Genomic DNA, 113,552 nt, shown 5'->3' with positions numbered 1-113,552 from the left:
TCCAATGCGTGGCCTGCTTGGCGCTGAGGCGCAACCTGTCGAGCGGTCTGAGGTCTTTCAAGTCATTGATACAGATATAAAAACTTCCGATCCTGGGGGGCGGGATCACCGCGCAAGTCATTCGGTCACACCAGTCATTCCGCATGGTGAAACGCACGCCGGCGCCGTTGACCGACTGCGTACCAACCCCGGATCACCCGCCCCCCTGACCAGCGGCACCCCGGCGAAACCTTTAGAAGGAACTGATCCGGGCTTGCCGGACATACCGGTTTTTCGTTTCGGCCTGTCGCAGCCGGCCCAAGAGCACACCTGGCCCCGACCGACCGAGCCGCCGGTATCCCGTCTGAAACAGGTGGTGATGCCCGCCGGACAAGGTCTGCCGACGGGGCCGGCTTCATTGGGCTTGCCTGCATTGGCTCCCAAGAACGCAGTAGCCGGGGCGGTTCAGCCACGGGACAAGCCAGTTTCTCCTATGCGGAGTGAACTGGCCCAAGGCTCTGCGTCTGACCAGATTCATCGGATCGACACTGAACTGCGCGCGCCAGCAGGCGTGCAAGTGACATCCGGCATGAACAGGCGTGATCCACGTGATGCGTTGCATCGATTCACTGACGATCTCGCGTTGGCGGCGAAACCCGGCACAGAGTCCCCTGCCAAACTGGGGCTGGTCGATCAGACAGGAAACTCGCAGGGGATCGAAGAAAAGCAGGTGCCGCTGGCGACGCTGAAAGGTCGTCATGGCAACCTTGATTTGAACCCCGACGTGTTCCGCACGAGCGTCAAGCCAACAGGGGTTTCTGCCGCTGCGGAAGGCGGGCCCGTTCCGGCTGGCGTGCGGGGTTTCGAACCGGCGATCGGGCCTGCACAACGAGTCCTGGATGGCGAAGTACCTCCCATGCCGCGAAGGACGGAGTCAGACCCATCGGCGCGTGTCGAGCTTGGCGCCACGGCCAGGGTAATGGCACGGCCCGGCATCGGGGCAGAGCCCGTCGTACAACCCTTGGAGGCAGAACGCGCCGAAAGTTTGAAACATAGTCTTCGACGTGGCGATCCGAATCCGGCGCCGGGTCTCGATGGCGTCATCGCCGACAACACGACTGTGGCGCCTAGCAGAGGGTCTTCAGGATCGGCAAATGTCGCCCCGATTGCACCCGGTGGCGCGACTCCGGCGCTGGCGGGCGTCCCTAGGCAGGGGACGGTGGCGCGCGTGACGTCTCCGTTCATCGATGATCTCGCCGAAGATCTCTTGCGCTTCGACAGCCAGCCCGCGGGCGCGGCACCCGGGGGCCAGTCTGCACCGGTCCAGGCGGCAACGATGCCGCAGGTCATGCACAGAACGGATACTGCGTCGATTCTTCGGCAGGTGTCGGATGGCATGGCACGCCTGGGTGAGGGCTCGGTAGAGATCCGGCTTTCACCCGAGGAACTTGGACAGGTGCGCATGCAGATGGTGCCGTCCGACAATGGCATGACGGTGCATATCACCGCCGACCGCCCCGAAACGCTTGATCTCATGCGGCGTCATATCGACCAGCTTGCGCGCGACTTGGCCGATGCCGGGTACGAAAGTGCCTCGTTCAGTTTTGGCGAAGGTGGAGAGGATGGTGAAGAGCCAACCGCGCACAATGATCACGCCGAAACGATGCCGCGGGACGACACGCCGACCAATGCGCCACCCAAAACCGAGCCTGTTTCGGACGGACTTGACATCAGATTCTAGGACAGACCATGACAGAAATCACTTCGCCACCGCCGCTCTACAGCAGCGCCCCGTCGTCCTCTGCCAATGGGATGGATGACAAGGGTGTCCTCAGCTCGGACTTTGACACTTTTCTCAAGATGCTGACCGTCCAGGTCCAGAACCAGGACCCTCTGAACCCCGTGGACTCGACGGATTATGCGACTCAGCTTGCGACTTTTTCCTCGGTAGAACAGCAGGTTCTCACAAATGACCTGTTGCGGGAGGTCAGCGCCTCGCTGACCGGGAATGCCCTGCAGGAACTCAGCAGCTGGATCGGGATGGAGGCACTGGTCCGAGCGCCGGTCCTGTTTACCGGAACACCGATCGCGGTCCGGCCCGAGTTCGCGGAGGACGCGGATGCGGCGACGCTGGTGGTCAGGGATGGAAATGGCGATGCGATCCAGAGGTTCGACCTCGACCTGTCGCAGGACGAGGTCTACTGGACCGGGACTGACGACACCGGCGCGGCCCTGCCGGCGGGCATCTACAAGTTCGAGGTGGAAAGCTACAAGGACGAGGCCAAGCTCGATACCATCGTGGCCCAGGCCTACAGCCGGGTGGCTGAGGTGAGGCAGGATGGTGAAACGCTTGTTCTTCGCATGGCGGATGGTACGGAACTTGACCCCGGGCAGATCGACGGATTGCGCGCGCCGATGAATTGACCGACGCCCTGATGGCGTCGGTTCAGCGCCGCATGGAAGACTGCTGCACTGCGACGGGCCAAGACCGTTCTCGGCCGTCTGCATGTGAATTGGGCGGGCTTTACGGCAACATCTGGCGAATCATCGCCGATCCGGGAAGTCGCCGACTATGCTGACTGTACGACAAAACCAACCACCTGAAAAAAATCAGAAAATTGTGGCGTTGATGGAAAGATGAGGTTAAGCTCAAACCGGTCGCAACGAGGCCGCTTCAGGCTGTTGTTGCTGATTTGACGCGCATTTACGCAAGTGCAGCAATGATTTCAGGTTCGTCGGTTATTTGTCATTTGAACGCGAAACGGTTTGTGTGTACGTTCACTCGTGTCGGGCGCGACGCGTCCAAGCCTGTACAGATTTGGAGAGAAACATGAAAAAGCTTTCGATCATTGCTGCATCTGCAGCGATCGCAGCTGCAGCAGCCGCCCCGGTGGCCGCTCAGGAAAACACCCAAGACCCGTTCGTTTCCTCGGCTGGCGACGATGTTATGCCGCTCGTCGTGATCGGCGGCATTGCAGCGATCATCGCCATTGCTTCGGCTTCGGGCACCGACTGATTTCGTCGGACAGAGTTTCATGGAAAACGGCGGCCTTTGGCCGCCGTTTTTCTTTTCCGGGTCTTTCTGGTCGATGCGGCGTCGGTCCACGCCCAACCGGTAGCCAAAGTCAGCCGAGCAACGTCCAGCTCAGAACCGCTGCAGCGCCGATCAGGACGCCGATCCCGGTCCAGCCAAGGCGTGAGGGCCAGGGATTTCGTGCCGGGGTGGCTTCGGGCTGTGATTGCCGGATAAGGGCGGCCTCTACCAGTGTAGGCAACCTTGGGCCGAAGCGGGCCATGACCAAGGCAGTTTTCCACAGATCCTTGGCCGCGGCCCGCGGGCCGATCGACTTCTTGATGTAGGCCTCGACAACCGGCTGCGCGACCTTCCAGATGTTCATTCGCGGGTCGAGCGAGCGCGCCACACCCTCGACCACCACCATCGTCCGCTGCAGGAGGATCAACTCGGTTCGGGTTTCCATTCCGAACCGCTCTGTCACCTCAAACAGGTAGGCCAGCAGCTTGCCCATCGAGATGCGCGTCGCGTCCATCCCGAAGATCGGCTCTCCGACCGCGCGCAGGGCGCGGGCGAATTCATCCACGTCGCGATCCGCGGGGACGTAGCCAGCCTCGAAATGTACCTCGGCAACGCGCAGGTAATCGCGCTGGATAAAGCCAAAGAGGATCTCGGCGTAAACCCGGCGTGTATATTCATCGATATGCCCCATGATGCCGAAGTCATAGGCAATGATGTCCCCGTTCGCCGCGACCTTGAGATTCCCCTGGTGCATGTCGGCGTGAAAGAACCCGTCGCGCAAGGCGTGGTTCAGGAACAGCTGCAACACTCGTTCCGACAGGTTCACCCTGTTGTGCCCTGCGGCATCCAGTGCGTCGTTGTCGCCCAGTGCCACGCCCTCGACCCAGCCCATCGTCATCACACGGCGTCCGGACCAGGCCCATTTGACCTCGGGCAGGGCAAAGCCCTCGTCATCCTTTGTATTGGCTTCGAACTCGCTGGCCGCCGCGGATTCCAGGCGCAGGTCCAGCTCGCCCATGACCACGCCTTCGAAATGGGCGATCACGTCCGTCGGCCGCAGGCGCCGCGAGGCGGGTGAGAGCAACTCGATCATGTTGGCGGCAAAGTAGAAGGCGTCGATGTCCTTGCGAAAGGCGCGTTCGATCCCCGGCCGCAGCACCTTGACGGCCACGGTTTCGCCAGTGTCTGCCAGCGTCGCCTTGTGCACCTGCGCGATCGAGGCGGCGGCGACGGGTTCGCTGAAGGCAGAGAAAATTTCGTCGACCGGCAGACCCAGCTCTGCTTCGACCTGCGTCTTGGCGGCCTCGACGGGGAAGGGGGGCAGCTTGTCCTGAAGGACGCGCAGCTCTTGTGCCATCTCGTCGCCGACCACGTCGGGCCGGGTCGACAGGATCTGGCCGAACTTGATGTAGGCGGGGCCCAGCGCGGTCAGTGCGCGGACCACCGGGGGCATCGCCGGATCGCCCTCGTCGCCCAGCCAGCGGAAAGGCCGGCCAAGGACGCGGGCGGCCACGCGCAGCGGTGCGGGGGCCTCCAGCGCGTCCAGAACGGCCCGCATCGCGCCGGTGCGTTCCAGGGTGGCGCCGGTGCGGATCAGGCGCCAGATGTTGTGGGGGCCGCGCACCTCAGATTTTCCAGCCGGAGTGCAGACAGGCGACACCCATCGTCAGGTTGCGGTACTTGGCATTCTCGAATCCCGCAGCCTTGACCATGTCGAGAAAGGTATCCTGGTCGGGAAAGCGGCGGATCGATTCCACCAGGTACTGATAGCTGTCGCGATCCTGCGCGATCACCTGCCCTAGGCGCGGGATGATGTTGAACGAGTACAGGTCATAGGCCCATTGCATCAGGTCGTTGGGAATCTGGGAAAACTCAAGCACCATCAGCCGTCCGCCGGGCTTCAGCACGCGGAAAGCCTCGTTCAGGGCCTCTTGCGGGCGGGTCACGTTCCGGATGCCGAAAGAGATCGTGTAGACGTCGAATGTGTTGTCGGAAAAGGGCAAGGCCATCGCGTCGCCCACCACCCAGTCGAGCGAATCGACCATCGCCTCAGCCTCGGCCCGCTTGCGGCCCTCGACCAGCATGGGTTCGGTCAGATCCAGCACCGTGGCATGTCCGCTGCCGGCGCGTTTCAGGAACCGAAAGGAGATGTCCCCGGTCCCGCCGGCCACGTCCAGCAGACGTTGGCCCGGACGCGGAGCCAGCCAATCCATCATCGCATCTTTCCAGATCCGGTGGATGCCAAAGGACATGGCGTCGTTCATCACGTCATACTTGGAGGCAACAGAGCTGAAGACCCCCTGGACCCGTCCGGCCTTCTCGCTTTCGGGCACCTCGGCATATCCGAAATGCGTCGTTTTTCCGGTCTCTTCGCTCATGGCCCTTGCCGTTCTCGATTGCATTGCTTTCTTATAGGGCGCCGCCGGGGCGATACAACGCGAAGGACCATACCCGATGCCCGAATTGCCCGAAGTCGAGACAGTCCGTCGCGGGCTGGCCCCGGTCATGGAGGGGCAGGTGATCGCACAGGCTCGCGTCAACCGCCCCGATCTGCGCTGGCCCTTCCCCGAGAACATGGCCGACCGGCTGACCGGCACCCGGGTCGAACGCTTGCGACGCCGCTCAAAATACATCCTCGCGGACTTGTCGAGCGGTGAGACGTTGCTGATTCACCTGGGCATGTCGGGGCGGATGCTGGTTTCGGGCGATCCGCTGGGTACATTCGTGCATGACCACCCGGCGCCCGAGAAACACGATCACGTCGTGTTGGACATGGGACAGGGCGCGCGTGTCACCTTCAACGATCCACGCCGCTTCGGGGCGATGGACCTGATGGACACCGCAGAGGCAGAGCGGCACCCGTTGCTGGTCAGCCTCGGCCCCGAACCGCTGGGCAACGGGTTCAGCGAATCCTACCTGTCGGGGATGCTGAAGGGGCGCAGGACGCCGATCAAATCGGCCCTGCTCGATCAGAAAATCATCGCCGGATTGGGCAATATTTACGTTTGCGAGGCTCTCTACCGGGCCCGCACCCACCCGGCACGCAAGGTCAACCGGATCTCCGAAGCGCGGCTAGGAGCGCTGGTTCCGATCATCCGCGAGGTGCTGCAGGATGCCATTGCCGCAGGTGGATCGTCGCTGCGGGATTTCCGACAAGCCGATGGAGAACTTGGATATTTCCAGCACAGTTTCGATGTTTACGGGCGTGAGGGTGCGCCCTGCCGCAGCGAGGCCTGCGCCGATACGGTGCGCCGGATCGTGCAGTCGGGGCGGTCGTCCTTCTATTGTGCAAGCTGTCAAAGATAACTTGAACCATGTGAATGAAATGCTAAGGCTTGGCCCTTGACGGAACCGGACGGAGCCCAAACACATGGCCTATGAGACGATCATCGTCGAAATAGAAGACCACGTCGCCACCATCAAACTGAACCGCCCCGATGCCATGAATGCGCTCAACTCTCACCTGCTGGGAGAGTTGTCCGAGGCGCTGGCCGAGGCGGACAAGAACGACAAGGTGCGCTGCATCATCATCACCGGCTCGGCCAAGGCCTTTGCCGCCGGTGCCGACATCAAGGAGATGTCGGAGAAAAGCTACGTCGAGATGTTCCTGTCGGACTTCTTCGGCCGCGAGGGCAACGCCATCACATCGACCCGCAAGCCGATCATCGCGGCCGTTGCGGGCTATGCCCTGGGCGGTGGCTGCGAGCTGGCCATGATGTGTGATTTCATCATCGCCGCCGACAATGCCAAGTTCGGCCAGCCCGAAATCAACCTGGGCGTCATGCCCGGCCTGGGCGGCACCCAGCGCCTGACGCGCTTTATCGGCAAGTCCAAGGCGATGGACATGAACCTGACCGGGCGTTTCATGGATGCCGAAGAGGCAGAGCGCGCCGGGCTGGTCAGCCGGGTTGTCCCCGCCAAGCAGCTGATGGAAGAGACTCGCAGCGCGGCCGAGAAAATCGCCGAAAAGTCGATGATCTCTGCCATCGCCTGCAAGGAATCGGTGAACCGGGCCTACGAGACGACACTCTCCGAAGGCCTGCTCTTCGAACGTCGCCTCTTTCACGCGCTGTTCGCGACTGACGACCAGTCCGAGGGCATGGCCGCCTTCGCTGAAAAGCGTACCGCGCAGTTCCGCGACCGCTGAGTCGCGCGCTGCCCGATTCCCCCGGGAAACGGGCAGCCGGGAAGAAAGACCTTGCCCGATGACGGGCGCTCTTGTATAGGCGCCCGTCATACATGCGCGTGATGCCCGCTTTGGCAAGAATCGGTTCGGCACGGGATGCCGTTCGTCGGCGTTGCGCAATTCTTGAACACATCATCGTCGGCAGACGACAACAGCAGGATCGATCACATGGCAAACACGCCCCAGGCCAAGAAACGCGCCCGTCAGAACGAAAAACGCTTCGCCGTGAACAAGGCGCGTCGCTCGCGCATCCGCACCTATCTGCGCAAGGTCGAAGAGGCCATCGCATCGGGTGATCGCGACGCCGCAACCGCCGCCCTGAAAGCCGCCCAGCCCGAGCTGATGCGTGGTGTGACCAAGGGTGTTTTCCACAAGAACACTGCCTCGCGGAAGATTTCGCGCCTCGCATCGCGGGTCAAGGCACTGGGCTGAGCCCAATCACCATCTGGTATGCCAATGAAAGGACGCCACTATATGTGGCGTCCTTTTTGCGTCTATAACCATTTGATCACACACGGGATTCTTTTCGGCGAAAGACCGAGTCAAGCTGTAGTTTCGGTTGCCGGTTCTTCACGAAGATTGCTAATTTCAGCAGGCGAGCACGACTCGCAGGGGGGACAAGGCTGCCGGTTGCACTGCGCCGATTGGGGTGTGTGCAAACCTGTTTGTCAGGGCGTTGGGTCGCTTCTGTCAAACGATCGGGGAAAATCCCCGGCCGTGTCCAAGGAATAGACATTGCGGGTCGCTGCACAGCGCGCCGAACGGGACTGCCGGGGCGTTTTTGCGACCGAAACCAGGGGTCACTCCCTCACCTTTGCGTCTGCGCAAGGGACGGTTTCGCTGTTCCTCCTGCAAGCAAGCCCGCCGCCGACAGGCGTTCGGTGTGGGGATCGAGGAACGAGGACAAAACGGCAGATGACCGAAGAGCAATGGGGGGTCTTGCAGGACCAGATCTGCAAGGCTATCGGGCAAAACAATCATAAGACATGGATCGTACCGCTGCGTTTCGCGGGGTCGACCCCCGAAGGAACGGTGACGCTGCAGGCGCCCACCAATTTCTTCAGCACCTATGTCACGCAGAATTACGGCGACCAGCTGTTGGAGCACATCATGTCGGTGTCGCCCCGCGTGCGTCGTCTGGACATCAAGGTGGCCTCGGCGATGACCGAGACCGAGACGCGTGCCGTTGCGCAACAGGCGCCCGCCAATGCCGAGCCGGCTGCCGCGCCTCAGCCCGCGGCCCGTGGGCATCTGCCCGGCGCGCCTCTGGATGCGCGTTTCACCTTTGACACCTTTGTTGTCGGCAAGCCGAACGAGCTGGCCCATGCCGCGGCCAAGCGCGTGTCCGAAGGCGGCCCGGTCACCTTCAACCCGCTGTTCCTTTATGGTGGTGTCGGCCTTGGTAAGACGCACCTCATGCACGCGATTGCGCATGAGCTGACCCAGCGCAATCCGCACCTGGCCGTTCTATATCTTTCGGCGGAACAGTTCATGTACCGCTTCGTGCAGGCCCTGCGCGAACGCAAGATGATGGACTTCAAGGAGATGTTCCGATCCGTCGACGTGCTGATGGTCGATGACGTTCAGTTCATCGCCGGCAAGGATTCGACCCAGGAAGAGTTCTTTCACACCTTCAATGCGCTGGTCGACCAGAACAAGCAGATCATCATCTCGGCCGACCGTGCCCCGGATGAGATCAAGGACCTGGAAAACCGCATTCGCTCGCGCCTGCAGTCCGGCCTTGTCGTGGATCTGCATCCGACGGACTACGAACTGCGCCTTGGTATCCTGCAAAGCAAGGTCGAAGGTTATCGCGCCATGCACCCGGATCTGGTGATCGACGATGGCGTTCTCGAATTCCTCGCCCACCGGATCAGCACCAACGTCCGCGTGCTCGAAGGTGCCCTGACCCGCCTGTTCGCCTTTGCCAGCCTTGTCGGCAAGCCGATCAACATGGACCTTGTGCAGGACAGCCTGGCTGATGTGCTGCGCGCCTCCGAACGCAAGATTTCGATCGACGAGATCCAGCGTAAGGTGGCCGAGCACTACAACATTCGCCTCAGCGACATGATCGGCCCCAAACGGGTGCGCAACTTTGCCCGTCCGCGGCAGGTGGCCATGTATCTCTGCAAGCAGCTGACCTCGCGGTCGCTGCCGGAAATCGGCCGCCGGTTCGGTGGGCGCGACCACACCACGGTGATGCATGGCGTCAAGCGGATCGAAGAGCTGCGCCTGCAGGATGGACAGATCGACGAGGACGTCGAGATGCTGCGCCGGGCGCTCGAAGCCTGACAGGCTGTGGAAAAAATGCGGCGCGCCGGAACTGGTGCGCCGCAACGCCTTGACGCCTAGGCAAAAGCGCAAGACAAATCGTGAAAACCGACTTGGAGTGCGGGCCAGCGCAGGCTAGGCTGCGCCCCCGGGCGTTGCGGAGAGGGTAGGGCGATGAAATTCAGCATGGAACGGGCGGCGCTCTTGCGCGCGGTCGCGCAAGCGCAATCGGTCGTGGAGCGGCGCAACACGATCCCGATCCTGGCCAACGTCCTGATCGAGGCCGAGGGCGAAAACGTCACCTTCCGCGCCACCGATCTGGACATCGAAGTGCTGGACCGTGCCGTGGCGCAGGTCGAAAAGGCGGGGGGCACCACGGTTTCCGCCGTGACGCTGCACGAAATTGTCCGCAAACTGCCCGATGGGGCGCTTGTGACACTGGCTGCCGACCCGGGTTCGGGCCGCCTGTCGGTCTCTGCGGGACGGTCGCATTTCTCGCTGGCAACCCTGCCCAAGGAGGATTTCCCGGTCATGGCGACCTCGGAATACGACTGCAATTTCTCGGCCAAGGCCGAGGTGCTGCGTCGTCTCTTCGACAAGTCGAAATTTGCCATTTCGACCGAAGAAACCCGCTATTATCTGAACGGTGTCTACATGCATGTTGCGGACACAGCGGACGGCAAATCGCTGCGCTGTGTCGCGACCGATGGCCACCGCCTGGCCCGGATCGACGCGCCCCTGCCCTCCGGTGCCGAAGAGATGCCGGGCGTCATCGTCCCGCGCAAGACCGTGGGCGAGCTGCGCAAGCTGCTGGACCAGGACGACATGGACATCGCCGTGTCGGTTTCGGAAACCAAGGTCCGGTTCGCGACGCCCGACATCACCCTGACGTCCAAGGTGATCGACGGCACCTTCCCGGATTACACCCGCGTGATTCCCAGCGGCAACACCCGCCAGCTGGAGGTGGACGCGACCGAGTTCGCCAAGGCCGTGGATCGTGTGGCCACCGTGTCCTCGGAACGCTCGCGCGCGGTCAAGATGCAGCTGGACGAGGATCGGCTGATCCTTTCCGTGAATGCGCCCGACAGCGGTGCTGCCGAGGAAGAACTGGCCGTGTCCTATGGTGATGAGCGGTTGGAAATCGGGTTCAACGCCAAGTACCTGCTGGAAATCGCCAGCCAGGTGGACCGCGAGAATGCCGTGTTCCTGTTCAACTCCTCCGGCGACCCGACCCTGATGCGCGAAGGCGGCGACGAAAGCGCGGTTTACGTCGTCATGCCGATGCGGGTCTGACGAGAGACGATTTTTCGCCGAAAAATCGTCTCGTCTCATGCCGCTCGCCCTGACCCAGCTGACCCTGTCGCATTTCCGCTCGCACCGCATGGCGCGGGTGGCGGTGGATCCGCGTCCGGTGGTGATCTTTGGCCCGAACGGCGCGGGAAAGACCAACCTGATCGAGGCGGTTTCGCTGTTCTCTCCGGGGCGCGGGATGCGCCGGGCCTCGGCGGCGGAAATGGCGCGGCGGCCCGAAAGCCTGGGATGGAAGATCTCCGGGCAGTTGACCGGCCCGGAAGGCCAGCACGAGATTACCTTTACCTCGGAAAACGGCGGTGCGCGGCAGGTCACGATCAACGACAAGTCTGCCAGCCAGATCGCGCTGGGCCGGATCGCCCGCACCGTCTGGCTGATCCCGGCGATGGACCGGCTGTGGATCGAGGGGGCCGAGGGGCGGCGGCGGTTTCTTGACCGGCTTACCCTGTCTTTCTATCCCGATCATGCGCAGGCGTCTCTGGACTATGAAAAGGCCATGCGCGAACGCAACCGCCTGCTCAAGGAAGAGGTGCGCGATCCGCACTGGTACATCGCGCTCGAATCCCAGATGGCCCGCGCAGGGGCTTTGTTGACAACCAACCGGCAAGAGGCCCTGGCCCGGTTGCAGGCCGCGCAGGCCGAGGCAGAGACCGCCTTTCCCGCCGCCGACCTGGAGTTGGTGCAATCCGAGGGCAGCCTGCCGCAGACAGAGGCCGACTTGCGCGATGCCCTGGCCGAAAGCCGGTTCCGCGACATGTCTGCGGGGCGCGCTCTGGTCGGCCCCCACCGCAGTGACCTTTACGGCGTGTTTGCGGCCAAGGGCGTGCCCGCGTCGGACTGTTCGACGGGCGAGCAGAAAGCCCTGCTGATCTCGCTGATCCTGTCGAATGCCCGCGCCTTGGCGCAGGATTTCGGTGCCGCACCGATCCTTTTGCTGGACGAGGTCGCGGCGCACCTGGATGCGACCCGTCGCGCCGCGCTTTACGATGAAATCTGCGGGCTGGGCGCACAGGCCTGGATGACCGGCACCGGGCCGGAACTCTTTGCCGAGCTGGGCGACCGCGCGCAGCATTTCGAGGTCACGGAAGAGGGGGGCGAAAGCCTGGTCCGGCGCCATGATTGACGTTATCGCGGAACATGCGCTGACCCGAGAAGACGAGGCGCAGATCGCCAAGTTGCTCCGCGCCTCTTTCCCAACGGATTTTGGAGGGCGCAGCTTTTTTCAGCAGCGGCCTCACCTGCGGGTCGTCTGGCGCGATGGCATGATCCTGGGCCATGTCGCCCTGTTCTACCGAGCCATACGCGTCGATGGGCAGTTGATCGACGTCATCGGGCTGGGGGATATCGCAACGGCCCCGCAGGCGCGCGGGCGGGGCATTGCAACGGCCCTGCTGGATCGCGCCCTCGCCATCGGCAAGGACAGCAACGCCCAATTCGCGCTGCTCTTCGGGGAACGCAGGCTTTATGACCGGGCCGGGTTCCGTCTTGCCGCGAACACGTACATCCGCATCGACATGACCGGCGCCCGGACCGGCGATGTCGCCCGGGTCCAAAGCCGATTTCTGCGCGTTCTTCCGCTGACCGGTGCCCCCTGGTCCGATCACTCAGAGCTTGACCTGCTGGGACCGCTGTTCTGACGGTCGAAATCCTGTAGAAGTTGCGGGATACCCCTGCCGGAGACCCCCATGATCGACCCGGTCGATGCCAAGATGAAGGCCCTGATCCGGGCCAAGCTGGACGAGATCGCCCGCGAAGAGGCGGTGCACATCCTGCTTGCGGTGGAAAGCGGGTCGCGCGCCTGGGGCTTTCATTCCCCCGACAGCGATTACGACGTACGGTTCATCTATGCGCGCCCGATCGACTGGCACCTGAAACTGGGCAAGAAACGCGACGTGATCGAAAGGCCCATCGACGATGAACTGGACATTTCGGGTTGGGAGCTATCCAAGGCACTGACGCTGGCGCTGGGGTCCAACGCGGTCATTGCCGAATGGCTGCAATCCCCGGTGGTCTACGGGGCGGATGATGAGGCCGTGCAGCGCCTGTCGGATTTCGCGGCCCAGGCACTGGACCGGAAATCGGTCAGTTGGCACTATCTGTCGCTCTTGCGGCGGCAGGAGGCGCGCTTGATCGGCCCGGACGGACGGCCGCGGCTCAAGCGATTCTTCTACATCCTGCGCCCGGCCCTGGCCCTGCGCTGGATGCGGCTGACCGGGAAACCCATGCCGCCGATGGACATGGCGCGCCTCCGTGCGGGCTGTGATCTGGACCGCGAGACCGAGGCCGCAATAGATGATCTGATCGTCGAGAAGATGGCCGCGCCCGAGAGCGCCACCTCCCACGATCCGGACCCGCACCTGACCGATCTGATCGCCGCGGAAACCGGCATGGCGGAGCAATGGCTGGCCTCTGCGAGTAGCGCTGAAAAACGCCCGCTGCGCTCGACGGCGGACGCGCTGCACCGGGATCTGACGCTGACACGATTCCCCCTTTAGGGGATTACCAAATATTGTGTCCGTCGCGTGACAATCCCCCGCTAAACCTCTATAACTTGGGCCAAAATAACAAAGGATCAGGCGATGTCCGACCAGCCCGCGGCGCCGAGTGAGTACGGCGCCGATTCCATTAAGGTTCTCAAAGGCTTGGAGGCGGTGCGCAAACGCCCCGGCATGTATATCGGTGACACCGATGACGGCTCGGGCCTGCACCACATGGTCTACGAGGTGGTGGACAACGGCATCGACGAGGCGCTGGCCAAACATGCCGACTATGTCCATGTGAAAATCCATGCCGACAGCAGCGTGTCGGTGCGGGACAACGGGCGCGGGATTCCCGTCGACATCCACTCGGAAGAGGGGGTTTCGGCGGCCGAGGTCATCATGACCCAGCTGCACGCCGGCGGGAAGTTCGACCAGAACTCCTACAAGGTGTCGGGCGGTCTGCACGGCGTCGGCGTTTCGGTCGTCAACGCGCTGTCCGTCTGGCTGGAGCTGCGCATCTGGCGCAACGGCAAGGAGCACTTTGCCAAGTTCGAGCACGGCGAGACCACCGAGCACCTGCGCGTTGTCGGCGATGCCGAGGGCGAGACCGGGACCGAGGTCCGCTTCCTGGCCTCTACCGACACGTTTTCCAACCTCGAATACAGTTTCGAGACCCTGGAAAAGCGCCTGCGCGAACTGGCTTTCCTGAACTCCGGCGTGCGTATCATCCTGGAAGATGAGCGCCCCGCCGAACCGATCAAGACCGAGCTGCACTACGAGGGTGGCGTGCGCGAGTTCGTCAAGTATCTCGACCGGTCCAAGCAGGCCGTGATGACAGAGCCGGTCTACATGGAAGGCGAAAAGGACGGCATCGGGGTCGAGGTCGCGATGTGGTGGAACGACAGCTACCACGAGACGGTGCTGCCCTTCACCAACAACATCCCGCAACGAGACGGCGGCACGCACCTGGCCGGGTTCCGTGGCGCGCTGACCCGCACAATCCAGAAATACGCCCAGGAGTCGGGCATCGCGAAGCGCGAGAAGGTGAATTTCACCGGCGACGACGCCCGCGAGGGGCTGACAGCCGTGCTGTCGGTCAAGGTGCCGGATCCCAAATTCAGCTCGCAGACCAAGGACAAGCTGGTCAGCTCCGAAGTGCGCCCGGCGGTCGAGGGGCTGATGAACGAGAAACTGGCCGAATGGTTCGAAGAGAACCCGCAGCAGGCCAAGCAGATCGTCGGCAAGATCATCGAGGCCGCGCTGGCCCGAGAGGCGGCGCGCAAGGCCCGAGAGTTGACCCGGCGCAAGACTGCGATGGACGTCAGCTTCAACGCGGCCAAGCTGAAGGACTGTTCCGAAAAGGATGCCTCCAAGACCGAACTGTTCCTGGTCGAGGGGGATTCGGCCGGTGGATCGGCACAGACCGGGCGCGACCGGCGCAACCAGGCCATCCTGCCCCTGCGCGGCAAGATCCTGAACGTGGAACGCGCGCGCTTCGACCGGATGCTGGGCAGCCAGGAGATCGGCAACCTCGTGATGGCCTTGGGCACCGGGATCGGGCGGGATGAGTTCGACGTCTCGAAGCTGCGCTACCACAAGATCATCATCATGACCGACGCCGACGTCGATGGCGCGCATATCCGGACGCTGTTGCTGACCTTCTTCTACCGGCAGATGCCGGAGCTGATCGAGGGCGGATACCTCTACATCGCGCAGCCGCCGCTGTACAAGGTCGCGCGCGGCAAGTCCGAGGTCTATCTCAAGGACCAAACCGCGCTGGACGACTACCTGATCCAGCAGGGGATCGAGAATGCCCAGCTGAACCTCAGCTCGGGCGAGGTGATCGTGGGACAGGACCTTGTCCGCGTGGTCGAGGAAGCACGCCAGCTGAAGCGCGTGCTGGATGCCTTCCCCACCCATTACCCGCGCCATATCCTGGAACAGGCCGCCATCGCAGGCGCCTTTGTTCCCGGCGCCGTGGATGCCGACCTGCAAGGGGTGGCCGACAAGGTCGCTGCCCGGCTGGACCTGATCGCGCTGGAATACGAACGTGGCTGGAACGGTCGGATCACCCAGGACAAGGGCATTCGCCTGGCCCGTATCCTGCGCGGTGTCGAGGAGGTTCGCACGCTGGACGGCCCGATGCTGCGCTCGGGTGAGGCGCGCAAGACCGGCAGCTTTACCGAGAGCCTGCAGCACATCTATGGCACACCGTCCACGCTGGAACGCAAGGATCGCCGCCAGTTGATCCACGGACCGCTCGACCTGCTCAAGGCCATCCTTGACGAGGGCGAAAAGGGCCTGACCCTGCAGCGTTACAAGGGTCTGGGGGAAATGAACCCTGATCAGTTGTGGGAAACCACGCTGGATCCGGATGCACGGACGCTGTTGCAGGTCACGATCGACGACATGGCCGAGGCGGACGACCTGTTCACCAAACTGATGGGTGATGTCGTGGAGCCGCGCCGAGAGTTCATTCAGCAAAACGCTCTGACGGTCGAGAACCTCGATTTCTGAGGTTTCCTTGCCTCCGGACCGGGGAATCACCCTGGTCCGGAGCAATGCTCAAACCCATAAACGACCAAAAATGAACATTTTGTTCAAACTGGACCACCCACGAGACGGCGAACCCTATGATTATTGGCTTTGTAAAGCCTTGTAGCAACCGGTTTTGCCTATAAAACAGCTAATTGTGGGGCAACCGTGCATCTTTAACGTGGCCGGGATCACAACACCGATCCGCACAGGAGAGCCACGAAATGACCCGTTCACAGTTCAACCGCCGCACATTCCTGGGGGCATCCGCAGCCGGCATGGCCTATCTGTCGGCCGGAGGACCGGCGGCGGCTCAGGACCGGACGTTCCGGTTTATCACGCCCTTCAGCTTTTCCCTGTCCTTTGCCTCGGTCCTCTACGGTGACGCGGCCGGGTATTATGCCGACGAAGGACTGGACATGCAGATCCAGGCGGGCAAAGGCGCGGCCATGGCCGCCCAGATGGTGCTGGCGGACCAGATGGATTCCGGCCGAACCGGCGGCACGAACTACATCCTGTCGCGGGTCAACAACGGCGCGCCGCTGATCTCGATCGCGACCATCGCCCAGCTTTCGCCCTTCTTCCTGATCTCGTCGTCGGAAAACCCCGTCAATGCCGTGACCGATCTTCCGGGCCGTACGGTGGGTATGGCCTCGCTGGGCGGTTCGATGGAAGGCACGCTGGATCTGCTCATGCTCAGCGGCGGCGCCTCGCCGGATACCGTCGAAAAGGTGAAGGTTGCGGACACCGCGGCCTCTTTCGCACTGATCGAGGCGGGCCGTGCCGGTGCCTTCATCGGCAACACCTCGTCGATGATCAAGGCCAAGGCGGCACGCGACAATGTGGTGGCAATCCCGATGGATGACGGTATGCCCGGGCAGGTCTACGTCGGCCGCCCCGACGACGTCGAGACGAACGTGGACAAATACGCAGCATTCCTGAAAGCGACCCATCGCGCCGCACTGGAAATCGCACAGTCCGACGATCTTGAACCGATCCTCAAGGCCATCGGCGACGCGCATAGTGTTCGCGGTCTCGACGATGTCGAGGTCGCCAAGCTCGACCTAGCCACCAACGCCCAGAACTGGGTCGCCAAGGGTGAGGAAAACCTCCTGCGCAACATCCCCGAGGTCTGGGAAAACGCCGTCAACCTTCTCGGCTCTGCCGGAATGATCGAAGGCAACCCCGATCCCAAGTCGCTTTACACGAACGCGGCGCTCGACAAGGCTATCGGGTGATGCCCTTTGACGCGAGACAGGACAGGATGGAAATCAATGTTTCCGGTCTGACCAAGGTGTTCGGTGACGGCCCCAGCGCCGTCACCGCCATCAAGGATGCCGACCTGACTATGGAACGGGGCGAATTCGTCTCGCTCCTCGGGCCGTCCGGTTGCGGCAAGACCACGCTCTTGCGCATCGTCGCGGGACTGGAATCGCCGACCGAAGGTACCGTTGAAATCCGCGGAAACGCAGTTTGGAACGGCACTCGCCGGTCTGCCGCAGCAACGCGGCCCGTGTCGATGATGTTCCAGGAGGCACGGCTGTTCCCCTGGTTCACCGTGGTCGAGAATGTCGCCCTGCCGTTACGGATCGCGGGCGTCGGCCGCAAGGAGCGCCTCGAACGCGCAACCGCGATCTGCGAGACCGTCGGCCTGAAGGAGTTTCTCCATCACCGGCCCAATGCGCTGTCCGGCGGGATGCGTCAGCGGGCCTCTCTGGCGCGTGCGCTGGTGACGGAACCGCAACTCTTGCTGCTGGACGAACCCTTTGGCGCCCTCGATGCCATGACGCGCGACGCGCTCAACATCGAGTTGATGGATGTCTGCGCCCGGGCCAACGTGACGACGATCCTCGTCACGCACTCGATCTCAGAGGCCGCCTTCCTGTCGGATCGCGTGGTTGTCCTGGCGCCGCGTCCGGCACGGATCACGGCGATGATCGACATGCCGTTCGACCGTCCGCGCGGCTTGGAACTCCAACAGTCGATGGCATTCCAGAAAATGGTCGGAGAATTGCGCCAAAAGCTGAGTGAGGGCGAATGATGTCGGAACGCACGCTCAAGATCGCACTGCCCGCGATTTCAGTCTGCCTCTTTCTGGTTGGCTGGTCCTTTTACGTTCGCACAGCGGAAGTGTCTGCTTTCGTTCTGCCACCGCCTGAGGCCATCCTCGTGGCACTTATCGAAATGGTGCAGACGCGCGAACTTTGGGACCATGCGCTTGTGACCGTGACAGAGGCGGTTTCCGGCTTCCTGATCGCCGTGGGCCTTGGCATCAGCCTGGGGTTCATCATGGCGCGGATTCCTCCGGTGGAATGGGCGGCCAAGCCCTTTATCGTGCTGCTGCAGCTGATCCCCAAGATCGCGCTGGCGCCGCTGTTCATCCTGTGGTTCGGATTTGGGCTGGAATCCAAGATCGTCATCGCGGCGGCACTGGCGTTTTTCCCGGTCTTTTCCAACGCGCTGCAGGCGTTCAAGTCGGTCGAACCGGGGGACAAGGACGTCTTCACCATCCTGCAGGCAAACCCGGTGCAACGGTTCTACCTGCTCGACGTACCCTCTGCCCTGCCGGTGATCCTGACCGGGACAGAGGTCGCCGTGGTGCTGGCGATGATTGGCGCCATCGTGGGTGAGTTCATCGGCGGCAACGAAGGTTTGGGCTACCTGGCCGTGGCGCATCTGCAGAACCTCGCGGTCCCCGAGCTTTTTGCCGTCATTGTCATCCTGGCGATGGTCGGCCTGCTGCTCTACACCTTGATCGGCCGTTTGCGGCAGAGCTTTTCGGCCTGGCACGTCTCGTCGGAGACGGCCTGAGACCCGTCAGCAGACGGGGCAGCCCATCTTTCGGGTGGGCGCCACCACCTGCGCCTGGCCTTCGCGGGCCAGGCGTATCATCCCCCCGGCCACGTCGATGACCTCTCGGTCGATATGATCGGCCAAGGCCCTTGCGGCGCGGCTGGACCTGTTGCCGGACCGGCAGACGATCAGGATTTCATCCGCCATTTCCAGATCCTTGCCCAAGGCCGATACGAACTCTTCCGCAGACCGCCAGGAATGCAGGCGTGCGCCCGGCAAAACCCCGGTGTCCTTCCACTCGTCCGGTTCCCGTATATCCACCACGAGCCGCCCGTCGCGTGGGGCAAGATCCGCCACAGGGCGGGCTTCGGACACCGCCTTGCTGTCACCGCTGCTGCGGGCCCAAAGGCCAAAGGCGAGGGAGGAAAACAGAATGGCCAGGCCGGCGATGGTTGTGCGTCGGGACATGTCGATCTCAAACGTATCTTAATTTATAGATATGATATGGCCCAAATCCGATAAAGTCCAAGCCTGTTGGACCAATCACGCTGACTCAAGGTCTGACACATGGCCGCAGGCACAGCCTTTCCCGGCAATGCGACACTGTATACGGCTGCATACTGTAGACGCGCCCCTCTGCTTCGCCTATGGAGGGGCCAACCGTCACCTCTGCTGAGAAAGGCCGGACACATGTCTGATTCCACTCCCGACATCATCTACACCAAGGTCGACGAAGCACCCGAGCTGGCCTCGGCCTCTCTGCTTCCGATCATCCAGAAATTCGCCGCCGCCGCTGGCGTTTCCGTGGGCACCAAGGACATCAGCCTGGCAGGCCGGATCATCGCCACCTTCCCCGAGGTTCTGACAGAAGACCAGCGCCAGTCCGACGACCTGGCCGCATTGGGAGAACTGGTGAAAAAGCCCGAGGCGAACGTCATCAAGCTGCCGAACATCTCGGCCTCGGAACCGCAACTTGTCGCCGCCGTCAAGGAACTGCAGTCGCAAGGATACGCGCTGCCCGATTATCCCTATTCCCCGTCCACCGACGAGGAAAAGGCCGTTCGCGCAAAGTATGACACCATCAAGGGGTCGGCCGTGAACCCGGTCTTGCGCGAAGGCAACTCGGACCGCCGCGCCGCCGCGGCCGTCAAGAAATTCGCGCAGAACAATCCGCACCGGATGGGCGAATGGACCGCCGACAGCAAGACGCGCGTCGCCTCGATGCCGGGCGATGACTTCTTTGCCAACGAAGTGTCCGCCACGCTGCCCAAGGCCGCGACCGCCAAGATCGTCCTGGAAACCGCCGGTGGCGAAACCGTTCTGAAAGAGGGCGTGTCCTACCCCGAGGGCACCGTCGTCGACGCGACCTTCATGTCGGCCGCCGTACTGGATGATTTCCTGGCGCAGGAGATCGAGAAGGTGAAGGCCGACGGCACGCTGTTTTCGCTGCATATGAAGGCGACGATGATGAAGGTCTCGGACCCGATCATCTTTGGCCACGCGGTCAAGGCATGGTTGGCACCGGTGTTCGAAAAGTACGGCGACGAGATGAAGGCGCTGGGCGTGAACCCGAACGCCGGCATGGGCGACCTGCTGAACCGTGTGAAGGACAATGCCGAGATCATGGCGGCCATCGAGGCCGTGCGCGCCGAGCGTCCCCCGATGTACATGGTCGACAGCGACAAGGGCATCACCAACCTGCATGTTCCGTCCGACGTCATCATCGACGCGTCCATGCCCGCGCTGATCCGCGCCGGCGGCAAGGGCTGGGGCCCGGATGGCAAGGAACACGACACCACCTGCGTGATCCCCGACAACTGCTATGCACCGGTCTATGACGAGGCGATCGAGTTCTTCAAAGCCAACGGCAAGCTGAACCCGGCCACCGCCGGCACGGTGCAGAACTTGGGTCTGATGGCGCAGAAGGCCGAGGAATACGGCAGCCACCCGACCACCTTCGAGATTCCGGAAGACGGCACCGTCAAGATGGTCCTCGACGACGGCACCGTGCTGCATTCGCACGCCGTCAAGGCGGGTGACATCTGGCGGTCGGCCTCGGCCCGCAAGGCGCCGATCGAGGACTGGGTGAACCTGGCCATCGAACGGCAGAAGGCGACGGGCTATCGCGCGATCTTCTGGCTGGACGCAACCCGCGCCCATGACGCCGAGCTGATCGCCTACGTCAAGCCGATCCTCGAGGCGAAGGGCGTGGCCGACAAGTTCGAGATCATGGCCCCGCGTGAGGCAACCCGCGCCAGCCTTGAAACCATCACCAAGGGCGAGAACACCATCGCCATCACCGGCAACGTGCTGCGCGACTACCTGACCGACCTCTTCCCGATCCTCGAACTGGCGACCTCGGCCAAGATGCTGTCCATCGTCAAGCTGATGAACGGCGGCGGCCTGTTCGAGACGGGTGCCGGCGGTTCTGCCCCGAAGCACGTCCAGCAGCTGCAGGCGGAAAACCACCTGCGTTGGGACTCGCTGGGCGAGTTCTGTGCGCTGGGTGAAAGCTTCAAGTTCCTGGCCGATGCGCGGGACAATGCCAAGGCGCGCGTGCTGGGCGATGCGGTGGAAACCGCGACGCAGGGGATCCTGGACAACGACCGCAGCCCGTCGCGCAAGGTGGGTGAGCCCGACAACCGCGACAGCCACTACTGGTTCGCGCGCTACTGGGCCGAGGCGCTGGCGGCACAAGGCGAGGACGCCGAACTGGCCGCGCATTTCGCACCCATCGCCAAGGCCTTGGCCGATGGCGAAACAGCGATCACCGGTGAACTGGCGGCGGCGCAGGGCAGCGCGGCGGACCTGGGCGGCTACTACCACGGTGATCCGGCCAAAACCGCATCCGTGATGTGCCCCTCGGCTACGCTGAACGCGATCATCGGATAAGGCACTGACATGCAAAATGAAAACGCCCGCCGGAGCGATCCGGCGGGCGTTTTTCGTTGCGCGATGCGGTCAGGACTGAGGCTGATCCGCGTCCTGTGGATCCTGTTCCGGCGGATCGTCGTAGATCGACCAGTCATGTTCGCCTCCGGTCGGGGGCAGGTCGCTGCGCCGCAGCCCCATCAGAATATGCGTCTGCGCGATGAACAGGGCCGTGACCGGTGCGGTCAGGAACAGGAACAGGGTGATCAGCAACTCGTGAAAGGACAGGTCGTCCTTGACCAGCAGGAAATACAGCATCGAGGCGATGAGAACGCCCCCCACGCCCAGCGTCGTGGCCTTGGTGGGCGCGTGCAGCCGCTGCATCGTGTCGTTCAGTTTCAACAGGCCCAGCGACCCGACAAGGCCAAAGATCCCCGCGATAATGAGGAAGGCCGAAACAAGGACTTCTGCAAACATGGGCTTCCTCCCTACTCGATGATGTCGCCGCGCAAGAGAAAGCGGCAATAGGCGACGGTGGACACGAAACCGACCATCGCGACCAGCATCGAGGCTTCGAAATAGATGGCTGTGCCCTGCAGGATTCCGTAGAGGACCAGCAGCGCGATGATGTTGATGACCATCGTGTCCAGGGCAAGAACCCGGTCGGCCTGTCCCGGCCCGGTCACGATGCGCCAGAGGTTGAACAAGAGCCCGAGGCCGAAACAGCCGATCGCGAAATACAAAGCGTAGGTGATCATCCGAAAATCTCCTTCAGCCGGGCTTCGTAGCGCGTCTTGATCTCATCCCGGACGCCGTCGGGATCGTCGGTGTGCAGGCAATGCACCAACAGCGACGTCCCGTCCGAGGACAGCAGCGCGGACACGGTGCCGGGGGTCATGGTGATGGTGCCGGCCAGAACGGTGATCGCCTCGGGCGAGGTCAGGTCCAGCGGGACGACGACCCATTGCGAATGGATCTTCGCGCGCGGCTTGAACAGGATGATCAGGGCCACCTGGATATTGGCGACGATGATGTCCCAGATCACCAGCAGGACATAGGGCACCGTCAGGACGGGCCGTTTCAGCCGGGGCCGACCGGGCCAGTAGGGCGAGGTCAGGATCGGCACCACGATCCCCAGGAAACCGCCCAGCAGGATATTGCCCGGGGTGACCTTGTTGACCAGCATCAACCAGACCAGCAACAGGGTCAGGCTCAGCAGAGGGTGCGGAAAGATGCGTTTCAGCATGGCTTAATGCTCCTCTTCCGCAAGGGGGTCGGCGGCGTCGTGCAGCGGATCGGCCTCGGGTTTCTCCGCCTGCTCCGGTTTCTCGACCGGCGCCAGAACGGCGTCTATATAGCCCGAGGGTTCGAACAGCTGGTTTGCGGCGGCGCGCATGTAGCCCGTGGCCGGACCGGCCAGGACGGCCAATCCCGCCAGCAGCGCCAGCAGCATCATGACCGGCGCCACCTCTGTTCCGCGCGCGGGCGCTGGCGGCGGGTCGGACTGGATGGGCTCTGTGCCTTCGGGCAGTTTCACCGAGGTGGACTTCCAGAAGATCATGCTGCCTGCCCGGGCAAAGCCGACGATTGTCACCAGCGATCCCACCAGGATACCCGTCCAGGCCCAGGGCATCAGCTCGGGTTCGCGCAGCGCGTCAAGGATCAGGAGCTTGCCCAGGAAACCCGACAGCGGTGGCATCCCGGCCATCGCAATGGCGGCGGCAAAGAACAGCGCCGCAAAAAGACCGTTCTGCACCACCGGCGGGCGCGCATCCAGCAGGTCCGAGCCGCGACGGCTGACCACAAGATCGGCCAGCAGGAACAGAGCCGCTGCCGAGAAGGTCGAATGCACAAGGTAGTAAAGCGCGGTTTCCGTCGCATAGGCATCGACGGGGGCAACGGCCAGCATCATCGTGCCCATCGACCCGATCACCGAGAAGGAGAGCAAGGGCATCAGCCGTTTCGCGGCCAGCACCCCCAGCGCACCCAGCGTCAGCGTGATCATTGCAGCAGGGAACAGCCAGGTCGTCACCACGTCCTTGGTCGGCTCTGCCCCGGGATGGAATGCCAGCGTGTGCAGGCGGATGATGGCATAGGCGCCGACCTTGGTCATGATCGCGAACAGCGCCGCAACCGGGGCAGGGGCGTTAGAATAGGTGCCCGGCAGCCAGAACTGCACCGGGAACAGCGCGGCCTTGATCATGAAGACGATCAGCAACAGCACCGCCGCGACGCGCACCATGCCCGAATCCTCGGCGGCGATCTGCGGCACCTTCACCGCCAGATCCGCCATGTTCAGCGTGCCGGTGGTGGCGTACATCGTGCCCAGTGCGAACAGGAACAGCGTCGATCCGGCGAGGTTCATGACAACGTATTGCAGACCCGCCTGCATCCGCACCTTGCCGCCCGAATGCACCATCAGGCCATAAGAGGCGATCAGCAGAACCTCGAAGAAGACGAACAGGTTGAAGGCGTCGCCGGTCAGGAAGGCGCCGCAGATCCCCATCAGCTGGAACTGGTAGAGCGCGTGGAAATGGCGCCCCTTCGCGTCCCACCCCGTCGCGATGCTGTGCCAGAGCACGATCAGCGCCAGCGAGGCGGTCAGCAGCACCATCATGGCCGACAGCCGGTCCAGCACCAGCACGATGCCAAAAGGTGCGGGCCAGTCGCCAAGGCGATAGACATGGGTGCCGCCATCGGCAGCCCAGAACGCCAAACCCAGGGCGATGACGAAAAGAGCCACGGTAGAGGCCGCCGAAGCGACCCGGGCCAGCACGATGTCGTGCCGCATCACGTAGCCGATGAGCGGCGCCATCATGGCCGGCAGTACGACGGGGGCGATGATCCAGTGACTCATGCCGCGTCGTCCTTCTCTTCGGCGTCTTTCATGTCGATGCTGTCATCCCCGGCCTCCAGGTAGGCGCCGAGGGCGAACATCACCAGCACCGCCGTCATCCCGAACGAGATCACGATCGCCGTCAGCACCAGCGCCTGGGGCAGCGGATCGGTATAGGGGACATCGGCGTATTTGTTCAGGATCGGCGGCGCGTTGATGGCCAGCCGCCCGGTCGAGACCAGGAAGATGTTGACCGCGTAGCTGAGCAGGGACAGCCCGAGGATCACCGGGAAGGCGCGCAGCCGCAGGATCAGGTAGACCCCGCCCGCCGTCAGCACGCCGATGGCGCTTGCGACAAGCAATTCCATGTCACGCCTTTCCTTTCTCGACCATCTTGCGCGGGCGAGATGGGTCATAGTCCATTGGTTCGGGATTGACGGTTTCGCCCGCGTGGCGTGCCATCCGGCTGAGGCTGTAGAGCATCAGCATCACGGCCCCCAGCACGCAGAGGAATACGCCAAGGTCAAAGAGCGCGGCGGTGGCCAGCTCGAACTCCTCGATCGGGGGCAGGTGGACATAGCCGAAGGCCGAGGTCAGGAAGGGTGTCCCCGACAGCCAGGCGCCCATGCCGGTCAGCCCGGCGATCACGACGCCCCAGCCGATCATCGCGTGATATTCGAACTGTTGCCGTCGCGAGGTCCAACCGAAACCGGACGCCATGTACTGCATCAACAGCGCGATAGAGAACACCAGCCCGGCGACAAAGCCACCGCCCGGCTGGTTGTGGCCGCGCAGGAAGATGTAGACGCCGACCATCAGCGCGATGGGCATCATCACGCGGGTTGCGATCACCATCATCAGCGGATGGCGGTCATGCGACCTGTCAAAGTTGTAGCCGGAGTTGCGCAGCCTTGCGCCTGCCGGGCCGCTCAACAGTGCCTCCATCAGGGCAAAGATCACCAGGCCCGCGATGCCCAGGACGATGATCTCGCCGTAGGTGTCGTAGCCCCGGAAATCCACCAGGATCACGTTGACGACGTTGGTGCCGCCACCGCCCTTGTAGGAGTTGGCCAGGTGGAAGTCCGAGATCGAGCTGAAGTCCCGTGTCATGAAGGCAAAGGACAGCGCGGCGACGCCGACACCGGCGGCCACGGCGATCACCCCGTCCAGCGCACGGCGTCCGGCGGTGTTTTCCTGCGGCGTGGTCTTGGGCAGGAAGTGCAGCGCCAGGAGCAGCAGCATGATCGTCACCGTCTCGACCGAGATCTGCGTCAGCGCAAGGTCGGGGGCCGAGATGTAGATGAACCCGGCCGAGATCATCAGCCCGATGACCCCCAGCACCACCAGCGCGCGGTAGCGCATGTGGTGCTGCATGACGATGACCGCCGTGGCGCAGACCAAAAGGACCCAGCCCACCGCGACAACCGGCGGGATCGGCAGCAGGTCGCGCGTGGCGGGGGCAATCTCGCCTCGCAGGAAGGCGGCGTAGCCGACCGCCACCGTGGCGGCGGTGAAGATCGCCAGGTAACGGCTGATCGATCCGTCGTGCAACGTGTCCGAAATGGCGCGGGACAGGCGCACGCAGCCCGCGATCACCGCGTCGAAGACAGCCTTGGCGTAGAATGGCCCGGCCTTGATCCAGGCGGCATCCAGCGGGCGGTGCAGCAGCAGCAGAACGGCGCCCCCGGCAACGGCGGCAATCGACATGTAAAGCGCCGGTGTCACGCCGTGCCAGATCTTGAGATGGGCATGGGTTTCATGTCCCGCGACGGCGGTCGCGGCCATGTTCACCACGTCCTCGGCCAGGAAGGGCGCGATACCGATCAGCACCACGAAGATGCACAGAAAGGCCGGCGAGAGCCACATGCCGGCGGGCGGATCATGCGGCTTGTGCGGGTAGTCGTCGCGCACCGGGCCGCCAAAGACGTGAAAGATGAACCGAAGCGAATAGGCGACAGAGAAAAGCGCCCCGAAGGTGGCCAGCGCGGGCACGATCCAGGGGTTTTCCCACCAGTAGGTGTGGCTTGCTTCCTCCAGCATCATTTCCTTGGACAGGAAGCCGTTGAACAGCGGGATACCGGCCATCGACAGGGCGGCAACCGTTCCGATGACGGCGGTGATCGGCATCAGTTTTGCAAGACCCCCCAACCGCTTGATGTCGCGGGTGTGCGCCTCGTGGTCGATGATGCCGGCGGTCATGAAGAGCGCCGCCTTGAAGGTCAGGTGATTGAGGATGTGGAACACTGCCGCAATCGCCGCGGCCTCTGTGCCAAAGCCCAGCAGCATGGTCAGCAGACCCAGGTGCGACACGGTCGAGAAGGCCAGCAGACCCTTGAGGTCGTCTTTGAACAGCGCGATCACGGCCGCGATGACCATCGTGACCAACCCCGTGGTTGCCACGGCGTAGAACCACAGTTCCGTGCCCGACAGCGCGGGCCACATGCGGGCCATCAGGAAAACCCCGGCCTTCACCATCGTGGCCGAGTGCAGGTAGGCCGAGACCGGTGTCGGCGCGGCCATCGCGTGCGGCAACCAGAAGTGGAAGGGGAACTGCGCCGACTTGGTGAAGGCCCCCAGAAGGATCAGGATCACGGCGGGCGTGTACCAGTCCGAGGCCTTGATGGCATCACCGGCGGCCAGGATGTCGGTCAGGTTGTAGCTGCCCGCGATATTGCCCAGGATCAGCATCCCGCCGATCATCGCCAGCCCCCCGGCGCCGGTCACCGTCAGTGCCATCCGGGCGCCCTGGCGGCCTTCGGGCAGGTGTTTCCAGTAACCGATCAACAGGAAGGAGGACAGCGAGGTCAGCTCCCAGAAGATAAGCAAAAGCAGGATATTGTCCGAAATCACGATGCCCAGCATCGCGCCCTGGAACAGCAGCAAATAGGTATAGAACTGCCCCACCGGATCCTCTCCGGACAGGTAGTAGCGCGCGTATAGCGTGATCAGCAGGCCGACGCCCAAGATCATGCAGGCGAACATCAGGCCCAGACCGTCGAGGAAAAAGGCAACCTCGAGCCCCATCTGGGGCAGCCAGGGGATCGACATGGTGTAGACCGTGCCCTCCATCACGCCGGGGGCCAGCGTGCCCAGCATGACCAGCGCAAGCACGGTCGGCACGGCGGTGAAGGTGGCGGTGGCGGTTCGGCCGGCCCGGATCATGATGCCGGGCACAAGAGCGCCCAGGAAGGGCAGCAGCGCGATGATGGGCAGAAGACTGCTCTGGGTGGTCATTCGCGTCTCCGCAGGGTCAGGAAATTGACGTTTTTTCCGAAAAGACCGCGAAGATTGCAATGATTATTCCAGAAAAAGGAACCATTGCCGCGGATACAGAACGGGGTCGGCGCGGCCTCAGAGGCCGGAGGCAGGGCACCACGGATCACGCAGGCCACACGGGCAGAAGCGGAACAACCTCGACACCCCCCAAGAAAGGCCGTTGTTCGATCTGATCCCCTGTTGCGGCACTCTGCGGCCCGTCCCCCGTGTCTTCCGCCCCTGGCGGTTCCCGATCCTTATTGTGGGACAAGATCGGCCCGGCGCAAGGTCAAAGATGACGATTTCCATCATGTTTCCGGCTTGCGACCGGGATATCCGCCGCTTCTGGGCGGTCCGTATCAGGCGGACTCGGTGCTGTTGCGCAGGTAGTAGTCGCGATACCACGCGACGAACTTCGCCACGCCCTCGCGCACCGAGGTGCGGGGGCTGTAGCCGGTCAGGGTCTGCAGCAACGTGGCATCCGCCCAGGTCGCGGGCACGTCGCCGGGCTGCATCGGCATCAGGTTGCGGGTCGCGTTCAGGCCCGTGGCCTCTTCGATGGCCTCGATGAACTCGGTCAGCTGCACGGGTTCGGAATTGCCGATGTTCACGACACGAAAGGGGGCCACCGGCGACAGGCTGTCGCCCTCGGGCACGGTCCCGTCGGCAGGCCGCTCCGGCGCCGCGTCTATCAGCAGGCGGATGCCGTCTACGAGGTCGTCGACGTAGGTAAAGTCGCGCTGCATGTCACCGAAGTTGTAGACGTCGATGGGCTGGCCCTGAAGGATGGCCCTGGTGAACTTGAACAGCGCCATGTCCGGCCGGCCCCAGGGCCCGTAGACGGTGAAAAAGCGAAACATCGTCGTCGGCACATCAAAGAGATGCGCATAGCTGTGCGCCATCGATTCGGTGCTTTTCTTCGTCGCCGCGTAAAAGGACATCTGGTAATCGGCGCGGTCGGTTTCCCGGTAGGGCATTTCGGTATTCGCGCCATAGGCCGAAGAGGTCGAGGCCAGGAGCAGGTGGCGCGGCGGATGCGCACGGGCCGCTTCGAGGATCTCGAATGTGCCGATGATGTTCGATTCAAGGTAGGACCGGGGGTTCTCGATCGAGTAGCGCACGCCTGCCTGCGCGGCGAGATGGATCACCACCTCGGGCTTTTCCCGGGCAAAGAGGTCCGCCATGCGCCCCGGATCCTCGACCCGGCCAATCTCGGGCACGAAGTCGCCCAGAGGGGCCAGGCGCGCGTGCCGGTTCTGTTTCAGCGACACCTCGTAATAGTCGGTCAGCGCGTCCAGCCCGATCACGCGCCAGCCTTCACTCAAAAGCCGCGCGCAGCAATGATAACCGATGAAGCCGGCGGAACCGGTGACAAGAGCGGTGGGCATGACGCAGAGTCCTGAGAATTCGTGCCTGTTACGGGGAGTCGTTTGCCTGATCCCCGGCGATGCGTCTAGTGTTTGCGCGAACAGATAGAGGGACGACGATGGAACTGAAGAAAAACGCCTTCAAGGCAGGCTTGCAGGAGGGCCGCCTGCAGCGCGGCATCTGGTGTTGCATGACCGATCCGCTGGCCGCCGAGATGATGGCGACCTGTGGCTATGACTGGATGCTCTTCGACTGCGAGCATTCGCCGATGGACCCGATCCGCGTGCTGCCGATGCTGCAGGCGGTGGCGCCCTATCCGGTGTCGGCCCTGGCACGGCCTGCCTCGTTGAATGCGCCCGAGATGAAACGGCTGTTGGACATCGGGGCGCAGACCTTGGTCGTGCCCTATGTGCAGAACGCCGAAGAGGCCGCCGAGGCTGCGGCTGCGGTCGCCTATCCGCCCGCGGGTATCCGGGGCGTCGCGGGGATGACGCGGGCCAGCAGTTTTGGCCGGATCGCGGACTACCACGCCACAGCGCGCGACGAGTTGTGCCTGATCGTCCAGGTCGAAACGGTCGAGGCGATGGCCCAGATCGAGGCAATCGCCGCAGTGCCCGGCATCGACGGCATCTTTATCGGCCCGGCGGATCTTGCGGCCTCGATGGGGTATCCGGGCAAACCGACGCACCCCGAGGTCCAGGCGGCGGTTGTCGACGGGATCAAGCGGATCACGGCGGCGGGCAAGCCGGCGGGCACGCTGACCACCGACCCAGAGTTCGGCCAGAAGGCGATCGACGCGGGTGTGGGCTTCATCGCACAGGATCTTGACCTGGTGGCCCTGCGCAAGGGGCTGAGCCGCAGCTAGGCCGTGACGCCTGTCAGGACGCCCTGCCTGCGAGCAGGGCGCCTTTTGCCCCATCCGTAGGGAGATTGTGTGGTGACAGTCGTCGCGGCGCGTGCCAGAACCTGCCCTGTCATGAGAAAATTCTTTACATACCTGTGCTTCGCCTTTGCTCTGGCCCGGCCCGTGTCCGGGGAAGAGCAGGTGACCGTCTTCGCTGCCGCCAGCCTCAAGACCGCGCTGGACGAGATCGCCAGGGTCTATGACGGTGACCTTGTCCTGTCCTATGCTGGGTCCTCGGCGCTGGCGCGCCAGGTCCAGCAGGGGGCACCTGCGGATGTGGTCTTTCTGGCCAATACCGACTGGATGGATGTGCTGGACCGCGATGGGCTGATCGCCCCTGACACGCGCACCGAACTGCTTGGCAACCGGCTGGTGCTGGCCGGACCGGCGGGTGCGGACCCGGTCGAGATCGGGCCGAACCTGGACCTGCCCGCGATGCTGGGTGATGGCCGCCTGGCGATGGCCCTGGTCGAGGCGGTTCCGGCGGGCATCTACGGCAAGGCGGCGCTGGAAACGCTGGGCCTGTGGGAGGGTGTGGCGCCCCGCGTGGCCCAGGCCGACAACGTGCGCGCCGCGCTGGCTCTGGTCTCTTTGGGGCAGGCGCCGCTGGGCGTGGTCTATGCCACCGACGCGGCCGCCGATCCGGCCGTCGATGCCCTTGGCCTCTTCCCCGAGGACAGCCACCCGCCGATCCGCTACCCGGTTGCCGCCGTCGAAGGCCGCGCCGACGTCGCGGCTCCTTTCCTGGCCTTCCTGCAAACGCCAGAGGCGGCGGCACTTTTTGTCGCGCAGGGATTCGCCGTCCTGGGCGACTGACGCGATGGATTGGCTCAGCCCGGCAGAGTGGGAGGCGGTCAGACTGTCCCTCCGCGTGTCGTTCTGGGCCACCGTTGCGGCGCTGCCTTTCGGGTTGTTCATTGCCTACGCGCTGGCCCGTTGGCGGTTTCCGGGCAAGCAGATCCTCAACGGGCTGGTCCACCTGCCCCTGATCCTGCCGCCGGTCGTCACCGGCTACCTGCTGTTGATCACCTTCAGCCCGCGCGCGCCGGTGGGTGGCTTCCTGAAATCCATCGGGATCAGCTTTGCCTTCAACTGGACGGGCGCGGCGCTGGCCGCCGGGATCATGGGCTTTCCGCTGATGGTGCGCGCCATGCGCCTGTCGATCGAGGCGGTTGACCCGAAACTGGAACAGGCCGCCGCCACGCTGGGCGCCTCGCGTCCCTGGGTCTTTGCCACCGTGACCTTGCCGATGGTGCTGCCGGGTGTTCTGGCGGGGGCTATCCTGGGCTTTGCCAAGGCGATGGGAGAGTTCGGCGCCACGATCACCTTCGTCTCGAATATCCCGGGCCAGACACAGACGCTGCCCTCGGCGATCTACGCCTTCCTTCAGGTGCCGGGCGGAGAGGCCTCTGCCCTGCGGCTGGTCGCGGTAGCGGTTGCGGTGGCGATGCTGGCGCTGCTTTTGTCGGAATGGATCTCGCGCCGGGTGGCGGCACGGGTGGGGGGCGCGTAATGCTGGAGGTCGCGGTGCATCACCGGCTGGGCGCCTTCACGCTGGACGCGGCCTTTGAGGCGCCGCCGGGTCTTTGCGTGCTCTTTGGCCGTTCCGGCTCCGGGAAAACCAGCGTTATCAACGCGGTGGCTGGGTTGATGCGGCCCGATGAGGGGCGTGTGCGGGTCGGTAAAAGGATTCTGGGCGACACCGCGCAGGGGATCTGGCTGCCACCGCACAAGCGCCGCCTGGGTTATATCTTTCAGGAAGGCCGCCTGTTCCCGCATCTCTCGGTCCGGCAAAACCTGCTGTACGGGCGCTGGTTCGCCGGGTCTCTCTTGCCGCTGGACCCGGTGGTCGAGATGCTGGGCCTTGGACCTCTGCTGACCCGCCGCCCCGGTGCCCTGTCGGGGGGGGAGAAACAGCGCGTGGCGATCGGGCGCGCGCTCTTGGCCGATCCGGGGCTGATCCTGGCCGATGAACCCCTGGCGGCGCTGGACGAGGCCCGCAAGCGCGAGATCCTGCCCTATTTCGAACGGCTCAGGGACGAGGCGCGCTGCCCGATCCTTTATGTCAGCCATTCCGCCGCCGAGGTCGCGCGGCTGGCGACGACCGTCGTTGTCCTGCAGGACGGACGGGTCGTGCGGCAAGGCAGCGCCGCAGAGGTGCTGAGCGACCCGGCGGTGACGCCCGCGGGCATTCGGGCCGTCGGCGCAGTGCTGGAGGTGCGGGTCGCTGCTCATCATGACGACGGTCTGACGGAACTGGATGCCGGGGGGTTGCCTCTCTATCTGCCGCGTGTTCCGCAGGCCGTGGGCGCGCCCTTGCGGATCCGGATCGCGGCGCAGGAGGTCATCCTGGCGCGGCAAAAGCCCGTGGGGCTGTCCGCGCTCAACATCCTGCCGGGCAAGGTGGATTCCATCCGCGAGGGTGAGGGGCCGGGGGCGCTTGTCTCGCTGGACACGGCGGCCGGCCGGGTGTTGGCGCGGGTCACGCGGCGGTCGGCGGAGGGGCTAGGCCTGGCGCCCGGCGTGGATTGTTTCGCCGTGGTCAAGACGGTGGCCATCGCGCGTGAGGATGTCGGCACCGCTTGAAGCCATGCCCGCCGCCGCTAATTGGCGCTGCATGAAAAACGCATTGATCATCGGGGACAGCGGCGGCATCGGCGGGGCGGTGGCGGCGCATCTGCGCGACCTGGGCATGGCGGTCACCGGCCTGTCGCGGTCGCGCGACGGGCTGGACGTGACGGACGAGGCCAGCCTGAGCGCTATCCTTGGCGCGCTGGAGGGTCCTTACGACCTTGTTTTCGTGGCCACCGGCGCGCTGGAAATCGAAGGGGCGGAGCCGGAGAAGACCTTGAAATCATTGGATTCCAAGGCGCTGGCGGAGCAATACCTTCTAAATGCCATCGGCCCGGCGATGGTCCTGAAACACGCGCTGCCGCTGTTGCCGCGCCGGGACCGGGCGGTCTTTGCCGTTCTGTCCGCGCGGGTGGGTTCGATCGGGGACAACGGTTTGGGCGGTTGGTACAGCTATCGCGCTGCCAAGGCCGGGGTGAACCAGCTGATCCACACGGCGGCGGTGGAACTGGCGCGCTCGCACCGGCAACTGGCCTGTGTCTGCCTGCATCCCGGGACGGTAGAAACTGCCTTCACCGCGAAATACGCCAGCCGCTATCCCACCGTGACGCCCGCCTATGCGGCCGAACGTCTGGTCAAGGTCATTCAGGGGCTAAGCCCTGAGGATACTGGGAAATTCCTGGACTACGCAGGCCGGGAGATCCCCTGGTGAGCCGGCTGATCCTGGTGCTGGGCGACCAGTTGAGCGAGGGGCTCGCGGCGCTGAAAGCGGCGGACAAGGCGCATGACGTGGTGGTCATGGCCGAGGTCGCGGACGAAACCGCCTATGTGCCGCATCACCCCAAGAAGATCGCGCTGATCCTTGCGGGAATGCGCAAGTTCGCCGCGCGCCTGCGCGAGGACGGCTGGGAGGTGCGCTACACCGAGCTGGACGACACGCAGAACGCCGGGTCGATCTGTGGGGAACTGCTGCGCCGGGCCGAAGAGACGGGGGCCACCGAGGTGATCGCCACCGAACCCGGAGAATGGCGCCTTATCAATGCCTTGCGGCACTGCCCGCTCAAGGTTCGCCTGCTGGAAGATGACCGTTTCATCGCCTCTCACGCGATGTTCGACAACTGGGCCAAGGGCCGCAAGGCGCTGTGGTTGGAGTATTTCTATCGCGAGATGCGGCGCAAGACGAGTCTCTTGATGGAAGGCGACGACCCGGCCGGGGGGCAGTGGAACTTTGACCACGACAACCGCAAACCGGCGCCTGATGCGGTCACGCACAGGCCGATATGGTTCGAGCCGGACGCGGTGACGGAGGACGTCCTGGACCTGGTAGAGGCGAGATTTCCGAATAATTTCGGCAAGCTGCGCCCCTTCGGCTTTGCCACCGACAGGGCGCAGGCACAGCAGGCGCTGGCGCATTTCATCGACCATGCGCTGCCCCGGTTCGGGGACTACCAGGACGCGATGCTGGACGGGAACCGCTTTCTCTATCACTCGCTTCTGTCGGGCTACATGAACATCGGGCTACTGGACCCGCTGGAGGTCTGTCAGGCCGTTGAAAAGGCGTATGAAAACGGGGATGTTCCGATCAATGCCGCCGAAGGCTTCATTCGCCAGATCATCGGCTGGCGGGAATACGTCCGGGGGATCTATTTCCGCGAGGGGCCAGAGTATCCTGGGCGCAACGTATTGAAACACAAAAGGAAATTGCCTTGGTTCTATTGGAGCGCCGAGACCGACATGCGCTGTGTCGCCAAGGCGGTGGAGCAGACGCGCGACGAGGCCTATGCCCATCACATCCAACGGCTGATGGTGACGGGGAATTTCGGGCTGCTGGCCGGGGTCGATCCGCAGGCGCTGCACGAGTGGTATCTGAGCGTCTACATCGATGCCTTTGAATGGGTCGAGGCGCCGAACACCGTGGGGATGAGCCAGTTTGCAGATGGCGGGATCATCGCCTCAAAGCCTTATGTTTCCTCGGGAAATTACATCAATAAGATGTCGGACCACTGCAAGCCCTGCGCCTATTCGGTGACGGCCAAGACCGGGGAAAACGCCTGCCCCTTCAACCTGCTCTACTGGCATTTCATGGACAGGCACCGGGACCGGTTCGAGGGCAATCCGCGCATGGCACAGATGTACCGGACCTTTGACCGGATGGACCCGGACAAGCGCGAAACCATACTGCGCGAGGCGCAGGACTTTCTTGACCGGATGGAGGCGGGTGAGCGGGTCTGACCCTTGTACAAAACGTACGTTTTGTACGTCGAAATCCGCATTTTGTACAAAGCGGTCACACCGCGTTAACGAATGGATGTGCCGCCGCCCGTGACGGGCGGCGGCGGGCCCGGTCAATCAGGGCTTGATGTAGGTGAACCCCTGCTGCTGCAGTTTCGACAGTTCCGCCACGCCCGAGGGCACGATGTCATCCTCCCAGACATCGTAGAGGTCGTTCGAATAGTCGATGTTGCGGCCCTTCAGGGTGTTGTTGCAGACATGAAAGGCCACGTTCTGACCCTTGAGACTGGCGACGGTGGTTTTCATCGTGTCGTCGCCGTTGGCGGCTGCCAGCAGGCCCAGGCCGTTGCCGTGCATGACGACCTTGATTTCCATGTTCTCGGCGCCGACCGCGTTGATGTGGTTCTGGATGTTGCGCATGGCGCCCTTGTAGGCCTTGTTGCCCTCACCCCCATCGTAGTTGATGTGATAGACGACCTTCTGCTTGCCATAGCCTTCGGCCTGCGCGGCGTCGGTCATGGCGAAGGCGGTCAGGGCCAGGCCCAGGATCGCGATCAGGCGGATGAAATGGGTCATTGTCTTTGTCTCCTCCCTTGGGGGCGGTTTGGTGCGCCCCGGTCTGGTCAGAGTGACGCAGGGCGACCGCATCCTGACACCCGGCGGATTCCCGTGTTTCCTGCGGGTTTCGACCCCGGGAAAACCCTAGGTTTCGGTTTCAGGGGGTGAAATATGCCGTCCGGCGCGGGCAATCAGCTGGGCCGAGCTGCGGACCTCGAACTTGCGCAGCAGGTTGGCGCGGTGGAATTCGACGGTCTTGGGGCTGATGCCCAGCGCGGCGGCGATCTCCTTGGTGGACTGGCCCTGCCCGATCTGGGTCAGGACCTGCTGTTCGCGCCGGGTCAGGGGCACGTCCCCTGTCGGCACGGGTGCGGCCGCGGGGGCGGGGCGCCGGAGGCGCAGGGCGATGATGGCCAGCGCCCCGGCCAGGGCCAGCGCGGCGAGGGCAAGCGCGACGGTGCCCAGAGGACTGCGGGCGGGTGGCTCTGCCCCGGGTGCGCGGGCGGCAAAGGCGGCCACCAATGCGCGGGCCTCGCCATAGCTGACCGGCGCACCCCACTGATCGGCAAGGTCGCTGTCGCCGGTCCGCAAGAGCGCCAGCGCCACCGCGTCGCGCAGGTCCGGATCGGTGCCCGAGAGGGCGAGGAAGGGCCATTCCGGGTAGAGCCGGGTGCTGATCGCCTCGGGGTGGGTATAGGTGACATTGGCATTGAGCGCGCGCAGCACCCCGTCGGGCACGCGGCCTTCGTCGATCAGGTGTTCCAGCAAGCCGCTGCGGACGACGCCCGCGTCCAGCCGACCGTCGAGGACGGCCGTGGCGATGTCGTCCTGCGGAAATCCCAGAAAGACCAGTTCTGCGGGGTCCTCGAACAGGTCGACGCCTTGCGCGCGGGCCTCGAACCAGGCGATCTGGAAACCGCCGAAGGCCTGCTGGGCCACGGCGCCCAGCCGGGTGCCGCGCAGGTCGCCAAGGGTGGCCAGCCCGCTGTCGGCCCGGACCAGCACCGTCGAGCCGAACTGGCGGATATGGCTGCCATCGGGCAAGGCCCGTTTGCGCGTGGCCAGCACGCTCATCGGGTAGAGATCGGCAAGCTGGATATAGTGGCCGGGGTTGGTCACCAGGAAATCGAGCCCACCGGCGTTGATCAGGGGCCCGGCCGAGGTCAGCGTGACAGGCACGAAGCGCACGACATGGCCGGGAAGCTGCCCGGCGAGGTAGCGTTCCAGTGTGGTCCACTGGGTTTCGCCCGCGTCCCAGCCGCGATGGGCCAGGATGCCGATGCGCAGGATGGGCGTGTCAGGCCCGTCCTGGGCCTGGCCAGAGGTGGCGACCCCGCAGACCAGCCAGAACGCAATGAGAAGCTGACGAAGCGACGCCGCCCAACCGCCAAGAGAGGCCGGCCGCCGGATGCGGGTCAGGACGGGAAAGCGGCGCGGGCGCCGGGCGATCAATTGTCCGCCGGCTGCTCCGCCGGGTCAGGTGCGGGCGCGGGCGCGGGTGTGGATTTCAGCGCGCCGCCGATCCATTCGCCGCTGGCCTCTTCGCCGCTGGCGTATTTCATCGTGCCCTGGCCCTGGCGCTTGCCGTCCTTGAACTGGCCTTCGTAGATGTCGCCGTTGGCATAGACCGCCACGCCCTTGCCGTTGATCTCTCCGCGGACCCAGTCACCCTCGTAGCGAAAGCCCGAGGCCATGACGATGGTGCCCTTGCCGTGGCGCTGGCCCTCGCGGAACTGGCCTTCGTAGACGGTGCCGTCGGGATAGGTGGCCTTGCCCTCGCCGTGGCGCTGACCGTCCTTCCAGTTGCCCTCGTAGCGATAGCCGTCGGGGTAGGTCATCACGCCGAAGCCGTCGTTGCGGGCGTTGTCAAAGCTGCCCTCGTAGACGAGGCCGTTGGGATAGACCGCGCGGCCCTTGCCCTGGATCACGCCATCGACCCAGTCGCCTTCGTAGGTGGCGCCGTCGGGATAGGTGATCTTGCCCTTGCCGTTGGCGAGGTCGCCCTTGAACTGACCTTCGTAGACAGAGCCGTCGGGGTAGGTGACCTTGCCCTTGCCCTCGATCTGGCCGGTGATCCAGTTGCCTTCGTAGCGATAGCCGTCCTTGCCGATGAAGGTGCCGATGCCGTGGCGCTGGTCGTTGTTGAAGGCGCCCTGGTAGATGTCGCCGTTGTCGTAGATGACCTTGCCGTTGCCCTCGCGGCGGCCATCGACAAGCTGGCCCTCGTAGACGTCGCCGTTGGGCTGGATCAGCTTGCCTTCGCCGTCGATCTGGCCTTCGCGCCAGGTGCCTTCGTAGATCAGCCCGTCGGGCATGGTCAGCTTGCCGAAGCCGTCGCGTTCGCCATCGGCGACGCGGCCCTCGTAGACCGACTTGTCGGGATAGGTGATCTTGGCGGTGCCTTCCTTGACGCCGTTCACCCACTGGCCGTCATAGATATAGCCGTTGGGCGCGGTCATCACGCCCTTGCCGTGGTGCAGGGCGTTGCGGAAGGAGCCCTCGTAGCGGACGCCGTTGGCGTAGATGGCGACGCCGGTGCCGGTGATCTTGCCGTCCAGCCACTGGCCCTCGTAGGTGCCGCCGTCGGCAAAGACGATCTTGCCCTTGCCCTCGGGTTTGCCCTTGGCGAACTGGCCTTCGTAGACCGAGCCGTTGGGGAAGCGGGCCACGCCCTCGCCCTTGATTTCGCCCTGAACCCACTCGCCGGTGTATTCATAGCCGTTGGGCAGGCGGTAGGTGCCGGTACCGTGCTGCAATCCGTCCTGGAAGGTCCCTTCGTAGACGCCGCCGTCGTCGTACTGTTTTGTCACCACCTCTTCGTCCTGGGCCAGCGCCGCGCCGGCCAGGGCAAAGGGGATGACAAGAAGGAAACTGCCTGCGGATTTCATGCGTTTGCCCGTTTTTTGTCCCTGGGTGTCCGTACCCTGCGGAAACTAAAGGAGGCCGGGGCCGGGGGCAATGCATTTTGCCCCGACGGGCGCGGGCCCGCCGGGGGACGTGGCCGCCGGATCAGGGTGCCTTGCGCGGGTATTGGGTCAGGGCCTGGCGTCCAGCGACAGGCTGCTGCCTTCCTCGGGTGCGATCCGTTTCGTGGGTAGGGCGCCGGCGATGCCGCCCACGGTCACGTTGCGCCCCTCTGGCAGGTCCGGTTCCGGCGGCAGGCCGGCGGCGTTGCCGTCCAGCGTGCCGTTGCGCCAGATCCCTTCGCGCACCGTGCCGTCGGTATAGAGCAGGCGGCCCTGACCGTGGCGCTTGCCGTTGCGGAACTGGCCGGAATAGGCGTCGCCGCTGGTGTAGGTGGCGATGCCCTGGCCGTTGATCTCTCCGTTTTCCCAGGCGCCCTGGTACTGGAAGCCGTCGGACATGACGATCCGCCCGTGTCCGTGGCGTTTTCCCGCGGCATAGGCGCCTTCGTAGATCGTGCCGTCCGGGTAGGTGGCCTTGCCGCGCCCGTGGCGCTGCCCGTCCTTCCACTGGCCCTCGTAGCGATAGCCGTCCAGGTAGGTCATGACCCCGTAGCCGTGGCTGCGCGCATCGGCAAAGCTGCCCTCGTAGATCTGTCCGTCGGCATAGACGGCCTTGCCCTCTCCGTGGATCACCCCGTCGCGCCACTGGCCCTCGTAGGTGGCGCCGTCGGTATAGGTGACCTTGCCGATGCCATTGGCCAGGTCGCCGCGGAACCGGCCCTCGTAGACGGCGCCATCGGGATAGGTGACGCGGCCCTTGCCCTCGATGCTGCCGTCCTTCCACTGGCCGTCGTAGCGATAGCCGTCGGTCCCCGTGAACGTGCCCTGGCCGTTGCGCTTGTCGTTCTGAAATTCGCCGATGTAGATGTCGCCGTTGGCGTAGTTCACCGTGCCTCGGCCCTGGCGTTTGCCGTCTACCAGCGCGCCGGTGTAGGTGTCGCCGTTCGGCTGCACCAGCTTGCCCTGGCCGTTGATCTGGCCCTTGGCCCAGCCGCCTTCGTAGACCAGCCCGTCGGGCATGGTGATCCTGCCATAACCGTCGCGCTCTCCGTTCCTGATCTGGCCTTCGTAGACGGCTGTGTCGGGATAGGTGATCCGGGCCTGGCCGTGCTTGGCGCCGTTTTGCCACTGTCCGTCATAGACATAGCCGTTTTCGCCACGCATGACGCCGCGCCCGTGGTGCTGGGCGTCGAGGAAGTTGCCCTCGTAGGTGACGCCATTGGCATAGCGTGCCTTGCCCTGGCCGGTGATCTTGCCGTTCAGCCAGGCGCCCTCGTAGTGGCCGCCGTCGGGATAGTCGATGCGACCGGTGCCGTCCGGGCGGCCGCGCTTGAACTCTCCGACGTAGATCGCGCCGTTGGGAAACCGGGCGCGGCCCTTGCCCTGGATCTCTCCCATGACCCAGTTGCCGCTGTATTCATAACCGCTGGGCATCCGGTAGGTGCCCTGTCCGTGCTGGACCCCGTCCACCAGCTGCCCGCTGTAGGTGCTGCCGTCGCTATAGGTCCGGGTCTGGATGTCCTGCGCCGCCGCGAGCTGGGGGAGGGACAGTAGCGCAAGCGCGAGGATCGTCGACGGGCGGGGCAGGGTCATGCGGTCTTGGGCCTCTTGGCGATGGTTTTTCGTTCGGAAACCTAGGTCAGCCGGGCGGGCAGGGCAACGGTGGGGGCCGGGTGACTTCCCCTCAGGCGTGGGTCTGCTATGTGGGCGGGAGGACTTGGGAAAGGGCGGCGCGATGAGCGATCGGTTTCGCGTGACACTGGCACAACTGAACCCCGTGGTGGGGGACCTGGCGGGCAACGCGGCAAAGGCAAAGGCGGCCTGGGACGAGGGCCGCGCGCAGGGCGCCGACCTGGTGGCCCTGCCAGAAATGTTCATTGCCGGGTACAACGCGCAGGACCTGGTGATGAAAAAGGCCTTTCACATCGCGGCGATGCAGGCGGTCGACAAGCTGGCCGCCGAGTGCGCCGACGGTCCCGCGCTGGCCATCGGCGGTCCCTACGTCGAGGGGACAGAGCTGTTCAACGCCTATTTCATCTGCAACGGCGGCAAGGTCGTCACGCGGGTGCTGAAGCACGAATTGCCCAACGAAAAGGTGTTCGACGAGGTCCGCATCTACGACAGCGGCCCCATCGGCGGGCCTTATGCTGTGGGCAACACGCGCATCGGCTCGCCCATCTGCGAGGATGCCTGGCACCCCGACGTGGCCGAGACGCTGGCCGAGACCGGGGCCGAGTTCCTGCTGGTGCCCAATGGCTCGCCCTATTACCGCAACAAGTACGAGACCCGGCTGAACCACATGGTTGCGCGGGTGGTCGAGACGGGGCTGCCGCTGATCTATCTCAACATGGTGGGCGGGCAGGATGACCAGGTGTTCGACGGCGGGTCCTTCGTGTTGAACCCGCATGGCGGGATCGCAGTCCAGCTGCCGGTCTTCGAGGAATGCGTGGTGCCGGTGGACATGGTGCGCGGCCCCGATGGCTGGCATTGCGAGGACGGCCCCTTCGAGGTGCATCCCGACGACTGGGAGCAGGATTACCGCGTCATGGTCGAGGCGGTGCGCGACTACCTGCGCAAGGCCGGGTTCGCCAAGGTGCTGTTGGGCCTGTCTGGGGGCGTGGATTCGGCGCTGGTGGCGGCGATTGCGGTGGATGCGCTGGGCGCGGACAACGTGCGCTGCGTGATGCTGCCGTCGGAATATACCTCGTCGCATTCGCTGGAGGATGCCGAAGCCTGCGCCAAGGCGCTGGGCTGCCGCTATGATTACGTGCCGATCAAGGGACCGCGCGACGCGGTGACAGAGGCGCTGGCGCCGCTTTTTGCGGAGCTGGAACCGGACCTGACAGAGGAAAATATCCAGTCGCGGCTGCGCGGGCTGCTGTTGATGGCCTTGTCGAACAAGTTTGGCGAGATGCTGCTGACCACCGGCAACAAGTCCGAGGTCGCGGTGGGCTATGCCACGATCTACGGCGACATGGCCGGCGGCTATAACCCGATCAAGGATCTCTACAAGACGCGGGTGTTCGAGACCTGCCGCTGGCGCAACGCCAACCATCGTCCCTGGATGAAGGGCCCCGAGGGCGAGGTGATCCCCGAGCGGATCATCACCAAGCCGCCGAGTGCCGAGCTGCGCGAGGACCAGAAAGACAGCGACTCGCTGCCCGATTACCCGGTGCTGGACGCGATCCTGCAGATCCTGGTGGATGACGACGGGTCCATCGCCGATTGCGTGGCGGCGGGCTATTCCCGCGAGGACGCCAAGAAGGTGGAGCACCTGCTGTACATCAGCGAGTACAAGCGGTTCCAGTCCGCCCCCGGCGCGCGCCTGACGAAACGGGCGTTCTGGCTGGACCGGCGTTATCCCATCGTCAACCGCTGGCGCGATCCGAACTGAGGGCGCCTATTCCCACCACCGGTCTATAGCGGCGATGTCACCGTCGGACCAGCCGAAGTGATGGGCAAATTCATGCACGGTGACATGGGCGATCAGGTCGTCCAGCTCGACATCGCCACGCGCGCGCCATTCGTCGAGGATCGGTTCCCGGAACAGCCAGACCGTGTCGGGAAAGGGCGCCGGGTCGGCAAAGCTTTTCTCCGTCATGGGGATGCCGTCATAAAGCCCGGTCAGGTCGCGGGGATCGTCGATCTGCATCTCGTCGAGGATGTCCCGGGGCGGCCAGTCGACCACCTGAAGGACCACCGCTCGGGCGCTGCCCAGGAAGGGTTCGGGGAACGTCTCGATGGTGCGTTCGGCCACCGCGTAGAAATGCTGGGTATCGCTCATCGGGGCGGGCTCAGCGGGTAGCGGGCCAGTTCCTCGTGCAGGGCGCCGTCCTGGTGCAGGGTCGAGGCAAAGAGGCTGAAGCTGTTGCAGGCAAAGGGGCCGATGCTGGCGCTGGCCAGCACGGCCAGGAGCGGCGAGGCATCGGCCTGGCCCCTGAGCCGGGCCAGCGTGACATGCGGACGGAACCGGCGCCGTTCGGGGGCGACGCCGACGCTGCGCAGCCGGGCCAGCACGCGGTCGCGCAATTCGTTCAGCGGTGCGTTGCCATCGGCCTCGAGCGCGACGGCCTGCCCGTGGCGCCCGCCAAAGATCGATGCCCCGGTCAGGGTCAGGTCCAGCGCGGGCGCCCGCAGGGTCTGCAGCGCGTCATGCACCGCCTCTGTCGTTTCTTCGTCCTGTTCGCCCAGAAAGGCGAGGGTCAGGTGCAGGTTTTCGTAGGGCGTGGGGCGACCGATGGGAAACCGCGATTGCAGGTCGTCCAGCGCGTCGCGGGCCTCTTCGGGCAGCGAAAGGGCGATGAAGAGCCGCATCAGAGCGCGATCAGGTCTGTGCGGGGCAGGGCGTCGGCGAAATCCCCGGGCAGGCACAGCTGGGTGCCGGGGGATATGACCGCCGCCGCCGCCGCTGCCGCGCCGTGGCGCAGGGCCTCCGGGTGGTCCAGCCCTTCGGCCAGCGCCTTGACGAAACCGCCGACGAAACTGTCGCCGGCGCCGATGGCGCTGACGACGGTTTCGTTCGCGGCCGTGACATGCCAGCGGCCCTTGTCCGTGGCCATGACCGATCCGTCCTTGCCGCGGGCGATGATGACGATTTCGGCGGCGCCGCGGGCCCGCAGGGCCTCGGCAAAGGCGGCGCTGTCGGCGCGGGTTTCCAGCCCGAGGCCCGAGAGGTCGCGCGCCTCGGCGCTGTCCATGCGCAGGACAAAGGGCGCGGGGCCGGGGGCCGTGGCCTGGTGGTGCAGATGCGCGCCCGAGGTGTCGACGACCACGCGGCGCCCGGAGAGCCGGTCACAGGCGCGGGTGATCCAGCCCGGTGCACAGCCCGGCGGCATGCTGCCCGAGAGCACGATGTAGTCCCCCTCGCCGGCCTCGGCGGCGAGCCTGTCCAGAACGGTGTCAAGCTGGGCCTCGGTCCATTCCGGGCCGGAGAGGACGAAACGGTACTGGGCCCCGGTCGACTCGTCCGTGACGGAAAAGCTGTGCCGGGTCTGGCCCGGCGCCTCGTGCCGGATCAGGTCCAGGTCGCGTTCCTGCAAGAGCCGTTTCAGCGCGTCGCCGTTGGCGCCGCCCAGAGCCACCAGCGCGCGGGCCTGTCCGCCCAGCTGGACCACGGCGCGGGCCACGTTGACACCGCCGCCGCCCGGTTCCGCCGTTTCCGGCCCGCAGCGCAGTTTCGGCCCCGGCGCGACGCTGGGACAGGAGGTGGCGAGGTCGAGCGCCGGGTTCAGCGTGACGGTGAGGATCTCTGTCATGGGCGCGGTTCCTTTGGGGCGATCGGGGCCACGGGCCCCTTGCCTAGCATCGGGGCGGGACGCGGGCCAGCATCACCGCGCGTCGCGCCGTGACATGCGCGGGAACTGGACAAATCCCGCGCCTTGTGAAAACACGCCGCCCTGACAGGAGGCCACGTCATGACCGTCACCCGCTTTGCGCCCTCGCCCACCGGCTATATCCATGTCGGGAACCTGCGCACCGCGCTGTTCAACTACCTGATCGCCCGCAAGAGCGGCGGTGAGTTCGTGCTGCGCATCGACGACACCGACCCGGAGCGGTCGAAAGAGGAATATGTCGACGCCATCAAGCAGGACCTGGAATGGCTGGGCCTGACCTGGGACCGCATCGAACGGCAGTCGCAGCGGCTGGACCGTTACGAGGCCGCGGCGGAGAAGCTGCGCGGCATGGGCCGGTTCTACGAGGCTTTCGAGACGCCGACCGAGCTGGACCTCAAGCGCAAGAAACAGCTGAACATGGGCAAACCGCCGGTCTATGACCGCGCGGCGCTGGATCTGTCGGACGCGGACAAGGCCGCGCTGCGGGCTGAGCGCGGCGATGGTGTCTGGCGCTTCAAGCTGGATCACGAACGCATCGCCTGGGAAGACGGGATCCTGGGCGAGGTCTCGATCGACGCGGCAAGCGTGTCGGACCCGGTGCTGATCCGTGCCGACGGCCAGTTCCTCTATACTCTGGCCTCGGTCGTCGATGACATGGAAATGGGCATCACCCACGTGGTGCGCGGCAATGACCACGTCACCAATACCGCGACGCAGATCCAGATGATCCGCGCGCTGGGCGGCGAGCCGCCGGCCTTTGCGCATCACTCGCTGTTGACCGGGCCGCAGGGGGAATCGCTGTCGAAACGGCTGGGCACGCTGGCGCTGCGCGACCTGCGCGAGAACGGCGTGGAACCCGAGGCGCTGCTGAGCCTGATGGCGCGTCTGGGCTCGTCTCAGCCCGTCGAGTTGCGCCTGTCGCTGGACGAGATCGCCGAGGGGTTCGAGCTGGAGCAGTTCGGCTCGGCCCCCACCAAGTTCGACGTCGAGGACCTGTATCCGCTGACCGCGAAAAAGCTGCACGGGCTGGAGCTGGAGGCGGTGGCCGACGAGGTGCGTGCGCTGGGCGTGCCCGACGACAAGGCCGCGGCTTTCTGGAACGTGGTGCGCGAGAACATCACCACCCGCAAGGAGATGGCGGGCTGGTGGGCGCTGTTCCGTGACGGGGCAGAGCCGCTGGTGGATGAGGAAGACCAGGACTTTGTGACCGAGGCCTTGGCCATGCTGGGCGAGCCGCCCTATGACGCGGAGACCTGGGGCACCTGGACCACGGCGGTCAAGGAAGCCACGGGGCGCAAGGGCAAGAAGCTGTTCATGCCGCTGCGCAAAGCCGTGACCGGGCTGCAGCGCGGGCCGGAAATGGCCGAGGTGATGCCGCTGATGCAGGTCAAGCCAGGCGGCAAGGCCGGGGCGTAAACCCCGCCTGGGCCTGTTTGCGCGGTCGGAGGGGGCGCTGCCCCCGCGCCTTCGGCGCCCCCCGAGGTATTTTTCAAACCAAAGAAGCCAGGCGGCTTTCGCCTGAGGCTCAGGCGGCGGCGATGATCCGGCTGCCGAGGGCGGCCAGGCCGGCGTCGGTCAGGGTGCGGATCTCGTCCGTCAGGGGCCGGGCGCGGGCATAGCGGGGCGCGGCGCGGTCATCGAGGATCGGCGCCTGCCAGCCCAGGGTGGAGTCGAAGAACTGCGCCGGGCCGCCGGGGCCGTATTCCGCCAGGTAGCCCGCCACCACCACATCGAGATAGCTGAGCAGGATCGGGTTGTCCGGACCCGGATCGCTGTGGCGGTTGGGGTCGATCGCATAGACGACGACGGCGCGCGCGTCGCTGTCATGGGTCAGGCTTTGGGTGGCGTCATGGCGGTCATAGGCGCCTTCGCGGCGGTCGAGCTCTGCCCAGCTGTCGCCGGGGACCGGGGCGATCAGCCCGTCGATATGGGCGTCCGGATCGCGGACGGCGGTCAGATAGCAGAGCGCCCGTTCGGGCACCGCGCGCCAGGCCCGGCGCCAGCCGTGCAGGCGGGCGCGGTGTGCGGGGGTGTGTTCATGGGTCGTGCGGTTCACCAGCGACCCGTAGCCAAAGAAATATACATGCTCCATGTGCGAAATATTCGCCGGTTTTGACGCATGTCAAACCCCGAAGGCCCGCCGCGTGCGAGATAGGTGTCTGATCAATGTATTTTGGAGATCCGCATGCGGGTGACGAAAAGAACCAATATCGCGATGCGCGTGCTGATGTTTTGCGCCGCGAACCCGGGGCGGCTTGTTACCAAGCACGAGATCGCCCAACGCTGCAATGCCTCGGAAAACCACCTGGCGCAGGTCATCAACCAACTGGCCCAGATGGGGTTCCTGCACACCCAGCGGGGGCGCAACGGCGGGCTGGAACTGGGCCGGCCGGCCAAGGATATCGTCATCGGCGACATTTTCCGGGCGCTGGAACAGCCGGTGCCGCTGGCCGAATGTTTCGCCGACGTGGACAACACCTGTCCGCTGACCGATGCCTGCCGGCTGCGCAGCGCGCTGACCCGGGCCGCCAATGCCTTTTACGAGACGCTGGACCCGATCACGCTCGATTCGCTGGTCTGTGACAACGCCGCGCTGATGAACATCATCTCTGGCGATGGATGCCGCGCGGGGCGGCTTGTCAACGCCGGGACGATGGACTAGCGTCTGCGCATCTTCGACGGGAGAACCGGGGAGGGCCTTGGCCCGGAGCCGGTGCCGAAGGCGCAACCGCCCCGGAAACGCTCAGGCCGCATGGACCGCGAAGAGGCAAGACTCTGGAGAGAGGCGCCGGATGCGCGTCCGCCGAAGGGATAACGATCTCAGGCCGAAGGACAGAGGGGGCAGTGGGGCTGCGGAATTGGTCCGTGGCGGAACTGCCCGGACGCGCTGTGCGTCATGGGCAAAGGGGAGCGCATGACGGACGAGCCGACCGAGCTGAAGACAACCGTTCTGAACGAGCTGCACCACGCGCGCGGCGCGAAAATGGTGGGATTCGCCGGCTACGAGATGCCGGTACAGTACAAGCTGGGCGTGCTGAAAGAGCACCTGCACACCCGGGGCCGGGCCGGGCTGTTCGACGTCAGCCACATGGGCCAGGTGATCCTGCGCGGGCCGAAGGTGGCTGAGGCGCTGGAACGGCTGGTGCCGGTGGACGTGGCGGGGCTGGCCGAGGGGCGGCAGCGCTATGGTTTCTTTACCAATGACGCGGGCGGGATCGAGGACGATCTCATGATCGCCAACCGGGGCGATCACCTGTTCGTGGTGGTCAACGCGGCCTGCAAGGAGGCCGACGTGGCCCGGATGCGCGCGGCGCTGGAACCCGATGGCATCACCGTGAAACTGCTGGAAAATCGTGCGCTTGTGGCGCTGCAGGGGCCCGAGGCCGAGGATGTTCTGGCCGAGCATTGCCCCGCGGTGCGCGACATGCGTTTCATGGACGTCGAGACGTTGCCCATCGCGGGCGCGGAATGCTGGGTCTCGCGGTCGGGTTATACCGGCGAGGACGGCTTTGAGATCTCGGTGCCCAACGTGGCGGCCGTGGATCTGGTGAAATCGCTGCTGGCGGATGCCCGGGTTGAACCCATCGGGCTGGGCGCGCGGGACAGCCTGCGGCTGGAAGCGGGCCTGTGCCTCTACGGGCAGGACCTGGACCCGGAAACCTCGCCGGTCGAGGCGGGGCTGACCTGGGCGATCCAGAAGGTCCGGCGCGCCGGTGGCGCGCGCGCGGGCGGCTATCCGGGCGCGGAGCGGGTGCAGCGCGAGATGGCCGAAGGCGCGGCGCGCAAGCGCGTGGGCCTGCGCCCCGAGGGCCGGGCGCCGATGCGCGCGGGCGTGGTGCTCTACGATGCCGAGGAGGGCGGGGCCGAGGTCGGCGCCGTGACCTCGGGCGGCTTCGGCCCCTCGGTCGAGGGGCCGGTGGCCATGGGATATGTGTCGGCGGCAAGCGCATCAGAGGGCACACCCCTCTGGGGCGAGCTGCGCGGCAAGCGGGTTCCGGTGCGGGTGGCAGCGCTGCCTTTCGTGCCGGCTGGGTTCAAACGGTGAAACAGGGAGACTTACATGAAATTCACCGAGGAACATGAATGGCTGCTGGTCGAGGGTGACCTGGTCGTTGTGGGCATCACCAATCACGCGGCGGAACAATTGGGCGACATCGTCTTTGTCGAACTGCCCGAGGAAGGCCGCGAGGTCACCAAGGACGAGGAAGTCGTGGTGATCGAATCGGTCAAGGCCGCCTCTGACATCCTGGCGCCGCTGGACGGCGAGATCGTCGAGGTGAACGAGCCCATCGTCGAGGAACCGGGCAAGATCAACGAGGACCCCGAGGGCGAGGCCTGGTTCTTCAAGATGAAGGTCGAGGACCTGTCGGCGTTGGACGACCTGATGGACGAGAAGGCCTACAAGGACTTCATTTCGTGATCGTGGCGGCGGGGTGATGCCCCGCCCTGCGCCCATTCCGGCGGAGCTGTGATCGGCGGCGGAAAGGGGGCTCTGCCCCCGTCTCCCTGCGGTCGACTCCCCCGGGGTATTTGGACCAAGAAGAAGCCCGGGAGCGGTGCCCCGTTGAGAAAGCTTGTAAAGATAACCGGCGAGCGCGGACGATGGACCGCAGAGGTGGAAGGCAAGCGTCTGGCCGTCATTCACAATACCTGGCGTGTTGGCGAGACCGGATACGCGGACCCGATGGAAGGCATCGATCGGAACGGAAAGCGTTTCATGGAATACGCGGAGGCCCTGCGCGACCATGATCTCGTGGTGATGCAGAGGGATGTGGGCGGGGGAGATCTCGCGCGCGACGGTTATATCGGCGTTTTTTCGTTCGACAGTTTGGATTTGACGGAAGGGGCGCCTGTCCGGCTTCGATTGCTGGATCGTGTCGCGGACCCGAAGCGTTGAGAAGGAAGGCACAGGAATGACCTACGAGCCCATCGACTATCTTCCCTATGATTTCGCCAACCGGCGCCACATCGGCCCGTCGCCCGAGGAAATGGCGAGCATGTTCAACGTGCTGGGCGTTTCGGGGCTGGATCAACTGGTGGACGAAACCGTGCCGAAGGCAATCCGGCAGGAAAAGCCGCTGGATTTCGGCAAGCCGCTGTCCGAGCGGGAGCTGATCTACCGGATGCGCGAGGTGGCGTCGAAGAACAAGGTGCTGACCTCGCTCATCGGGCAGGGCTATCACGGCACGGTCACGCCGCCGGCGATCCAGCGCAACATCCTGGAGAACCCGGCCTGGTACACCGCCTACACGCCCTACCAGCCCGAGATCAGCCAGGGCCGCCTGGAGGCGCTGCTGAACTTCCAGACCATGATCTGCGACCTGACCGGGCTGGAGATCGCCAATGCCTCGCTCCTGGACGAGGCGACCGCCTGCGCCGAGGCGATGACGATGGCGCAGCGGGTGGCGAAATCCAAGGCCACCGCCTTTTTCGTCGACGAGAACTGTCACCCGCAGAACATCGCGGTGATGAAGACCCGGGCCGAGCCGCTGGGGATCGAGGTGATCGTGGGCGCGCCCGAGACGCTGGAGGCCGACAAGGTCTTCGGCGCCATCTTCCAGTATCCCGGCACCTACGGCCACCTGCGCGATTTCACCGCCGAGATGGAGGCGCTGCACGGTGCCAACGCGGTGGGCATCGTCAGCGCCGATCCGCTGTCGCTGTGCCTGCTGAAGGAGCCGGGCGCGATGGGGGCGGATATCGCCGTGGGCTCGACCCAGCGCTTTGGCGTGCCTGTGGGCTATGGCGGGCCGCACGCGGCCTACATGGCCTGCAAGGACGCGATGAAACGCGCGATGCCCGGGCGGATTGTCGGTGTTTCCATCGACAGCCACGGCAACCGCGCCTACCGGCTGTCGTTGCAGACCCGCGAACAGCATATCCGGCGCGAAAAGGCCACGTCGAACGTCTGTACCGCGCAGGCGCTGCTGGCGGTCATGGCCGGGTTCTACGCGGTGTTCCACGGGCCCAAGGGGTTGCGCGCCATCGCGCAGCGCATCCACCGCAAGACCGTGCGCCTGGCCAAGGGGTTGGAGGCGGCGGGGTTCAAGGTGGAGCCGTCGGAGTTCTTTGACACGATCACCGTGGACGTGGGCCTGTTGCAGCGTGGTGTCCTGCAGGCCGCCGTGCAGCAGGGGCTGAACCTGCGGCGCGTGGGCAAGACCCGCGTCGGCATCACGCTGGACGAACGCACCCGGCCCTCGACCATCGAGGCGGTCTGGCGCGCCTTCGGGCTGGTGAAGAAGGACGATCCGGCGGAGTCCGGTTATCGCCTGCCCGATGGGTTGATCCGGCAGTCCAGCTACCTGGAACATGACGTGTTCCACATGAACCGGGCCGAGACAGAGATGATGCGCTACATGCGCCGCCTCGCCGACCGCGACCTGGCGCTGGACCGGGCGATGATCCCGCTGGGGTCCTGCACGATGAAGCTGAACTCGGCGGCGGAAATGATGCCGGTGAGCTGGCGCGAGTTCTCGATGATCCACCCCTACGCGCCAAAGGACCAGGCGCGGGGCTATGCCGAGCTGATCGAGAACCTGAACGCCAAGCTGTGCCAGATCACCGGCTATGACGCGATTTCCATGCAGCCCAATTCCGGCGCGCAGGGGGAATACGCGGGCCTGCTGACAATCCGGCGCTGGCAGATGGACCGGGGCGAGGGGCAGCGCAACGTCTGCCTGATCCCGGTCAACGCGCATGGCACCAACCCGGCTTCGGCGCAGATGGTCGGCTGGAAGGTGGTGGCGGTGAAATGCGACGCGCAGGGGTCCATCGACGTGGCGGATTTCCGCGCCAAGGCCAAGAAGCATTCCGATGCGCTGGCGGCCTGCATGATCACCTATCCGTCCACGCATGGCGTGTTCGAGGAGACGGTGAAGGAGGTCTGCGCGATCACCCACGAACACGGTGGGCAGGTCTATATCGACGGCGCCAACATGAACGCGATGGTGGGGCTGAGCCGTCCCGGTGACCTGGGCGGGGATGTCAGCCACCTGAACCTGCACAAGACATTCTGCATCCCGCACGGCGGCGGTGGCCCCGGTATGGGGCCGATCGGGGTCAAGGAACACCTGGTGCCGCATCTGCCGGGCAACCCGCTGGAGGCAGAGGGCGGCGCGGTCAGCGCGGCGTCGTTCGGCTCTCCCTCGCTGTTGCCGATCAGCTGGGCCTATTGCCTGATGATGGGGGGCAGCGGGCTGACGCAGGCGACGCGGGTGGCGATCCTGAACGCCAACTACATCGCAAAGCGGCTGGAGGGTGCCTATGACGTGCTCTACCGCGGGTCGAACGGCTGGGTGGCGCATGAATGCATCCTGGACACGCGGCCTTTCGAGAAATCGGCGGGTGTGACGGTCGAGGACATCGCCAAGCGGCTGATGGATGCCGGCTTCCACGCGCCCACGATGAGCTGGCCCGTGGCGGGGACTCTGATGGTGGAGCCGACCGAGAGCGAGACCAAGGCCGAGCTGGACCGCTTCTGCGATGCGATGCTGGCGATCCGCGAGGAAATCCGCGCCATCGAGAACGGCGATATGGACCGCGAGCAGAACCCGCTGAAGCTGGCCCCTCACACGATGGAGGACCTCGTGCGCGACTGGGACCGTCCCTACAGCCGTGAGCAGGGCTGTTTCCCGCCGGGCGCTTTCCGGGTCGACAAGTACTGGCCGCCGGTGAACCGGGTGGACAACGTCTATGGCGACCGGCACCTGATCTGCACCTGCCCGCCGATGAGCGATTACGCCGAAGCGGCGGAATAGGCTGATCGGGCCACTGCACGAGAAAATGCCCTCGCAGGGAGCTGCGAGGGCATTGTCGTTTGTGGAGTCAGGCCTGCACCTCGGCGCTTTCGCGCTCTGCCACGGTCTTCATCGCCGGACGGTCGGCGCAACGGTCGATCCAGGCCTTGACGGCGGGGTTGTCCGGCGCGGCGTCCGGCAGCCATTGGAAGGGGCTCGACAGCAGCAGGTCCACCGCCGAATAGTCGTTGCCCAGCAGGTAGGGGTGGCCGTCGAGTGCCTCGGCCAGGCGGGTCACGACGGTTTTCATGTCGCGAAAGGTCGCCTGCACGATGGGATGGTCGATCTTTGCCCAGTCGAGCACAAGCAGCGGTTCCATCACGCCCTGGTAGAAGAACAGCCAGCTGAGGAAAGCGCCGCGCTGCGGATGGCCGACGGGACGGCCAAAGCCGGCGTCGGGGAACCTGTCGGTCAGGTAGGCGATGATGGCGCCGCGTTCGCGCACAGTGTCGGTGCCGTCGGTCAGGTAGGGCACCTTCTTTTCGGGGTGGGGGTTCTTTGCGTCCGGGGCGCCGCTGCCATCGCCACGGGCGACAGTGACCTCGATGACCTCGATCTGGTCGGCAATCCCCATCTCCTCGATCAGCACCATGATGGAGGTCGAGCGTGAGCGCGGGGCGTGGTAAAGCGTGAGCATGGGTCTCTCCTGTTACTCGGGAATGCCTTGCTTTAGCGCTCACCTGCTGACAGATGCTGTCAGCATGGCCCGGACCGATCGCCTCTTTCGCCTCATGGACGCGCTGCGCCGCCTGCCTGCGCCGGTCACGGCCACGCGGCTGGCCGAGGAAACTGGTGTCTCGCGGCGCCAGCTGTACCGCGACATTGCCACGTTGCGCGCGGGGGGCGCCCTGATCGATGGTGAGGCGGGGGTGGGCTATCGGCTGACCGAGGATCCCGCCCTGCCGCCGCAGAGCTTTTCCCGGCTGGAGATCGAGGCGCTGGTGCTTGCGGTCGGAGAGCTGCGCCAGACAGGTGACTCTGCGCTGGAGGCGGCGGGGCAATCCGCCCTTGCGCGGATCATCGCCACGCTGGCGGACGGGCAATCGCGGCAGGCCATGCACACGGCCCTGCGCAGCTTTCGCGCGCCGCCCAGGCCGGTGGATTTTACCGTGGACATGGCGATGTTGCGGCAAGCCTGCTGGGAGGAATTGGCACTGGACGTGCGCTATCGCGACCTCAAGGACCAGGTGACCGAGCGCGAGGTCTGGCCGCTGGGGATCAGCTATTCGGACGGCGCCCTGATGGTGCTGGTCTGGTGTTGCCTGCGGCAGGACTGGCGCCTGTTCCATGCCTCGGGGATCGAAAGCGCCGCCCTGAACGGGCGCAGCTTTCGCCCCCGGCGCGTGCCCTTGCTGCGCGACTACGCGGCCCGCTGCAAGAGCAGGGCCTAGGGCGTGCCTCAGGCGTCGCTGTCGACGGCCAGTTCACCCGGATAAGCGTTTTTCTCGGGCGCCGGGGCCGGGTCGGGCGCTGGGGCGTCCAACAGAAAGGCAAAGGCGTCGCGCACCTTGTCCCAGGTTGCCTTGTCGCTGGCCGCCAGCAGGTAGCCCGAGCTGGTGTCGCCGGCGTATTCCGACCCGTCCAGCATGGCGACATGGCCGCCCGCCTGCCGCGTCACGACGACGCCCGCGGGCTGGTCCCATGCCGTGAGTTTCGCGAACAGAACGAAGTCGACCTCACCCTGAGCCAGCGTGCGGAATTCGTGGCAGGCGCAGCGCAGCGACCAGACCCGCCCGAATTTCGGCAGGGTGGCGGCGGCTTCGGCGCGCTTGTCCTCGGGGATCAGGAACAGCGGCACGAAGCCGTTGAGCTGGTCCAGTGGCTTGTTCTGGTCATGATCCGTGTTGACGAACCGGCTGTCGCGGCGCGGTAGCTGCATCTGGGCGGGATGTTCTGTATCGGCCCAGACGATGTCGTTCAGCACCGGATCGTAGAGCAGGCCAAAGACCGGGCGGCCAAAGCGCAGCACAGAGACCATGACCCCGAACAGCGGCAGGCCCTTGGCAAAGTTCCAGGTGCCGTCGACCGGGTCGATGGTAAAGCAGAGTTCCGCCTCGGGGATCTTCTTGACCAGGTCGGGATTGGACGAGGCCGCCTCTTCGCCGACGATCACGGCAGAGGGAAAGAACCGTTGCAGGCCCCGCGTTATCATCGCCTCGGCGCTGGTGTCGGCCTCTGTCACCAGGTCCTGCGGGCCGGTCTTTTCGCCGATCTGATGGGTGCCAAGCTTGCGGAAACGCGGCATGATCTCGGCCTTGGCGGCGCGGCGGACAAGGTTGAAAAGCTGCGTGCGCTGGGCGGAGGTCAGCGGCGCCGTGACCGGCATCGGCAGGGAATCACTCATGGGACAGATCCGGCGATGGTTTCGGTTGCTCCCGGTGGTGCCAGTCCGGGGCACGGGATGCAACGTGACAGCCTGTCCGGATCGTCATTCCCGTGCGCGCAGCACCCCCGCGGGCCGGGCCGCCAGCGGACGCCAGGCAAAGCCCAGGCCGGCCAGAAGCGTCGCCAGCACCCCGCCGGTGACGATCCCGATGGCCGAGGGCCAGATCACGGCGAAATCGGTTTCCATCACGAAGGTCATGACCGCCCAGGCCCCTGCGATGCCCGCGCCCAGCGCCACGGCCCCTGCGGCCCCGCCCAGCAGGGCAGACCTCAGGGCAAAGCTTTGCAGGATGCGGGCGCGGGTGGCGCCGAGGGTCTTGAGCACCGCCGCCTCGTAGGTGCGCGCGCCCTCGCCCGCTGCCGCCGCGCCGATCAGCACCAGGAAGCCGGTCAGCAGCGTTGCCGCCGCGCCCCAGCGCACCGCCAGGCCGATCCCGTCCAGCAGTTCGCTGACCCGGTCGATGGCGTCGCGGACTCGGATGGCGGTGATGTTGGGGTATTGCCCGGCGAGATCGCGCAGGATCTGCGCCTCTGCCGCTTCCTCGGCGTAGACGGTCGAGATGAAGGTATGCGGCGCGGCGGACAGCGCGGCGGGGTTCATCGTCATGACAAAGCCGATCCCGGCGGTCGAGAAATCGACCTCTCGGAACGAGGTGATGGTGGCGGTGATGTCGCGGCCCAGGATGTTGACGGTCAGCGTGTCGCCAAGTTTCAGGCCCATTTCCTCGGCCTCTTCGGCGGCAAAGCTGACCTGCGGCGGGCCGCTGTAGCCCTCTGGCCACCATTCTCCGGCGGTAACGGTGGTGCGTGCGCCCGGTGTTTCGGAATAGGTCACGCCCCTGTCGCCGCGCAGGACCCAGTGTTCGCCCACGACCTCTGTCGCCGGCTGACCGTTGATCCGGGTGATGATACCGCGCAGCATGGGCGCGCTGTCGATGCGGCTGACCGCGGGATCGTTTTCCAGCCGCTCGAGGTAGCCGGGCATCTGGTCCTTCTGGATGTCGACAAAGAAATACGAGGGCGCGACCTCTGGCAGGTCGCGCTGGATCGCGCTTTGCAGGTTGCCGTCGATCTGCCCGATGGCGGCCAGCACCGTCAGGCCCAGGCCCAGCGACAGCACGACCGACCCGGCGCTTTCGCGTGGTCCGCCGATGGCACCCAGCGCCCAGCGCCATGTGGGTCTGCCGCGCGTGGCCGGCGTGGCAAGGCGCGCCAGCCAGCGGATCGCCCAGGCGGCGCCCAGCAGCACCAGCAGCGCCCCGGCGATCCCGCCCGCGATCCAGAGCGTCAGCCCGGGCCGCCCGGCAAAGAGCGTCGCGCTGCCGACCAGCAGGGCAACCAGCACCAGCGTTGCCAGCACGTACCGCCAGGCGGGCAGCAGGCGCGCGCTGTCCAGCGCGTCGCGAAAGAGGGTCGCGGCGCGCACCTCCTCGGCCCGTGCCAGCGGCCAGAGCGTGAACAGCAGCGCAGTCAGCACCCCGTAGAGTGCCGCCTCGCCCAGTGCGCCGGGGTAAAGGGTAAAGACAGTTGGGACGGGCAAGGCGCCCGCGATGAGCGGGGCAAAGAGGATCGGCACCAGCGCGCCCAGGACCAGGCCCAGCGCGATGCCGACAAGGCTGAGCATGCCGATCTGGATGAAATAGGTCTGGAAGATGGTGCTGCGGGTGGCCCCCAAAGTGCGCAGCGTGGCGATTACGCTGGTCTTGCGCGCAAGATAGGCGCGCACCGCCGCCGACACGCCGATTCCGCCGACGGCAAGACCGGACAGCCCGACGAGGACGAGGAAACTGCCCAGCCTCTCGACGAAACGGGCGATCCCGGGGGCGCCGTTGCGCGCGTCGCGCCAGCTGAGGCCCTTGTCCTCGAACCGCTCCAACGCCCCGGCGCGGACGGTGTCGAGGTCGGTGCCCGGCGGCAGGAGCATCCTGTATTCAGTTTCGAACAGGGACCCTTCGCTGAGCAGGCCGGAGCCTTTCAGGTCGGCGGTTCGGACGATGGTGCGCGGGCCAAGGCCGAACCCGTCCCCGGCATCGTCCGGTTCGACGGCGATGGTGGCGCGCAGGGTGAAATCTCGTGTGCCCAGCCGGAATGTGTCGCCGGGTTGCAGCGCCAGGCGGTCGGCGAGGATCGGGGCCATGACGGCACCGTGATCCGCCAGCGCCTCGGCCAGCGGCATCGGCGGCTCCAGCACGATCTCGCCCAGCAGGGGATAGGCGGTGTCCACGGATTTCACCTGTGTCAGACCGCGTTCCGTGGTGCCGTCGCGCGTCACCGTGGCCATCGAGCGGAAATCCGTAACCTCCGAAACCGCGGTCGCGGTCTCCTGCATCCAGGCGCGTTCGTCCTCGGTGGCAAAGCGGTAGGTGAACTCGGCCAGGGCATCGCCGCCCAGCAGGACGGCGCCCTGATCTTCCAGCCCGGTCTGGATCGCCGAGCGCACCGAGCCGACGCCGGCAATGGCGGCCACGCCCAGCGCAAGACAGGCGAGGAAGATGCGGAATCCGCGCAGGCCGCCGCGCAGCTCGCGCCGTGCAAAGCGCGCCGAAGTGGCAAGGCTCATTCCGCGGCCCTCAACTCGGTCGAGGCGACGCGGCCGTCGTTCAGGTGCACGACTCGATCGCAGCGCGCGGCGAGGTCCGGCGCATGGGTGACCAGCACCAGCGTTGCGCCATGTTCCCGCGACAGGCCAAAGAGCAGGTCGACGATGGCCGCGCCGTTGGCCCCGTCGAGGTTGCCGGTGGGTTCATCGGCCAGCAGGATGTCCGGTTTCGGTGCCAGCGCGCGGGCAAGGGCGACGCGCTGCTGCTCGCCGCCCGACATCTGGGCAGGGTAATGATCGGCACGCGCGGCCAGCCCGACCTTCTCCAGCATCTCCCGCGCCCGGTCGAATGCCCGCCGGTCGCCTGCCAGTTCCAGCGGCGTGGCGACGTTTTCCAGCGCGGTCATGGTCGGGATCAGGTGGAAGGACTGGAACACCACACCCATGTGATCGCGGCGAAACCGGGCCAGGGCATCCTCGCTCATCGTGGTCAGGTCGTGGCCCAGGGCATGGACCTGCCCGGTGCTGGCCCGTTCCAGCCCGCCCATGATCATCAATAGCGAGGATTTGCCCGAGCCGGACGGCCCGACGAGGCCCAGTGTCTCGCCCAGCGTCACGTCCAGCGAGAGTCCATGCAGGATTTCCACCAATCCGGCATTGCCCTTGAGGCTGAGGGTGACATCTTGGAGCGAGAGAACGGCATTGGACACGGGGGGCCTCGGAACATGTTGCACTGGGTCAGATATGGGCTGTTGGGCTTGCGCAACAAGGCATTGGCGGTGGTCTTGCTGCTGCTGGCGACCGGCGCGGCGGCGGAGCGTGTGCATATCCTGGCACTGGGCGACAGCCTGACGCAGGGTTACGGGCTGATCGAACAGGAAGGGTTCGTGCCACAGTTGCGGGCTTGGCTGGCCGAACGTGGACACGAGGTGCGGATCGTCAATGCCGGGGTGTCGGGGGATACCACGGCGGGCGGGCTGGCGCGGGTGGAGTGGTCACTCACGCCCGAGATCCAGGCGATGATTGTGGCGCTGGGCGGCAATGACCTGTTGCGTGGCATCGACCCGGCGGCGGCGCGCGCCAATATCGAGGGTATCCTGAAGGTCGCCGAGGCGCGCGGGCTGGAGGTTTTGTTGATCGGGATGTCGGCGCCGGGGAACTACGGTCCCGACTACAAGGCACAGTTCGACGCGATCTATCCCGAGCTGGCCGAGGCCTATGACGCGCTGTACCTGGAGAGTTTCTTTGCAGGTCTGATGCAGGACGGCGAGATGCCGGCTGACCTTGGCCGTTACATGCAGCCCGATGGCATCCATCCCAATGGCGCAGGCGTGGCACGGATTGTCGAGGCGGTGGGGCCGAAGGTCGAGGCGCTGATTGCACGGGTTGACCGCTGACCGGTCAGGCGTCGACCTCTGTGCAGTCGTGGTCGAGGGTGTGCAAGGACGCCAGGATCAGGGCCATGCCCACAAGCAGACTGACGCTGAGGTAAAGGCCGAAGGCGGCGAGCAACGACATGTCGAACCCGAGCCATCCGACCACCGCGCAGGCCAGTCCGATCGTGCAACCTATAAGGAAAGAGAAAATAGCCACTACACCCTCCATCTGTTTGGAAGGTACGTGGTCAGACCCTAACAAAGCCTTAAGACCCGACGCGTGGCGCGGGGGATATTCGTTAAGATTCTTCATGTTCCGCTGACGGCGCGCCAGGCAAAGCCCGGCAGTCTCGCGGCCATCTTCTGCATCAGGGGGCCATAATCCGTCTCTCCGGCCATCATGCGCAGGTATTCGCCGCGCAGGGTGCGAGAGTTGCGGAAACTGCGGATGAAGGCAGGGCGCAGGGTTTCGCGGAACATGAGGTTCCGCAACAGTCGGGCATGGCGCAAGCCGCGATGGATCGGACGCAACGCGTTAGTATAGCCGGTCAGGGCCTTGTCCGGCGCGCCCAGTTCAAGAGCGTGGCAGGCGGCGCGGGCCGCAAGCGCGCCGCTGTCCAGCGCATGGGCAATACCCTCTCCGGTGATCGGGTCCACAAGTCCCGCCGCATCGCCGGCCAGCAGGATGCGCCCCTTGCCGGGGACGGCCCGGAAGTCGCCGAAGGGCAGGAACTGTCCCTTGACCGGTAATGTGTCCGGCAGGCCCAGCTGGCAAAGGTAACGGGCGAGCGCGCCTTTCATGTCGGCGTTTCGGGACATCACGCCGCCGAGGCCCACAGTGGTGCCCCGGGGTTTCGGGAACTGCCAGCCATAGCCCCAGTCCGCGGCGCCGAAATCGATGCGCAGGGGGCGGTCGGGATCGGCGCCGGGATGCTCGACCTCCAGGGCAAATCCGATCCGGGTCCGGTCGAAGGCGGCGCCAAAGAGTGTCCGCGCTGTCGGGCTGTTGACGCCGTCGGCGGCGATCAGCAGCGGCGCCTCGATCCGGCCGCCGGGCAGGTCCAGTGCCGGGCCATCGGGGTCCAGCGTGCCGCTCTGCCCGGTGAAATCCACCGCACCTGCCGCAAGTGCCTGTTCGACCAGCGCCGCGTCCAGCTCATGGCGCATACCCAGGTGCAGGGGGGGAGCATCGCGACTGTCGCCGAGCGGCTGACCGTAGGCATGAAAGGTGAACATGTCGCGACGTTCCAGCGGAACGGGTGGCAGTGTTCCGCCGAAGGTCTGGCGATAGCGCGAAATGGCGCGGCCGGTCAGGCCACCGCCGCACAGCTTGTTACGGGGAAATCGCGCCTTGTCGACCAGCGCAACGCGCAGCCCGGCCTGAACCGCGCTCATCGCGGCGGCGGACCCGGCGGGTCCGGCCCCGAGAACGATCAGATCGAAGCGCCCGGATGCCTGCGCGCGCCCACCCGTCACAGAACGGTGACTTTGGCGCCGGGTTGTACGCGTTCGTAGAGGTCGATCACGTGATCGTTGATCATCCGGACACAGCCGTTCGACACCGAACGACCGATCGACCGCGGGGCCGTCGTGCCGTGGATCGCGTTGAAGGTATAGCGCCCGTTGCGATAAAGGTACAACGCCCGCGCGCCCAGCGGGTTGCCGGGACCACCCGGCTGGACATAGTCGTTGTCGATGAATTTTTCGTAGGCGTTCGGGTTGCGCTTGATCATCGCGTCGGTCGGACGCCAGGTTGGCCACTTCTTCTTGCCGCCGACATCGTAGGTGCCCGAAATCGCCTGCCCGGCGGTGCCAAGCCCGACGCCATAGCGGCGCGCCTGCCCCGGGGCCTCGACCAGGTAGAGGAAATGCGCCTTGGAGAGGATGAGGATCTGGCCCGGGCTCAGGTCCGGCTTGATCGAGACGACCTGCGGCTTGAATTTCGTGTCCACCGAATAGGCGAGCGCGGGCATGGGGAATGCCGCGGCGGTGGCCGAGGCGGCAAGGAAGGTACGGCGGTTCAACATGGCAGCCTCTGCGATTTTATCCCGAGTGCGGCAATTTATGTGGCCCAAGACGGTCTGAAAAGCAATCCCGTGACAGCCGCACGGGCGTCACGTTGCCGTGCAACTGCGCCCCACGTGGCACACCAAGCGGTGAGAGGGATCACTCCTTGGGAACATCCGCGTTGCGCCCGGCCAGGATCACGCTGACCAGATAAGCGGATTGCGGGGTCATCCCGGCCATGATCGCGGCGGCGGCATCCGGGCGCATCCGGCCAAGGAAACCAGCGGCAAACTGGGGGTCCATCTCTTCGAACAGGGCTGCGGCCTGCTTGGGTTTCATGTTGGCGTAGACGTCGGTCAGCTTGTCGACATCGTCCGAGGCGGCGGTCCGTGCAAGGGCGAGGGTTTGCTTCAGGCTGGCCTCGGCCTCGGCCAGTGCCTGCATCTTGCGCTCGATTTCCTCTTCGGCGACGGCCAGCGCCTGCATGCGCACGTCGATGGCCGATTCGCGCTTGCGCAGGCGGGCCTCGCGGGCGTCGAGCGCCTCCAGCAGGGGTTTGATGTCGGCCTCTGCCACCACGCGCGGCGCAGGTTGCCCGGCAGTTGGCCGAGCCTTGGCCGCATCCGCCGCGAGGGCCGCCTCGAGCTGGGGTTTCGGGGCGGTATCGCCTTCGCGGGCAATCGCCTCGCTGGCGCCCACGGCCAGCCGCAACAGGCCGGATGTCACCAGCAGGGCGCAGATCGCCGCGAGGGCGCCACGCGGCTTGCGCTTGGGCGCCTTGCGCCCGGATCTTGCGGCGCCGGTGCGCGCGGAAACCTTGGCTTTGGCCATGTTCAACCCTCGTGTTGCGTGGCGATGCGGACGCTCAGTTGCGCGAGTGGCGCAGGAAAACCGGATCTTTCGCGTCCTGCTGTGGCGGCGCGCTGTTCTGCGGCAGGTCGTGCATCGAGGCCACCAGCAGTTCCAGCCTGCGGGCCACGTCTTCGGCCCTGTCGGTCAGCTCGCCCAGCGACTTGTTCGATTCGCCCGCGCTTTTCTGGGCGCTGCCCAGGGTCCTGGTCAGGTCGTCGACCTGCGCCGACAGTACCGCGACGGCGCCACCGACGCCGTTTTCCAGGTCGGTAAAGCGCGACAGCCGCCGCGCCAGGATAAAACAGTAGAAACCGGCGCCAAGGGCGCCCGCCACCAGCAGGATATCTGCAATCGCTTCCATTCCCATCTCCCTCAATTCAGGACAAATTCAAGCACGAGGAGGTCGCGCACACGGCCTTCGCCGGCCACCAGCTTGATCCGGCGCAGCATCTGGCCACGCAGCCGCACCAGGGCGCCCTGCGCCTCGATGTCCTGCGCTTCGAGCGCGCGCAGGTAGCTGTTGAGCACGTCCTGGATGCGCGGCAGGATCTTCTCGACCTCGCTCTTGTATTCCGACGGCACCTCAAGGCTGGCGCGAAAGCGCAGGTGGGTCGCCTGGGCGTTCGGCCCCAGCGAGATCAGCACCGGTGGCACCTCGACGAATGTGACGTCGGGCAGGGCCTTTGTCGCCACATGCGGTTCGCCGTGATCCGCCGAGGCGTGGCTGTCCGCCGCCTTGCCACCACCAAGGCCAAAGAGCCCCGACTGCACCGCGTAGAACCCGCCGCCGCCGCCAACAAGCGCCAGCACCAGGCCAATGATCAGCGGCAGCTTTGACGGCTTCTTGCCGGCAATCTCGTCTTCATCAACGGTGGCGTCAGACATTCTTTACCTCTTCGTCGGCGATGGGCTCGTTGTAACGAAAAGGGGCTAACTGATTGTTAAGGCGAATAGGGGAACCTCGGCACAACCGAACAGAATGTTTGGAGCGGAGGTCGGTCTTGAATCAGGTACTGTCGAGCTGGAATGCCCTTGCCGGGCGTCAACGCATGATCGTCATTGGCGCCACGGTGGTGGTGATGCTGGCGGTTCTCGGTCTGACGCGTCTGGCGTCGGCCCCCAACATGGCACTGCTTTATGCGGGGTTGGAAAACGATGCCGCCGGTGACGTGGTCAAGGCGCTTGAGGCCCGCGGAGTTCAGTATGACGTGCGGGCCGGGGCGATTTTCGTCCCCGAGGCAGAGCGCGACGCGCTGCGACTCACCCTTGCCAGCGAGGGGCTGCCAGCCAACAGCGGCCAGGGGTACGAACTGCTCGACGGTCTGTCCGGTTTCGGCACCACCAGCCAGATGTTCGACGCCGCCTACTGGCGCGCGAAGGAAGGCGAGCTGGCGCGCACGATCGTCTCGAATCCCCAGATCGCAAGCGCCCGCGTCCATATCGCGAACTCCAGCGCGAACCCCTTTCAGCGCGATGTCACGCCCACGGCCTCGATTTCCGTCACCACCACAGGCGCGGTTCTGAATGCGGCGCAGGCCCGGGCGCTGAAATTCCTTGTCGCCTCGGCCGTTCCCGGGCTTATCCCCGAGAATGTCGCCGTGATCGATGGCAAGGGCGGGTTGATCGGGGCCGAGGACAAGACCGGCGGCGGCGTGACCGCGGATGACCGGGCCGCCCTGCTGCGCGATCGCGTCCAGCGCCTGATGGAGGCCCGCGTCGGATCCGGCAACGCGGTGGTCGAGGTCAGCGTCGACACGGTGACGGAGCTGGAACTGATCCGTCAGCACAGCTTCGATCCCGACGGGCGCGTCATCGTCTCGACCGACACCGAGGAGCGCACCGACAAGTCGGAAAACCTGGGCGGTGGGGGCGATGTCACCGTGGCGTCGAATCTGCCCGATGGCGGCGCGGGCGGCGGTCCGGACCAGTCCTCTACCGCCAAGTCCGAAACGCGAGAGCGAATCAACTACGAGATTTCCGAGACCACGCGCGAGATCACCCGCCAGCCCGGCGCGATCAAGCGGCTGACCGTCGCTGTCCTGGTCAACGGCAGCTTTGAACCGGCCGCCGACGGCTCCCAGACATTTGTTCCCCTGCCTGACACCGAGTTGGAGGCGCTGCGCGACCTCGTGGCTTCGGCCGTGGGTTTCGACGAGACGCGCGGCGACCAGATCACCCTGCGGTCGATGCCGTTCGAACGTCCCGACGGCCTTGGCACCGGCCCGCTGGAACCGGGCCTGTTCTCGGGGTCTCTCGACATGATGCGGCTCATCCAGATGGGGGTCCTTGCCGTGGTGGCGCTGATCCTCGGGCTCTTTGTCCTGCGCCCGATCCTGTCGCGCGGTGGCGAGACGGTCACGGCCAGCGCCGGTGCGCTGCCCGCGCCGGGCCTGCCGGCCGAAGGTGAGGCGCTGGAAGGCGAGATCGAACCCGACGGCGGTTTCGACAACCTGCCCGTACTGGCGGACGGCCCGGATTTCGGTGGCATGGGCATGGTCGATTTCGATGCCCCGGCAGAAGAGGATCCCGTCGAACGCCTGCGCAACCTGATCGAGGCACGCAAGACCGAAACCGTTGAGATCCTGCGCAGCTGGCTTGAGGAAGACAAGGAAGACGCGACATGAGCGCGCTCGCGGAGTTGCTCGAGGACTTTGGCGCCAAGGCAAAGGCGGCGGGTCCCGCCGCGCAGCCGGAACCCTCCGAACCGCGGATCACCGAGGCCGAGATCGAGGGGCAGAAACTCGAGGCCTTCGAGAAAGGGTATCGCGCGGGCTGGGACGATGCGGTCAAGGCCCAGTCCGACGACCGCACGCGGATTTCCAGTGCCTTCGGTCAGCATCTCCAGGACCTGAGTTTCACCTATCACGAGGCCTATACCCAGGTGATGAACGCGGTGACGCCGCTGCTGGACGAGATGGTCCGCTCGCTCTTGCCGGAAATGGCCCGGCAGACACTGGGTCATCACATCGTCCAGCAACTTCAGGCCATGAGCCTCGAGATCGGACGGATGGACGTCGTGATCGCGGTACACCCCGATCGGGTCGAGGCGGTCGAGCCGCTGCTCGAACAGGACTTCGGATTTCCCATCTGCCTGACCCCGGACGATTCGCTGGCCGAGGAACAGGCCGACATCCGTTTTGGCGCAACCGAACGCCAGATCGACCTGAGCGACCTTGCCGCTTCGCTGGCCGAGGCCGTCGCGGGTTTTGCACATGACAACCAGAGGAAGATGAGACATGGATAGCGCGCAGACCGCCGCCCGCAGCGATCAGGGCAAGCCCTTTACCTCGGTCCCGATCGAGATCACGGTTTCCGTGGGCCGCGCCCGCCCGCTGGTGCGTGAACTCCTGCAACTGAACGAGGGCTCCGTGCTGACGCTGGACAAGCAGCTCGACGATCCGGTCGAGCTCTATGTCGGGGAAAAGCTGATCGCCATCGGTGTGCTTGAGGTTGTCGATGGCGATGGGTCCGGCCAGTTGGCGGTCCGCATCACCGAGGTGGTCGACCTGCAGTCGCCGGCCTGAGCGATGCGTATCCTTCTGCCGGTGCTGGCGCTTTGCCTGCTGTTGCCGGGCATGGCCGGCGCCCAGTCCATTGCCATCGACATGGGCGATGGCGGGTCGGTCACGGCGACCTCGATCCAGTTGATCGCGCTGATCACCCTGCTGAGCCTGGCGCCGGGCCTTGCCATCATGGTGACCTGCTTTCCCTTCATGGTGACGGTGCTGGCGATCCTGCGCCAGGCCGTGGGCCTGCAACAGTCGCCGCCCAACATGCTGATCGTCAGCCTGGCACTGTTCCTGACCTACTTCGTGATGGAGCCGGTCTTCAACGAGGCCTGGGAAACGGGCGTCCAGCCCTTGCTGGAGGAACAGATAGAGGTTGAGGAAGCCGCGGTTCTGGCAATCGAACCCTTTCGCGATTTCATGGCAGGCCGCGCCGATCCGGACACCTATCGCGCAATGGCCGACCTGCGTCCGGATGCGGTCGAGACCACCCTGTCGCCGGACGCGCCGCTATCGGTGCTGGTGCCCAGTTTCATGCTGTCCGAGGTGGCGCGGGCCTTTCAGGTGGGGTTCCTGATCTTCCTGCCGTTCCTGATCATCGACCTTGTCGTTGCCGCCGTGCTGATGTCGATGGGGATGATGATGGTTCCGCCGGCGATCGTGTCTTTGCCGTTCAAGCTGGCTTTCTTCGTCCTGGCGGATGGTTGGGCGCTGCTCGCCGGGAGCCTCGTGCGTGGATATTTTTAGGCAGCATTAAGGTTAACGCGGTTAAGGTTAATGCGGCAAAGGCCAGTGAAACAGTGGTGCTTTCACGGCTGGCGCGACGAGAGTGGGTCGAAAGCAAGGTGCAAGCGTAGGCAGGCGGCGGCGACACGGGCATGCGGGAACTCGTGGCAATGCTCGGCTGGCCGCAAGCCGGGCCCGGCCGCCGTTCCATCCTGTCCGAGCCGCAGGTCTATAGGACAAAAGGGCGACCGGGGGGCAGTCGAACCTGTGCCCGGGCGTCAGCCCCGGGCGATCTCGATCCGTGTCACTTGTCGATAAGGCTTGTCTGGCGACACCAGGATCGACCCGAATCCCGGCGTGTTGAGCGCATTCGGAAAAGCCTGTGCCTCCAGGCAGATGCCGGCGAAATTCCCATGTTCCACCCCCGGCCAGGGCGAGGCATGCGGTTTGAGGAAACCGCAGGTGTAGACTTGCAGCCCCGGTTGATCCGTCCAGAGCCGCAGGCGCATCCCGTCCGGAGACGTCAGTTCCGCGGCTGGTCCGTCCGTTCCGTCCAGGGCAAAGTTCAGGTCATAGCCCTCGCCGTCCGGATCGGCCTCGTCGATCCGCCTTGACTGTCGGTAGTCAAAACGCGTGCCATCGACGGCCGGTCGCTCTCCGGTGGGGATAAGGTCGGGGCCGGTCGGGGTATAGGTCGAGGCCGCAAGCCGCAGGGCATGGTCGCGCACCGTCCCCGACCCCATCAGGTTGAAATAGAGATGCTGGGCCAGGTTCACCGGGGTCACCCGGTCGGGCTTGGCCGTCATGTCCCAGGTCAGGGCCGCGCCCTCCAGCGACAGGCGGACCTCGAAATCGACGGCCCCGGGATAGCCCTGGTCAAGGTGCGGCGAATGCAGGCTCAGGCGCACCGCGCGCGGTCCTTCCGGCTCCATTTTCCAGTTCCGCTTGCCCAGGCCCATCGGCCCGCCGTGCAGGTGGTGCGGACCGTTGCCCAGGTCCAGCTGCCAGGTTTCGTCGTCGAGGGTAAAGCGGCCCTCTGCCGTGCGGTTCGCGACCCGGCCCACAACCAGCCCCATCGACCCCGGATTTTCGCGGTAAGCCTCGGGATCGTCATAGCCCAGCACGACGCGGCGCCCGGCCACCTGCCAATCCTGCACCGCGCAGCCCAGCGAAAGCACCGTGACCTGCGTGTCGCCATCGCTAAGCACATGGCTGGAAATCGGATCTGTCATCTTTGTCCTCCCCGTCACGGGGAAGCTATCAGGCGGTCGGGGGAGTTCCCAGCCCGGTCAATCCTCGTCGGTGATGTCCGCGTGCAGGTGCCGTTCGCCGCGCGCCGTTGCCAGGGCGATCTGTTTCTGCCGTTCGCGAAAGCGGGCCTTGTCCTCGTCCGAGGTTTCGTCGATGCAGAGGTGGCAGGACACGCCATGTTCGTATTCCGGGCGCGCGCGGTCCGTGGGCAGGATCGGGCGGCGGCAGGCGTGGCACAGGTCATGCGGGCCTTCGCGCAGCCCGTGTTCGACCGAGACCCGACCGTCGAAGACGAAACAGGCGCCTTGCCATGTGCTGTCCTCTTCGGGGATTTCCTCGAGGTATTTCAGGATGCCGCCCTTGAGGTGATAGACGTCCTCGATGCCCTGGCTCAGCAGGTAGTTCGTGGACTTCTCGCAGCGGATGCCGCCGGTGCAGAACATCGCGATGCGCTTGTTGTGAAAGCGGTCCTTGTTGGCCTCCCACCAGGCGGGAAAGTCGCGAAAGCTGTCGGTCTGCGGGTCCACGGCGCCCTCGAAGGTGCCGATGGCGACCTCGTAATCGTTGCGCGTGTCGATCACCGCCACGTCCGGCGACCGGATCAGCTCGTTCCACTCGGCGGGGTCGATGTAATGGCCGACGCGGGCGCGCGGATCGACGTCGGGCTGGCCCATGGTGACGATCTCTTTCTTCAGCCGCACCTTCATGCGGGCAAAGGGGCGCTCGGTGGCGGTGGAAAGTTTCCACTCCAGGTCGGCACAGCCGGGCAGGGCGCGGATATGCGTCAGCACCGCCTCGATCCCGGCGGCGGGCCCGGCCACGGTGCCGTTGATTCCCTCGTGGGCCAGCAGCAGCGTGCCGGTGATCTTCTGACTACGGCAGAGGTCCATCAACGGATCGCGTAGCGCGGCAGGATCTTCGAAGCGGGTGAAGTGATAAAGGGCGCAGACGGTGAACATGGGATGTCGATACGCAGGCAGAGAAGGGTCGTCCAGCGGCTATTCTGCCGCAATGGCCAGCCCGTGCACAACGGCGGTAAAGACCTCGCTGTCGACGGGTTTTGCGTTCGGCAGGGCGCGCGACATGGCGTTGCGGACGGCGCCCAGAAGGCTGGAGCCACCGACATAGACCACCTGGTCGACCTTGTCCGGCGCGCAATCCGCCATGCGCAACGTGTCCAGCGCGCAGTCGGCGATTTCATCGCGGTAGCCCGCCAGGGCCGCGGTCAGGGCCTCGGCCTTCAGCGATACGGAAAGCCCGCGTTCGACCACGCCCAATGCGATTTCGCCCGCCTCCGCGCCATTGGCTGCAATCTTTCCCGCCTCGACCGCATAGGCGATGTCATGGCCCAGGTGGGATTCCAGCACGTCGGCCAGGCGTTCGAAACCGCGTGGCTCCGGCGCAAGGCGGATCCATTTCTGGACCTCGCGCAATTGCCCGGCGTCGTAGACGAAGGGGATCTTTTCCCAGCTGGCGAGATCGTGGAACAGCGCGCGCGGCGCAGTATGCGTCTTGGCGCCCAGTTCGGCACCGATCTGCGCCCCGTAACCCAGAAGCGGCATGACGTGGCCAAGGCTCAGCGCCTTGTCGAAATCCGTCCCGCCCAACCGGATGCCGCCGCTGGCCAGAACGCGGGTCTGTCCGCCGTCGCGCTCGCAAAGCGTGAAATCCGATGTCCCGCCGCCTATGTCGACGATCAGCATCCGCCCGGTGCCGTCCACCGCCCGTGCGGCGGCCTCGGGCTCGGGCAGGAAATCGACCGACTTGAACCCGGCGAGGTGATAGGCCTCTGTCAGGTCGCCCAGGGCCTGGGCGTCGCGTTCGGCCGAGGCCGAATGGAAATGCACCGGGCGCCCGGAGAGGGCCGTGTCGAAGGTCATGCCGGTATGCGTCTCGGCCCGGCTGCGGATTTCGGACAGGAAGCGGGCGATGACCTCGATCAGGGTCAGTCGTTCGTTCAGCAAGCGGCGCGGTTCCCGCGCCAGCGGCGTGCCGAGGATGCTTTTCAGCGCGCGCATGAACCGGCCCTCTGCCCCGTCCATCATGGCGCGGGCGGCGCGGCTGCCGTAGAGGTATTCCCTGTCCGCGAAATCGACGAAGATCGCCGTGGGCAGCGTCTGTTCGCCCGGTTCCAGCGGGATCGCGTAGGGGCGTCCACCCGCCATGACGGCGGCCCCCGTGTTGGACGTGCCGAAATCCACGCCAAGCCGTGCCATGTCAGAATCTCCTGTCCGGAAGGGCGCCACGCCTACCAGTGCCCGCGCGGCATGGCAATTCCCGAACACGCTGCCTATGCTGCCCTCAAGACGCAAACGGGAGATGGCCCATGCACGCCTTGATCGTGATCGACGTTCAGAACGATTTCTGCCCCGGCGGGGCATTGGCGGTAGAGCGCGGGGACGAGATCGTGCAGCCGATCAACGCGCTGATGGCCGAGTTCGACGCCGTGGTGCTGACGCAGGACTGGCACCCGGCGGGGCATTCCTCCTTTTCCTCGACGCATGCGGGCAAGGCGCCCTTCGACATGGTCGAGATGCCCTACGGTCCGCAGGTCCTCTGGCCCGATCACTGCATCCAGGGCTCGCCCGGTGCCAATTTCCACACTGAGCTGGAGGTCGACCGCGCCGAGCTGATCATCCGCAAGGGCTTTCGCGCCGCGATCGACAGCTACTCGGCCTTTTTCGAGAACGACCACACGACCCCCACGGGGCTGGAGGGCTATTTGCGCACGCGGGGCATCGACAGGCTGACAATGGTCGGTCTGGCAACGGATTTCTGCGTGAATTTCTCTGCCGTGGACGCCGCGAAACTGGGGTTTGACGTGACCGTGCGGCAGGATCTGTGCCGCGGGATCGACCTTGACGGCTCGCTGCAGGCGGCGCTGGACGGGATGAAAGAGGCGGGTGTCACGCTTGCGTGAGGCCGCCGGTTCCGCTTTACCTGACCGCTGACGCGACGGAGGACGGGCATGGTCGACATTGCTACCCGGGTCTGGAACCACAAGTGGAAGATCGATCCGATCGTCCGCTCCCTGATCGACACGGATTTTTACAAGCTGCTGATGTGCCAGTCGGTGTTCCGCAACAAGCGCGACACCGAGGTGACATTCTCGCTCATCAACCGGTCGACGCATGTACCGCTGGCCGAACTGATCGACGAAGGCGAGTTGCGTGAACAGCTGGACCACATCCGGTCGCTCAGCCTTACCCGCGGCGAAAGCACCTGGATGCGCGGCAATACCTTCTACGGCAAGCGCCAGATGTTCACGCCAGAATTCATGGACTGGTTCGAGAACCTGCGCCTGCCGCCCTACCACCTGGAACGGGTGGGCGATCAGTACGAGCTGACATTCGAAGGCAAGTGGCCCGAGGTCATGCTGTGGGAAATCCCGGCGCTGGCGGTGCTGATGGAACTGCGCGGGCGCGCGGTGCTGCATGATATGGGGCGGTTCGAATTGCAGGTGCTTTATGCGCGGGCGATGACCAAGCTCTGGCAGAAGGTCGAACACCTGCGGCAGGTGCCGGATCTGCGGATCGCCGATTTCGGCACCCGGCGCCGGCATTCCTTCCTCTGGCAGGACTGGTGCGTGCAGGCCATGCTGGAAGGGCTGGGCCCCAGTTTCGTGGGGACGTCGAATTGCCTGATCGCCAAGAACCGCGACCTTGAGGCCATCGGCACCAATGCGCATGAACTGCCGATGGTCTATGCCGCCCTGGCCGGGGATGATGCCGAATTGGCGCGGGCGCCCTATGACGTGCTGGCCGACTGGCACGAGGAACACGAGGGCAACCTGCGCATCATCCTGCCCGATACCTACGGCACCGAGGGGTTCCTGAAGCGCGCGCCGGACTGGCTGGCGGGCTGGACGGGCATTCGCATCGACAGCGGTGATCCGGCGGCGGGGGCAGAGGCCGCCATCGACTGGTGGAAAAGCCGGGGTGAGGATCCGCGCAGCAAGCTGATCATCTTCTCGGACGGCCTGGACGAGACCAAGATCCTGGAACTTTTCAAACAGTTTACGGGGCGTGTCCGCGTCTCTTTCGGCTGGGGGACGCTTTTGACAAATGATTTCCGGGGACTTGTCGAGGACGACCGCCTGTCGCCCTTCAGCCTGGTCTGCAAGGCGGTCAGCGCCGAGGGCAAGCCGACGGTGAAACTGTCGGACAACCCCAACAAGGCAATGGGCCCGGCGGATGAAATCGCGCGTTACAAGCGTGTCTTTGGCGTCGGCGAACAGGAAGCGATGGAGGTCGTCGTCTGACATCCGTGGCCATGACGGCCGCGGGAGGGATTGAGAGCAGTTACTTTCTGGCCGGCCAGGGACCGGCCCCGTTCCACAGGGGTTTGCCTCGATGAAATACCGCCCGGAGGTCGACGGCTTGCGCGCCGTCGCCGTGTTGCCGGTGATCCTCTACCACGCCGGGTCCGAGGTCTTTTCGGGGGGCTTCGTCGGCGTCGACGTGTTCTTTGTCATCAGCGGCTATCTCATCACCGGTCTTTTGCTGGAGGACATGGACGGGGGACGATTCTCGCTCTGGCGGTTCTACGAACGCCGGGCGCGGCGCATCCTGCCGGCGCTGATCGCGGTGATCCTGCCCTGCCTCGTGCTGGGCTGGTTCGTCATGCTGCCCGACCCCTACGAGAACCTGGGACAGAGCGTTGTCGCGACCCTGGTCTTTGGCAACAACCTGCTGGTCTACCTGACCAGCGGATATTGGGGCCCGGTCGGAGAATTCCGGCCCTTGCTGCACACCTGGAGCCTGGGGGTCGAAGAGCAATTCTACGTCGTGGCGCCCTTGGTGCTGTTCGCGGTGTGGCGGGTCGCGCGGGGCTATCTGCTGCAGACGGTACTGCTGCTCTGGGGCATCAGCCTTGCCCGCAACCTGTCGCTGACCTGGACGGACTGGGACTATGCGTTCCTGATGATCGACACCCGGGCCTGGCAATTGCTGACCGGCGCGGCGGTGCTGCTGGCAGAGCGGCGCGGCTGGTTGGCTGGCAATGGCTGGCTGGCCTGCGCCGGGCTGGTGGCCATCGGCGTTTCGGTTTTCGGGTTCAGCGTCGACGTCCCCTATCCGGGCTACGCGGCCTTGCTGCCAACCCTCGGCGCGGCGGCGGTGATCGGGTTCTCGGGCGCCGGTTCTCCGGTTGGGCGGCTGCTGTCTCTGGCGCCCCTGGTCGGGATCGGCCTCATTTCCTACAGCCTGTACCTCTGGCACCAGCCGGTCTTTGCCTTCACGCGCATCCTCAGCCACACGGAACCGCCGCTGATGCTGCTGGTCGCGCTGCTCGGTCCTGTCTTTGTGCTGGCCTGGCTGTCCTGGCGCTTTGTCGAGACACCGTTCCGCGACCGCTCGCGTGTGCCGGTGCCCATTCTGTGGCGGACGCTTGGCGGTGCATCGGTTCTGCTGTTGGGGGTGGGCCTTGCCACCTACCAGTTCAAGGGGTTTCCCGCCCGCATGGTCGACCTCGCGCGATTTGAACCGGCCGATGTCTACCGGGCCTACAACACGCGCATCTTCGGCTACCGGGTGCATGAGTTCGAAGACAACAACCGCCCCGACGTCCTGGTGATCGGCAACAGCCAGGCGCGGGACTTCATCAATATCCTGATCGAGGGCGGCTATGGCGACAGCGCCGACATCGTCTATCGCGACGACTATTTCCTCTGCGACCCCGACCGGCAGTCCGCCGAAACCGCGGATCTGTTGAGGCGCGCAGACGGAGTGATCTTTGTCACCTACTGGCTGACAGAAGCATGCTGGGACAGGGTCGCGGCGTCCGGTCTTCCAGAGCGGCCCGGCATCCTGTTCGTCGGGCCGAAGGTCTTTGGATACAACCTGAACGTCTTTGGACGTGTCCCGCCACAGGACCGACCGCAAGCGCGGGTCCAGGTCCTGCCCGAAACCGTGGATTGGAACGACTGGCTGCGCACGAAGATCCCCGAACCGATCTACCTGGACATCCTCCGCAGCTTTTCGAAGGACGGAAAGACACTGCCGGTCTTCGACGCGAACGGGACGTTCCTGTCAGGCGACCGCACCCATGTGACCCGCGCGGGCGCGGTGTTCATGGCGGGGCCCTTGCTGGACACGCCGCAATGGCGGCGGTTCCGCGATGCGGTGGGCTGGCTCCCGGACTAGGCGGCGCCCGTCACAACCCCCCGGCCTGCCGCAAGGCGCGCGGCAGGTCGCCCTCGACCCGGAACAAACGCCCCGAGGAGATGTTGGAGAGTTCGGCAAGCTGCCCCGCGTCCGCATCCCCGAAGGCGACAACCTGGATCGGAACATCCTTGGTAAAGGCAGTCTGATCCCGGTAGGCGAGCAACGAAATGCGGCTTTCCGTGTCGGACGGTCCGGCGGCGAGGACCACGATCCTGGGCTGGTAGTCGGTGATCGCACCGTCCACGGCATAGGGGCTGATGGCCTCGAAAGCCTCGTAGACGGCGTAATACATGTCCAGACCACCCGTGGCTTGCAGGTCGCTGAACTGTCGCAGGGCGGACTGGACCGCTGCCGCGTCGTCGCCCTCGATCACCATCGGATCAAGGATGTTGTTGTTGTAGGGAATGACGATGCTCACGTCCTGCGGGCTTGGCTGCAGCAGCCCGGTCATCGCGTCTTTCAGGTCGGTGATGGGTTGTCCGTTCATGGCGCTGGAGACATCCAGCACCCAGACTGTCAGAGAGGGTTTGCGCAACTCCGTGTCATAGAGCGCCAGCGCTTCGGAGATCACGGAGGCCTCGGGCCGGGGCATTGGGACGATGGCACGTGCGGGGTCGATGCCCCAGCCCGGGTTCCAGATGGATGAGTCCAGATCGTCCGCTGACGCAGTCAGCGGTTCGGCGACCGACCCGGCCCGCCAGCCCAGTCCCGACAGGATGATCCGCGAGTCCTTGGTCCCGAGAAAGGCCTGTAGCTCGAGGAACTTGGCTTCCTTGTCCTCGTCGCCATCGGTCAACATGCCCAGCGGGGCCTCCAGCACGGGCTGCGCTCCGGGCAGGTAGAGCACTTGCAGCGGTTCGATCCCCTTGGCCGCCAGTTGCCGGTTGGCAGCGATGACCTGCGCCTCGCTTGCAAACAGCGCGTCGAAGGCGTCGTCATTCGCCACAAGTGTCTCTGTCAGCGGGCCCGAACCGCCGGAGGTTCGGCTCATCCGGTCCAGCAGGGCGCGCATCTCGTCGCGCAGGGCCTCGTCTGCCAGGTGTTCTTCCGTCAGCACGTCCCCGGTGCCCGAGAGTGTGTGCCACATACCCAGGTAGGTCGCGACGCCTGCGCCGGATTGCGTGGCCGAAGGCATGGCAAGGCGGAACTTGCCCTCACCGGCGGCCTCCGCGATCTCCTGCAGGGTCACGTCGGCTCGCCCGGTCCACCCCAGGGCTGTTGCCGTCGAGTTACGAAGGGCCAGAACGACGGGGGAATGATGGACGGGCGCGGCATAGTGGACGCCACCACTGTCGCCAAGCGTCAGCCACAGCGAATCCGCCGGCCAGACGGCGTCGTATTCGGCAACCGACCCTTCGGACAGGTTGCGCGCGATCTCGGCGGAACCGCGATAGGTAAAGCTCAGCTCGGCATTGTTGTCGTCGGCCCAGTCCACCAGGGCGGGCTCAAGGGCGCGGTGCGTCGGATCGGCCAGGACATGCAGCGCGATACGCGGGGCGAAGGCGCCGAAATAGATCAGCAAGAGAACGACCAACAGCGCGTTCAGGGCGAGGAATATGGCAAACAGCGTCCGCATGAATTGGATCCGTGAAAACTTCTGACCGCATCGTATCCTGCGGGGCGTGGAATGGAACCCGTTTGTGCCTTTTCTAAGCAGGGGCACGGCGCTATGCACGGGGGGCTTTTGGAGGTGAGAATGACAGCGATCAAGCCGCAGCCCGGGATCATGGACATCGCGCTTTACGTGGGGGGCAAATCCCACGTCGAGGGTGTGACCAACGTGGTCAAGCTGAGCTCGAACGAGAATCCGTTCGGGCCAAGCCCTGCCGCGCAGGAGGCCGTCAAACGGTCCGTTCACGAGTTGCATCGCTATCCGTCCACCGACCATCGCGGCCTGCGCGAGGCGATCGGAGAGATGCACGGTGTCGACCCGGACCGGGTGATCTGCGGCGTGGGCAGCGACGAGATCATCACCTTTCTCTGCCAGGCCTATTCGGGGCCGGGCACAGAGGTTGTCTATACCGAACACGGCTTTGCCATGTACCGCATCAGCGCGCTGGCCGCCGGGGCGACCCCGGTCGAGGTCAAGGAGCGTGAGCGGGTCACGGATGTCGACGCGATCCTTGCCGGCTGTACCGACAAGGCGCGGCTGGTCTTCATCGCCAACCCCAACAACCCGACCGGCACGATGATCGGCCTGGCCGAGATCGAGCGCCTGGCCGAAGGACTGCCCGAGCAATGCCTCCTGGTGCTGGACGGCGCCTACGCGGAATATGTCGAAGGCTATGACGGCGGCGCCAAGCTGGTCGAGCACCGCGACAACGTGGTGATGACCCGGACGTTTTCGAAACTCTACGGACTGGGCGGTCTGCGCGTCGGCTGGGGCTATGGTCCGAAAGATGTCATCGATGTGCTGAACCGCGTCCGCGGACCGTTCAACCTGTCAGGCACCGCGCTGGCGGCCGCCGAGGCGGCGGTGCGCGACACCGCCTATGTCGAGAAGTGCCGGTCCGAGAACACCCGCCTGCGGACCTGGCTGGCCGAGGCCTTGGCCGAACACGGCGTGCCCAGCGACACCTCGACGGCGAACTTCGTTCTGGCACGATTTGCTGACCAGGCCGAGGCCGAGGCCTGTGATCTGTACCTGCAGAGCCAGGGACTGATCGTGCGGCGGGTGGGCGGCTACAACCTGCCCAACTGCCTGCGGATCACGGTGGGCGACGAACCGTCGTGCCGGCGGGTCGCGCATAACATCGGTTTGTTCAAGGCAGGTGCGCGATGACGGTGATCTACGAACGCGTGGCGCTGATCGGCCTGGGGCTGATCGCCTCGTCGATGTTCTGGGCGATGAAACGCGGCGGCGTGGCAGGTCATGTGACCGGATACGCCCGTTCGGCGGAGACGCGCGAGACGGCCCGCCGCATCGGACTATGTGACGAGGTCTGCGACAGCCTGGTCGACGCGGTCCGGGATGCCGATCTTGTCGTGCTGGCAACGCCGGTGGGCGTCATGGGCCGGGTGGCCGAGGAGATCGCCCCGCACCTGAAACCGGGCGCCACGGTGATCGACGTCGGCTCGGTCAAAAGGACGGTGATCGAAGAGGTCGGCCCGCATATCCCCGAGGGTGTGCATTTCGTGCCCTGTCACCCGATGGCCGGGACCGAACATTCCGGGCCCGAGGCCGGGTTTTCCACGCTCTTCGACAACCGCTGGTGCCTGATCGTTCCGGTCGAGGGGTCCGACCCTGCAGAAGTGGAGCGGATGCAGGCCTATTGGCAGGCGCTGGGGTCGAACACCGAGGTGATGGACGCCGAACACCACGACCTTGTCTGTGCCGTGGTCAGCCATATTCCGCACCTGATCGCCTATACGATGGTGGGCGTGGCCGACGATCTGCGCCGTGTGTCGGACCAGGAGGTCATCAAGTTCTCGGCCGCCGGTTTCCGCGATTTCACCCGGATTGCCGCCAGCGATCCGACCATGTGGCGCGACGTCTTCCTGACCAACAAGGATGCCACGATCGAGATCCTGGGACGCTTTACCGAGGAATTGATGGCCCTTCAGCGGGCCATCCGCACCGGCGACGGTGAGCAGCTTCACGCCTATTTCACCCATACGCGGGCCATCCGCCGTGGCATTCTGGAGGCCGGTCAGGATACTGATAAACCGGACTTTGGCCGCGTGAAGGTGGAACGGTGAAACGACTGACCCTCGGGCTTTGCTGTCTTGTCATCCTTGGATCCTGCGGTGTGCGCGAACGCGTCGGCAATGGGCTGGACGGTGTGCGCGGCGCCCTTGGCAATGCCTTCGCCAGCAGCGACGGGCGCGGGCTGTGTGGCGATCCCTCTCTGCAGGGCGAGGTCGTGGGCAGGGTTCCGGGCAAGCTGAACGGCTGCGGCATACAGGACGCGGTGCGTTTGCGCACGGTGGGCAACGTCCGGCTGAGCCAGGCGGCGCTGATCGACTGCCCGACGGCGCGGGCGCTGGAGGTCTGGGTGCGTGAAACCGCCAAGCCGGCTGTCGGACGGCGCGGCGGCGGGCTTTCGGGTCTGAAGGTCGCGGCGCATTATTCCTGCCGGACCCGGAACAACCAGCCCGGTGCGCCGATTTCCGAACACGGGCGCGGCAAGGCGATCGACATCTCGGCGGTGCTGCTCAAGGACGGGTCCGCGATCACGGTCGAGGATGGCTGGCGCAAGCGGCGGGACGGCAGGGCGCTGCGCCGGATGCACAAGGACGCCTGCGGAGTCTTCGGCACGGTCCTTGGGCCGGGATCGGACGGCTACCACGAGGACCACTTCCACTTTGACACCCGGCGACATGGCAACGGCGCCTACTGCCGCTGAGGTTCTTCCGGACCGGAGGAGGATGGGTCGATGACCCATCCTACGGGCCTGACCAGAGACGCCCGAAATCAAGTACACGGGGGTATGGCGGCAACGTCCCACCGGGGGACGCTGCCAAGGGACGTCTAGTGCCGGGGTTCTTCCGGTGTTTCCGGGGCGGCATCGTCCTGAACGGGTTCCGCGGCCTCCGGGGCGATCGGCGTAACCGCCTTGGAGCCCATCAGCCCGTCGATGGTGCCGTCCATCGTCATGCCCAGTTCCTCGCCCAGCTTTTTGAGCGCCGGCATCTGCACGGCCATGCCCATGATCGAATCCAGCGCCTGGTTCACCGGGGCCTTGCCCTCGGATGACCCGGTACCGCCGTTGCCCCCGGCACCGTTCAGGCCGGAAACCTGGTGGATGCGGATCGAGTCGATCTTCTCGGCGGGCTTGACGGCCTCGGCGAGCATGCGCGGCAGGGCCTCGATCCGGGCCAGGTCGACGCGCATGGCAACCAGCGCATCCGACAGGGCGTTTTCGGCATCGTTCAGGGCGCGCGTACCTTCGGCCTGGGCCAGCATGTCCAGCTTGCGGGCCTCGGCGGTGGTGGTGATCGCGTCGGCCTCGGCCTGGGCTTCTTCGCGGCGGGCGGCGGCACGGTCGGCGGCGGCATCCTTTTCCGCCTGGGCGGACAGGCGGATGGCGGTGGCTTCGCGCTCTGCCTCGCGGGCGGCCTCGATCAGGGCAATCTGCTTGATCCGCTCGGCCTCGGCCACTTCCTTGGCGGTGGTCACCGCCTCCATCGCCTTGGTTGCCTCGGCGCGGGCAAGGTCGGCGCTGGCGCGGGCGCGGCTTTCTTCCTCGGATTTCTGCGCGATGATGATCTGGCGTTCCTGTTCGGCGACCTCCAGTTCGCGCTCCTTGGTGATCTCGGCCTCGCGAATCTTGCGTTCGCGCGCGATTTCCGATGTGCGGACGGCTTCCTCACGGGCGATGCGCGACCGTTCGGTCTCGCGCTTCGAATCCTCGGCACGGGCGGCGATCTCGGCTTCCTGGGCGGCCTTCATCGTTTCGATGCGCTGCATCTGTTCGATGCGGGCCTGTTCCTCGTCCTGCTCGATCGACAGCTTGTGGCGCGCGGCCTCCATCTCGGCCCGGCGGACGGCAACGTCGGCCTCGGCCTCGATGTTGGCGCGTTCCTTGCGCGAGGTTGAAATCACCTCGGCGAGGCGGCGCATCCCGACGGCGTTGAAGGCGTTGTTCTCATCCAGCGCCTCGAAGGGAGTCTGGTCCAGCGCGGTCAGGGACACGGACTCGAGCGACAGGCCGTTCTTGGTCAGGTCCTCGGAGACGGTATTCTGCACTTCCTGCACGAAATCGGCGCGGTTCTCATGCAGGCTGTCCATCGTCATCTGGGCGGCCACGGCGCGCAGGCCGTCGATCAGCTTGCCCTCGATCATCTCGCGCAGTTGTTCGATGTCGAAGGTGCGGTCGCCCAGTGTCTGTGCGGCGCGGGCAACGCCTTCCACGGTGGGCGAGACGGAGACGTAGAATTCCACACCCACGTCGACGCGCATCCGGTCCTGGGTGATCAGCGCGGCCTCGCCGTCGCGTTTCACCTCGAGGCGCAGGGTTTTCATGTTGACGGGAAAGACCTCGTGCAGCAGCGGGACGACGAGCGTGCCGCCGTCCATCACCACCTTCTTGCCGCCGGCACCGGTGCGGACCAGGCTGACTTCGCGGGTGGCGCGGCGGTAGAGGCGGGCCAGCACCAGCATGATGAGCACGAGAAGGGCCAGAAAGCCCACGACGATAATGGCAATGAGTAGCAAGGTGTCCATTTTTGTCCCCTAAAGGTTGGAAATAAATCAGGAAAGTGCGACCAGCAGGTAGCCTTTCTCATATCGGTGGCGCAGCACCATGACCTCTGTCCCTTGTGGGATCGTCGCATCGTCGCGCAGCGGCTCGGCCCGCAGGTAGTGGATATTGCCGTAGCGGTCAGTGACCTTGACTTCGGCCGGGCGGCCGCGTGCGGCGGTCCCCTGGGTCACGATCCCCGTGCGGCGGCCAAGGTGACGTTCCGACAACGCCTCTGTTTCCGTCCTGGGCAGGAGGCGGGCAAAGAGCGCGCCGAACTGGCGGGCAAACCAGATAGCCGCCGCACCGGCCGGCAGGGCCACCAGCCAGGACGGGAGCGGGCCGCCAAGGAGATTGTCGGCCACGGTCTGGATGACCAGCCCGGTCAGGCCAAAGGCCAGCAGGATCGCCGCCAGCCAGATCAGCGCCGGCATCTTGCCGAAGCCCAGCCAGGCGGCCACGCTGCCCGCACCGTCGGGGGCTCCATTCGGCATGTCGGCGTTCAGGTCGGGCACGTCCATGTCCAGGTCCGGCTCTGCCAGTTCCAGGTCGGCGATGTCGATGTCCGTCCCGTCCAGGCCCAGGTCGATCTCCATGTCGCCGAGGTCGGGCATGTCGATATCAAGGTCCGGTCCATCGACGTCCAGCCCGTCCGCGCCCGAACCCAGAAGTGTCCCGCCCAACAGGCCAAAGACCACCTCAAGCACCAAGAGGCCGAAGAGCAATGCCAGGGCGAGGATGAACGGGAACATCCCGTCAGACAGAAGAAGATCGAACATGCCTAATCCGAAATTTTGTATACTAAGGTATACTGAGCATATGGGAACCTCACGAACCCGTTACAAGTATGTGCACAATAAACCGGCAGCGCTGCAACAGGTTGATGACAGCAATCGGAAAATGCACCGGCCAAAGCAAGTCTGGAAAGCCCGACCCGGCCTGTGACCGCTGACTGGCGCCGCAGTCAGCAGCTGCCGATCCGCTGCGTCCAGTGGGCAACGTCTTCGGGTTCAAGCTCCAGCCGGACGCGGGGGACGGAATCGTCGGGCAGGTGCAGGGTCACGCCGCCAGAGCTTGGCAACACGGTGGCCCCGGTCAGGAAGCACGCGGAGCCATTTGTCCCCATCGACCTGACAAGTCCAGGCCCACGGGTGCTTGCGATCAGCGCCGCCTGGCCAGAGCGGCACAGCGTCACGCCGGTCACCGCGACGTCGGGAAACGCGCGCAACCAGACCCGGCCCGCCGCCTCTGCCGTGGTGAACCGGCGGGCGCGCGAAACGCCGGTGACCTGCATCACCACGGCAGTTCCCGCGACGCCCAGCGCAACCAATGTGACGAGACCAGGCAGCGGCATGGATCCTCCTTGACGCGTCAGTTTGCATGCCTCGCGTGCGCAGACAAAACCGACCGGGCGTCACCTTGCCCGTGATCCTGCGCCGTGTGACGGGGAAACGGGATGGACTGTTCCCGTGGTTCAATTTGAAGAGGTTCGGCCCGACGGGAGTGGACGATACGGCAAAACGCGTGGGCGACGTTTGCGAGCGGACATCCCACCGTGTCGTTTTTGAATCTTTTGCCGTTCTCGATTCGAGCTGCGCAAGGCAGGCTGACGGGGCCAAATGTGGCGGAATTTGCACGCTGTCAGGAAACAACGCCGAAATCAGAGGCGGACTGTCACGCCGTCCGGGGGCATTTTATGGAAAATAGGCAGAAAGAGTTGCTCCGCGCCCCGGTTTTGCCCATTTTCAACCTTGTCGGTGGGGGCCGGCGACCCGGAGCAAACGAACGTGGCAATGACGTTTTCAGCCTTTTGCCTGATGGGCCTTGTGGCCCTGGCGTTGCAGTCCCGCCCGACGCGGGAACTCGCACTGCAGGCCGTTCGGGCAGCGGTCAAACGGCCCCCGACCGGCACGAGGCTTTAGGCCCGACCAGAATTCTCTCTCACTCTCTCTCTCCGTAAAAACCCCGTTCAGCCGCCGCTGGACGGGGTTTTTCCTTGTCGGGAGTCAGCTATCGCCGCCAATCAACGCGGCCAGCACGGCGCGCGCCTCGTCAGAGGCCCAGTCCGCATCCCCGGTCAGCCGCGCGATCTCTTGCCCTTCGGGGTTCAGGATCACCGTCACCGGCAGGCCCAGCACACCCATCTGCCGCGCCAGCATCGAGCGGGGATCGCGGTGCAGTGGCAGGTTGTCGACACCGATCTCATCGAAGAACGCCTTCATCTTGGCGGGCGGATTGCGCGAGGTGGCGATGGTCACGACCTCGAAATTCTCGCCGCCAAGGTCCTCCTGCAAGGCCGAAAGCATCGGCATTTCCTTGCGGCAGGGGGCGCACCAGGTCGCCCAGAAGTTCACGACGACCCATTTTCCCTGCCAGTCGGACAGGTTCAGCGGCTGTTCGTCGAAGGTCATGAAATCCACGTCGCCCGCGTCCTTGGGTGCGGAATGGAACACCAGCTTGCGCATGTCGCCCCCTGCCGCGGCCTTGGCGGCCTCGACATCGGCAAAGGCCGGATTTGCAAGCACCAGTGCAGCGGTATACAGAGCCGCAAGCGTGAGACGTATCATAAGACCTCCGAAGGACAGTGCATGTCTGACAAGACCTCGAACCAGATGTGGGGCGGCCGCTTTGCCGCCGGGCCCGATGCCATCATGGAAGCAATTAACGCCTCCATCGGCTTCGACAAGCGGTTGGCGGCGCAGGACATCGCCGGTTCGCGAGCCCATGCCGCCATGCTTGCGGCGCAGGGCATCATCACTGATAGCGATGCAAAGGCGATCCGGGAAGGTTTGCTCACGGTCTTGTCAGAGATCGAAAGCGGCGATTTCACCTTTTCGACCGCGCTGGAAGACATTCACATGAATGTCGAGGCGCGGCTGAAAGAGGTGATCGGCGAACCGGCGGGGCGTCTGCACACGGGCCGAAGCCGGAATGACCAGGTGGCGACGGACTTTCGCCTCTGGGTGCGCGATCAGCTGGACGCCGCCGAAAGCGGGCTGCTGGCCCTGATCCGGGCGCTGCTGGGGCAGGCGGAACAGGGCGCCGACTGGGTCATGCCGGGCTTTACCCACCTGCAGACGGCGCAGCCGGTGACCTGGGGCCACCACATGATGGCCTATGTCGAGATGTTCGGGCGCGATCTGTCCCGCGTGCGCGACGCCCGCGCCCGGATGAACGAATCGCCCCTTGGTGCTGCGGCGCTGGCCGGCACCGGGTTCCCGATCGACCGGCACATGACGGCCGAGGCGCTGGGCTTTGACCGTCCGATGGGCAACTCTTTGGATGCCGTTTCGGCGCGGGATTTCGCGCTGGAGTTTCTCTCGGTCGCCTCGATCAGCGCCATGCACCTCAGCCGCTTTGCCGAGGAGCTGGTGATCTGGTCCTCTGCCCAGTTCCGCTTTGTCACCCTGTCGGACCGGTTCAGCACCGGGTCCAGCATCATGCCGCAGAAGAAAAACCCCGATGCGGCAGAGCTGATCCGCGCCAAGATCGGGCGTATCTTCGGCGCCAATGTCGCGCTGATGATGGTGATGAAGGGCCTGCCCTTGGCCTATTCCAAGGACATGCAGGAGGACAAGGAGCAGGTCTTCGACGCTGCCGACAACTGGATGCTGGCGCTGGCGGCGATGGAGGGCATGGTGCGCGACATGAGCGCCAACACCCCCGCGCTGGAGGCGGCGGCGGCGCATGGTTTCTCGACCGCGACCGACCTGGCCGACTGGCTGGTGCGCGAGACCGGCCTGCCCTTCCGCGATGCGCACCATGTTACCGGCAGCCTGGTCGCCAAGGCGGAGGCAAAAGGATGCGACCTGCCAGACCTCTCGCTGGAGGAGATGCAGGAGGTGCATGGGAATATCGACGCATCGGTCTATGATGTTCTTGGCGTGCACAACTCGGTCCGGTCCCGGATGAGCTATGGCGGAACGGCGCCTCAGCGTGTGCGCGAACAGATCGCGACCTGGAAGGAGCGTTTGGCATGAGACTCCTCGCATTTCTCGGACTGGTGGCGTTGGCGGCCTGCGGCGCCGACGGCGAACCCGAACCGCCCGATGGCAAGCCCGCGAGCCCGGGGCTTGGTGTCTCGATCACCGGCAAGGCCGAGGTGGGGATCACGGGCTGATGCTGCGGTGGCTTTGGCTGGCGCTGGCGATTTGGGGCGCCGTGCACCCGATGTACTACTTTGTGACCTTTCTGGCCGCGAACGGCTGGGACCTGGGGGTCATGATCGACGCCTGGTTCGTGAATGACAGCACGCGCGGGTTGACCTGGGACCTGACCATCACCGCCATCGTCCTGACGATCTGGGTGCTGGCCGAGGTGTCTGTCCGCCGCAACTGGCAAGCGCTGTTGGCGATCCCGGCGACCTTCTGCATCGGGGTCAGTTGCGGCTTGCCTCTCTACCTGTATTTCCGGTCGAAACCGGTGTGAGGAACGGCGGGGTAAACCCCGCCCTACGCCTCAGGTCTTCAGCCAGTTTGCAAACGCCGTCTTGTAGTCCGAATGCCAGCGCGACAGCGGTGCGCGGTTCTCGGTGATGTCCTGCGCCGCCCAGAGGATGCGCTTGACGTCGGTTGCCCTGTCCACGTCGTTGTCCGGGCAGAGAATGTAGAAATCCTCGCGTCCAAGCGCCTCCAGCAGGAAATCCACCACCTGTTCCGGTGTCCAGGCGTCGTCCGGCTTTTCGGTCCGGCCGCGCGCGGTGAGCGGCGTGTAGACGAAGCCCGGAATGAACAGGCGCGCCTCGGTCTGGCAGCTCTCCATGTTGCGCAGCTCGTGCTGCAGCGCCTCGGTGAATGCCTTCACACCCGACTTGGACACGTTATAGGCCGGATCGCCTGGCGGTGTGGTGATCCCCTGTTTCGAGCCGGTGTTCACGATCAGCCCCGGTTTGCCAGCCGCCGCCATGTCCGGCGCAAAGACTTGGCTGGACCGGATGATTCCCCAGAGGTTTACGCCCAGGATCTGGTCCCAGTTGCCTTCGATGTCGAAGATCGAACTGCCCGGCTGAATACCTGCGTTGTTCATCAAGAGGTCGACAGGGCCCAGCATCTCCTCGACCTTGGCCTTGAGCCGGCGCAACTGGATGATGTCGGACACGTCCGTTTCCATGCCAAGGGCCGCGCCGGTCTCTGTCACCGCCTTTTCCAGCATCTCGCCGCGCAGGTCGGCGATGCAGACGCGCATGTCCATCTCGACCAGGCGCCGTGCCATCTCGCGCCCGATGCCGGAGGCCCCGCCGGTGATGACTGCCACATTCCCCGGTTTGATGGTCTGATGCATGGTTTTGCTCCCTCTGGCATTTGGTTGGCAGAGTAGAGTGCCGGGCGCGGTTTGTGCAATCGGCGATGGGGGCGCTGCCCCCGTCTCCCTTTGGTCGACTCCCCCGGAGTATTTTTGCCAAGAAGAAGCCCGGGGCATCGGCTCATGGCATGGTCCGACATGAAGAGAGGGCTGGCCCCGTTGCCCGCTCTCGGCTAAAGCGCGGACATGGATCATTTTCTGTACCGCGACGGGCAGCTCTATGCCGAAGACGTTCCGGTGGCCGAGATCGCGGCCGCCGTGGGCGCGCCGTTCTATCTGTATTCCACCGCGACGCTGGTCCGCCATTTCCGGCTGTTCGACGAGGCGCTGGACTGGGGCCCGCACCTTGTCTGCTACGCGATGAAGGCCGCCTCGAACCAGGCGATCCTGAAAACGCTGGCCGCCGAGGGCGCGGGCATGGACGTGGTTTCGGGCGGGGAATATGCGCGGGCCAAGGCGGCGGGCGTGCCGGGCGAACGCATCGTCTTTTCCGGTGTCGGCAAGACAGGGGCAGAGATCCGCGCGGCGCTGGAGGGGGGTATCCGCCAGTTCAACGTCGAGAGCGAGCCGGAGATGCGGGTGATTTCCGAGGTGGCCAGTGCGATGGGTGTCGAGGCGCCGATCACGTTGCGGGTGAACCCGGACGTGGATGCAAAGACCCACGCCAAGATCGCGACCGGCAAGTCGGAAAACAAGTTCGGCATCCCGATCGCCCGCGCGCGCGAGGTCTATGCCGACGCCGCCCGCCTGCCGGGACTGAAAGTCGTCGGCATCGACGTGCACATCGGCAGCCAGCTGACCCAGCTGGAGCCCTTCGAGCAGGCCTATACAAAGGTCGCCGAGCTGACCGAGGCGCTGCGCGCCGACGGGCATGAGATCACGCGTCTGGACCTGGGCGGTGGCCTGGGAATTCCCTACGCGCGTTCCAACGAGGCGCCGCCGCTGCCCACCGACTATGGCGCACTGATCCAGCGCACCGTGGGCCACCTGGGCTGTGAGATCGAGATCGAGCCGGGGCGCCTGATCATCGGCAACGCGGGGCTGCTGGTCAGCGGGGTCATTTACGTCAAACAGGGCGAGGGGCGGGACTTCCTGATTCTCGACGCGGCGATGAATGATCTCATCCGCCCGGCCATGTACGACGCGCATCACGAAATCGTGCCCGTAAAAGAGGCAGCGCCGGGCGCCGAACTCTCGCCCTATGACATCGTCGGACCGGTCTGCGAGACCGGCGATACCTTTGCCAAGGGCCGCCTGATGCCGCCCGTAGCGGCGGGGGACCTCGTCGCTTTCCGCTCTGCCGGGGCCTATGGCGCCGTGATGGCCAGTGAATACAACACCCGTCCGCTGGTGCCCGAGGTGCTGGTGCACGGCGATCAATTCGCGGTTATCCGCCCAAGGCCGACCTTTGACGACATCATAAATCGCGATACCATCCCCGAGTGGCTGTGAGGTATCCTCCTCGCAGGCTGACCCTGCGAGGAGCGATATGGCCCCGAACCGGACCGACATCCCCGAGATCTTTCGCACCCTGCGCTGGCCGCTGGTCCTGACCCGGCTTGGCATGGTGGCCGAACGGCTGGCGCGGTCCTTTTGGCCGCTCTGGTCCATCGCCATCTTCGCGCTCGCCCTCCTGATGCTGGGCGTGCAGGACGAGGTCGCGGTGGAATGGGTCTGGGGCGCCGCGGCGTTGCTGGGCGCGGGCGCGATCTGGGCAGGCTGGTACGGGGTGCGGCAGTTCCGCTGGCCGTCTCGCGGGGCGGCAATGCTGCGACTGGATGGTACGCTGAGGGGCAACCCGATCCAGGCGGCGCTGGACACCCAGGCCATCGGCGGCGGCGATGCCTCGTCCACGGCGGTCTGGCGCGCGCACCAGAAACGCATGCGCGACCGGCTGGCCGAGGCGCGGGCGGTCGAACCGGATCTGCGCGTGTCGAAGAACGATCCGCTGGCGCTGCGCTATGTCGCCCTGCTGGCGCTGTCGGTGGCCATCCTGTTCGGGTCTCTGGTGCGGGTGCAATCCGTGACCGGCATGGGCGCCGGCGGTCCCGACCTGGCACAGGGTCCGGCCTGGGAAGGCTGGATGCAGCCGCCGGCCTATACGCGTCTGCCCTCGGTCTACCTGAATGACATCACCGCGCCGGAAATTGACGTGCCAGAGGGGGCCGAAATCACCCTGCGCATGTACGGCGAGGTTGGTGCGCTGAGCGTGCGCGAGAGCATTTCCGGCCGCGACCTGAGCCCGGAAGAGGCACAGGACACGGCGCAGGACTTTGCGGTTCTGAAATCCGGCGAACTGGCAGTGGATGGGCCCGGAGGGCGCGTCTGGCAGATCGCCCTGATCCCCGATGCCGCGCCCGACGTGAAACGCGATGGCGAGATCGAGGTCAGCTACGAAGGTGAGGCCCAGATCCCCTTTACCGCCAGTGACGACCACGGGGTCGTCATGGGGACGGCGCGGTTCACGCTGGACCTGGCTGCTGTCGACCGGCGCTATGGCCGCGCGATCGAACCCGAACCGCGCGAAACCATCGAGGTGCCGCTGCCGATGCCGGTGGCGGGCGACCGGTCCGAGTTCACCGAGGCGCTTGTCGGCAACTTCTCTCTGCATCCCTGGGCAAACCTGCCGGTGAAACTGTCGCTGGAGGTTCAGGACGGGCGTGGACAGAGCGGCCTGTCGGAACCGCAGTCGTTGACCATGCCCGGGCGGCGCTTTTTCGATCCTGTCGCCGCGGCGCTGATCGAACAGCGGCAGGCGTTGCTGTGGAACCGTGAGAACGCGGCCAACATCGCGATGATCTTCAAGACGATCCTGAACGAGCCGGACGACCTGTTCCGCAAGGATGTCGAGTACATGCGTCTGCGCGCCCTGACCAAGCGGCTGGAGACACTGGCGAAATACGGCGCCATCACGGACGAGAAACAGGACGAGCTGGCGCAGAAGATGTGGGACCTGGCGCTGGAAATGGAAGAAGGCGACCTGGATGACGCCCGCGAACGCATGGAGCGGGCGCGCGAACGGCTGGAAGAGGCCATGAAGAATGGCGCCTCGGACCAGGAGATCGCCGAGCTGATGCAGGAACTGCGCGAGGCGACGCGCGACTACATGCGCCAGTTGGGTCAGCAGCAGGCCCGGGAGAACCCCGAAGGTCAGCAGATGAATCCGCAGGACATGATCGAGATGTCGCAGGACGACATCCAGCGCATGATGGACCGCATCCAGGAACTGATGGAGCAGGGCCGGATGGCCGAGGCCGCTGAAGCCATGCGTCAGTTGCAGGAAATGCTGGACAACATGCAGATCACCCAGGGACCCGGTGGCGGCGGACAGTCGCCGGGCGAACAGGCGATGGAGGGGCTGGCCGACACACTGCGCGAACAGCAGGAACTGTCGGACGAGGCGTTCCGCGACCTGAACAACGGCCAGCGCGGGCAGGGCCAGCGCCAGCCGGGCCAGGGGCCGCAGGGACAGGATCGCCAGCCCGGCCAGGGCCAGGCGGGACGTGACCCCGGCCAGGGGCAGGGCGGTGACGATCCCGCCAGAGAACTGGCCGAGCGCCAGCGCGCCCTGCGGGACGAGCTGAACCGCCAGCGCCAGGCGCTGCCCGGCCAGGGCACCGAGGCGGGCGAACGCGCCGCCGAGGCGCTGGAACGGGCCGAAGGTGCCATGGACGGTGCGGAACGTGCGCTGCGTGACGGCGACCTTGGCCGTGCGATCGACCAGCAATCGCGCGCGCTGGAAGCGTTGCGCGAAGGCATGCGTGACCTGGGCGAGGCGCTGGCACAGCAACAGCAGCAGCGCACCGGCGAACAGGGTTTTGCCGACGGCGGCGACCCGGGTGAGCAGCGCGACCCGCTGGGGCGGAACACCGGCAACACCGGCCGGGTCGGCACCGACGAGGGCCTGTTGCAGGGGCAGGACGTCTATCGCCGGGCCGAGGAATTGCTGGGTGAATTGCGCCGCCGGTCGGGTGAGCTGGACCGTCCAGAGGAAGAGCGCAACTACCTCGACCGGCTGCTGGAACGGTTCTGATCCCATAATCCGATTGTGCGCTTGCGCGCGCAGTTTGCCTCGGGCCCGGCCTTTGGCCGGGTCCTCGGGGGCCTCCGGCGGGAGTATTTCTTGCCAAGAAGAAGCCGGGGTCAGCTGTCGGGGTCGATCTTGCCGCGCAGGGATTTGACCTCTCCGCGCTGTTTCTTGGCCTGGAGGCGACGTTTCTTTGACCCCAGCGTGGGTTTCGTGGGAATGCGCCGCTTGGGCTTTTGGGTGGCCTTCAGCACAAGGTCTGCAAGGCGGTCGCGGGCGATCTCGCGGTTGCGGGCCTGGCTGCGGGTGTCTTCGACCTGGATGATGACGGCGCCGTCCTTGGTCCAGCGGCGCCCGGCCAGCTTGCGCAGCCGCGTCTTGACCGCCTGTGGCAGGTTGGGGGAGCGTTCCGCCTCGAACCGCAGCTCGACGGCAGTGGAGACCTTGTTGACGTTCTGGCCGCCCGGGCCGGAGGCGCGGATGAATTGTTCGGTCAGTTCCCAGTCTTCGAGGCTGATTTGGTCGGTGATCCGCAACATGGGCTAGGACCTAGTGCAAAATAAAAAGGGCCGCCAGATCAGCGGCCCTTCGAGAATACGGAGGCGGGGCCGGTTAGGCTCTGCCAATTCGGGGGATCATCGCCCCAGGGGCTGCCCTAGAGCGCGCTCTCCCGAACTGTTCCGACACCTCTCTCCAATGCTTCTCTCGACACTGGATCACCTCCTTTCAGCTGTTGAAAACGCAAGATGATGGTGCCACGCACATGGCAAACCACAAAGTCTTTTTTGCGTCTCAAGCCAATTTTTGATTCTGCAGTGCCCGCGAAACGATCATCCGGAACGGGACCAGGGCCAGGAGGGCGAGGCTGAGTTTCACCATCCAGTCGGCCACGGCCAGCGAGACCCAAAGCGGTACCTCGGGTCCGACGCTCAGGAGCGGCAGCACTTCGTTGGCCCATGCGACATCGTTTGCCGGTTCGATCCAGGTCAGCGTGGAAGAAAAGGCAATGGTGAAGAAGATCGCCGTGTCCAGCGTCGAGCCGACCAGCGTCGAGGCCAGCGGCGCGCGCCACCATTTGCCCGCGCGCAGACGGTCAAAGATCGCCACGTCCATCATCTGGGCGGTCAGGAAAGCCAGGCCCGAGGCGATGGCGATCCGCAGCGTCACCGCCGGGTAGGTGAAACCGTCGCCCTGCAGCAGGATCTGGGTGCCCACGAGCGAGCAGAAGACCCCGACGATGAAGCCGACAAAGACCACCTGCCGCGCGGGGCCCGGGCCGTAGATGCGGTTCATCAGGTCGGTGACCAGGAAGGCCAGCGGATAGGTGAAGGCGCCCCAGGTCAGCCATTGGCCGAACAGGAACTGGACGAGGATGTTGGAGGCCAAGACAATGGCCGCCATGGCAAGAATGCCGGGAAGATGAGCGCGTGTCATGTATGTGACCCGTTTTTTGCAAGGTTGCGGGGACTTGATCCGGAGATCCGGATTGCGGGGGCTTACAGGCGGCCCCGGTGCCGCGTCAAGGGGCATGGGGGTCAGTCGGTGACCCGGTACTCGACGAACTCGCTGCGCAGGAAACTCTTGAAATTGTCGTCCGACAGCATGGTGAGCCGGATCGCGCCGGTGGCGTCGCGCCAAACCGCCAATCCTTCGAGATTGCCGTGTCTGTGGCGCGGCGTTTCCAGCAGGGTCTCTTCGCCGGCGATCCTGTCGCCGGTGATGACGAACCGCCGGACCCGGCTGCGAAAGGCGAAGCCGGTGAATTCGCGCTCCAGCAGGTAGAGCCGCCCGTCGGGGCCGAAATCGGCGCCGACCGGGAGAAAGCCGCCCGAGCGTGGGATCGAGAACGGTTGGCTCCATCGGCTGCCGTCGAAACGCCAGACCGGGAAGGGCCGCGTCAGCCGGCCCGAGCGTTCGGGCAAGGTGTAGAGATGGCCCTTGTCGTCGATGGCCAGCGCCTCGAAGCCGGAATTGCCTTGGAGGGCGGCAAAGGCATCAGGTGTGGGCAATGGCTGGCTGCGATCCGGAGAGGGATAGGCGCTGACCCGGTGCCGCCCCTCGAACGAGACATGGATGCGTTCGTCAGGGCCAATGGCCAGGCCCTCGGAATCCGCCTCCAGTCCCGAAACAGGCGCGCCTTGCGGGTTGCGCAACGGGCCGGGGGTATCTTCCTCGATGGCGGTCAGTTTCGGGCCCTCGCGGTGAAAGCGCCCGGTGACGATGAAGCCGCGGTCGGAAATGGCGGTGAACCGCGTGCCGTCCTCGGACAGTTCCAGCCCGGAAAACCCGCCCATCCGGTGTGGCCCTGGGGGCCAGTCCAGATGGCTGATGAACTGCACCTTCGGGCCGACCTCTGCCGCGCAGGCGCCAAGGCCTGCGAGGCTGGCGCAGACCAGCGTCAGCGCCCGCAGGCGGCGAAACAGGCGGCGTGTCATGCGTGGGTCAGTTCGCGGCCAGCACGTCGGCACAGGCGCGCGGCAGATCGCCCAGCGTCAGCTCGCGCCGGGGCGGCGAAGGTTTGGCGTTGGGATCGGGCGGCGGCGGGTTCAGGATACGGTCGACCCAGCCTTCGGCCTCCTTGCAGCCGTCGCCGGGGGGCGGCGCCGCCTGGTCGACACAGCCTGCAGCGCCCTTGGGGCAGCTGAGCCGGACGTGGAAATGGTAGTGATGCCCCCACCAGGGGCGCACCTTGCGCAGCCAGGACTTGTCGCCCTTTTCATCGTTGCACATCTGCACCTTGGCGCCCGGGAAGATAAAGATACGCGCGACGCGGGGATCGCTGGCGGCGGCCTTGAGGATCTCGTGGTGCTGTTTCGTCCACTTGTCGTTGGTATAGGCCCCTGCCGAGCGACGCATCGAGATCGACGAGATGTTTTCGCGCGCCTTGACCGAGAGGTTCAGGTTGTCGGCGGGGCGCAGCCAGATATCGGCGTCCAGCCCGATCTGGTGGCTGCGGTGGCCGGTCAGCATCGGGCCGCCGCGCGGCTGGCTGAAATCGCCCAGGTACAGGCCGTTCCAGCCCGGCTGCTGTGCGGCCTTGCGGCTGAGGTCCTGAACGTAGTCGATCAGCTCGGGGTGGCCCCAGTTGCGGTTGCGGCTGAGGCGCATGGCCTGCCAGGTCGGCCCGGTTTCGGCCAGCTGAACGCCACCGGCAAGACAGCCCTTGGCATAACCCCCGAAAGGTTCGGCCTTTTGCGTCGAGGCCTGGCTCTTGGCGCCGAAAAGCTGCTTGGCCTCCTTGGAGGACAGCACCGGATCCAGCGGACGGGCCGGGGCGCGGGCCCCGGAGATGTCACGCCCGCCGCCACCACAGGCAGCCAGGGCAAGGACAAGGGAAATGGTCGTAATGAAACGGATCATGCGGGTCTCTCTCCCTGCGGATGCACCCATGCTAGCAGAACGAGTCCGATCAGGAAAAGCCCGATCACCGGCAGAAAGCCCAGCTGGTTGGACTGTGTCACGTAGGTGAACAGGGTGATGAGCGCGGGGGCCAGAAAGGCCGTGGCCTTGCCCGCCAAGGCAAACAGGCCGAACCCCTCCGCCGGGCGCGCGGGATCGCAATGGCGCACCATCATCGACCGCGACGCGGAATAGAGCGCGCCGCCGGTGCCGCCGATGATCGCACCGCAGATGTAGAAGATGATGTCCGGCACCAGCGAGCCTTCGGCCAGCGGCATCCCGAACAGGCTTTCGCGCGACATGCCCACGATCACGCAGCCGACGAGGATCAGAACCCAGATGCAGGTGCGGATCACGGGCTTGGGGCCGAACCGCTGATCCGCCAGCCCGCCGACCCAGGACAGGACCGCGGCCGCGATGGCGGCGATGATGCCGAAGACACCGACCTGGATCACCTGCCAGTCCAGCACCAGCGTCGCGTAGATGCCACCATAGGCATAAAGCGCGGTCAGCGCGTCGCGGTAGAACAGCGAGGACAACAGGAAACTGCGGCAGGACTTGCGGCGCGAGACGCGCAGGATGGTCTGCCAGAGGTCTGCCAGCACCTTGCGCACGCTTTCCGGTTTCTTGCGTTCCAGCGGGTCGTCATGGTTCCAGGCGAAGAAGGGAATGAGGAAGATCGCGAACCACAGCCCGATGAAGGGCCCGACGAACCGCGTGCCCTCGCGTGCCTCGGCGTCCAGCCCGAATGGCGGGGAAAGTCCGATCAGGGTGGTGCCGCTTTCATTTTCGGCAAAGAACAACAACATGATGAAGAGCGACAGCACACCCCCCCAATAGCCAAAGGCCGTGGCGGTCCCCGAGATGCGTCCCACCTCCTCTTGTGTGCCAAGGCTGGGCAGGATCGCGTTGTTCAGGTTGAAGGCGGATTCGCTGGCCACAAAGCCGATCCAGAACATCGCGAGGGCGATGTAGAGTCCGCTGCCGTTCGGTTGCAGCTGCCAGAGGGTGAAGGCGGAAAGGATGGCGATCACGGTGAACAGCCAGAACCAGGGTCGCTTACGCCCGGTGGCATCGGCCCAGGCCCCCAGCAGAGGCGCCGAAAAGGCGATGACAAGACCGGCGACGGTCTGGGCCGAGGACCAGAGGCTTTGCGCATTGGCCTTGGCACTGGCGGCCTCGGCGCCCTGGTTCATGAAATACTCGGCGGCGACGGCGGCGAAATAGGGGCTGAAGATAAAGGTCAGGCCAAGGGTCGCGTAGGGCTGTTGCGCCCAGTCGAAGAACATCCAGCCCCAGATGCGTTGCCGTTTCGTCGGATGTGCCATGCCTGCCCCTTTTCGGAATGGGGCGATAGAACCCATCGGCAGGGGGCGTGGCAAGTGGTTAACGACGGCGGGTGTTCCGAGGCTAGATAGCCGCTGGCTTCGTCACTTTTTCGTTGCAGGCGGCCAGGGCCGCGCGTCTTCGGAGGCGATCCAGGTCTGCACCCAGTCGGGCAAAGCCGGGCTTGCCGCAGGCGCGCCCAGTGCCGGGGCCGAGCGATCCGTGGTGACGATACCCTTGGCGTCGGTCAGGGCGGCGCGATAGATCGCATGGCTGGTGCATTCGCCGTCCGCTCGCCACATCGACTGGTCGAGGTAGAGAAACCGGCGGTCCCAGCCCAGCATGCGTGAGTGCATCTCGACCTTGTCCCACATGCGGACCCGGCGCCGGTAGCGCACCACCGACCCGGCGATGGTCAGGCCCCAGCCTTCGCGTTTCAAGACGTCCACCAGGCCGGTGCGGATCGCCAGCGGGATGCGGCCAAGGTCATAGATCGTCAGGGTGCGGCCGTTGTTCAGCTCCCACCACAGATCGAGATCCCAGGGCATGCAGACGTGGGTCGAGACATGGGTATCGAAGAGGCCCAGTCGCGGGGCGCGGCGGGCTTGGCGGACGTTGCGGGCAAGACGCAGAAATGGGTACATGGGCAGGCTCCTTGGCCCGCGTGATGCTGCGCGCGCAAAGCCGCGTCAATCGGGACCTCGCGGCACACTTGTCCTTAAGTGTTTCTGCGCATACCTCTGGGCCGACCGGCACCACGAGGAAAGGCCCATCAGATGCAGTCGCTCTTTCAGATCCTGAACATGCTTCTCAGCATCGCGGTCTTCATCATCGTCGCCCATGTGATCATGAGCTGGCTGATCAACTTCCAGATCCTCAACCTGCGCCAGCCGATCGTCGCGGCGATCTGGGACGGGTTGAACCGGATCCTTGAACCTGTCTATTCACGCATCCGGGGCATCCTGCCGCCGATGGGCGGGCTGGACCTGGCGCCGCTGATCACGTTGATCGGGGTCTACGCGCTACAGATCATCCTGGCCAACAACGCCGGTTTTTTCTACAGCTTCTGACCCTGTGCGCGCCACGGTCAAAAGCCGCATATTGTGGTGGCTGGGGCTTGATTCACCGAATCTTAGTATGTGATTGTCTGGATTGAGAGCAGATCCAGACAAATCCGACAGGTTTTCCATGCCGCGCGATGCCGGGGGCGCCGAGGCGCTGTTGCAAGAGATTTTCGGCTTCGACGCCTTTCGCCCCGGCCAGGGCGAGATTGTCGAGGCCGTGGCCGCGGGCGAGAACGTGCTGGCCATCATGCCGACCGGCGGCGGCAAATCCCTGTGTTTCCAACTGCCTGCGCTGCTACGCGACGGGGTGACGGTGGTGATCTCACCGCTGATTGCCCTGATGCGCGACCAGGTGCGGGGCCTGCGTGAGGCAGGCGTGGCCGCCGGTGCCCTGACCTCGGGCAACACGCCCGAAGAAACGGATGCGGTCTGGGACATGCTGCATTCCGGTGAATTGAAACTGCTTTACCTCGCGCCCGAACGGCTGGCCAATGGCGGCACCCAGCGGATGCTGGCGCAGGCAGGGATCTCTCTGATCGCCGTGGACGAGGCGCATTGCGTCAGCCAGTGGGGCCATGATTTCCGCCCCGACTACCTGCGCATCGGGGAATTGCGCCGCGCGCTGAACGTGCCGCTGGCCGCCTTTACCGCGACGGCGGATGTCGAAACGCGCGAGGAAATGGTCACGCGGCTCTTCGACGGACAGCCGCCGACGACCTTCCTGCGCGGTTTTGACCGGCCCAACATCCATCTCGCCTTTCAACCAAAGGACGGGCCGCGCGCCCAGATCCTGAAGTTCGCCGGTGCCCGCAAGGGGCAGTCCGGCATCGTCTATTGCGGCACGCGGGCCAAGACCGAAGGCATCGCCCGCGCCCTGCGCGAGGAGGGCCACGCCGCCTGTCACTATCATGGCGGGATGGAGGCCGATGACCGCCGCCAGGTCGAGGAACGCTTCGCCACCGAGGACGGGCTGATCGTCGTCGCCACGGTGGCCTTTGGCATGGGCGTGGACAAGCCGGACATCCGCTGGGTGGCCCATGCGGACCTGCCCAAGTCGATCGAGGCCTATTACCAGGAAATCGGCCGCGCAGGCCGCGATGGCGCCCCGGCCGAGACGTTGACCCTGTTCGGCCCCGAGGACATCCGCCTGCGCCGTTCACAGATCGACGAGGGGCTGGCACCGCCGGAACGCCGCGCCGCCGACCACGGGCGGCTGAACGCGCTTCTGGGGCTGGCCGAAGCGCTGGGCTGTCGCCGCAAGGCGCTGCTGGCCTATTTCGGCGAAGAGGCCGGGGCCTGCGGCAACTGCGACCTCTGCGATACCCCGCCAGAGCTGTTCGACGGCACCGAGGCGGTGCGCAAGGCGCTTTCTGCCGCGCTGCGCACGGACGAAAGCTTTGGCGCCGGGCACCTGATCGACATCCTGCTGGGCAAGGAGACCGACAAGATCAAGCAACGGGGGCATGATGGCCTGCCCACCTTCGGCGTCGGCAAGGATCTCAGCCGGGGCCAGTGGCAGGCGGTGTTCCGGCAGATGATGGGCCATGACCTGATGCGCCCGGACGCGGAACGCCACGGGGCGCTTGTCATGACGGACCGGGCCCTGCCGATCCTGCGCGGCGAGGAGGCGATCCAGTTGCGCAAGGATGCCGTGGCCCGCGCGACGGAGCGCCGCCCGGCGGTCAAGGCCCTGGTCAGCGAGGAACACGCGCCCATGCTCTCGGCGCTCAAGGCCAAGCGGCGCGCGCTGGCAGAGGCGGCGCGCGTGCCCGCCTACGTGATCTTCGTCGACCGCACCCTGATCGAGATGGCCGAGACCCGTCCCGCCAACATGGACGAACTGGCGCGGATTTCCGGCATCGGGGCCAAGAAGCTGGAACGCTACGGGGCGGAGTTCCTCGAGGTGCTGAACGGCGGGTCCGAAGAGATGCACCCGCGCCGGCGCAAGCTGGCGGCGCGGGGCACAGGGGCGGTTTACGATGCATTGATGGCGGCCCAGGCCGATCTGCTGCGCGGTCCCGACGGCACCGACAAGCCGCTGTCCTGTTCCGCCTCTTTGCTTGCCAAGCTGGCAGAGCGTCCGCCCCATAGCGAGGACGCGCTGTGCCAGGCCCTGGGCGACAAGCGGGCGGAACGGTTCGGCCCGGTCTTCTGGTCGGTGCTGCAGGAAAACGCGGGCTGACAGGCCCGGCTCTGGACCTTGGCGGGCGGGCAGACTACCTCGGGGTCACTGGAAGTGATGGAGGCGGATGGTGCTTGTCGTGATCTCTCCGGCCAAGCGGCTGGACTGGGCGGAACGGACGGTCGAGATGACCAAACCCGCGTTCGAGGAAGACGCACAGCGTCTGGCCAAAACGGCCCGGAACCTGAGCCTGAAGGACCTCAAGGACCTGATGGACCTGTCGGATGACCTGGCGCGGCTGAACCGCGATCGTTTCCGCGCCTTTACCGACACGCCCGGCCCCGAGGACCTGCGCCCCGCCGCGCTGGCCTTTGCCGGGGACACCTACCTGGGGCTCGAGGCGGGTTCGCTCGACCCCGAGGAAATGACCTGGGCGCAGGATCACCTGCGGATCCTGTCGGGGCTTTACGGGGTGCTGCGCCCGCTGGACGCGATGCAGGCCTACCGGCTGGAAATGGGTTCGCGCCTGAAGACGCGGCGCGGCGGCAACCTGTATGACTACTGGCGCGACCAGATCGCCAAGGCGCTGCGTGCGCAGGCCGAGGCGCTGGGGACCGACGTGCTGGTCAATTGCGCCAGCCAGGAATATTTCGGCGCCGTGCCGGAAAAGCCCCTGAAGCTGCGGATCATCACGCCGCAGTTCATGGAGGACAAGCCGGGCGGCCCCAAGATCGTCAGCTTTTTCGCCAAGCGGGCGCGCGGGTCGATGGCACGCTACATCATCCAGCGCCGCCTGACGGACCCTGACGGCCTGCTGGATTTCGACCTTGGCGGTTATGTCTACCAGCCGGACATGTCAGAGCCGGATCGCCCGGTCTTTCTGCGCCCGGCAGAGGCCGGCGCACAATCGGCCTGAACGCCGGTCAAGAGACCGCGCGCCGCGATTTCTGCGGCGCGTAAAGGTCGAATTTCTCGGCCAGCGCGGCCTTGCGCAGCGGCTTGGTCAGGTAGTCGTTCAAACCGGCCGCCAGGATGCTCTCGCGGTCGCCGCTCATGGCATGGGCGGTGACCGCGATGATCGGCACCTGCGGGCCGCCGTTTTCCAGCGCCCGGATCTCGCGCGTGGCCTGTTTGCCGTCCATGCGCGGCATCGAGATATCCATGAAGATCAGGTCGGGCCGCCGGTCGCGATAGGCCTCGAGCGCCTCGATCCCGTTGTTGGCAAAGCGCAGGGTGACGTTGAAATCCTTGGCCATCTTGCGAAAGACGAGCTGGTTGGTCTTGTTGTCCTCGGCCACCAGTACGTCCAGCGGACCGCCCGGTTCCGGCGAGGCAAGGGCAGGGGGCGCACCTTCGGCCGGGTCCCGGGGGCCTGGGCTGTCTCCTTCGGGGTAGTGGGCGACGCCGATCTTTTCCAGGGCGGCAAAAAGCGCCCGGCGCGGCACGGGTTTCTGCAGGACGGCGGCGATGTCCAGGCCCGGACGTCGGGCGACCTGGGCCGGATTGTCGGCCATCAGGATGACCGGGATGTTACGCCCTCCGCGGGTGACCTGGGCGGCGAGATCCTGGCCGCTCATGTCGGGCAGGTCCTGTTCGATCAGCAACAGGTCGGGGCGCTGGGCCATGTGGTCGATGGCCTCGTACCCGGTCTTGCAGAAATCCGCGCTCAGCCCGATGATCCCCAGCTGTTTCGACAGGATCTCGCGGTTGACGTTGTGATCGTCGACGACCAGCACCCGTGACAGGTGGCCGGGCAGGCGGGCTGTTTCGAAGACGGCGGGTTCCTCGGTTGGCAACAGGATGCGCAATCCGAAACAGCTGCCCTTGCCCAGGTCGGATTCCACCCAGACCTCGCCGTCCATCAGCTCGACCAGCCGTCGGGTGATCGCCAGGCCCAGGCCCGTGCCCTCAAACGTGCGGTTGCGCTCATCCTCGACCTGGTTGAACTCGCCAAAGACGTGGTCGACCTTGTCGGGCGGAATGCCGATGCCCGTATCCTCGACCGTGATGTGGATGGACGAGGCGTTTTCATCCCCCGGCACGCCGACGACGCGCACAAGGACGTGGCCCTGGATGGTGAATTTCACCGCGTTGCCCAGGAGGTTGGTCAGGATCTGACGGACCCGCCCGGCATCGCCGATAAAACGGGTCGGCAGGAACATGTCGTAGTCGACCAGCAGCGAGATTTCCTTGTCCCGCGCGGTGGGTTGCAACAGCATCACCACCTCGTGGATGGCGCGTTCAAGGTCGAAGGGCGCGGGGTGCAGTTGCAGCTTTTCGGCCTCGATCTTGGAATAGTCGAGGATGTCGTTGATGATGACCAGCAGCGCCTCGCCCGAACTGCGGATCGTGTCGGCATAGAGCTGTTGTTCCTCGCTCAATTCGGTGTCCATCAACAGGTCGGCCATGCCGACGACGCCGTTCATGGGGGTGCGGATCTCGTGGCTCATGTTGGCAAGGAAGGCGGACTTGGCGCGGTTGGCGGCCTCGGCCCGGATGGTCGCCTCTTTCAGTCGCTCCTGGTCCTGCTTGATCTGGGTGATGTCGACCCGCAGCCCGACGAGGCCACCGTCGCGGGTGCGTCTTTCGTAGACCCGCAGCCAGCGACCGTCCTCCAGCTGCTGTTCCAGTTCGGTCTCGGATTGGCGGTGCACGAGCAACCGTTCCTCGAGCCAGTCCTCCTCGCGCCCTATGGCCTCGGCGTATTGCTTGCGGTCCAGCCCATAGCGCAGGATTTCCTCGAAACTCGCGCCGCGCCGCATGGCGGGGGCGCTCTTGGCGTAGATGTCCTTGTACTGCTGGTTGCACATCAGCAGACGGTCTTCGGCGTCGTACATGACAAAGCCGTCGGGCATTTCCTCGACCGCGGACCACATGCGCATCAGCCCGGTGATGTCGACGCCCAGGCTGACGATCCCGCCATCCGGTAAGCGCCGGTCACGGATCTTGACAAAGCGGTTGTTCCACAGGCGCAGCGTCTCGTTCGGGATCGGGTCCATGTCCCAGCGGGCGCGCATCCGGTGGGTCCAGGCGTCCGGGTGTTCGCCCTGCGGATCGACGATGCCTTCCTGGATCAGCACCTTGAGCACATGTTCATAGGAAGCGCCGGGGGCGATACTTTCCACCCCTTCGAAGACCTGCAGGTAGGCGGGATTGGCCAGTTCCAGGCGCAGGTTCTCGTCGTACATGGCAAAGCCGTCGCGCATGGTTTCCAATGCGCTCCACAGCTGTTCGGTGACCACCTCGATCTTTTGCGTCGCCTCGCCCAGCTGGTGCATGACGCGCTGGTTCTCGTCCCGGACAACCTTGACCTCGGTCCGGGTTTCCTGAATCTCGTTGCGCAGTTCCAGCGCGTGTTTGCCCAGGCGGCGGTTTGCCTCGAACAGTTCGGCCTGCTTTTGTTCCAGAAGTCTTTCCGCAGCCAGCCGTGCGCGCCGTTCCGCGGCCAGGCGATCGGCCATTTCCATCCCGGGCTCTCCTTTCAGACCCCGGGACTCTTGCCCCGGCGAGGTGAACATCTCCTTAAACTACGGGCGTCAGCCCCGCCTTGGGTCAGGTTTCCCTGACCTTCCGAATCCTTGTTTTGCCCCCCGGCGCGTGCCACGATGAACCGCATTGTTCTGAAAGGAGCTTTTTGATGCGTCGCTTTGCTCTGGGCCTCGCCGCGGCCCTCTTTGGCTTGTCCTCTGCTCACGCGCAGGAGGCGATGCCGGACCGGCGGTACGTGGTCACCCGGGACATCGACTATGTGGGCAAGGACCTGCAAGAGCTCTTCGACACCACGCTTGATGCCTGCCAGCAGGCCTGCCTGGATGCCGAAGGATGCATCGCGTTCACTTTCAACAGCCGGACGAACGCCTGTTTCCCAAAGACAGAGGTAACGGACCGCGCCGCCTACGAAGGGGCGGTGTCGGGGCGTGTCGTCGTCACCCCGCCCGAGGTTCTGGCCCGGGCCGAGACCCGGCGCGAAGACCTGGGTTTCCTGCGCGACGGTGACATCGACCGCGCCCGTGCCGAGGCGATGGATCTTGCCGTGCGCCACGGCGGCGGGCAATGGACCGTCCAGGCGTTGCTGGATGCGGCGACCCGGGCGCGTGACGAGGGCAACCTGCGCGATGCGATCCACTGGACCGGTGCGGCGCTGGCGCAGAACGATGATCCGGCGCTCTGGCTGCAGTATGGCCAGTGGTCGACCGACTACCTGCGCGAGGTGCAGGGCGCGGACAAGCGCAAGTATGGCCGCCGCGCCTTCCTGGCCTCGATCAATGCCTATCTGCGCACCGGCGACGATGCGCAGCGGATCACTGCGCTGTACGATCTGGCCCGCGCGCTGGAGGCCGACAAGCGCGGCCGCCTGATGATCCCCGCGTTGCGCCTGGCCGAAAGCATCGGCCCCCGCGCCGATGTCTCCGCGCTGCTGGACGATGCCATCGGCAAATACGGCTTTCGCATCGACGATCACGTCGTCGAGGCCGACAGCGCCACGCCGCGTATCTGCGCCAGCTTCAACGAGCCGCTGGTGCGCGTGGGGCAGGACTATGCGCCCTATGTCAAGCTGCCCGATCCGCGTCTTGCCGTGGTGCAGGATGACGAACGCATCTGCGTGACCGGTGTCGAGCATGGCAGCCGCTATACAATCACCTTCCGCTCTGGCCTGCCTGCCAAGTCGGGCGAGGAACTGATCCGCGACGTGCCGATCACTGCCTATGTCAGCGACCGCACTCCGACCCTTGGCTTTCCGGGCCGGGCCTACGTTCTGCCGCGCACGGCGGATGCGGGCATTCCGATCGACACTGTCAACCTCGACGAGGTCGATCTGACCCTGCGCCGCGTGTCCGACCGCAACCTGGTGCGCGCGATCCAGGAAAACTACTTTGGCCGCCCGCTGGGCCGCTATGACGAAAACTACTTTGCCCGCGACGTGGCCGAGGAGATCTGGACCGGCACCGGCGTGGTGGAAAACCGCCTGAATGCCGATATGATGACCCGCCTGCCGATGGGTGAGGTGCTGGGCGACCTGCCGGCCGGGATCTATGCGCTGACCGCCGCCGTGCCGAACCCGAAACGCGGTGAAGGACGCCGCGCGACGCAGTGGTTCATCCTCTCCGACATCGGTCTGACGACCCTGCAGGGCACCGACGGCCTGACCGTCTTTGCCCGCGACCTTGGCGACGCCTCGCCGATGGCCGGGCTCGAGGTCTCGTTGCTGGCCGAGGCCAACCGCGTGCTGGAGACCGTGACAACCGATGCCGATGGCGTGGCGCGTTTCGCGCCGGGCCTGTTGCGCGGCAAGGGCGGTACGGCGCCCGCGCTGGTCATGGCCAAGAGGGGCGAGGAAGACCTTGCCTTCCTGTCGCTGACCGATCCGGCCTTTGACCTGTCCGACCGTGGCGTCGCGGGCCGCGCACCCGCCGGGCCGCTGGATGCCTTCGTCGCCACCGATCGCGGCGTCTATCGCGCGGGGGACGAGGTCAACGTGACCGCCCTGTTGCGGAATGCGCAGGCCGATGCGGTCAACGATGTGCCGCTGACCGCCGTTCTGACCCGGCCTGATGGCGTCGAATACTCCCGCCATATCTCGGACGGGGGGGATGCGGGCGGCCATGTCTTTACACTGCCGCTGGGCCCGACGGTGCCGCGCGGCACTTGGCGGCTGGCCGTCTACGCCGACCCAAAGGGCGAGGCGCTGAGTTCGGACACTCTGCTGGTCGAGGATTTTGTACCCGAGCGCATTGATTTCGACCTGTCGCTGCCAGAGGGGCCGATCAACCCGCTGTCGCCGCCGCTGCTGGAGGTGGACGCACGGTATCTCTTTGGGGCCCCGGGCGCCGACCTGGACATCGAGGGCGAGTTGCGCCTGTCCACCGGCACTCGGCTGGATACCTTCCCCGGCTATCGCTTTGGTCGTCACGACGACAACGCGCTGACCCGGATCGAAAGCTTTGCCGCCGATCTGACCACGGATGCCACAGGCGCCGCACAGCTGACCCTGCCGATGCCCGACATCGACCCCAAGGGCCGCCCAATGACGGCCACCGCCACCCTGCGCCTGTCCGAGGCCTCGGGGCGTCCGGTGGAACGTCTGATCTCGCGGTCCGTGGCCCCGCCGACCCCGATGATCGGGATCAAGCCCGCCGCCGAGGAATTCGCCGAAGGTGCCGAGGCGCGGTTCGAGGTGATCGCCGTGGGGCCGGACCTGCAACCGCAGGAGATGGAGGTCAGCTGGCAGGTCAACCGCGTGCGCACGCGCTACCAATGGTATCAGAACTACGGCAACTGGTACTGGGAGCCGATGACAACCCGCGAGACCGTGGCCAAGGGCACCGGCACGCTGGGCGCCGACCCGCTGAAGATCGCGGCGGAGGTGGATTGGGGCCAGTACGAGGTCGTCGTGGAACGCGCCGACGGTGCCTACCTGGCCGCCTCGATGGGTTTTTCGGCAGGATGGTACGCGCCTGCCGATGCCGCCGACGCCCCTGACATGCTGGAACTGTCGCTGGACAAGCCCGCCTATCAGCCGGGCGACAGCGCAACCCTGCGCATGGTCCCGCGCTACGCGGGCAAGGCGGTTGTCACCGTGCTGGCCGACCGCGTGATCTCCATGCAGGCGGTGGACGTGGCCGAGGGGGAAAACACCCTGACCCTGCCCGTGACCGAGGATTGGGGCGCTGGTGTCTATGTCACAGCGCAGGTGATCCGCCCGATGGACGTGACGGCGGGCCAGAATCCGGCCCGAGCCCTCGGCCTGACCCATGCCAGCGTCGATCCCGGCGATGCGAAACTGAAAGTCGGATTCGACGCGCCTGCCGAGAGCGCCCCGCGTGGGCCGCTGACCGTGAAGGTGCGGATCGACAACGTGACACCGGGTGAGCAGGCCTATGTCACCGTTGCTGCCGTCGACCTGGGGATCCTGAACCTGACGGGCTTCGACACGCCGGACCCGGCGGGTCATTACTTTGGCCAGCGCCGACTCGGGGTTGAAATCCGCGACATCTATGGCCGCCTGATCGACGGCATGAACGGCGCGATGGGCGCCGTGCGGTCCGGTGGTGACGGCGCCGCGGGCATGCGCCTGCAAAGTCCGCCGCCGACAGAGGCGACCGTCGCATTCTTCTCCGGCCAGTTGCCGGTGGGCGAGGATGGCACGGTCGAGGTCAGCTTTGACATTCCCGATTTCAACGGCACTGTCCGGCTGATGGCGGTGGCCTGGTCGCCCAAGGGGGTCGGCTCTGCCGAGGCGGGCGTGCTGGTGCGCGACCCGGTGGTGATCTCGGCCTCGCTGCCGCGCTTCCTGTCGCCGGGCGACGAAAGCCGCCTGCTGCTGGAACTGACCCATGCCAAGGGCGAGACCGGCGAGATGCCCCTGACCGTCACCGGTGATGGCGTGACGCTGGACACCGGCGCCTTGCCTGCGAACGTGACGCTGGGCGAGGGCGAAAAGACCGCGCTGGACATCCCGCTGACCGCGGGTGCCGTGGGCGATCACAAGATCCAGATCGCCGTGATCACGCCAGATGGCCAGCGCCTGACCAAGGACCTGACGCTGGGCGTGCGCTCGAACGATCCGGATGTGGGCACCACCCGCCGCATCCAGTTGGCCGCAGGTCAGACCTTTACGCTGGACGATCAGGTCTTTGCCAACCTTCGCCCCGCCGGAGCCTCGGCGATGGTTTCTGCCGGGCCGCTGGCGCGCTTTGACGTGCCGGGCATGCTGGCCTCGCTGGACCGTTACCCCTATGGCTGCACCGAGCAGGTGACGTCGAAGGCACTGCCGCTGCTCTACATGTCCGCGATTGCCGAGCCCCTGGGCCTGGGCGACACGGACCGCATCGACCTGCGCATCGAGCAATCCATCGCCCAGGTGCTGACCCGACAGGCATCCAACGGGGCTTTCGGGCTCTGGGGTGCGTGGTCGGGTGATTTCTGGCTGGACGCCTATGTGACGGACTTCCTCAGCCGCGCCAAGGCGGCGGGTTACGAGGTGCCGGACACGGCTTGGCAGAACGCGCTCGACAACCTCAAGAACCGGATCGCCTATGCGCCGGACTTCGACAAGGGCGGGCAGGACATCGCCTATGCCCTGATGGTCCTGGCGCGAGAGGGTGAGGCCGCGATGGGCGACCTGCGCTACTACGCCGACGAAAAGGCGGCGGATTTCGCAACGCCGCTGGCGCAGGCGCAACTGGGCGCCGCGCTGGCCAGTTATGGAGACCAGCCGCGCGCAGATGCGATGTTCGGCCGGGCCGCGGCCCGTCTGCTGGCCACGCCGGTGTCGACGAAACAAGGCTATCGTTCCGACTATGGCAGTTCCCTGCGCGACGCGGCGGGCCTGCTGGCCCTTGCGGTCGAGGCGCGGTCTGACCGGTTCGACCGCAACGACGTGGTGCGGCGGATTTCCTCTGTCGACCGTCCGCTGTCGACGCAGGAAAAAGCCTGGGCGCTCTTGGCGGCACACGCGATGGTGCAAGATCCGACCGTCTCTGGGCTTGCCCTGAATGGAGAGCCGCTGTCCGGTCCCTTCGTGCGCCGGATCGAGGCCGAGGGGTTGGAGCCTGTGAGCCTGACCAACACCTCGGACAAGCCGACCGACATCACCCTGACGACCCTTGGCAAGCCATTGGGCGCGACCGAGGCGACGGGGTATGGCTATGCGCTGACCCGCGAGTATTTCACGCTGGAGGGCGAGCCGGTTTCGGATATCCGCGCGGGCGACCGCATGGTCGCCGTGCTGACCATCAAGCCTGCGGAAAAGACGGGCGCGCGCCTGATCCTGGACGATGCGCTGCCCGCGGGGTTCGAGATCGACAACCCCAGCCTGCTGCGCTCGGGCGATATCCGGGCGCTCGACTGGCTGGAACTGGCCAGCGCCGAACACACCGAGTTCCGTGCCGAGCGTTTCCTGGCCGCCATCAACCAGGAGTCGGACAAGCCGCTGAAGCTGGCCTATATCCTGCGGGCGGTCTCGCCCGGCACGTTCCACCACCCGGCGGCGCTGGTCGAGGACATGTACCGGCCCGAATACCGGGCGGTCACCGCTTCCGGCAGCGTGACGATCCTGCCATGAGCGGCGAGACGGTAGCGACGATCCATTGGCGGGCGCTGGACCGCGACGGGGAAGACAAGTGCCGCCTGGCGCGGCTTGACCAGGGCTGGATGCTGGTCGGTCACGCCCGGTTCCGCGATGCCACCGGCTGGGCCGCGCTGGACTACGTGATCCGCGTCGGCGCGGACTGGTGCACGACCAGTGCCGACATCACCGGCGACTACGGCGGTGATGCGGTCGCGCTGCGTTTTGCGCGGGGTGAGGATGGCTGGACCGTGAACGAGGCTCTGCGCCCCGATCTGGCAGGGGCCGAGGACGTGGACCTGGCCTTTACCCCCGCGACCAACCTGATGCCCTTGAACCGCGTGCCAGAAGTCGGGCGGCTGGAGACGACATCGGCCTGGCTGCGCTTTCCCGGCCCGCAGGTGACACCGCTGACACAGGCCTACACCCGCGAACGCGGCGGGCTGGTGCGTTACGAGGCGCAGGAAACCGAGTTCGAAACCCATCTGTCGGTCGACACCCACGGCTTTGTCACCCGTTACCCGGGCCTCTGGGAGGCGGATGTGTGAAACGGCTTGTCGTACTCGTCGTGCTGCTGTGGTCGGCGGCCTTCGCGCGCGACCGGTTCGACGATTTCATCGACGCCACGGAGATTCCGGTGCTGGTTCACGCGACCTCGCCTGAGGTTCGGGACCGTAACGGGCATCTTCTGCGCGCCTACACGATCGAAAACGGGCTCTGGCGCATGGAGGTCTCTCCGGACCAGGTCGACCCGCTGTTCTTCGAGATGCTGGTCGCCTACGAGGACAAGCGGTTCTACAGCCATCCCGGTGTCGATCTGCGCGCCACGATTCGGGCTGCCGGGCAGGCGATCCGGCATGGAGAAATCGTATCGGGCGCCTCGACCCTGACGATGCAGGTGGCGCGGTTGCTGGAGGACGGCACCACGGGGCAATGGCGCGGCAAGCTACGGCAGATGCGGCTGGCGCTGGCGCTGGAACGGCGCCTGGACAAGCAAGAGATCCTGGCGCTCTACCTGCGGCTTGCGCCCTATGGCGGCAACGTCGAGGGGCTGCGCGCCGCCTCGCTGATCTGGCTGGGCAAAGAGCCGTCGCGGCTGACACCGGCCGAGGCGGCGCTGCTGGTCTCGCTGCCACAGGCCCCCGAGAGCCGCCGCCCCGACCGCCACCCCGAGGCGGCGCGGAATGCCCGCAACCGCGTGTTGCAGCGCATGGCCGGCGCCGGGGTGATCCCGATGGAGGCGGCGGAATCCGACAGTCTGGACCCGGCCCCCCTGGGCCGTCAGCCGATGCCGCAACTGGCCCCGCACATGGCGGACCGGGCGGTGGCGATGGGACCGGGCCGCCACGACCTGACGCTGGACCGGGATTTGCAGGCCGGGTTGGAGAAGCTGGCCCGGAGGTACATGTCGGGCCGGGGTGAAAAGCTGTCGGTTGCCCTGGTGCTTGCGGATCACCAGAGCGGTGAAATCCTCGCCTCGGTCGGGTCCAAGGATTACACCGACATGGCAGCGCAGGGCTTTGTCGACATGACCACCGCACAGAGGTCGCCTGGCTCGACGCTGAAACCGCTGGTTTACGGGCTTGCCTTCGATCGCGGGCTGGCCCATCCCGAGACGCTGATCCTGGACACGCCGGTCCAGTTCGGAACCTATGCGCCGCAGAATTTCGACGGCGAATACCGGGGAGAGCTGCCGGTACGCCGGGCGCTGCAACTGTCGCTGAACATCCCCGTCGTCCGCCTGACAGAGGCGCTGGGCCCGGCGCACCTGATGGCGGCGCTGGAACGGGCGATGGTCGATCCGGGTGTGCAGGGCGGTGCGCCGGGGCTGGCGCTTGCCTTGGGCGGCGTTGGCCTGACGCTCGAGGAGATGGTGCAGCTATATGCGGCGCTGGCACGAGGCGGCGAGGCGATCCCGTTGCGGTGGCGGGCCGGAGTGGACCCGGACAAGGCACCGTCGCAGCGCGTTCTCAGCCGCACCAGCGCCTGGCAGGTTGGCAACATCCTCGCCGACCTGCTGCCGCCCCCCTCGGCGGGGCCGCCGGGGCGCGTGGCTTACAAGACAGGCACATCCTACGGGCATCGCGATGCCTGGGCACTGGGTTGGACCGGGCAACACGTGGCGGGGGTCTGGATCGGGCGGCCCGACGGCACGCCTGTGCCTGGCGCTTTTGGCGGCGACCTGGCGGCGCCGCTATTGTTCGAGGCACTGGGCCGCGTCGAAAGCCGGTTCGAACCCTTGCCCCCGCCGCCGCCTGAGACGCTGCTGGTCAGCCGCGCGCAATTGCCCGAAACGCTGCAGCGTTTCGGGCCGCGCGACACGGTGGCCGAGCTGAAACTGACCTTCCCGCCCGAGGGCGCGCGGCTGGCGGCGACCGGGCTGGGCGTACCGATCAAGCTACGAGGCGGTGTGGCGCCCTACACGCTGCTGGCGGATGGCGCCGTGCTGGCGACCGGTCTGCAAAGGCCCGAGTTCTTTGCTCCGCTCGCGGTGCCGGGATTTACGACCCTGTCGGTGATCGACGCCAAGGGGGCCGCGGGGCGGGTGTCGATCGAGTTGCGGTAGGGGCGGTTTCGCCGCGCGATGCGCGGCGACCGGCGCGGGCTGCGCCCGCGTATCGGGGGCTCTGCCCCCCCGCCTGCGGCGTCCCCCGGAGGTATTTTTCTGCCCAAAGAAATAGGGGTCTGTGCAGGATGTGCCAGTCCTGCGCATCGATGTGATTCGGCGAAGCCTTGCCGTCTGATTCGGATCGGCAATTCCCCGCGCACAAAATGGCATTGACGTGCTAGAATCACCCAAAAGGTCCGAGCAGACGGAGCAAAACATGGCACAGGTGCTGTGGCGGCTGGCAATGGCCGCCGTCCTTCCGGTTTTCGCAGGCATGGCCCAGGCGGCGCAGATCACCCTGTCGGAAGGGCAGGACATGGGCTGTCAGTTGCGCATCGACGGCGAGATCGTCAGCGGCGATGCCGAGGCGTTGCGAGCGATCCTGGAAGACATGCCCTGGCCCGATGGCACCAGCCCGGTGGGGCAGCGCATTTGCCTGGACAGCCCCGGCGGCTCGCTGATCGAGGTGGTGCGCATGGCGGATATCGTCAAGGCGCGTTTCATGGGCACCGCCATCGCCGAGGGGGCCACCTGCGAGAGCACCTGCGCCCTGCTGTTCCTGTCCGGGCGCTTTTCGCATCCGGAATCCGATGGTGCGGCCATTCCCGACCGGGTCCTGCATCCGCGCGGGACACTTGGCTTTCATGCCCCGGCGCTGGTGGAGGAAGACCGCAACTATAGCCGGGACGAGGTCAACGCGGCCTATGCCCGGGCCCTGGGCAGCATGGGTGAGGTCTTGCGCGTCACCTCGGACATCCCCGAGTCGCTGTTCCTGACGATCCTGAACACGCCGGCCAGCGACATGAGCTATGTCGAGACGGTGGAACAGGCGGCGCGCTGGCAGATCGAGGTGGCACCGGTGTCCCTGACAGCCTCGGACATCGAATCCTCGTTGCGGTTTGCCTGTCTGAACGGTGACGGCGGCATGCTGGATCAGCGCGCGTCGGACAGTTACCTCTATGGCTCTGCCAACCTGCCTTTCACCTTTGGCAACCTTGGGCCGGACCGGGCACAGGTGACGTCGCGCGGCGGCTTCCGGGCCGAGGACTCGGCCAATTGCGAAATGACCTTGCGGGCCGACGGCGATCCCCTGGACCGGATAGGCTACCTTGTCATGGATGGCGCGGGCGCCAACGAGATCTCGCGCCGCGAGGTCTATCCCTACATGTTCCACGATCCGCGCCTGCCACTGTCCGCGCTGCCGGTGGTGCGCAGCCCGGCCGAAACCGGCGAGCAGATCTTTTTCGCCGCGATCCAGGCGGCTGCGCGCGCGGAACTCTCCGAGGTCGAGATCCGGTCCTGCTGGCTGCTGAACCCTGAGGCGCGGATCGTCAACGTCAACGAATACGTCAACCTGCGCGGCGGACCGGGGTTCGAGGCCGAGGTGCTGCGGCAGGTGCCGCTGGGGGAAAGGGTGCGGGTGATTGCCACCCAGGACCTGCGGACGCCCGAAGGCGGTGACAGGGCGCGCAGCTGCATGAAGGCCTGCAACAACCTGGCGCTGGACAACGGGGACGCGGACCTGCGGGCCGAAGTGGACCGTTGCATCGAGGGCAATGTCTTTTGGTACGAGATCCGCGACGGATCGGGCACCGCCGGTTACGTCAGTCGCAAGTTCCTGGCGGATTGATCGGGTCGCTGGCGGCTGCGCCGCTGTGCATTCCCGGCTTCGTGTGATTCCGGAGCCGTGCTAGCCTTTGGACTGTATTTCGCAGCAGGAGCCCCGATATGACCAGCGCGCTTCGCCTCCTTCTCCTTGCGGTCTTCTGTTTCCATGTCCTGACCGGGACCCGGCCCGCCTCGGCGGCGACCATCACCCGGGGTGGCGATGCGGTCATGGGGTGCAGGTTCTCGATTTCAGGGCAGATCGAGGAGGGGGATGCGGATGCCCTGCGCGCCCTGCTGGACCAGATTGGCTTTACCGCCGATTACTCGCCGGTCGGACGCCGCATCTGCCTGGATTCCCCTGGTGGAGGCTTGCGCGAGGCGCTGGCGATGGCCGACCTGATCGGGGAGCGTGCCTATGGCACCGCCGTACCCGCAGGCGCTGCCTGTGAAAGCGCCTGCGCTGTCATTTTCCTGGCGGGCCGCTACCGCCATCCCGAGGCGGGCGGCGCCCATAGCAACGACAGGCTGCTGCATCCGCGGGGCAGGCTGGGCTTTCATGCGCCCTCTCTGTTGCTGGGGGAGCGCGCCTATACGCGTGACGAGGTCGATACCGCCTATGCCATCGCGCTCGACAGCATGGCGGGGGTGTTGCGGCACCGCGCAGACATGGGCACAGCGATCCCGGATTCCCTGTTCCTGGCGTTGCTGGGGCACGCCACCCTTCGAGATGACATATGTCGAGACGGTCGGTCAGGCCGCGCAATGGGAGATCGCGGTGGCGCCGGTGGCCTTTCCCGCCGGCAACGCGCAACAGGCGCTGAGCAATCTCTGCTGGCACGTCGATTCCGGCCTGATCGACTATCCGCTTCAGTCGGAGCCGAGGCCGCTCGATTTCACCTACGAGGAAATCGAGGACACATCGGTTTACGCCCTCAGCAACCGCAGGTTCCGCTACGAGGGCTCTGCCCGCTGTGAACTGCGCATCTTCGGAGATTACGGACCTGTCCGCTACATGGGCGGGGCCTCTTACACCGGCGGCGCAACCGATCAGGACATCAGCGGGCAGGCGTTTCCCTACATGCTGTACCCGCCGGATACGCCCATCGCGGATCTGCCGGTCTGGACCGAGGGGGATGACGCCCATGTCCGCGCCTTTTTCCGCGCGGTGCAGGATCCCGGATCGGCTGGTGGCGCTGTCGGCGGGTTCAACAACTGCCGTCTGGCCAGCACCTCGGCCCGGGTCATCAACGTCAATGAATTCGTCAACCTGCGCGCCGCACCCGGCCTGCGCGCGCCCATCGTCGGGCAGGTGCGGCTGGCGGACCGGGTGCAGGTGCCCGACACCGGTCGCCTTTTGCCCCTGCGTGACAGTGAACGCGGACAGGAGTGCCTGAATTTCTGCCGTGCGCTGACCGAATACCCGTCATCAGAGGACGTCCGGCGCCGGGCCGAAGGCTGCATTGCCGAGAACATGCTGTGGTACCAGGTCGTCGCGCCAGACGGGAACACGGGGTTCGTCAGTCGGCATTTCCTGGCCGAGTGACTGACGGATAACCTGACTTGCGGTGCCCGGTCTGGCTGGCTTCCCTGAGGCAGAGGCGACATGAGCAGGAGAGACAGGATGCGAAAGATCCTTTGGGCCGGAGTTTTGGGGATGGTGTGTTCGGCCTCGATGGCCAGCGCGCAGGCGCGGGGCACGGCCCAGCCGATCCCGGATGCCACCTGGGCCGCGATGCAGGGTGTCAGCTGGCACGCGAACCTGCCCTGTCCGGCGCGCGAAGACCTGCGCCTGCTGACCGTGCCCTATGTGGATTTCAAGGGTCGCACCCGGCAGGGAGAGCTGATCGTTGCCGCCGATGTGTCCAGGGACATCCTGGACATCTTCGCCGATATTCACGCCGCCGGGTACCCGATCCAGAGCATGCGGCTGGTGCATCACTTTCGCGGAGATGACGGGTTTTCGATGGCGGCCAACAACACAAGCGCCTTCAATTGCCGTGTCGTGGCGGGGACTTCGCGTCTGTCCCAACATGCGCTTGGCCGCGCCATCGACATCAACCCGGTGCAGAATCCCTTTGTCACCGGCGGTCGCACCTCGCCTTCTGCGGGGGTCGACTACGACGATCCGGGAGAACGGGGCGCACGGCCCCGGGGGGTGATCGTTGCCGGGGATCCCGTGGTGACAGCCTTCAGGAAACGCGGCTGGGGCTGGGGCGGCGACTGGACCTCGATGAAGGATTACCAGCACTTCTCTGCCACCGGGAACTGAGAAGACAGCGGAAAACCGCGCCCCGGCGGTTGAGGTCGGGGATACCGTAATTGAATGACCGCGCGCGTCGGCGCCCAATGGATGACAGGTTGGCAGACCAGTCTGCCCCGTTTTTCCGCACCGGGCCGCGCCCGGTTATTTTCAGAGGAAACAGATATGAAACCGAATTTTATTAATCGCCTCGCAGGGGCGGGTCTTGCCGCCCTCGTCACCTTGACCGTCTCCGGCGCAGCCGAGGCCCAGCAGTGGGTTTCTCGGCATGGCATGACCAGCGCGCAATACCAGTCATGGTTCGACACCTACAAGGCGCAGGGCTATCGCCTGGCCGATATCGACGCCTACAGCGTGGGCGGCAAGGGCTATTACGCCGCCATCTGGTCGAAATCCGGCGGTGGCGCCTGGGTTGCGCGTCACGGGCTGCAGGCGCCCGCCTACCAGCAGACCTTCGACAACCTGACCGCCAAGGGTTATGCCCCGGCCTTCATCGATGCGATGAGCCTCGGCTCCGGGCTGTTCGCGGGGTTCTGGCAAAAGTCGGGCGGTGCCTGGGTCGCGCGGCACGGATTGTCAGGCCAGAAATACCAGCAGGAATTCAACAAGTGGGTCGGGCAGGGCTACCGGCTGGTGGATGTCTCGGGTTACTCGGTGAACGGTCAGGCCCGCTATGCCGCGATCTGGAAGAAACAGGGCGGCAGCGCCTGGCAGGCGCGCCACGGCATGAGCAGTGCCAGCTACCAGCAGACCTTTGACGCGATGAAGGCACAGGGCTATCGCCCGGTGCACGTTGACGGCTACACGGTGAACGGCAAGCCTTACTTCGCGGCCATCTGGGACAAGGGCAAGGGCGGCTGGGTCGCCCGGCACAATCTGACCTCGTCGCAATACCAGGCAGAATTCGACAAGTGGGTCGGTCAGGGATACCGCCTTGTGGATGTGTCGGGCTACGAGGCCGGCGGCAAGGCCCGATATGCCGCCATCTGGCATCGCTGAGCAGGCGCCACAACGTCAGGGGCGCGGTGTCAGTCCGCCGCCCCCTTGTCTGCGCCAAAGACCAGGCCCGCATGCCGTTCCAGGTAGATGCGCAGCCAGGGCGTGAACCGATCCGGCGTCTCGCGCACTTCGGCCTCCAGATCGCGGCGCGGGACCCAGCGGATGTCCATGACCTCCTCGGGGTTCGGTGCCAGCGTCATCCCGGGCCCCGCTTCGGCCCGAAAGATCTCGACCACCTCGTGTTCGATCATGCCGCCGCCCACCCCGGCCCGGTATTCCACCTGTCCCATATGATGGGGCACGACGCCCGTGATGCCCAGTTCGTCCTGCAGCCGCCGCATCGCGCAGGCGGCTGCGGTTTCGTCCCAGTCGGGGTGGGTGCAGCAGGTATTCGCCCAAAGCCCGGGTGTGTGGTACTTGCTCAGGGCCCGGCGCTGGATCAGCACTTGGTCCCCGCGGGTGACAAAAACTGACACGGCCTTGTGTTTCAGGCCGCGTTCGTGGGCTTCCAGCTTTTCCACCGGTTGCAGGGTGCCATCCACCCAGGCGGGGATCATGATCGTCATGGCAGTCCGGGGCTTGGCCCCTCGTGATGGGTCAGGATTGATCACTTATAGCGGCAGGGGCGGGGTCTTTGCACGCCGAAACAGCGCGGCCCCTCGTTCACCTCCGGAAAACCGGACTGTGCCATGCTGCCCCGTGCCCCTAGGCTGCATGGGCATTTGCCTGTGCCGGGACAGTCCGGCCGGGCCCCGAAGATTGAGACCGGAGACGACCGATGGATTTCGACGCGCTGTTCGCTGCCCAACTGAACAACCTCAAGGCAGAGGGCAACTACCGCGTCTTCGCCGAGCTGGAGCGGGACTGCGAGACCTTCCCCAAGGCCCGGCGCCGGGCAGAGGGAGGTGCGCAGGACCTCACCGTCTGGTGTTCGAACGACTACCTCGGGATGGGCCTGCATCCTGACGTGCGTGCGCGGATGAAGGAGGTGGTGGACCAGTGCGGCACCGGGGCGGGTGGCACGCGCAACATATCCGGCACCAATGCGCACCACGTCGCGCTGGAGGCGGAACTCGCCGACCTGCACGGCAAGGAGGCGGCGCTGCTCTTCACCTCGGGTTATGTCTCGAACTGGGCCGCGCTTTCGACCCTGGGCAGCCGGCTGGCGGATGCGGTCATCCTCTCGGACGCGGCCAATCACGCCAGCATGATCGAGGGCATCCGCCATTCCCGCGCCCGCAAGGTGATCTGGAAACACAACGACCCTGAGGACCTGGACCGCAAGCTGGCGGCGCTGCCCGCCAACGCGCCCAAGATCGTCGCCTTCGAATCCGTCTACTCGATGGATGGCGACATCTGCCCGATGGCCGAGATCGTCGAGGTGGCGGAACGCCACGGCGCCATGACCTATCTCGACGAGGTGCACGCCGTGGGGCTTTACGGTCCGCGCGGCGGCGGCATCGCCGAGGCCCGCGGCCTGGCCGACCGGATCACCCTGATC

103 protein-coding genes and 1 riboswitch (1 of these 104 running past the window's edge) are annotated in these 113,552 nt (G+C 65.5%); of the genes, 57 read left to right on the top strand and 46 right to left on the bottom strand.

Annotated features, from left to right (window positions below; translation table 11 throughout):
• From BLQ71_RS25800 to BLQ71_RS16555, 3 genes are all read left to right on the top strand, one after another.
• On the top strand, nt 1-1,720 hold the 3' portion of the coding sequence (locus tag BLQ71_RS25800) for a flagellar hook-length control protein FliK (RefSeq protein ID WP_083342280.1). The gene continues 629 nt to the left of window position 1, outside the view; 1,720 of the gene's 2,349 nt are visible here — the last part of the coding sequence; the start codon falls outside the window, past its left edge; it ends in the stop codon at nt 1,718-1,720.
• Nucleotides 1,721-1,728: 8 nt separating this feature from the next.
• Nucleotides 1,729-2,403, top strand: coding sequence for a flagellar hook capping FlgD N-terminal domain-containing protein (locus BLQ71_RS16560; protein ID WP_074622506.1), 675 nt, complete (start codon nt 1,729-1,731; stop codon nt 2,401-2,403).
• Nucleotides 2,404-2,809: 406 nt separating this feature from the next.
• Nucleotides 2,810-2,995, top strand: coding sequence for a hypothetical protein (locus BLQ71_RS16555; protein WP_043142951.1), 186 nt, complete (start codon nt 2,810-2,812; stop codon nt 2,993-2,995).
• A gap of 109 nt (nt 2,996-3,104) precedes the next feature.
• On the opposite strand, the gene ubiB is transcribed toward BLQ71_RS16555, so the two are convergent.
• A complete protein-coding gene (gene ubiB, locus BLQ71_RS16550) occupies nt 3,105-4,637 on the bottom strand; it encodes a 2-polyprenylphenol 6-hydroxylase (protein ID WP_074622505.1) in 1,533 nt (510 codons plus the stop codon).
• Nucleotide 4,638: 1 nt separating this feature from the next.
• Nucleotides 4,639-5,391: a bifunctional demethylmenaquinone methyltransferase/2-methoxy-6-polyprenyl-1,4-benzoquinol methylase UbiE gene (gene ubiE, locus BLQ71_RS16545; protein WP_074622504.1), complete on the bottom strand. Its 753-nt coding sequence runs from the start codon at nt 5,389-5,391 to the stop codon at nt 4,639-4,641.
• 76 nt (nt 5,392-5,467) lie between these two features.
• Between ubiE and mutM the strand changes: the two genes are divergently transcribed.
• The 12 genes from mutM to BLQ71_RS16485 all read left to right on the top strand — a co-directional run bounded on the left by mutM (nt 5,468) and on the right by BLQ71_RS16485 (nt 18,607).
• Nucleotides 5,468-6,319 (top strand): bifunctional DNA-formamidopyrimidine glycosylase/DNA-(apurinic or apyrimidinic site) lyase, encoded by an 852-nt coding sequence (gene mutM, locus BLQ71_RS16540; protein WP_074622503.1) that lies wholly within the window; start codon nt 5,468-5,470, stop codon nt 6,317-6,319.
• 64 nt (nt 6,320-6,383) lie between these two features.
• Complete coding sequence (locus BLQ71_RS16535; protein WP_043142961.1) at nt 6,384-7,160, top strand: enoyl-CoA hydratase; 777 nt, start codon at nt 6,384-6,386, stop codon at nt 7,158-7,160.
• 207 nt (nt 7,161-7,367) lie between these two features.
• Nucleotides 7,368-7,631, top strand: coding sequence for a 30S ribosomal protein S20 (gene rpsT, locus BLQ71_RS16530; protein WP_043143140.1), 264 nt, complete (start codon nt 7,368-7,370; stop codon nt 7,629-7,631).
• Between the two features lie 483 nt (nt 7,632-8,114).
• Nucleotides 8,115-9,491 carry a chromosomal replication initiator protein DnaA gene (gene dnaA, locus BLQ71_RS16525; RefSeq protein WP_069211196.1) on the top strand — a complete coding sequence of 459 codons (1,377 nt, stop codon included), beginning with the start codon at nt 8,115-8,117 and terminating at the stop codon, nt 9,489-9,491.
• 153 nt (nt 9,492-9,644) lie between these two features.
• Nucleotides 9,645-10,763, top strand: coding sequence for a DNA polymerase III subunit beta (dnaN, locus tag BLQ71_RS16520; RefSeq protein WP_043142965.1), 1,119 nt, complete (start codon nt 9,645-9,647; stop codon nt 10,761-10,763).
• A gap of 37 nt (nt 10,764-10,800) precedes the next feature.
• A complete protein-coding gene (gene recF, locus BLQ71_RS16515) occupies nt 10,801-11,904 on the top strand; it encodes a DNA replication/repair protein RecF (RefSeq protein WP_074622502.1) in 1,104 nt (367 codons plus the stop codon).
• Nucleotides 11,897-12,418: a GNAT family N-acetyltransferase gene (locus tag BLQ71_RS16510; RefSeq protein ID WP_074622501.1), complete on the top strand. Its 522-nt coding sequence runs from the start codon at nt 11,897-11,899 to the stop codon at nt 12,416-12,418. The genes recF and BLQ71_RS16510 overlap by 8 nt, the downstream gene beginning before the upstream one ends.
• A gap of 48 nt (nt 12,419-12,466) precedes the next feature.
• Nucleotides 12,467-13,276, top strand: coding sequence for a nucleotidyltransferase domain-containing protein (locus BLQ71_RS16505; protein WP_074622500.1), 810 nt, complete (start codon nt 12,467-12,469; stop codon nt 13,274-13,276).
• Between the two features lie 84 nt (nt 13,277-13,360).
• Complete coding sequence (gene gyrB / locus BLQ71_RS16500; protein WP_074622499.1) at nt 13,361-15,778, top strand: DNA topoisomerase (ATP-hydrolyzing) subunit B; 2,418 nt, start codon at nt 13,361-13,363, stop codon at nt 15,776-15,778.
• Nucleotides 15,779-16,020: 242 nt separating this feature from the next.
• Complete coding sequence (locus BLQ71_RS16495) at nt 16,021-17,034, top strand: ABC transporter substrate-binding protein (RefSeq protein ID WP_198548554.1); 1,014 nt, start codon at nt 16,021-16,023, stop codon at nt 17,032-17,034.
• Nucleotides 17,035-17,060: 26 nt separating this feature from the next.
• Nucleotides 17,061-17,837, top strand: coding sequence for an ABC transporter ATP-binding protein (locus BLQ71_RS16490; protein ID WP_198548555.1), 777 nt, complete (start codon nt 17,061-17,063; stop codon nt 17,835-17,837).
• Nucleotides 17,834-18,607 carry an ABC transporter permease gene (locus tag BLQ71_RS16485; RefSeq protein ID WP_074622497.1) on the top strand — a complete coding sequence of 258 codons (774 nt, stop codon included), beginning with the start codon at nt 17,834-17,836 and terminating at the stop codon, nt 18,605-18,607. Before BLQ71_RS16490 ends, BLQ71_RS16485 begins: the two co-directional genes overlap by 4 nt.
• Nucleotides 18,608-18,613: 6 nt before the next feature.
• Here BLQ71_RS16485 and BLQ71_RS16480 read toward each other — a convergent pair whose 3' ends face one another.
• A complete protein-coding gene (locus BLQ71_RS16480) occupies nt 18,614-19,057 on the bottom strand; it encodes a rhodanese-like domain-containing protein (RefSeq protein WP_074622496.1) in 444 nt (147 codons plus the stop codon).
• 222 nt (nt 19,058-19,279) lie between these two features.
• Here BLQ71_RS16480 and BLQ71_RS16475 point away from each other — a divergent pair, with 222 nt between their 5' ends.
• Nucleotides 19,280-21,481 carry an NADP-dependent isocitrate dehydrogenase gene (locus BLQ71_RS16475; protein WP_074622495.1) on the top strand — a complete coding sequence of 734 codons (2,202 nt, stop codon included), beginning with the start codon at nt 19,280-19,282 and terminating at the stop codon, nt 21,479-21,481.
• Between the two features lie 69 nt (nt 21,482-21,550).
• Here BLQ71_RS16475 and BLQ71_RS16470 read toward each other — a convergent pair whose 3' ends face one another.
• The 7 genes from BLQ71_RS16470 to BLQ71_RS16440 all read right to left on the bottom strand — a co-directional run bounded on the left by BLQ71_RS16470 (nt 21,551) and on the right by BLQ71_RS16440 (nt 28,939).
• Complete coding sequence (locus tag BLQ71_RS16470; protein ID WP_043142983.1) at nt 21,551-21,937, bottom strand: Na+/H+ antiporter subunit G; 387 nt, start codon at nt 21,935-21,937, stop codon at nt 21,551-21,553.
• Between the two features lie 11 nt (nt 21,938-21,948).
• Nucleotides 21,949-22,218 (bottom strand): K+/H+ antiporter subunit F, encoded by a 270-nt coding sequence (locus tag BLQ71_RS16465; protein WP_043142987.1) that lies wholly within the window; start codon nt 22,216-22,218, stop codon nt 21,949-21,951.
• A complete protein-coding gene (locus tag BLQ71_RS16460; protein ID WP_074622494.1) occupies nt 22,215-22,706 on the bottom strand; it encodes a Na+/H+ antiporter subunit E in 492 nt (163 codons plus the stop codon). Before BLQ71_RS16460 ends, BLQ71_RS16465 begins: the two co-directional genes overlap by 4 nt.
• 3 nt (nt 22,707-22,709) lie before the next feature.
• Nucleotides 22,710-24,317, bottom strand: coding sequence for a monovalent cation/H+ antiporter subunit D (locus BLQ71_RS16455; RefSeq protein WP_074622493.1), 1,608 nt, complete (start codon nt 24,315-24,317; stop codon nt 22,710-22,712).
• Complete coding sequence (locus BLQ71_RS16450) at nt 24,314-24,664, bottom strand: Na+/H+ antiporter subunit C (RefSeq protein ID WP_043142992.1); 351 nt, start codon at nt 24,662-24,664, stop codon at nt 24,314-24,316. The genes BLQ71_RS16455 and BLQ71_RS16450 overlap by 4 nt, the downstream gene beginning before the upstream one ends.
• A gap of 1 nt (nt 24,665) precedes the next feature.
• Entirely contained in the window at nt 24,666-27,530 is a 2,865-nt protein-coding gene (locus tag BLQ71_RS16445) for a monovalent cation/H+ antiporter subunit A (RefSeq protein ID WP_074622492.1), read from the bottom strand.
• Between the two features lie 380 nt (nt 27,531-27,910).
• Entirely contained in the window at nt 27,911-28,939 is a 1,029-nt protein-coding gene (locus BLQ71_RS16440; RefSeq protein ID WP_043142995.1) for an NAD-dependent epimerase/dehydratase family protein, read from the bottom strand.
• A gap of 98 nt (nt 28,940-29,037) precedes the next feature.
• Between BLQ71_RS16440 and BLQ71_RS16435 the strand changes: the two genes are divergently transcribed.
• The 6 genes from BLQ71_RS16435 to BLQ71_RS16410 all read left to right on the top strand — a co-directional run bounded on the left by BLQ71_RS16435 (nt 29,038) and on the right by BLQ71_RS16410 (nt 34,626).
• A complete protein-coding gene (locus BLQ71_RS16435) occupies nt 29,038-29,784 on the top strand; it encodes an HpcH/HpaI aldolase family protein (protein WP_069211207.1) in 747 nt (248 codons plus the stop codon).
• Between the two features lie 111 nt (nt 29,785-29,895).
• A complete protein-coding gene (gene modA / locus BLQ71_RS16430) occupies nt 29,896-30,639 on the top strand; it encodes a molybdate ABC transporter substrate-binding protein (protein WP_074622491.1) in 744 nt (247 codons plus the stop codon).
• Between the two features lie 4 nt (nt 30,640-30,643).
• The gene (modB, locus tag BLQ71_RS16425) at nt 30,644-31,336 is read left to right on the top strand and encodes a molybdate ABC transporter permease subunit (protein WP_043143002.1); all 693 of its coding nucleotides are present in this window, start codon (nt 30,644-30,646) and stop codon (nt 31,334-31,336) included.
• Nucleotides 31,336-32,409 carry a molybdenum ABC transporter ATP-binding protein gene (gene modC / locus BLQ71_RS16420; RefSeq protein WP_074622490.1) on the top strand — a complete coding sequence of 358 codons (1,074 nt, stop codon included), beginning with the start codon at nt 31,336-31,338 and terminating at the stop codon, nt 32,407-32,409. The genes modB and modC overlap by 1 nt, the downstream gene beginning before the upstream one ends.
• 31 nt (nt 32,410-32,440) lie before the next feature.
• Nucleotides 32,441-33,106, top strand: coding sequence for an SDR family NAD(P)-dependent oxidoreductase (locus tag BLQ71_RS16415; protein ID WP_074622571.1), 666 nt, complete (start codon nt 32,441-32,443; stop codon nt 33,104-33,106).
• Nucleotides 33,103-34,626: a cryptochrome/photolyase family protein gene (locus BLQ71_RS16410; RefSeq protein WP_175459245.1), complete on the top strand. Its 1,524-nt coding sequence runs from the start codon at nt 33,103-33,105 to the stop codon at nt 34,624-34,626. The genes BLQ71_RS16415 and BLQ71_RS16410 overlap by 4 nt, the downstream gene beginning before the upstream one ends.
• 117 nt (nt 34,627-34,743) lie before the next feature.
• Here BLQ71_RS16410 and BLQ71_RS16405 read toward each other — a convergent pair whose 3' ends face one another.
• The 4 genes from BLQ71_RS16405 to BLQ71_RS16390 all read right to left on the bottom strand — a co-directional run bounded on the left by BLQ71_RS16405 (nt 34,744) and on the right by BLQ71_RS16390 (nt 39,743).
• Complete coding sequence (locus tag BLQ71_RS16405; protein WP_074622488.1) at nt 34,744-35,202, bottom strand: DsrE family protein; 459 nt, start codon at nt 35,200-35,202, stop codon at nt 34,744-34,746.
• Between the two features lie 126 nt (nt 35,203-35,328).
• On the bottom strand, nt 35,329-36,636 hold the full coding sequence (locus tag BLQ71_RS26985; RefSeq protein ID WP_074622487.1) for a PhnD/SsuA/transferrin family substrate-binding protein: 1,308 nt from the start codon (nt 36,634-36,636) through the stop codon (nt 35,329-35,331).
• The gene (locus BLQ71_RS16395; RefSeq protein ID WP_074622486.1) at nt 36,633-38,072 is read right to left on the bottom strand and encodes an MORN repeat-containing protein; all 1,440 of its coding nucleotides are present in this window, start codon (nt 38,070-38,072) and stop codon (nt 36,633-36,635) included. Before BLQ71_RS16395 ends, BLQ71_RS26985 begins: the two co-directional genes overlap by 4 nt.
• A gap of 147 nt (nt 38,073-38,219) precedes the next feature.
• Entirely contained in the window at nt 38,220-39,743 is a 1,524-nt protein-coding gene (locus BLQ71_RS16390) for an MORN repeat-containing protein (RefSeq protein WP_074622485.1), read from the bottom strand.
• A 142-nt stretch (nt 39,744-39,885) separates the two neighbouring features.
• On the opposite strand from BLQ71_RS16390, the gene BLQ71_RS16385 reads away from it, so the two are divergent.
• On the top strand, nt 39,886-41,544 hold the full coding sequence (locus BLQ71_RS16385; protein WP_074622484.1) for an NAD+ synthase: 1,659 nt from the start codon (nt 39,886-39,888) through the stop codon (nt 41,542-41,544).
• 6 nt (nt 41,545-41,550) lie between these two features.
• Here the strand turns inward: BLQ71_RS16385 and BLQ71_RS16380 are convergent, their stop codons facing one another.
• The 3 genes from BLQ71_RS16380 to BLQ71_RS16370 are packed head-to-tail and all read right to left on the bottom strand — an operon-like array spanning nt 41,551 to nt 43,405.
• Nucleotides 41,551-41,934 (bottom strand): metallopeptidase family protein, encoded by a 384-nt coding sequence (locus BLQ71_RS16380; protein WP_074622483.1) that lies wholly within the window; start codon nt 41,932-41,934, stop codon nt 41,551-41,553.
• Nucleotides 41,931-42,464, bottom strand: coding sequence for an RNA 2',3'-cyclic phosphodiesterase (thpR, locus tag BLQ71_RS16375; RefSeq protein WP_083342279.1), 534 nt, complete (start codon nt 42,462-42,464; stop codon nt 41,931-41,933). The genes BLQ71_RS16380 and thpR overlap by 4 nt, the downstream gene beginning before the upstream one ends.
• Entirely contained in the window at nt 42,464-43,405 is a 942-nt protein-coding gene (locus tag BLQ71_RS16370; protein ID WP_074622482.1) for a 1-phosphofructokinase family hexose kinase, read from the bottom strand. Before BLQ71_RS16370 ends, thpR begins: the two co-directional genes overlap by 1 nt.
• Nucleotides 43,406-43,564: 159 nt before the next feature.
• Here BLQ71_RS16370 and gltX point away from each other — a divergent pair, with 159 nt between their 5' ends.
• A complete protein-coding gene (gene gltX, locus BLQ71_RS16365; protein ID WP_074622481.1) occupies nt 43,565-44,899 on the top strand; it encodes a glutamate--tRNA ligase in 1,335 nt (444 codons plus the stop codon).
• Between the two features lie 109 nt (nt 44,900-45,008).
• Here gltX and BLQ71_RS16360 read toward each other — a convergent pair whose 3' ends face one another.
• The gene (locus BLQ71_RS16360) at nt 45,009-45,575 is read right to left on the bottom strand and encodes a gamma-glutamylcyclotransferase (RefSeq protein WP_074622480.1); all 567 of its coding nucleotides are present in this window, start codon (nt 45,573-45,575) and stop codon (nt 45,009-45,011) included.
• A 93-nt stretch (nt 45,576-45,668) separates the two neighbouring features.
• On the opposite strand from BLQ71_RS16360, the gene BLQ71_RS16355 reads away from it, so the two are divergent.
• The 5 genes from BLQ71_RS16355 (at nt 45,669) to gcvP (ending at nt 51,243) form a co-directional block, all read left to right on the top strand.
• A complete protein-coding gene (locus BLQ71_RS16355) occupies nt 45,669-46,145 on the top strand; it encodes an RrF2 family transcriptional regulator (RefSeq protein ID WP_074622569.1) in 477 nt (158 codons plus the stop codon).
• Nucleotides 46,146-46,248: 103 nt separating this feature from the next.
• Nucleotides 46,249-46,329: riboswitch (glycine riboswitch) on the top strand.
• Nucleotides 46,330-46,397: 68 nt separating this feature from the next.
• Nucleotides 46,398-47,528: a glycine cleavage system aminomethyltransferase GcvT gene (gcvT, locus tag BLQ71_RS16350; protein WP_074622479.1), complete on the top strand. Its 1,131-nt coding sequence runs from the start codon at nt 46,398-46,400 to the stop codon at nt 47,526-47,528.
• A gap of 15 nt (nt 47,529-47,543) precedes the next feature.
• Nucleotides 47,544-47,903: a glycine cleavage system protein GcvH gene (gene gcvH, locus BLQ71_RS16345; protein WP_043143024.1), complete on the top strand. Its 360-nt coding sequence runs from the start codon at nt 47,544-47,546 to the stop codon at nt 47,901-47,903.
• 144 nt (nt 47,904-48,047) lie between these two features.
• Nucleotides 48,048-48,380 (top strand): hypothetical protein, encoded by a 333-nt coding sequence (locus BLQ71_RS16340; RefSeq protein ID WP_133066168.1) that lies wholly within the window; start codon nt 48,048-48,050, stop codon nt 48,378-48,380.
• A 16-nt stretch (nt 48,381-48,396) separates the two neighbouring features.
• Nucleotides 48,397-51,243: an aminomethyl-transferring glycine dehydrogenase gene (gene gcvP, locus BLQ71_RS16335; RefSeq protein WP_074622478.1), complete on the top strand. Its 2,847-nt coding sequence runs from the start codon at nt 48,397-48,399 to the stop codon at nt 51,241-51,243.
• Between the two features lie 67 nt (nt 51,244-51,310).
• Here the strand turns inward: gcvP and BLQ71_RS16330 are convergent, their stop codons facing one another.
• Nucleotides 51,311-51,919 carry a glutathione S-transferase family protein gene (locus BLQ71_RS16330; protein ID WP_074622477.1) on the bottom strand — a complete coding sequence of 203 codons (609 nt, stop codon included), beginning with the start codon at nt 51,917-51,919 and terminating at the stop codon, nt 51,311-51,313.
• A gap of 64 nt (nt 51,920-51,983) precedes the next feature.
• Between BLQ71_RS16330 and BLQ71_RS16325 the strand changes: the two genes are divergently transcribed.
• Nucleotides 51,984-52,673 carry a helix-turn-helix transcriptional regulator gene (locus BLQ71_RS16325; protein ID WP_069211220.1) on the top strand — a complete coding sequence of 230 codons (690 nt, stop codon included), beginning with the start codon at nt 51,984-51,986 and terminating at the stop codon, nt 52,671-52,673.
• 8 nt (nt 52,674-52,681) lie between these two features.
• Here BLQ71_RS16325 and BLQ71_RS16320 read toward each other — a convergent pair whose 3' ends face one another.
• The 3 genes from BLQ71_RS16320 to BLQ71_RS16310 all read right to left on the bottom strand — a co-directional run bounded on the left by BLQ71_RS16320 (nt 52,682) and on the right by BLQ71_RS16310 (nt 56,916).
• Nucleotides 52,682-53,626, bottom strand: coding sequence for an inositol monophosphatase family protein (locus tag BLQ71_RS16320; protein ID WP_069211221.1), 945 nt, complete (start codon nt 53,624-53,626; stop codon nt 52,682-52,684).
• A gap of 84 nt (nt 53,627-53,710) precedes the next feature.
• A complete protein-coding gene (locus BLQ71_RS16315) occupies nt 53,711-56,227 on the bottom strand; it encodes an ABC transporter permease (RefSeq protein WP_074622476.1) in 2,517 nt (838 codons plus the stop codon).
• The gene (locus tag BLQ71_RS16310) at nt 56,224-56,916 is read right to left on the bottom strand and encodes an ABC transporter ATP-binding protein (RefSeq protein WP_074622475.1); all 693 of its coding nucleotides are present in this window, start codon (nt 56,914-56,916) and stop codon (nt 56,224-56,226) included. The genes BLQ71_RS16315 and BLQ71_RS16310 overlap by 4 nt, the downstream gene beginning before the upstream one ends.
• Nucleotides 56,917-56,931: 15 nt before the next feature.
• Here BLQ71_RS16310 and BLQ71_RS16305 point away from each other — a divergent pair, with 15 nt between their 5' ends.
• The gene (locus BLQ71_RS16305) at nt 56,932-57,603 is read left to right on the top strand and encodes an arylesterase (RefSeq protein ID WP_074622474.1); all 672 of its coding nucleotides are present in this window, start codon (nt 56,932-56,934) and stop codon (nt 57,601-57,603) included.
• A 4-nt stretch (nt 57,604-57,607) separates the two neighbouring features.
• On the opposite strand, the gene BLQ71_RS16300 is transcribed toward BLQ71_RS16305, so the two are convergent.
• From BLQ71_RS16300 to BLQ71_RS16275, 6 genes are all read right to left on the bottom strand, one after another.
• Complete coding sequence (locus BLQ71_RS16300) at nt 57,608-57,799, bottom strand: hypothetical protein (protein WP_139168479.1); 192 nt, start codon at nt 57,797-57,799, stop codon at nt 57,608-57,610.
• A gap of 92 nt (nt 57,800-57,891) precedes the next feature.
• Nucleotides 57,892-59,058, bottom strand: a complete 1,167-nt coding sequence (locus BLQ71_RS16295; protein WP_074622472.1) for a geranylgeranyl reductase family protein — start codon at nt 59,056-59,058, stop codon at nt 57,892-57,894.
• Nucleotides 59,055-59,609 (bottom strand): L,D-transpeptidase, encoded by a 555-nt coding sequence (locus BLQ71_RS16290; RefSeq protein WP_172428576.1) that lies wholly within the window; start codon nt 59,607-59,609, stop codon nt 59,055-59,057. Before BLQ71_RS16290 ends, BLQ71_RS16295 begins: the two co-directional genes overlap by 4 nt.
• A gap of 139 nt (nt 59,610-59,748) precedes the next feature.
• Entirely contained in the window at nt 59,749-60,420 is a 672-nt protein-coding gene (locus BLQ71_RS16285) for a MotE family protein (protein ID WP_074622471.1), read from the bottom strand.
• Between the two features lie 34 nt (nt 60,421-60,454).
• Nucleotides 60,455-60,802 carry a hypothetical protein gene (locus tag BLQ71_RS16280; protein ID WP_043143043.1) on the bottom strand — a complete coding sequence of 116 codons (348 nt, stop codon included), beginning with the start codon at nt 60,800-60,802 and terminating at the stop codon, nt 60,455-60,457.
• An 11-nt stretch (nt 60,803-60,813) separates the two neighbouring features.
• Nucleotides 60,814-61,326: a flagellar basal body-associated FliL family protein gene (locus BLQ71_RS16275; protein ID WP_074622470.1), complete on the bottom strand. Its 513-nt coding sequence runs from the start codon at nt 61,324-61,326 to the stop codon at nt 60,814-60,816.
• A 116-nt stretch (nt 61,327-61,442) separates the two neighbouring features.
• Here BLQ71_RS16275 and fliF point away from each other — a divergent pair, with 116 nt between their 5' ends.
• From fliF to fliP, 4 genes are read left to right on the top strand one after another with little or no spacing between them, the layout of a single operon-like run.
• On the top strand, nt 61,443-63,065 hold the full coding sequence (fliF, locus tag BLQ71_RS16270) for a flagellar basal-body MS-ring/collar protein FliF (RefSeq protein WP_043143047.1): 1,623 nt from the start codon (nt 61,443-61,445) through the stop codon (nt 63,063-63,065).
• Complete coding sequence (locus BLQ71_RS16265) at nt 63,062-63,685, top strand: FliH/SctL family protein (protein WP_074622469.1); 624 nt, start codon at nt 63,062-63,064, stop codon at nt 63,683-63,685. The genes fliF and BLQ71_RS16265 overlap by 4 nt, the downstream gene beginning before the upstream one ends.
• On the top strand, nt 63,678-63,965 hold the full coding sequence (locus tag BLQ71_RS16260; protein ID WP_074622468.1) for a FliM/FliN family flagellar motor switch protein: 288 nt from the start codon (nt 63,678-63,680) through the stop codon (nt 63,963-63,965). The genes BLQ71_RS16265 and BLQ71_RS16260 overlap by 8 nt, the downstream gene beginning before the upstream one ends.
• Nucleotides 63,966-63,968: 3 nt before the next feature.
• Nucleotides 63,969-64,694 carry a flagellar type III secretion system pore protein FliP gene (gene fliP, locus BLQ71_RS16255; protein WP_043143050.1) on the top strand — a complete coding sequence of 242 codons (726 nt, stop codon included), beginning with the start codon at nt 63,969-63,971 and terminating at the stop codon, nt 64,692-64,694.
• A 257-nt stretch (nt 64,695-64,951) separates the two neighbouring features.
• Here the strand turns inward: fliP and BLQ71_RS16250 are convergent, their stop codons facing one another.
• Genes BLQ71_RS16250 through BLQ71_RS16240 form a run of 3 tightly spaced genes read right to left on the bottom strand, consistent with a single transcriptional unit; the run spans nt 64,952 to nt 68,140 of the window.
• Nucleotides 64,952-65,905 (bottom strand): aldose epimerase family protein, encoded by a 954-nt coding sequence (locus tag BLQ71_RS16250; RefSeq protein ID WP_074622467.1) that lies wholly within the window; start codon nt 65,903-65,905, stop codon nt 64,952-64,954.
• Nucleotides 65,906-65,962: 57 nt separating this feature from the next.
• The gene (gene trhO / locus BLQ71_RS16245; protein WP_074622466.1) at nt 65,963-66,883 is read right to left on the bottom strand and encodes an oxygen-dependent tRNA uridine(34) hydroxylase TrhO; all 921 of its coding nucleotides are present in this window, start codon (nt 66,881-66,883) and stop codon (nt 65,963-65,965) included.
• Nucleotides 66,884-66,922: 39 nt separating this feature from the next.
• Nucleotides 66,923-68,140: an Hsp70 family protein gene (locus tag BLQ71_RS16240; protein WP_074622465.1), complete on the bottom strand. Its 1,218-nt coding sequence runs from the start codon at nt 68,138-68,140 to the stop codon at nt 66,923-66,925.
• A gap of 110 nt (nt 68,141-68,250) precedes the next feature.
• Between BLQ71_RS16240 and pncA the strand changes: the two genes are divergently transcribed.
• The 3 genes from pncA (at nt 68,251) to BLQ71_RS16225 (ending at nt 72,067) form a co-directional block, all read left to right on the top strand.
• Nucleotides 68,251-68,844 (top strand): bifunctional nicotinamidase/pyrazinamidase, encoded by a 594-nt coding sequence (pncA, locus tag BLQ71_RS16235; protein WP_074622464.1) that lies wholly within the window; start codon nt 68,251-68,253, stop codon nt 68,842-68,844.
• 48 nt (nt 68,845-68,892) lie between these two features.
• Nucleotides 68,893-70,185, top strand: a complete 1,293-nt coding sequence (gene pncB / locus BLQ71_RS16230) for a nicotinate phosphoribosyltransferase (protein WP_069211231.1) — start codon at nt 68,893-68,895, stop codon at nt 70,183-70,185.
• A 91-nt stretch (nt 70,186-70,276) separates the two neighbouring features.
• Entirely contained in the window at nt 70,277-72,067 is a 1,791-nt protein-coding gene (locus BLQ71_RS16225; protein WP_074622463.1) for an acyltransferase family protein, read from the top strand.
• Between the two features lie 10 nt (nt 72,068-72,077).
• On the opposite strand, the gene BLQ71_RS16220 is transcribed toward BLQ71_RS16225, so the two are convergent.
• Nucleotides 72,078-73,664 carry a substrate-binding domain-containing protein gene (locus tag BLQ71_RS16220; protein WP_074622462.1) on the bottom strand — a complete coding sequence of 529 codons (1,587 nt, stop codon included), beginning with the start codon at nt 73,662-73,664 and terminating at the stop codon, nt 72,078-72,080.
• Between the two features lie 120 nt (nt 73,665-73,784).
• On the opposite strand from BLQ71_RS16220, the gene hisC reads away from it, so the two are divergent.
• The 3 genes from hisC to BLQ71_RS16205 are packed head-to-tail and all read left to right on the top strand — an operon-like array spanning nt 73,785 to nt 76,434.
• On the top strand, nt 73,785-74,870 hold the full coding sequence (gene hisC, locus BLQ71_RS16215) for a histidinol-phosphate transaminase (protein WP_074622568.1): 1,086 nt from the start codon (nt 73,785-73,787) through the stop codon (nt 74,868-74,870).
• Complete coding sequence (locus BLQ71_RS16210) at nt 74,867-75,787, top strand: prephenate/arogenate dehydrogenase family protein (protein ID WP_074622461.1); 921 nt, start codon at nt 74,867-74,869, stop codon at nt 75,785-75,787. Before hisC ends, BLQ71_RS16210 begins: the two co-directional genes overlap by 4 nt.
• Entirely contained in the window at nt 75,784-76,434 is a 651-nt protein-coding gene (locus tag BLQ71_RS16205; protein WP_052244541.1) for an extensin-like domain-containing protein, read from the top strand. The genes BLQ71_RS16210 and BLQ71_RS16205 overlap by 4 nt, the downstream gene beginning before the upstream one ends.
• 125 nt (nt 76,435-76,559) lie before the next feature.
• Here BLQ71_RS16205 and BLQ71_RS16200 read toward each other — a convergent pair whose 3' ends face one another.
• The 4 genes from BLQ71_RS16200 to BLQ71_RS16185 form a co-directional block, all read right to left on the bottom strand.
• Nucleotides 76,560-78,254 carry a flotillin family protein gene (locus tag BLQ71_RS16200; RefSeq protein WP_074622460.1) on the bottom strand — a complete coding sequence of 565 codons (1,695 nt, stop codon included), beginning with the start codon at nt 78,252-78,254 and terminating at the stop codon, nt 76,560-76,562.
• Between the two features lie 27 nt (nt 78,255-78,281).
• Complete coding sequence (locus BLQ71_RS16195) at nt 78,282-79,049, bottom strand: OB-fold-containig protein (protein ID WP_074622459.1); 768 nt, start codon at nt 79,047-79,049, stop codon at nt 78,282-78,284.
• Nucleotides 79,050-79,234: 185 nt separating this feature from the next.
• Complete coding sequence (locus BLQ71_RS16190) at nt 79,235-79,624, bottom strand: hypothetical protein (RefSeq protein WP_074622458.1); 390 nt, start codon at nt 79,622-79,624, stop codon at nt 79,235-79,237.
• A gap of 652 nt (nt 79,625-80,276) precedes the next feature.
• Complete coding sequence (locus BLQ71_RS16185) at nt 80,277-80,837, bottom strand: TlpA family protein disulfide reductase (RefSeq protein ID WP_074622457.1); 561 nt, start codon at nt 80,835-80,837, stop codon at nt 80,277-80,279.
• A gap of 21 nt (nt 80,838-80,858) precedes the next feature.
• Here BLQ71_RS16185 and argH point away from each other — a divergent pair, with 21 nt between their 5' ends.
• The 3 genes from argH to BLQ71_RS16175 are packed head-to-tail and all read left to right on the top strand — an operon-like array spanning nt 80,859 to nt 82,698.
• Nucleotides 80,859-82,250, top strand: coding sequence for an argininosuccinate lyase (argH, locus tag BLQ71_RS16180; protein ID WP_074622456.1), 1,392 nt, complete (start codon nt 80,859-80,861; stop codon nt 82,248-82,250).
• A complete protein-coding gene (locus tag BLQ71_RS26060; RefSeq protein WP_088702354.1) occupies nt 82,247-82,390 on the top strand; it encodes an argininosuccinate lyase in 144 nt (47 codons plus the stop codon). Before argH ends, BLQ71_RS26060 begins: the two co-directional genes overlap by 4 nt.
• The gene (locus tag BLQ71_RS16175) at nt 82,390-82,698 is read left to right on the top strand and encodes a DUF2834 domain-containing protein (protein ID WP_069211239.1); all 309 of its coding nucleotides are present in this window, start codon (nt 82,390-82,392) and stop codon (nt 82,696-82,698) included. Before BLQ71_RS26060 ends, BLQ71_RS16175 begins: the two co-directional genes overlap by 1 nt.
• Before the next feature lie 30 nt (nt 82,699-82,728).
• Here the strand turns inward: BLQ71_RS16175 and BLQ71_RS16170 are convergent, their stop codons facing one another.
• A complete protein-coding gene (locus tag BLQ71_RS16170; RefSeq protein WP_074622455.1) occupies nt 82,729-83,550 on the bottom strand; it encodes an SDR family NAD(P)-dependent oxidoreductase in 822 nt (273 codons plus the stop codon).
• Nucleotides 83,551-83,757: 207 nt separating this feature from the next.
• Here BLQ71_RS16170 and lysA point away from each other — a divergent pair, with 207 nt between their 5' ends.
• Nucleotides 83,758-85,023 carry a diaminopimelate decarboxylase gene (lysA, locus tag BLQ71_RS16165; protein WP_074622454.1) on the top strand — a complete coding sequence of 422 codons (1,266 nt, stop codon included), beginning with the start codon at nt 83,758-83,760 and terminating at the stop codon, nt 85,021-85,023.
• A 37-nt stretch (nt 85,024-85,060) separates the two neighbouring features.
• Nucleotides 85,061-87,604: a DUF4175 domain-containing protein gene (locus tag BLQ71_RS16160; RefSeq protein ID WP_074622453.1), complete on the top strand. Its 2,544-nt coding sequence runs from the start codon at nt 85,061-85,063 to the stop codon at nt 87,602-87,604.
• Between the two features lie 110 nt (nt 87,605-87,714).
• Here the strand turns inward: BLQ71_RS16160 and arfB are convergent, their stop codons facing one another.
• The 6 genes from arfB to BLQ71_RS16130 all read right to left on the bottom strand — a co-directional run bounded on the left by arfB (nt 87,715) and on the right by BLQ71_RS16130 (nt 92,967).
• Nucleotides 87,715-88,137, bottom strand: a complete 423-nt coding sequence (arfB, locus tag BLQ71_RS16155) for an alternative ribosome rescue aminoacyl-tRNA hydrolase ArfB (RefSeq protein ID WP_074622452.1) — start codon at nt 88,135-88,137, stop codon at nt 87,715-87,717.
• Between the two features lie 253 nt (nt 88,138-88,390).
• A complete protein-coding gene (locus BLQ71_RS16150; RefSeq protein ID WP_074622451.1) occupies nt 88,391-89,032 on the bottom strand; it encodes a queuosine precursor transporter in 642 nt (213 codons plus the stop codon).
• A gap of 101 nt (nt 89,033-89,133) precedes the next feature.
• Complete coding sequence (locus BLQ71_RS16145) at nt 89,134-90,033, bottom strand: esterase-like activity of phytase family protein (protein WP_083342278.1); 900 nt, start codon at nt 90,031-90,033, stop codon at nt 89,134-89,136.
• A 7-nt stretch (nt 90,034-90,040) separates the two neighbouring features.
• Nucleotides 90,041-90,958, bottom strand: coding sequence for a penicillin-insensitive murein endopeptidase (gene mepA / locus BLQ71_RS16140; protein ID WP_069211244.1), 918 nt, complete (start codon nt 90,956-90,958; stop codon nt 90,041-90,043).
• Nucleotides 90,955-92,325, bottom strand: coding sequence for an MFS transporter (locus BLQ71_RS16135; RefSeq protein WP_074622450.1), 1,371 nt, complete (start codon nt 92,323-92,325; stop codon nt 90,955-90,957). Before BLQ71_RS16135 ends, mepA begins: the two co-directional genes overlap by 4 nt.
• Nucleotides 92,326-92,427: 102 nt before the next feature.
• Nucleotides 92,428-92,967 carry an acyl-CoA thioesterase gene (locus BLQ71_RS16130; protein ID WP_074622449.1) on the bottom strand — a complete coding sequence of 180 codons (540 nt, stop codon included), beginning with the start codon at nt 92,965-92,967 and terminating at the stop codon, nt 92,428-92,430.
• Nucleotides 92,968-93,099: 132 nt separating this feature from the next.
• On the opposite strand from BLQ71_RS16130, the gene BLQ71_RS16125 reads away from it, so the two are divergent.
• The 3 genes from BLQ71_RS16125 (at nt 93,100) to yaaA (ending at nt 96,425) form a co-directional block, all read left to right on the top strand.
• Complete coding sequence (locus tag BLQ71_RS16125) at nt 93,100-93,393, top strand: YggT family protein (RefSeq protein WP_043143084.1); 294 nt, start codon at nt 93,100-93,102, stop codon at nt 93,391-93,393.
• A 118-nt stretch (nt 93,394-93,511) separates the two neighbouring features.
• Complete coding sequence (gene recQ / locus BLQ71_RS16120; RefSeq protein WP_074622448.1) at nt 93,512-95,569, top strand: DNA helicase RecQ; 2,058 nt, start codon at nt 93,512-93,514, stop codon at nt 95,567-95,569.
• A gap of 70 nt (nt 95,570-95,639) precedes the next feature.
• The gene (gene yaaA / locus BLQ71_RS16115) at nt 95,640-96,425 is read left to right on the top strand and encodes a peroxide stress protein YaaA (RefSeq protein ID WP_074622566.1); all 786 of its coding nucleotides are present in this window, start codon (nt 95,640-95,642) and stop codon (nt 96,423-96,425) included.
• 7 nt (nt 96,426-96,432) lie between these two features.
• On the opposite strand, the gene BLQ71_RS16110 is transcribed toward yaaA, so the two are convergent.
• Nucleotides 96,433-98,976: a hybrid sensor histidine kinase/response regulator gene (locus BLQ71_RS16110; RefSeq protein WP_074622447.1), complete on the bottom strand. Its 2,544-nt coding sequence runs from the start codon at nt 98,974-98,976 to the stop codon at nt 96,433-96,435.
• Between the two features lie 170 nt (nt 98,977-99,146).
• Between BLQ71_RS16110 and BLQ71_RS16105 the strand changes: the two genes are divergently transcribed.
• From BLQ71_RS16105 to BLQ71_RS16090, 4 genes are all read left to right on the top strand, one after another.
• Nucleotides 99,147-104,573, top strand: a complete 5,427-nt coding sequence (locus BLQ71_RS16105; protein ID WP_074622446.1) for an alpha-2-macroglobulin family protein — start codon at nt 99,147-99,149, stop codon at nt 104,571-104,573.
• A complete protein-coding gene (locus BLQ71_RS16100) occupies nt 104,570-105,124 on the top strand; it encodes a putative glycolipid-binding domain-containing protein (protein ID WP_074622445.1) in 555 nt (184 codons plus the stop codon). The genes BLQ71_RS16105 and BLQ71_RS16100 overlap by 4 nt, the downstream gene beginning before the upstream one ends.
• Entirely contained in the window at nt 105,121-107,142 is a 2,022-nt protein-coding gene (pbpC, locus tag BLQ71_RS16095; RefSeq protein WP_074622444.1) for a penicillin-binding protein 1C, read from the top strand. Before BLQ71_RS16100 ends, pbpC begins: the two co-directional genes overlap by 4 nt.
• Before the next feature lie 259 nt (nt 107,143-107,401).
• Nucleotides 107,402-108,814, top strand: coding sequence for an SH3 domain-containing protein (locus BLQ71_RS16090; protein ID WP_074622443.1), 1,413 nt, complete (start codon nt 107,402-107,404; stop codon nt 108,812-108,814).
• Nucleotides 108,815-109,041: 227 nt separating this feature from the next.
• On the opposite strand, the gene BLQ71_RS26440 is transcribed toward BLQ71_RS16090, so the two are convergent.
• Complete coding sequence (locus tag BLQ71_RS26440; RefSeq protein WP_074622442.1) at nt 109,042-109,350, bottom strand: hypothetical protein; 309 nt, start codon at nt 109,348-109,350, stop codon at nt 109,042-109,044.
• Nucleotides 109,351-109,519: 169 nt separating this feature from the next.
• Here BLQ71_RS26440 and BLQ71_RS16080 point away from each other — a divergent pair, with 169 nt between their 5' ends.
• The 3 genes from BLQ71_RS16080 (at nt 109,520) to BLQ71_RS16070 (ending at nt 112,051) form a co-directional block, all read left to right on the top strand.
• Entirely contained in the window at nt 109,520-110,335 is an 816-nt protein-coding gene (locus BLQ71_RS16080) for an SH3 domain-containing protein (protein ID WP_074622441.1), read from the top strand.
• Between the two features lie 78 nt (nt 110,336-110,413).
• A complete protein-coding gene (locus BLQ71_RS16075; RefSeq protein WP_229754878.1) occupies nt 110,414-111,061 on the top strand; it encodes a M15 family metallopeptidase in 648 nt (215 codons plus the stop codon).
• A gap of 156 nt (nt 111,062-111,217) precedes the next feature.
• On the top strand, nt 111,218-112,051 hold the full coding sequence (locus BLQ71_RS16070; RefSeq protein WP_052244544.1) for a hypothetical protein: 834 nt from the start codon (nt 111,218-111,220) through the stop codon (nt 112,049-112,051).
• A 29-nt stretch (nt 112,052-112,080) separates the two neighbouring features.
• Here BLQ71_RS16070 and idi read toward each other — a convergent pair whose 3' ends face one another.
• On the bottom strand, nt 112,081-112,617 hold the full coding sequence (gene idi / locus BLQ71_RS16065; RefSeq protein WP_074622439.1) for an isopentenyl-diphosphate Delta-isomerase: 537 nt from the start codon (nt 112,615-112,617) through the stop codon (nt 112,081-112,083).
• 212 nt (nt 112,618-112,829) lie between these two features.
• Between idi and hemA the strand changes: the two genes are divergently transcribed.
• Nucleotides 112,830-113,552: 5-aminolevulinate synthase (hemA, locus tag BLQ71_RS16060; protein WP_074622438.1), on the top strand; the 723-nt coding region annotated here is incomplete at its 3' end.

Source organism: Antarctobacter albus (assembly GCF_900101505.1).
Classification (GTDB): Bacteria; Pseudomonadota; Alphaproteobacteria; order Rhodobacterales; family Rhodobacteraceae; genus Antarctobacter; species Antarctobacter albus.
Note: the sequence above shows the minus strand (reverse complement) of the source record. Positions and strands in the feature narration are given on the sequence as shown.

Coding starts and splice junctions, on each gene's coding strand:
- BLQ71_RS16560 (WP_074622506.1), top strand. CDS start 1,729: ATGACAGAAATCACTTCGCCACCGCCGCTCTACAGCAGCGCCCCGTCG.
- BLQ71_RS16555 (WP_043142951.1), top strand. CDS start 2,810: ATGAAAAAGCTTTCGATCATTGCTGCATCTGCAGCGATCGCAGCTGCA.
- ubiE (WP_074622504.1), bottom strand. CDS start 5,391: ATGAGCGAAGAGACCGGAAAAACGACGCATTTCGGATATGCCGAGGTG.
- mutM (WP_074622503.1), top strand. CDS start 5,468: ATGCCCGAATTGCCCGAAGTCGAGACAGTCCGTCGCGGGCTGGCCCCG.
- BLQ71_RS16535 (WP_043142961.1), top strand. CDS start 6,384: ATGGCCTATGAGACGATCATCGTCGAAATAGAAGACCACGTCGCCACC.
- rpsT (WP_043143140.1), top strand. CDS start 7,368: ATGGCAAACACGCCCCAGGCCAAGAAACGCGCCCGTCAGAACGAAAAA.
- dnaA (WP_069211196.1), top strand. CDS start 8,115: ATGACCGAAGAGCAATGGGGGGTCTTGCAGGACCAGATCTGCAAGGCT.
- dnaN (WP_043142965.1), top strand. CDS start 9,645: ATGAAATTCAGCATGGAACGGGCGGCGCTCTTGCGCGCGGTCGCGCAA.
- recF (WP_074622502.1), top strand. CDS start 10,801: ATGCCGCTCGCCCTGACCCAGCTGACCCTGTCGCATTTCCGCTCGCAC.
- BLQ71_RS16510 (WP_074622501.1), top strand. CDS start 11,897: ATGATTGACGTTATCGCGGAACATGCGCTGACCCGAGAAGACGAGGCG.
- BLQ71_RS16505 (WP_074622500.1), top strand. CDS start 12,467: ATGATCGACCCGGTCGATGCCAAGATGAAGGCCCTGATCCGGGCCAAG.
- gyrB (WP_074622499.1), top strand. CDS start 13,361: ATGTCCGACCAGCCCGCGGCGCCGAGTGAGTACGGCGCCGATTCCATT.
- BLQ71_RS16495 (WP_198548554.1), top strand. CDS start 16,021: ATGACCCGTTCACAGTTCAACCGCCGCACATTCCTGGGGGCATCCGCA.
- BLQ71_RS16490 (WP_198548555.1), top strand. CDS start 17,061: ATGGAAATCAATGTTTCCGGTCTGACCAAGGTGTTCGGTGACGGCCCC.
- BLQ71_RS16485 (WP_074622497.1), top strand. CDS start 17,834: ATGATGTCGGAACGCACGCTCAAGATCGCACTGCCCGCGATTTCAGTC.
- BLQ71_RS16480 (WP_074622496.1), bottom strand. CDS start 19,057: ATGTCCCGACGCACAACCATCGCCGGCCTGGCCATTCTGTTTTCCTCC.
- BLQ71_RS16475 (WP_074622495.1), top strand. CDS start 19,280: ATGTCTGATTCCACTCCCGACATCATCTACACCAAGGTCGACGAAGCA.
- BLQ71_RS16470 (WP_043142983.1), bottom strand. CDS start 21,937: ATGTTTGCAGAAGTCCTTGTTTCGGCCTTCCTCATTATCGCGGGGATC.
- BLQ71_RS16465 (WP_043142987.1), bottom strand. CDS start 22,218: ATGATCACCTACGCTTTGTATTTCGCGATCGGCTGTTTCGGCCTCGGG.
- BLQ71_RS16460 (WP_074622494.1), bottom strand. CDS start 22,706: ATGCTGAAACGCATCTTTCCGCACCCTCTGCTGAGCCTGACCCTGTTG.
- BLQ71_RS16455 (WP_074622493.1), bottom strand. CDS start 24,317: ATGAGTCACTGGATCATCGCCCCCGTCGTACTGCCGGCCATGATGGCG.
- BLQ71_RS16450 (WP_043142992.1), bottom strand. CDS start 24,664: ATGGAATTGCTTGTCGCAAGCGCCATCGGCGTGCTGACGGCGGGCGGG.
- BLQ71_RS16445 (WP_074622492.1), bottom strand. CDS start 27,530: ATGACCACCCAGAGCAGTCTTCTGCCCATCATCGCGCTGCTGCCCTTC.
- BLQ71_RS16440 (WP_043142995.1), bottom strand. CDS start 28,939: ATGCCCACCGCTCTTGTCACCGGTTCCGCCGGCTTCATCGGTTATCAT.
- BLQ71_RS16435 (WP_069211207.1), top strand. CDS start 29,038: ATGGAACTGAAGAAAAACGCCTTCAAGGCAGGCTTGCAGGAGGGCCGC.
- modA (WP_074622491.1), top strand. CDS start 29,896: ATGAGAAAATTCTTTACATACCTGTGCTTCGCCTTTGCTCTGGCCCGG.
- modB (WP_043143002.1), top strand. CDS start 30,644: ATGGATTGGCTCAGCCCGGCAGAGTGGGAGGCGGTCAGACTGTCCCTC.
- modC (WP_074622490.1), top strand. CDS start 31,336: ATGCTGGAGGTCGCGGTGCATCACCGGCTGGGCGCCTTCACGCTGGAC.
- BLQ71_RS16415 (WP_074622571.1), top strand. CDS start 32,441: ATGAAAAACGCATTGATCATCGGGGACAGCGGCGGCATCGGCGGGGCG.
- BLQ71_RS16405 (WP_074622488.1), bottom strand. CDS start 35,202: ATGACCCATTTCATCCGCCTGATCGCGATCCTGGGCCTGGCCCTGACC.
- BLQ71_RS16395 (WP_074622486.1), bottom strand. CDS start 38,072: ATGAAATCCGCAGGCAGTTTCCTTCTTGTCATCCCCTTTGCCCTGGCC.
- BLQ71_RS16390 (WP_074622485.1), bottom strand. CDS start 39,743: ATGACCCTGCCCCGCCCGTCGACGATCCTCGCGCTTGCGCTACTGTCC.
- BLQ71_RS16385 (WP_074622484.1), top strand. CDS start 39,886: ATGAGCGATCGGTTTCGCGTGACACTGGCACAACTGAACCCCGTGGTG.
- BLQ71_RS16380 (WP_074622483.1), bottom strand. CDS start 41,934: ATGAGCGATACCCAGCATTTCTACGCGGTGGCCGAACGCACCATCGAG.
- thpR (WP_083342279.1), bottom strand. CDS start 42,464: ATGCGGCTCTTCATCGCCCTTTCGCTGCCCGAAGAGGCCCGCGACGCG.
- BLQ71_RS16370 (WP_074622482.1), bottom strand. CDS start 43,405: ATGACAGAGATCCTCACCGTCACGCTGAACCCGGCGCTCGACCTCGCC.
- gltX (WP_074622481.1), top strand. CDS start 43,565: ATGACCGTCACCCGCTTTGCGCCCTCGCCCACCGGCTATATCCATGTC.
- BLQ71_RS16360 (WP_074622480.1), bottom strand. CDS start 45,575: ATGGAGCATGTATATTTCTTTGGCTACGGGTCGCTGGTGAACCGCACG.
- BLQ71_RS16355 (WP_074622569.1), top strand. CDS start 45,669: ATGCGGGTGACGAAAAGAACCAATATCGCGATGCGCGTGCTGATGTTT.
- gcvT (WP_074622479.1), top strand. CDS start 46,398: ATGACGGACGAGCCGACCGAGCTGAAGACAACCGTTCTGAACGAGCTG.
- gcvH (WP_043143024.1), top strand. CDS start 47,544: ATGAAATTCACCGAGGAACATGAATGGCTGCTGGTCGAGGGTGACCTG.
- gcvP (WP_074622478.1), top strand. CDS start 48,397: ATGACCTACGAGCCCATCGACTATCTTCCCTATGATTTCGCCAACCGG.
- BLQ71_RS16330 (WP_074622477.1), bottom strand. CDS start 51,919: ATGCTCACGCTTTACCACGCCCCGCGCTCACGCTCGACCTCCATCATG.
- BLQ71_RS16325 (WP_069211220.1), top strand. CDS start 51,984: ATGGCCCGGACCGATCGCCTCTTTCGCCTCATGGACGCGCTGCGCCGC.
- BLQ71_RS16320 (WP_069211221.1), bottom strand. CDS start 53,626: ATGAGTGATTCCCTGCCGATGCCGGTCACGGCGCCGCTGACCTCCGCC.
- BLQ71_RS16315 (WP_074622476.1), bottom strand. CDS start 56,227: ATGAGCCTTGCCACTTCGGCGCGCTTTGCACGGCGCGAGCTGCGCGGC.
- BLQ71_RS16305 (WP_074622474.1), top strand. CDS start 56,932: ATGTTGCACTGGGTCAGATATGGGCTGTTGGGCTTGCGCAACAAGGCA.
- BLQ71_RS16290 (WP_172428576.1), bottom strand. CDS start 59,609: ATGTTGAACCGCCGTACCTTCCTTGCCGCCTCGGCCACCGCCGCGGCA.
- BLQ71_RS16285 (WP_074622471.1), bottom strand. CDS start 60,420: ATGGCCAAAGCCAAGGTTTCCGCGCGCACCGGCGCCGCAAGATCCGGG.
- BLQ71_RS16280 (WP_043143043.1), bottom strand. CDS start 60,802: ATGGAAGCGATTGCAGATATCCTGCTGGTGGCGGGCGCCCTTGGCGCC.
- BLQ71_RS16275 (WP_074622470.1), bottom strand. CDS start 61,326: ATGTCTGACGCCACCGTTGATGAAGACGAGATTGCCGGCAAGAAGCCG.
- BLQ71_RS16265 (WP_074622469.1), top strand. CDS start 63,062: ATGAGCGCGCTCGCGGAGTTGCTCGAGGACTTTGGCGCCAAGGCAAAG.
- BLQ71_RS16260 (WP_074622468.1), top strand. CDS start 63,678: ATGGATAGCGCGCAGACCGCCGCCCGCAGCGATCAGGGCAAGCCCTTT.
- fliP (WP_043143050.1), top strand. CDS start 63,969: ATGCGTATCCTTCTGCCGGTGCTGGCGCTTTGCCTGCTGTTGCCGGGC.
- BLQ71_RS16250 (WP_074622467.1), bottom strand. CDS start 65,905: ATGACAGATCCGATTTCCAGCCATGTGCTTAGCGATGGCGACACGCAG.
- trhO (WP_074622466.1), bottom strand. CDS start 66,883: ATGTTCACCGTCTGCGCCCTTTATCACTTCACCCGCTTCGAAGATCCT.
- BLQ71_RS16240 (WP_074622465.1), bottom strand. CDS start 68,140: ATGGCACGGCTTGGCGTGGATTTCGGCACGTCCAACACGGGGGCCGCC.
- pncA (WP_074622464.1), top strand. CDS start 68,251: ATGCACGCCTTGATCGTGATCGACGTTCAGAACGATTTCTGCCCCGGC.
- pncB (WP_069211231.1), top strand. CDS start 68,893: ATGGTCGACATTGCTACCCGGGTCTGGAACCACAAGTGGAAGATCGAT.
- BLQ71_RS16225 (WP_074622463.1), top strand. CDS start 70,277: ATGAAATACCGCCCGGAGGTCGACGGCTTGCGCGCCGTCGCCGTGTTG.
- BLQ71_RS16220 (WP_074622462.1), bottom strand. CDS start 73,664: ATGCGGACGCTGTTTGCCATATTCCTCGCCCTGAACGCGCTGTTGGTC.
- hisC (WP_074622568.1), top strand. CDS start 73,785: ATGACAGCGATCAAGCCGCAGCCCGGGATCATGGACATCGCGCTTTAC.
- BLQ71_RS16210 (WP_074622461.1), top strand. CDS start 74,867: ATGACGGTGATCTACGAACGCGTGGCGCTGATCGGCCTGGGGCTGATC.
- BLQ71_RS16200 (WP_074622460.1), bottom strand. CDS start 78,254: ATGGACACCTTGCTACTCATTGCCATTATCGTCGTGGGCTTTCTGGCC.
- BLQ71_RS16195 (WP_074622459.1), bottom strand. CDS start 79,049: ATGTTCGATCTTCTTCTGTCTGACGGGATGTTCCCGTTCATCCTCGCC.
- BLQ71_RS16190 (WP_074622458.1), bottom strand. CDS start 79,624: ATGCCGCTGCCTGGTCTCGTCACATTGGTTGCGCTGGGCGTCGCGGGA.
- BLQ71_RS16185 (WP_074622457.1), bottom strand. CDS start 80,837: ATGATACGTCTCACGCTTGCGGCTCTGTATACCGCTGCACTGGTGCTT.
- argH (WP_074622456.1), top strand. CDS start 80,859: ATGTCTGACAAGACCTCGAACCAGATGTGGGGCGGCCGCTTTGCCGCC.
- BLQ71_RS26060 (WP_088702354.1), top strand. CDS start 82,247: ATGAGACTCCTCGCATTTCTCGGACTGGTGGCGTTGGCGGCCTGCGGC.
- BLQ71_RS16175 (WP_069211239.1), top strand. CDS start 82,390: ATGCTGCGGTGGCTTTGGCTGGCGCTGGCGATTTGGGGCGCCGTGCAC.
- BLQ71_RS16170 (WP_074622455.1), bottom strand. CDS start 83,550: ATGCATCAGACCATCAAACCGGGGAATGTGGCAGTCATCACCGGCGGG.
- lysA (WP_074622454.1), top strand. CDS start 83,758: ATGGATCATTTTCTGTACCGCGACGGGCAGCTCTATGCCGAAGACGTT.
- BLQ71_RS16160 (WP_074622453.1), top strand. CDS start 85,061: ATGGCCCCGAACCGGACCGACATCCCCGAGATCTTTCGCACCCTGCGC.
- arfB (WP_074622452.1), bottom strand. CDS start 88,137: ATGTTGCGGATCACCGACCAAATCAGCCTCGAAGACTGGGAACTGACC.
- BLQ71_RS16150 (WP_074622451.1), bottom strand. CDS start 89,032: ATGACACGCGCTCATCTTCCCGGCATTCTTGCCATGGCGGCCATTGTC.
- BLQ71_RS16145 (WP_083342278.1), bottom strand. CDS start 90,033: ATGACACGCCGCCTGTTTCGCCGCCTGCGGGCGCTGACGCTGGTCTGC.
- mepA (WP_069211244.1), bottom strand. CDS start 90,958: ATGATCCGTTTCATTACGACCATTTCCCTTGTCCTTGCCCTGGCTGCC.
- BLQ71_RS16135 (WP_074622450.1), bottom strand. CDS start 92,325: ATGGCACATCCGACGAAACGGCAACGCATCTGGGGCTGGATGTTCTTC.
- BLQ71_RS16130 (WP_074622449.1), bottom strand. CDS start 92,967: ATGTACCCATTTCTGCGTCTTGCCCGCAACGTCCGCCAAGCCCGCCGC.
- BLQ71_RS16125 (WP_043143084.1), top strand. CDS start 93,100: ATGCAGTCGCTCTTTCAGATCCTGAACATGCTTCTCAGCATCGCGGTC.
- recQ (WP_074622448.1), top strand. CDS start 93,512: ATGCCGCGCGATGCCGGGGGCGCCGAGGCGCTGTTGCAAGAGATTTTC.
- BLQ71_RS16110 (WP_074622447.1), bottom strand. CDS start 98,976: ATGGAAATGGCCGATCGCCTGGCCGCGGAACGGCGCGCACGGCTGGCT.
- BLQ71_RS16105 (WP_074622446.1), top strand. CDS start 99,147: ATGCGTCGCTTTGCTCTGGGCCTCGCCGCGGCCCTCTTTGGCTTGTCC.
- BLQ71_RS16100 (WP_074622445.1), top strand. CDS start 104,570: ATGAGCGGCGAGACGGTAGCGACGATCCATTGGCGGGCGCTGGACCGC.
- BLQ71_RS16090 (WP_074622443.1), top strand. CDS start 107,402: ATGGCACAGGTGCTGTGGCGGCTGGCAATGGCCGCCGTCCTTCCGGTT.
- BLQ71_RS26440 (WP_074622442.1), bottom strand. CDS start 109,350: ATGAAAGCCCAGCCTGCCCCGCGGATGCAGCAGCCTGTCGTTGCTATG.
- BLQ71_RS16080 (WP_074622441.1), top strand. CDS start 109,520: ATGACATATGTCGAGACGGTCGGTCAGGCCGCGCAATGGGAGATCGCG.
- BLQ71_RS16075 (WP_229754878.1), top strand. CDS start 110,414: ATGCGAAAGATCCTTTGGGCCGGAGTTTTGGGGATGGTGTGTTCGGCC.
- BLQ71_RS16070 (WP_052244544.1), top strand. CDS start 111,218: ATGAAACCGAATTTTATTAATCGCCTCGCAGGGGCGGGTCTTGCCGCC.
- idi (WP_074622439.1), bottom strand. CDS start 112,617: ATGACGATCATGATCCCCGCCTGGGTGGATGGCACCCTGCAACCGGTG.